At 71.7% G+C, this 111,436-nt stretch carries 108 protein-coding genes and 3 pseudogenes (1 of these 111 cut by a window edge); 51 read left to right on the plus strand and 60 right to left on the minus strand.

Features of this window, described 5'->3' with window-relative positions; genetic code table 11:
- Positions 1–1,302 (plus strand): 5-methyltetrahydropteroyltriglutamate--homocysteine S-methyltransferase (gene metE / locus ACFO60_RS29065; protein ID WP_380846261.1); only part of this gene is annotated, 1,302 nt, incomplete at its 5' end.
- Here the strand turns inward: metE and ACFO60_RS29070 are convergent.
- From ACFO60_RS29070 to ACFO60_RS29080, 3 genes and pseudogenes are all read right to left on the minus strand, one after another.
- A pseudogene (locus tag ACFO60_RS29070) lies at positions 1,273–1,698 on the minus strand (N-acetyltransferase family protein); the annotation flags it as partial. The gene metE and the pseudogene ACFO60_RS29070 overlap by 30 nt on opposite strands.
- Positions 1,699–1,913: 215 nt before the next feature.
- Positions 1,914–3,236: an RNA polymerase sigma factor gene (locus tag ACFO60_RS29075; protein WP_380846264.1), complete on the minus strand. Its 1,323-nt coding sequence runs from the start codon at positions 3,234–3,236 to the stop codon at positions 1,914–1,916.
- Positions 3,237–3,250: 14 nt separating this feature from the next.
- Positions 3,251–3,577: a YciI family protein gene (locus ACFO60_RS29080; RefSeq protein ID WP_380846649.1), complete on the minus strand. Its 327-nt coding sequence runs from the start codon at positions 3,575–3,577 to the stop codon at positions 3,251–3,253.
- Positions 3,578–3,929: 352 nt separating this feature from the next.
- On the opposite strand from ACFO60_RS29080, the gene ACFO60_RS29085 reads away from it, so the two are divergent.
- Positions 3,930–4,619 (plus strand): nitroreductase, encoded by a 690-nt coding sequence (locus tag ACFO60_RS29085; RefSeq protein WP_380846267.1) that lies wholly within the window; start codon positions 3,930–3,932, stop codon positions 4,617–4,619.
- A 118-nt stretch (positions 4,620–4,737) separates the two neighbouring features.
- Here the strand turns inward: ACFO60_RS29085 and ACFO60_RS29090 are convergent, their stop codons facing one another.
- The 4 genes from ACFO60_RS29090 to ACFO60_RS29105 form a co-directional block, all read right to left on the minus strand.
- Positions 4,738–7,239: an FtsX-like permease family protein gene (locus tag ACFO60_RS29090; RefSeq protein ID WP_380846270.1), complete on the minus strand. Its 2,502-nt coding sequence runs from the start codon at positions 7,237–7,239 to the stop codon at positions 4,738–4,740.
- The gene (locus ACFO60_RS29095; RefSeq protein ID WP_380846273.1) at positions 7,236–7,928 is read right to left on the minus strand and encodes an ABC transporter ATP-binding protein; all 693 of its coding nucleotides are present in this window, start codon (positions 7,926–7,928) and stop codon (positions 7,236–7,238) included. The genes ACFO60_RS29090 and ACFO60_RS29095 overlap by 4 nt, the downstream gene beginning before the upstream one ends.
- Complete coding sequence (locus tag ACFO60_RS29100) at positions 7,925–8,434, minus strand: PadR family transcriptional regulator (protein WP_380846276.1); 510 nt, start codon at positions 8,432–8,434, stop codon at positions 7,925–7,927. The genes ACFO60_RS29095 and ACFO60_RS29100 overlap by 4 nt, the downstream gene beginning before the upstream one ends.
- A gap of 225 nt (positions 8,435–8,659) precedes the next feature.
- Entirely contained in the window at positions 8,660–10,096 is a 1,437-nt protein-coding gene (locus ACFO60_RS29105) for an ankyrin repeat domain-containing protein (protein ID WP_380846279.1), read from the minus strand.
- A 353-nt stretch (positions 10,097–10,449) separates the two neighbouring features.
- On the opposite strand from ACFO60_RS29105, the gene ACFO60_RS29110 reads away from it, so the two are divergent.
- Positions 10,450–11,457 (plus strand): RNA polymerase subunit sigma-70, encoded by a 1,008-nt coding sequence (locus ACFO60_RS29110; protein WP_380846282.1) that lies wholly within the window; start codon positions 10,450–10,452, stop codon positions 11,455–11,457.
- Positions 11,458–11,657: 200 nt separating this feature from the next.
- Here ACFO60_RS29110 and ACFO60_RS29115 read toward each other — a convergent pair whose 3' ends face one another.
- The gene (locus ACFO60_RS29115; protein WP_380846285.1) at positions 11,658–12,221 is read right to left on the minus strand and encodes a dihydrofolate reductase family protein; all 564 of its coding nucleotides are present in this window, start codon (positions 12,219–12,221) and stop codon (positions 11,658–11,660) included.
- 304 nt (positions 12,222–12,525) lie between these two features.
- Here ACFO60_RS29115 and ACFO60_RS29120 point away from each other — a divergent pair, with 304 nt between their 5' ends.
- Both ACFO60_RS29120 and ACFO60_RS29125 read left to right on the plus strand, forming a co-directional pair.
- Complete coding sequence (locus tag ACFO60_RS29120; RefSeq protein WP_380846288.1) at positions 12,526–13,062, plus strand: Chromate resistance protein ChrB; 537 nt, start codon at positions 12,526–12,528, stop codon at positions 13,060–13,062.
- Entirely contained in the window at positions 13,059–13,487 is a 429-nt protein-coding gene (locus ACFO60_RS29125) for a YkvA family protein (protein ID WP_380846291.1), read from the plus strand. The genes ACFO60_RS29120 and ACFO60_RS29125 overlap by 4 nt, the downstream gene beginning before the upstream one ends.
- 140 nt (positions 13,488–13,627) lie before the next feature.
- Here ACFO60_RS29125 and ACFO60_RS29130 read toward each other — a convergent pair whose 3' ends face one another.
- The 3 genes from ACFO60_RS29130 to ACFO60_RS29140 all read right to left on the minus strand — a co-directional run bounded on the left by ACFO60_RS29130 (position 13,628) and on the right by ACFO60_RS29140 (position 15,859).
- Positions 13,628–13,885, minus strand: a complete 258-nt coding sequence (locus ACFO60_RS29130) for a hypothetical protein (protein ID WP_380846294.1) — start codon at positions 13,883–13,885, stop codon at positions 13,628–13,630.
- Positions 13,886–13,942: 57 nt separating this feature from the next.
- Positions 13,943–14,641 (minus strand): hypothetical protein, encoded by a 699-nt coding sequence (locus ACFO60_RS29135; RefSeq protein ID WP_380846297.1) that lies wholly within the window; start codon positions 14,639–14,641, stop codon positions 13,943–13,945.
- A gap of 498 nt (positions 14,642–15,139) precedes the next feature.
- The gene (locus ACFO60_RS29140) at positions 15,140–15,859 is read right to left on the minus strand and encodes a FadR/GntR family transcriptional regulator (RefSeq protein ID WP_380846300.1); all 720 of its coding nucleotides are present in this window, start codon (positions 15,857–15,859) and stop codon (positions 15,140–15,142) included.
- A gap of 136 nt (positions 15,860–15,995) precedes the next feature.
- On the opposite strand from ACFO60_RS29140, the gene ACFO60_RS29145 reads away from it, so the two are divergent.
- The 4 genes from ACFO60_RS29145 (at position 15,996) to ACFO60_RS29160 (ending at position 20,031) form a co-directional block, all read left to right on the plus strand.
- Entirely contained in the window at positions 15,996–16,610 is a 615-nt protein-coding gene (locus ACFO60_RS29145) for a gluconokinase (protein WP_380846303.1), read from the plus strand.
- A complete protein-coding gene (locus tag ACFO60_RS29150) occupies positions 16,607–17,983 on the plus strand; it encodes a GntP family permease (protein WP_380846306.1) in 1,377 nt (458 codons plus the stop codon). Before ACFO60_RS29145 ends, ACFO60_RS29150 begins: the two co-directional genes overlap by 4 nt.
- 398 nt (positions 17,984–18,381) lie before the next feature.
- Positions 18,382–18,864, plus strand: a complete 483-nt coding sequence (locus ACFO60_RS29155) for a cation:proton antiporter regulatory subunit (RefSeq protein WP_380846309.1) — start codon at positions 18,382–18,384, stop codon at positions 18,862–18,864.
- A gap of 6 nt (positions 18,865–18,870) precedes the next feature.
- Complete coding sequence (locus ACFO60_RS29160) at positions 18,871–20,031, plus strand: cation:proton antiporter (RefSeq protein ID WP_380846312.1); 1,161 nt, start codon at positions 18,871–18,873, stop codon at positions 20,029–20,031.
- Between the two features lie 93 nt (positions 20,032–20,124).
- Here the strand turns inward: ACFO60_RS29160 and ACFO60_RS29165 are convergent, their stop codons facing one another.
- A complete protein-coding gene (locus ACFO60_RS29165; RefSeq protein WP_380846315.1) occupies positions 20,125–20,562 on the minus strand; it encodes a DUF6069 family protein in 438 nt (145 codons plus the stop codon).
- A gap of 211 nt (positions 20,563–20,773) precedes the next feature.
- Between ACFO60_RS29165 and ACFO60_RS29170 the strand changes: the two genes are divergently transcribed.
- Together ACFO60_RS29170 and ACFO60_RS29175 are read left to right on the plus strand one after the other, a co-directional pair.
- The gene (locus ACFO60_RS29170; RefSeq protein ID WP_380846318.1) at positions 20,774–21,949 is read left to right on the plus strand and encodes a sensor histidine kinase; all 1,176 of its coding nucleotides are present in this window, start codon (positions 20,774–20,776) and stop codon (positions 21,947–21,949) included.
- Positions 21,937–22,599 carry a response regulator gene (locus ACFO60_RS29175; protein WP_380846321.1) on the plus strand — a complete coding sequence of 221 codons (663 nt, stop codon included), beginning with the start codon at positions 21,937–21,939 and terminating at the stop codon, positions 22,597–22,599. Before ACFO60_RS29170 ends, ACFO60_RS29175 begins: the two co-directional genes overlap by 13 nt.
- Positions 22,600–22,677: 78 nt before the next feature.
- Here ACFO60_RS29175 and ACFO60_RS29180 read toward each other — a convergent pair whose 3' ends face one another.
- Both ACFO60_RS29180 and ACFO60_RS29185 read right to left on the minus strand, forming a co-directional pair.
- Positions 22,678–23,079 (minus strand): VOC family protein, encoded by a 402-nt coding sequence (locus ACFO60_RS29180; RefSeq protein WP_380846324.1) that lies wholly within the window; start codon positions 23,077–23,079, stop codon positions 22,678–22,680.
- Positions 23,076–23,855, minus strand: coding sequence for an arsenate reductase/protein-tyrosine-phosphatase family protein (locus tag ACFO60_RS29185; RefSeq protein ID WP_380846327.1), 780 nt, complete (start codon positions 23,853–23,855; stop codon positions 23,076–23,078). Before ACFO60_RS29185 ends, ACFO60_RS29180 begins: the two co-directional genes overlap by 4 nt.
- Before the next feature lie 279 nt (positions 23,856–24,134).
- On the opposite strand from ACFO60_RS29185, the gene ACFO60_RS29190 reads away from it, so the two are divergent.
- Positions 24,135–24,743, plus strand: coding sequence for a TetR/AcrR family transcriptional regulator (locus tag ACFO60_RS29190; RefSeq protein ID WP_380846330.1), 609 nt, complete (start codon positions 24,135–24,137; stop codon positions 24,741–24,743).
- Between the two features lie 447 nt (positions 24,744–25,190).
- Entirely contained in the window at positions 25,191–27,344 is a 2,154-nt protein-coding gene (helR, locus tag ACFO60_RS29195) for an RNA polymerase recycling motor ATPase HelR (protein WP_380846333.1), read from the plus strand.
- 179 nt (positions 27,345–27,523) lie between these two features.
- Here the strand turns inward: helR and ACFO60_RS29200 are convergent, their stop codons facing one another.
- Complete coding sequence (locus ACFO60_RS29200; protein WP_380846336.1) at positions 27,524–28,180, minus strand: response regulator; 657 nt, start codon at positions 28,178–28,180, stop codon at positions 27,524–27,526.
- On the minus strand, positions 28,180–29,367 hold the full coding sequence (locus ACFO60_RS29205) for a sensor histidine kinase (RefSeq protein ID WP_380846339.1): 1,188 nt from the start codon (positions 29,365–29,367) through the stop codon (positions 28,180–28,182). Before ACFO60_RS29205 ends, ACFO60_RS29200 begins: the two co-directional genes overlap by 1 nt.
- 134 nt (positions 29,368–29,501) lie before the next feature.
- Here ACFO60_RS29205 and ACFO60_RS29210 point away from each other — a divergent pair, with 134 nt between their 5' ends.
- Positions 29,502–30,467, plus strand: a complete 966-nt coding sequence (locus ACFO60_RS29210) for an alpha/beta hydrolase (RefSeq protein ID WP_380846342.1) — start codon at positions 29,502–29,504, stop codon at positions 30,465–30,467.
- Positions 30,457–31,608 (plus strand): acyltransferase family protein, encoded by a 1,152-nt coding sequence (locus ACFO60_RS29215; protein ID WP_380846345.1) that lies wholly within the window; start codon positions 30,457–30,459, stop codon positions 31,606–31,608. The genes ACFO60_RS29210 and ACFO60_RS29215 overlap by 11 nt, the downstream gene beginning before the upstream one ends.
- Before the next feature lie 144 nt (positions 31,609–31,752).
- Here ACFO60_RS29215 and ACFO60_RS29220 read toward each other — a convergent pair whose 3' ends face one another.
- Both ACFO60_RS29220 and ACFO60_RS29225 read right to left on the minus strand, forming a co-directional pair.
- Positions 31,753–32,523, minus strand: a complete 771-nt coding sequence (locus ACFO60_RS29220) for a DUF4389 domain-containing protein (RefSeq protein WP_380846348.1) — start codon at positions 32,521–32,523, stop codon at positions 31,753–31,755.
- Positions 32,520–32,702 (minus strand): zinc-binding dehydrogenase, encoded by a 183-nt coding sequence (locus ACFO60_RS29225; protein WP_380846652.1) that lies wholly within the window; start codon positions 32,700–32,702, stop codon positions 32,520–32,522. The genes ACFO60_RS29220 and ACFO60_RS29225 overlap by 4 nt, the downstream gene beginning before the upstream one ends.
- 707 nt (positions 32,703–33,409) lie before the next feature.
- On the opposite strand from ACFO60_RS29225, the gene ACFO60_RS29230 reads away from it, so the two are divergent.
- A complete protein-coding gene (locus ACFO60_RS29230) occupies positions 33,410–33,751 on the plus strand; it encodes a histidine kinase dimerization/phosphoacceptor domain-containing protein (protein ID WP_380846351.1) in 342 nt (113 codons plus the stop codon).
- 95 nt (positions 33,752–33,846) lie between these two features.
- Here ACFO60_RS29230 and ACFO60_RS29235 read toward each other — a convergent pair whose 3' ends face one another.
- Entirely contained in the window at positions 33,847–34,179 is a 333-nt protein-coding gene (locus ACFO60_RS29235) for a hypothetical protein (protein WP_380846354.1), read from the minus strand.
- 338 nt (positions 34,180–34,517) lie between these two features.
- On the opposite strand from ACFO60_RS29235, the gene ACFO60_RS29240 reads away from it, so the two are divergent.
- Entirely contained in the window at positions 34,518–35,270 is a 753-nt protein-coding gene (locus ACFO60_RS29240; protein ID WP_380846357.1) for a GAF and ANTAR domain-containing protein, read from the plus strand.
- Positions 35,271–35,375: 105 nt separating this feature from the next.
- Here ACFO60_RS29240 and ACFO60_RS29245 read toward each other — a convergent pair whose 3' ends face one another.
- Positions 35,376–35,696 carry an STAS domain-containing protein gene (locus tag ACFO60_RS29245; protein WP_380846359.1) on the minus strand — a complete coding sequence of 107 codons (321 nt, stop codon included), beginning with the start codon at positions 35,694–35,696 and terminating at the stop codon, positions 35,376–35,378.
- A gap of 312 nt (positions 35,697–36,008) precedes the next feature.
- Between ACFO60_RS29245 and ACFO60_RS29250 the strand changes: the two genes are divergently transcribed.
- Positions 36,009–36,413 carry a cupin domain-containing protein gene (locus ACFO60_RS29250; protein ID WP_380846362.1) on the plus strand — a complete coding sequence of 135 codons (405 nt, stop codon included), beginning with the start codon at positions 36,009–36,011 and terminating at the stop codon, positions 36,411–36,413.
- A gap of 141 nt (positions 36,414–36,554) precedes the next feature.
- Here ACFO60_RS29250 and ACFO60_RS29255 read toward each other — a convergent pair whose 3' ends face one another.
- Positions 36,555–38,930, minus strand: a complete 2,376-nt coding sequence (locus tag ACFO60_RS29255) for a phosphoketolase family protein (protein ID WP_380846655.1) — start codon at positions 38,928–38,930, stop codon at positions 36,555–36,557.
- Positions 38,920–39,411 (minus strand): MarR family winged helix-turn-helix transcriptional regulator, encoded by a 492-nt coding sequence (locus tag ACFO60_RS29260; RefSeq protein ID WP_380846364.1) that lies wholly within the window; start codon positions 39,409–39,411, stop codon positions 38,920–38,922. Before ACFO60_RS29260 ends, ACFO60_RS29255 begins: the two co-directional genes overlap by 11 nt.
- 75 nt (positions 39,412–39,486) lie before the next feature.
- Between ACFO60_RS29260 and ACFO60_RS29265 the strand changes: the two genes are divergently transcribed.
- The 4 genes from ACFO60_RS29265 (at position 39,487) to ACFO60_RS29280 (ending at position 42,563) form a co-directional block, all read left to right on the plus strand.
- Positions 39,487–39,903 carry an organic hydroperoxide resistance protein gene (locus tag ACFO60_RS29265; RefSeq protein WP_380846367.1) on the plus strand — a complete coding sequence of 139 codons (417 nt, stop codon included), beginning with the start codon at positions 39,487–39,489 and terminating at the stop codon, positions 39,901–39,903.
- A gap of 180 nt (positions 39,904–40,083) precedes the next feature.
- Entirely contained in the window at positions 40,084–40,977 is an 894-nt protein-coding gene (locus tag ACFO60_RS29270) for an ABC transporter ATP-binding protein (RefSeq protein ID WP_380846370.1), read from the plus strand.
- Complete coding sequence (locus ACFO60_RS29275; RefSeq protein WP_380846373.1) at positions 40,977–41,759, plus strand: ABC transporter permease; 783 nt, start codon at positions 40,977–40,979, stop codon at positions 41,757–41,759. The genes ACFO60_RS29270 and ACFO60_RS29275 overlap by 1 nt, the downstream gene beginning before the upstream one ends.
- A gap of 3 nt (positions 41,760–41,762) precedes the next feature.
- On the plus strand, positions 41,763–42,563 hold the full coding sequence (locus ACFO60_RS29280) for an ABC transporter permease (RefSeq protein WP_380846376.1): 801 nt from the start codon (positions 41,763–41,765) through the stop codon (positions 42,561–42,563).
- A gap of 188 nt (positions 42,564–42,751) precedes the next feature.
- Here the strand turns inward: ACFO60_RS29280 and ACFO60_RS29285 are convergent, their stop codons facing one another.
- The 6 genes from ACFO60_RS29285 to trxA form a co-directional block, all read right to left on the minus strand.
- Entirely contained in the window at positions 42,752–43,861 is a 1,110-nt protein-coding gene (locus ACFO60_RS29285; protein ID WP_380846379.1) for a DUF2267 domain-containing protein, read from the minus strand.
- Between the two features lie 396 nt (positions 43,862–44,257).
- A complete protein-coding gene (locus ACFO60_RS29290) occupies positions 44,258–44,734 on the minus strand; it encodes an ester cyclase (RefSeq protein WP_380846382.1) in 477 nt (158 codons plus the stop codon).
- A gap of 118 nt (positions 44,735–44,852) precedes the next feature.
- A complete protein-coding gene (locus ACFO60_RS29295; protein WP_380846385.1) occupies positions 44,853–46,004 on the minus strand; it encodes a glutathione-independent formaldehyde dehydrogenase in 1,152 nt (383 codons plus the stop codon).
- A 201-nt stretch (positions 46,005–46,205) separates the two neighbouring features.
- The gene (locus ACFO60_RS29300) at positions 46,206–46,655 is read right to left on the minus strand and encodes a DUF1931 family protein (RefSeq protein WP_380846388.1); all 450 of its coding nucleotides are present in this window, start codon (positions 46,653–46,655) and stop codon (positions 46,206–46,208) included.
- Positions 46,656–46,682: 27 nt separating this feature from the next.
- On the minus strand, positions 46,683–48,353 hold the full coding sequence (locus tag ACFO60_RS29305) for an FAD-dependent oxidoreductase (protein ID WP_380846390.1): 1,671 nt from the start codon (positions 48,351–48,353) through the stop codon (positions 46,683–46,685).
- The gene (gene trxA, locus ACFO60_RS29310) at positions 48,337–48,780 is read right to left on the minus strand and encodes a thioredoxin (RefSeq protein WP_380846393.1); all 444 of its coding nucleotides are present in this window, start codon (positions 48,778–48,780) and stop codon (positions 48,337–48,339) included. Before trxA ends, ACFO60_RS29305 begins: the two co-directional genes overlap by 17 nt.
- A gap of 554 nt (positions 48,781–49,334) precedes the next feature.
- Here trxA and ACFO60_RS29315 point away from each other — a divergent pair.
- Both ACFO60_RS29315 and ACFO60_RS29320 read left to right on the plus strand, forming a co-directional pair.
- Positions 49,335–49,568: a winged helix-turn-helix domain-containing protein gene (locus ACFO60_RS29315; RefSeq protein WP_380846396.1), complete on the plus strand. Its 234-nt coding sequence runs from the start codon at positions 49,335–49,337 to the stop codon at positions 49,566–49,568.
- Positions 49,565–50,047: a hypothetical protein gene (locus ACFO60_RS29320; RefSeq protein ID WP_465269891.1), complete on the plus strand. Its 483-nt coding sequence runs from the start codon at positions 49,565–49,567 to the stop codon at positions 50,045–50,047. The genes ACFO60_RS29315 and ACFO60_RS29320 overlap by 4 nt, the downstream gene beginning before the upstream one ends.
- 371 nt (positions 50,048–50,418) lie before the next feature.
- On the opposite strand, the gene ACFO60_RS29325 is transcribed toward ACFO60_RS29320, so the two are convergent.
- The gene (locus ACFO60_RS29325; RefSeq protein ID WP_380846399.1) at positions 50,419–51,654 is read right to left on the minus strand and encodes an iron-containing alcohol dehydrogenase; all 1,236 of its coding nucleotides are present in this window, start codon (positions 51,652–51,654) and stop codon (positions 50,419–50,421) included.
- On the opposite strand from ACFO60_RS29325, the gene ACFO60_RS29330 reads away from it, so the two are divergent.
- Positions 51,653–51,814, plus strand: a complete 162-nt coding sequence (locus tag ACFO60_RS29330; RefSeq protein WP_380846402.1) for a hypothetical protein — start codon at positions 51,653–51,655, stop codon at positions 51,812–51,814. The genes ACFO60_RS29325 and ACFO60_RS29330 overlap by 2 nt on opposite strands.
- Here ACFO60_RS29330 and ACFO60_RS29335 read toward each other — a convergent pair.
- The 7 genes from ACFO60_RS29335 to ACFO60_RS29365 form a co-directional block, all read right to left on the minus strand.
- Positions 51,790–53,250 carry an NAD-dependent succinate-semialdehyde dehydrogenase gene (locus ACFO60_RS29335; protein WP_380846405.1) on the minus strand — a complete coding sequence of 487 codons (1,461 nt, stop codon included), beginning with the start codon at positions 53,248–53,250 and terminating at the stop codon, positions 51,790–51,792. The two genes, ACFO60_RS29330 and ACFO60_RS29335, sit on opposite strands and share 25 nt — an antisense overlap.
- A gap of 76 nt (positions 53,251–53,326) precedes the next feature.
- Positions 53,327–53,491, minus strand: a complete 165-nt coding sequence (locus ACFO60_RS29340) for a hypothetical protein (protein WP_380846408.1) — start codon at positions 53,489–53,491, stop codon at positions 53,327–53,329.
- 35 nt (positions 53,492–53,526) lie between these two features.
- Complete coding sequence (locus ACFO60_RS29345; protein ID WP_380846411.1) at positions 53,527–54,603, minus strand: ABC transporter ATP-binding protein; 1,077 nt, start codon at positions 54,601–54,603, stop codon at positions 53,527–53,529.
- Positions 54,603–55,670 (minus strand): ABC transporter ATP-binding protein, encoded by a 1,068-nt coding sequence (locus tag ACFO60_RS29350; protein ID WP_380846414.1) that lies wholly within the window; start codon positions 55,668–55,670, stop codon positions 54,603–54,605. The genes ACFO60_RS29345 and ACFO60_RS29350 overlap by 1 nt, the downstream gene beginning before the upstream one ends.
- Positions 55,670–56,581 (minus strand): carbohydrate ABC transporter permease, encoded by a 912-nt coding sequence (locus tag ACFO60_RS29355; RefSeq protein WP_380846417.1) that lies wholly within the window; start codon positions 56,579–56,581, stop codon positions 55,670–55,672. Before ACFO60_RS29355 ends, ACFO60_RS29350 begins: the two co-directional genes overlap by 1 nt.
- On the minus strand, positions 56,581–57,447 hold the full coding sequence (locus ACFO60_RS29360) for a carbohydrate ABC transporter permease (protein WP_380846420.1): 867 nt from the start codon (positions 57,445–57,447) through the stop codon (positions 56,581–56,583). The genes ACFO60_RS29355 and ACFO60_RS29360 overlap by 1 nt, the downstream gene beginning before the upstream one ends.
- A gap of 80 nt (positions 57,448–57,527) precedes the next feature.
- The gene (locus ACFO60_RS29365) at positions 57,528–58,913 is read right to left on the minus strand and encodes an extracellular solute-binding protein (RefSeq protein WP_380846424.1); all 1,386 of its coding nucleotides are present in this window, start codon (positions 58,911–58,913) and stop codon (positions 57,528–57,530) included.
- A gap of 441 nt (positions 58,914–59,354) precedes the next feature.
- On the opposite strand from ACFO60_RS29365, the gene ACFO60_RS29370 reads away from it, so the two are divergent.
- The 5 genes from ACFO60_RS29370 to ACFO60_RS29390 all read left to right on the plus strand — a co-directional run bounded on the left by ACFO60_RS29370 (position 59,355) and on the right by ACFO60_RS29390 (position 63,161).
- Complete coding sequence (locus ACFO60_RS29370) at positions 59,355–60,098, plus strand: GntR family transcriptional regulator (protein ID WP_380846427.1); 744 nt, start codon at positions 59,355–59,357, stop codon at positions 60,096–60,098.
- Between the two features lie 87 nt (positions 60,099–60,185).
- Positions 60,186–60,755: a DJ-1/PfpI family protein gene (locus ACFO60_RS29375; RefSeq protein ID WP_350738673.1), complete on the plus strand. Its 570-nt coding sequence runs from the start codon at positions 60,186–60,188 to the stop codon at positions 60,753–60,755.
- 22 nt (positions 60,756–60,777) lie between these two features.
- A complete protein-coding gene (locus tag ACFO60_RS29380) occupies positions 60,778–61,596 on the plus strand; it encodes an alpha/beta fold hydrolase (RefSeq protein ID WP_380846430.1) in 819 nt (272 codons plus the stop codon).
- Between the two features lie 282 nt (positions 61,597–61,878).
- Entirely contained in the window at positions 61,879–62,211 is a 333-nt protein-coding gene (locus ACFO60_RS29385) for a PadR family transcriptional regulator (protein ID WP_380846433.1), read from the plus strand.
- Positions 62,208–63,161, plus strand: a complete 954-nt coding sequence (locus ACFO60_RS29390; protein ID WP_380846436.1) for a hypothetical protein — start codon at positions 62,208–62,210, stop codon at positions 63,159–63,161. The genes ACFO60_RS29385 and ACFO60_RS29390 overlap by 4 nt, the downstream gene beginning before the upstream one ends.
- Before the next feature lie 61 nt (positions 63,162–63,222).
- Here the strand turns inward: ACFO60_RS29390 and ACFO60_RS29395 are convergent, their stop codons facing one another.
- On the minus strand, positions 63,223–64,437 hold the full coding sequence (locus ACFO60_RS29395; protein ID WP_380846439.1) for a cytochrome P450: 1,215 nt from the start codon (positions 64,435–64,437) through the stop codon (positions 63,223–63,225).
- Positions 64,438–64,575: 138 nt separating this feature from the next.
- On the opposite strand from ACFO60_RS29395, the gene ACFO60_RS29400 reads away from it, so the two are divergent.
- The 3 genes from ACFO60_RS29400 to ACFO60_RS29410 all read left to right on the plus strand — a co-directional run bounded on the left by ACFO60_RS29400 (position 64,576) and on the right by ACFO60_RS29410 (position 67,177).
- Positions 64,576–65,187, plus strand: coding sequence for a TetR/AcrR family transcriptional regulator (locus ACFO60_RS29400; protein ID WP_380846442.1), 612 nt, complete (start codon positions 64,576–64,578; stop codon positions 65,185–65,187).
- A 196-nt stretch (positions 65,188–65,383) separates the two neighbouring features.
- The gene (locus ACFO60_RS29405; protein WP_380846445.1) at positions 65,384–66,091 is read left to right on the plus strand and encodes an RraA family protein; all 708 of its coding nucleotides are present in this window, start codon (positions 65,384–65,386) and stop codon (positions 66,089–66,091) included.
- Positions 66,092–66,190: 99 nt separating this feature from the next.
- On the plus strand, positions 66,191–67,177 hold the full coding sequence (locus ACFO60_RS29410; RefSeq protein WP_380846448.1) for a radical SAM protein: 987 nt from the start codon (positions 66,191–66,193) through the stop codon (positions 67,175–67,177).
- 18 nt (positions 67,178–67,195) lie between these two features.
- On the opposite strand, the gene ACFO60_RS29415 is transcribed toward ACFO60_RS29410, so the two are convergent.
- From ACFO60_RS29415 to recD2, 5 genes are all read right to left on the minus strand, one after another.
- The gene (locus tag ACFO60_RS29415; RefSeq protein WP_380846451.1) at positions 67,196–67,609 is read right to left on the minus strand and encodes a nuclear transport factor 2 family protein; all 414 of its coding nucleotides are present in this window, start codon (positions 67,607–67,609) and stop codon (positions 67,196–67,198) included.
- Between the two features lie 133 nt (positions 67,610–67,742).
- Positions 67,743–68,081 carry an STAS domain-containing protein gene (locus tag ACFO60_RS29420; RefSeq protein WP_380846454.1) on the minus strand — a complete coding sequence of 113 codons (339 nt, stop codon included), beginning with the start codon at positions 68,079–68,081 and terminating at the stop codon, positions 67,743–67,745.
- A gap of 140 nt (positions 68,082–68,221) precedes the next feature.
- Positions 68,222–68,836, minus strand: a complete 615-nt coding sequence (locus ACFO60_RS29425; RefSeq protein WP_380846457.1) for a DUF5994 family protein — start codon at positions 68,834–68,836, stop codon at positions 68,222–68,224.
- A 305-nt stretch (positions 68,837–69,141) separates the two neighbouring features.
- The gene (locus ACFO60_RS29430) at positions 69,142–70,353 is read right to left on the minus strand and encodes a L,D-transpeptidase (RefSeq protein ID WP_380846460.1); all 1,212 of its coding nucleotides are present in this window, start codon (positions 70,351–70,353) and stop codon (positions 69,142–69,144) included.
- Between the two features lie 225 nt (positions 70,354–70,578).
- Positions 70,579–72,813 carry an SF1B family DNA helicase RecD2 gene (gene recD2, locus ACFO60_RS29435; RefSeq protein WP_380846463.1) on the minus strand — a complete coding sequence of 745 codons (2,235 nt, stop codon included), beginning with the start codon at positions 72,811–72,813 and terminating at the stop codon, positions 70,579–70,581.
- A 308-nt stretch (positions 72,814–73,121) separates the two neighbouring features.
- Here recD2 and ACFO60_RS29440 point away from each other — a divergent pair, with 308 nt between their 5' ends.
- Positions 73,122–74,477 carry a serine hydrolase domain-containing protein gene (locus tag ACFO60_RS29440; RefSeq protein ID WP_380846466.1) on the plus strand — a complete coding sequence of 452 codons (1,356 nt, stop codon included), beginning with the start codon at positions 73,122–73,124 and terminating at the stop codon, positions 74,475–74,477.
- 261 nt (positions 74,478–74,738) lie between these two features.
- Positions 74,739–75,386 carry a CGNR zinc finger domain-containing protein gene (locus tag ACFO60_RS29445; protein ID WP_380846469.1) on the plus strand — a complete coding sequence of 216 codons (648 nt, stop codon included), beginning with the start codon at positions 74,739–74,741 and terminating at the stop codon, positions 75,384–75,386.
- A 22-nt stretch (positions 75,387–75,408) separates the two neighbouring features.
- Here the strand turns inward: ACFO60_RS29445 and ACFO60_RS29450 are convergent, their stop codons facing one another.
- Positions 75,409–75,945 (minus strand): MarR family winged helix-turn-helix transcriptional regulator, encoded by a 537-nt coding sequence (locus tag ACFO60_RS29450; RefSeq protein WP_380846472.1) that lies wholly within the window; start codon positions 75,943–75,945, stop codon positions 75,409–75,411.
- Between the two features lie 88 nt (positions 75,946–76,033).
- On the opposite strand from ACFO60_RS29450, the gene ACFO60_RS29455 reads away from it, so the two are divergent.
- The 3 genes from ACFO60_RS29455 to ACFO60_RS29465 all read left to right on the plus strand — a co-directional run bounded on the left by ACFO60_RS29455 (position 76,034) and on the right by ACFO60_RS29465 (position 79,343).
- Positions 76,034–78,301: an LLM class flavin-dependent oxidoreductase gene (locus ACFO60_RS29455; RefSeq protein WP_380846475.1), complete on the plus strand. Its 2,268-nt coding sequence runs from the start codon at positions 76,034–76,036 to the stop codon at positions 78,299–78,301.
- Between the two features lie 176 nt (positions 78,302–78,477).
- Positions 78,478–78,657, plus strand: coding sequence for a hypothetical protein (locus ACFO60_RS29460; protein WP_380846478.1), 180 nt, complete (start codon positions 78,478–78,480; stop codon positions 78,655–78,657).
- Between the two features lie 5 nt (positions 78,658–78,662).
- Positions 78,663–79,343, plus strand: a complete 681-nt coding sequence (locus ACFO60_RS29465) for a DsbA family oxidoreductase (RefSeq protein WP_380846481.1) — start codon at positions 78,663–78,665, stop codon at positions 79,341–79,343.
- On the opposite strand, the gene ACFO60_RS29470 is transcribed toward ACFO60_RS29465, so the two are convergent.
- Both ACFO60_RS29470 and ACFO60_RS29475 read right to left on the minus strand, forming a co-directional pair.
- Positions 79,313–80,392: a zinc-dependent alcohol dehydrogenase family protein gene (locus ACFO60_RS29470; protein WP_380846484.1), complete on the minus strand. Its 1,080-nt coding sequence runs from the start codon at positions 80,390–80,392 to the stop codon at positions 79,313–79,315. The two genes, ACFO60_RS29465 and ACFO60_RS29470, sit on opposite strands and share 31 nt — an antisense overlap.
- Before the next feature lie 201 nt (positions 80,393–80,593).
- The gene (locus ACFO60_RS29475; protein ID WP_380846487.1) at positions 80,594–81,178 is read right to left on the minus strand and encodes a TetR/AcrR family transcriptional regulator; all 585 of its coding nucleotides are present in this window, start codon (positions 81,176–81,178) and stop codon (positions 80,594–80,596) included.
- A 363-nt stretch (positions 81,179–81,541) separates the two neighbouring features.
- Here ACFO60_RS29475 and trpB point away from each other — a divergent pair, with 363 nt between their 5' ends.
- From trpB to ACFO60_RS29490, 3 genes are read left to right on the plus strand one after another with little or no spacing between them, the layout of a single operon-like run.
- On the plus strand, positions 81,542–82,756 hold the full coding sequence (gene trpB, locus ACFO60_RS29480) for a tryptophan synthase subunit beta (RefSeq protein WP_380846490.1): 1,215 nt from the start codon (positions 81,542–81,544) through the stop codon (positions 82,754–82,756).
- Positions 82,753–83,538: a tryptophan synthase subunit alpha gene (gene trpA, locus ACFO60_RS29485; RefSeq protein ID WP_380846493.1), complete on the plus strand. Its 786-nt coding sequence runs from the start codon at positions 82,753–82,755 to the stop codon at positions 83,536–83,538. The genes trpB and trpA overlap by 4 nt, the downstream gene beginning before the upstream one ends.
- Positions 83,535–84,281 (plus strand): GntR family transcriptional regulator, encoded by a 747-nt coding sequence (locus ACFO60_RS29490; RefSeq protein WP_380846496.1) that lies wholly within the window; start codon positions 83,535–83,537, stop codon positions 84,279–84,281. The genes trpA and ACFO60_RS29490 overlap by 4 nt, the downstream gene beginning before the upstream one ends.
- Before the next feature lie 42 nt (positions 84,282–84,323).
- Here ACFO60_RS29490 and ACFO60_RS29495 read toward each other — a convergent pair whose 3' ends face one another.
- The 3 genes from ACFO60_RS29495 to ACFO60_RS29510 form a co-directional block, all read right to left on the minus strand.
- Positions 84,324–88,208 (minus strand): AfsR/SARP family transcriptional regulator, encoded by a 3,885-nt coding sequence (locus ACFO60_RS29495; protein ID WP_465269892.1) that lies wholly within the window; start codon positions 88,206–88,208, stop codon positions 84,324–84,326.
- A gap of 36 nt (positions 88,209–88,244) precedes the next feature.
- On the minus strand, positions 88,245–89,216 hold the full coding sequence (locus ACFO60_RS29505) for a hypothetical protein (RefSeq protein ID WP_380846505.1): 972 nt from the start codon (positions 89,214–89,216) through the stop codon (positions 88,245–88,247).
- Between the two features lie 189 nt (positions 89,217–89,405).
- On the minus strand, positions 89,406–90,518 hold the full coding sequence (locus tag ACFO60_RS29510; RefSeq protein ID WP_380846508.1) for an epoxide hydrolase family protein: 1,113 nt from the start codon (positions 90,516–90,518) through the stop codon (positions 89,406–89,408).
- Positions 90,519–90,740: 222 nt separating this feature from the next.
- On the opposite strand from ACFO60_RS29510, the gene ACFO60_RS29515 reads away from it, so the two are divergent.
- The 3 genes from ACFO60_RS29515 (at position 90,741) to ACFO60_RS29525 (ending at position 93,170) form a co-directional block, all read left to right on the plus strand.
- On the plus strand, positions 90,741–91,181 hold the full coding sequence (locus ACFO60_RS29515; protein ID WP_380846511.1) for a MarR family winged helix-turn-helix transcriptional regulator: 441 nt from the start codon (positions 90,741–90,743) through the stop codon (positions 91,179–91,181).
- A gap of 412 nt (positions 91,182–91,593) precedes the next feature.
- Positions 91,594–93,018 carry a rifampin monooxygenase gene (rox, locus tag ACFO60_RS29520; RefSeq protein WP_380846514.1) on the plus strand — a complete coding sequence of 475 codons (1,425 nt, stop codon included), beginning with the start codon at positions 91,594–91,596 and terminating at the stop codon, positions 93,016–93,018.
- A gap of 29 nt (positions 93,019–93,047) precedes the next feature.
- The gene (locus ACFO60_RS29525; RefSeq protein ID WP_380846517.1) at positions 93,048–93,170 is read left to right on the plus strand and encodes a hypothetical protein; all 123 of its coding nucleotides are present in this window, start codon (positions 93,048–93,050) and stop codon (positions 93,168–93,170) included.
- A gap of 151 nt (positions 93,171–93,321) precedes the next feature.
- On the opposite strand, the gene ACFO60_RS29530 is transcribed toward ACFO60_RS29525, so the two are convergent.
- From ACFO60_RS29530 to ACFO60_RS29540, 3 genes are all read right to left on the minus strand, one after another.
- Complete coding sequence (locus tag ACFO60_RS29530) at positions 93,322–94,347, minus strand: CU044_5270 family protein (protein ID WP_380846520.1); 1,026 nt, start codon at positions 94,345–94,347, stop codon at positions 93,322–93,324.
- A complete protein-coding gene (locus ACFO60_RS29535; protein WP_380846523.1) occupies positions 94,344–95,021 on the minus strand; it encodes an RNA polymerase sigma factor in 678 nt (225 codons plus the stop codon). Before ACFO60_RS29535 ends, ACFO60_RS29530 begins: the two co-directional genes overlap by 4 nt.
- Positions 95,022–95,295: 274 nt before the next feature.
- Complete coding sequence (locus ACFO60_RS29540; RefSeq protein ID WP_380846525.1) at positions 95,296–96,546, minus strand: coiled-coil domain-containing protein; 1,251 nt, start codon at positions 96,544–96,546, stop codon at positions 95,296–95,298.
- Positions 96,547–96,757: 211 nt separating this feature from the next.
- Between ACFO60_RS29540 and ACFO60_RS29545 the strand changes: the two are divergent.
- Positions 96,758–97,268, plus strand: a pseudogene (locus tag ACFO60_RS29545) (Tn3 family transposase); the annotation flags it as partial.
- A gap of 48 nt (positions 97,269–97,316) precedes the next feature.
- On the opposite strand, the gene ACFO60_RS29550 reads toward ACFO60_RS29545, so the two are convergent.
- Together ACFO60_RS29550 and ACFO60_RS29555 are read right to left on the minus strand one after the other, a co-directional pair.
- The gene (locus ACFO60_RS29550) at positions 97,317–98,429 is read right to left on the minus strand and encodes an SGNH/GDSL hydrolase family protein (protein ID WP_380846528.1); all 1,113 of its coding nucleotides are present in this window, start codon (positions 98,427–98,429) and stop codon (positions 97,317–97,319) included.
- A gap of 45 nt (positions 98,430–98,474) precedes the next feature.
- A complete protein-coding gene (locus ACFO60_RS29555) occupies positions 98,475–99,941 on the minus strand; it encodes an MFS transporter (protein WP_380846531.1) in 1,467 nt (488 codons plus the stop codon).
- A 157-nt stretch (positions 99,942–100,098) separates the two neighbouring features.
- On the opposite strand from ACFO60_RS29555, the gene ACFO60_RS29560 reads away from it, so the two are divergent.
- Complete coding sequence (locus tag ACFO60_RS29560) at positions 100,099–100,713, plus strand: TetR/AcrR family transcriptional regulator (protein WP_380846534.1); 615 nt, start codon at positions 100,099–100,101, stop codon at positions 100,711–100,713.
- 55 nt (positions 100,714–100,768) lie between these two features.
- Here the strand turns inward: ACFO60_RS29560 and ACFO60_RS29565 are convergent, their stop codons facing one another.
- Positions 100,769–100,900: a hypothetical protein gene (locus ACFO60_RS29565; protein ID WP_380846537.1), complete on the minus strand. Its 132-nt coding sequence runs from the start codon at positions 100,898–100,900 to the stop codon at positions 100,769–100,771.
- Between the two features lie 414 nt (positions 100,901–101,314).
- Between ACFO60_RS29565 and ACFO60_RS29570 the strand changes: the two genes are divergently transcribed.
- Together ACFO60_RS29570 and ACFO60_RS29575 are read left to right on the plus strand one after the other, a co-directional pair.
- Positions 101,315–101,884, plus strand: coding sequence for a TetR/AcrR family transcriptional regulator (locus ACFO60_RS29570; protein WP_380846661.1), 570 nt, complete (start codon positions 101,315–101,317; stop codon positions 101,882–101,884).
- A gap of 35 nt (positions 101,885–101,919) precedes the next feature.
- Positions 101,920–103,098 (plus strand): GDSL-type esterase/lipase family protein, encoded by a 1,179-nt coding sequence (locus ACFO60_RS29575; protein ID WP_380846540.1) that lies wholly within the window; start codon positions 101,920–101,922, stop codon positions 103,096–103,098.
- Positions 103,099–103,199: 101 nt separating this feature from the next.
- Here the strand turns inward: ACFO60_RS29575 and ACFO60_RS29580 are convergent.
- The 4 genes and pseudogenes from ACFO60_RS29580 to ACFO60_RS29595 all read right to left on the minus strand — a co-directional run bounded on the left by ACFO60_RS29580 (position 103,200) and on the right by ACFO60_RS29595 (position 104,651).
- Positions 103,200–103,596, minus strand: a pseudogene (locus ACFO60_RS29580) (DUF4158 domain-containing protein).
- A gap of 96 nt (positions 103,597–103,692) precedes the next feature.
- On the minus strand, positions 103,693–103,878 hold the full coding sequence (locus tag ACFO60_RS29585; RefSeq protein WP_380846543.1) for a hypothetical protein: 186 nt from the start codon (positions 103,876–103,878) through the stop codon (positions 103,693–103,695).
- A 94-nt stretch (positions 103,879–103,972) separates the two neighbouring features.
- Positions 103,973–104,266: a hypothetical protein gene (locus ACFO60_RS29590; RefSeq protein WP_380846545.1), complete on the minus strand. Its 294-nt coding sequence runs from the start codon at positions 104,264–104,266 to the stop codon at positions 103,973–103,975.
- A 226-nt stretch (positions 104,267–104,492) separates the two neighbouring features.
- Complete coding sequence (locus ACFO60_RS29595; RefSeq protein WP_380846548.1) at positions 104,493–104,651, minus strand: hypothetical protein; 159 nt, start codon at positions 104,649–104,651, stop codon at positions 104,493–104,495.
- Between ACFO60_RS29595 and ACFO60_RS29600 the strand changes: the two genes are divergently transcribed.
- The 3 genes from ACFO60_RS29600 (at position 104,641) to ACFO60_RS29610 (ending at position 107,972) form a co-directional block, all read left to right on the plus strand.
- Positions 104,641–104,961, plus strand: a complete 321-nt coding sequence (locus tag ACFO60_RS29600) for a TniB family NTP-binding protein (RefSeq protein WP_380846551.1) — start codon at positions 104,641–104,643, stop codon at positions 104,959–104,961. The genes ACFO60_RS29595 and ACFO60_RS29600 overlap by 11 nt on opposite strands.
- The gene (locus tag ACFO60_RS29605) at positions 104,958–105,578 is read left to right on the plus strand and encodes a hypothetical protein (RefSeq protein ID WP_380846554.1); all 621 of its coding nucleotides are present in this window, start codon (positions 104,958–104,960) and stop codon (positions 105,576–105,578) included. Before ACFO60_RS29600 ends, ACFO60_RS29605 begins: the two co-directional genes overlap by 4 nt.
- Positions 105,579–106,226: 648 nt before the next feature.
- Positions 106,227–107,972 (plus strand): PQQ-dependent sugar dehydrogenase, encoded by a 1,746-nt coding sequence (locus tag ACFO60_RS29610; RefSeq protein WP_380846557.1) that lies wholly within the window; start codon positions 106,227–106,229, stop codon positions 107,970–107,972.
- A 387-nt stretch (positions 107,973–108,359) separates the two neighbouring features.
- Here ACFO60_RS29610 and ACFO60_RS29615 read toward each other — a convergent pair whose 3' ends face one another.
- Positions 108,360–110,780: a PQQ-dependent sugar dehydrogenase gene (locus ACFO60_RS29615; RefSeq protein WP_380846560.1), complete on the minus strand. Its 2,421-nt coding sequence runs from the start codon at positions 110,778–110,780 to the stop codon at positions 108,360–108,362.
- 597 nt (positions 110,781–111,377) lie between these two features.
- Positions 111,378–111,436, minus strand: the end of a protein-coding gene (locus tag ACFO60_RS29620) for an aldo/keto reductase (protein WP_380846563.1). 961 nt of this gene lie beyond the right edge of the window; 59 of the gene's 1,020 nt are visible here — the last part of the coding sequence; the start codon falls outside the window, past its right edge; the stop codon is at positions 111,378–111,380.

The following is a 111,436-nucleotide window of genomic DNA, read 5'->3' on the forward strand; positions in this document are numbered from 1 at the left end:
GTGCCCGCCACGCGCGCCCCGGTCGTGGCGCCGGCGGCCGGAGAGCCGGCGCGGGAGCCGCGGTGGGGTGAGCCGGTCCGGGGGCCGCAGCGGGCACGCGCGGCGGCGCAGGCCGCCCACCTCGGGCTGCCGCCGCTGGCGACCACCACCATCGGTTCCTTTCCCCAGACCGCGGAGCTGCGCGCCGCCCGCGCCGAGCTGGCCGCCGGGCGGTTGAGCGTGCGCGACTACGAGGAGCGGGTCCGCCGGGAGATCCGCCAGGTGATCGCGTTGCAGGAGCGGCTCGGCCTGGACGTGCTGGTGCACGGCGAGCCTGAGCGCAACGACATGGTGCAGTACTTCGCCGAGCATCTGGAGGGCTTCGCGGTCACCCGGCACGGCTGGGTCCAGTCGTACGGATCTCGGTGCACGAGGCCGCCCATCTTGCACGGCGACGTGCGCCGTCCCGAGCCGATCACGGTGCGCTGGACCCGGTACGCCCAGTCGCTGACCGGCAAACCGGTCAAGGGCATGCTCACCGGGCCGGTGACCATCGTCGCGTGGTCGTTCGTCCGCGACGACCTGCCGCTGCCGCGGGTGGTCGCCCAGGTGGCCGACGCCATCCGCGGGGAGGTGGGCGACCTGGAGGCCGCCGGCGCGGCCATCATCCAGGTGGACGAGCCCGCGCTGCGCGAGCTGATGCCGTTGCGGGACTCGGGCCGGGCGGCCTATCTGGAGTGGGCCGTGGGCGCCTACCGGTGGGCCACCTCCGGCGTGGCCGACCGCACCCAGATCCACACCCACCTGTGCTACTCCGACGCCGGGCAGATCCTGGAGGCGATCGACGCCCTGGACGCCGACGTCACCAGCGTGGAGTCGGCCCGCTCCGGCGGGCGTGTCCTGGCCGAGCCGGCCGTGGCCGCGTTCGCCCGCGGCCTTGGTCCCGGGGTGTACGACATCCACTCCCCGCGCGTGCCGGAGGTCCGGGAGGTGGCCGCGGGAATCGAGGCGGCGCTGCGCGCGCTGCCGGCCGCGAGGGTGTGGGTGAACCCCGACTGCGGGCTGAAGACCCGCACCTACGAGCAGGTGGAGGCGGCGCTGGCCGGCATGGTCGCCGCCGCCCGCCAGGTCCGCGCGGCCGCAGGCGATGCGGGGCGCGGCGAGGGCGGGGCGATGACCGCGGGGGGCGGGGCCGCGTCAGCGCTCGCCGGGGGTGAGGGCGCGTTGCATGAGCACGGTGTCGATCCAGCGGCCGTGCTTGTAGCCGACGGCCGTGAGGACGCCCGCCCTGGCGAACCCGAAGGCCTCGTGCAGGGCCAGTGAGCCGGTGTCCCCGGTGTCGGCGATGACGGCCACCATCTGGCGGGCGCCGGCCTGGGCGGCCCCGGACAGCAGCGGGCCCAGCAGGGCCCGGCCCAGTCCTTTGCCGGTGTGCCCGGGGGCCAGGTAGATGCTGTCCTCGACGGTGTGGCGGTAGGCGGGTTTGGGGCGGAAGGGGCCGGCGTAGGCGTACCCGGCGACCGTTCCGCCGAGGTCTGCCACCAGGAACGGCAGCGCGCGCCCGGCCAGGTCGTCCAGGCGCCGCCGCCAGTCGTGCGGGCCCGGTGGGACCTCCTCGAAGGTGGCGACGCCGCCGAGGACGTAGTGGGTGTAGATGGCGGCGACGGCAGGCAGGTCCTGCGGTGTCGCCGCCCGGATGGTCGCGTGTTGTTCGGGCACGGCGCTCCCGCTCCTCGTTGATCGGCCACGAAACGGCTGTCACCGATATAGCAGATGGGCGGTGGGCGTCGTGCGGCAGGGGGAAGGCGCGTGACGGCAGGCCGGCGGGTTCCCCCGGTGCCGCCGTCGCGGTGACGGCCGCAGGGCATCAGGCGGGTGGTCGGCGGGCCGGGCGCGCCGGTGGGGCCGCGAGATCACCGTGCTCGGGGCGCCGTTCAGGTGCCGGGCGCGTCGTCCGGCGTCGAGGCGCGAACCTGGGCGAGCCGGCGCCGCAGGCGGGCTCGTTCGGGTTCGGTGCCGGCCAGTTCCAGCGCCTGCCGGTAGGCCGCGGCGGCCTCGGGCAGGCGGCCGAGCCGGCACAGCAGGTCGGCGCGCGCGGCCGCGAAGGGAGGGTAGCCGCGCAGCCGCGGCTCGCCGGCCAGTTCCTCCAGCAGCGCCAGGCCGGCCTCGGCGCCGTCGCGCATCGCCACCGCCGCGGCCCGGTTCAGCGCGACGACCGGGGAGGGCGCGATCGTGAGCAGCACGTCGTACAGTGCCACGATCTGCGGCCAGTCGGTGCTCGCGAGGTCTGGGGCCTCGTCGTGCAGGGCGGCGATGGCGGCCTGGACTCCGTACAGGCCGGGCGGGCCGCCGGTCAGCGCGACCACCACCAGGTGGCGGCCCTCCTCGATCATCGCGTGGTCCCAGCGGCGACGGTCCTGCTCGTCCAGCAGGACCGGTTCGCCGCCGGGGCCGGTGCGGGCCTGGCGCCGCGCGTGGATCAGCAGCATCAGCCCGAGCAGCCCGGCGACCTCCCGTTGCCCGGGCAGCAGCCGGCGCAGGATGCGTGCCAGCCGCAGGGCCTCCTCGGCCAGTTCCAGCCGCTGCAGGTCGGGGCCGGAGCTGGCGGCGTACCCCTCGGTGAAGATGGAGTAGATGACCTGGAGCACGCCGGGCAGCCGTTCGGGGAGTTCGTCGGCGGTGGGGACCCGGAAGGGGATGCGGGCCTGGCGGATCTTCTTCTTGGCCCGCACGATGCGCTGTGCCATGGTGGCGGAGGGCACCAGGTAGGCGCGCGCCACCTGCGGTGTGCTCAGGCCGGCCAGGCAGCGCAGGGTCAGCGCCCCGCGGTCCTCGGCCGCCAGGGCCGGGTGGGCGCAGGTGAAGAACAGTTGCAGCCGTTCGTCCGGCAGGTCCTCGCCCGCGTCGGCGGGCGGGGCGGAGCCGGCCCGGTCGGCCTCCACCTGCAAGATGGCGAGCCGGGCGGCGTAGGCCTGGTCGCGCCGCAGCCGGTCGACGGCCTTGCGCCGCGCCGTCGTCAGCAGCCAGGCTCCCGGTCTGGCCGGGACGCCGTGGGAGGGCCAGTGTGTCAGGGCCGCCTCGACGGCCTCGGAGGCGACCTCCTCGGCGAGGTCGAGGTCGCCGAAGCGGCCGGCGAGGGAGGCGAGCAGCCGGCCGCGTTCCTCGCGGAACACCGCCTCCACGAGGGGTCCGACGGACTCCGCGGGCCTTTGCGGGGAGTCCGCGGCGTCGTCGGCGTCGGCGGCCTGTTCTGGCACGGTTCGCGGCCCTTTTAGAAGTCGGCGATCGGGCGTACCACGACCGATCCGCCGTCCTGGGCGCCCGGGCAGCGGGCGGCCCAGTCGAGTGCGACGTCCAGGTCCGGCACGTCGATGACGTAGTAGCCGCCGAGGACCTCGCGGGTCTCGGCGAACGGGCCGTCGGTGACGGTCCGTTCGCCCCCCGGGCCGACGCGGACCGTCGTGGCGGTGGTCAGGTCGGCGAGCGAGTGGGCGGCGACCAGGATGCCCGCCTCGTTCACGGCCTTGTCGTAGGACTGCCAGTCCTCGAAGGTGCAGGTGCCGGCGGTCTCGTCCCCGGAGCTGTTGATGAGCAGCATGTACTTCACGGTCGGTCTCCCCTGTGTCGTGGTGTCGTGTGCCGTCGCCGGGTTTCGGGGTCGGCGTGTAACGGTGTCGCGGTGTCGTCTCGTGGTGAGGCGTCCTACGACATCACGACGAACGGGATCGGGTCATATCGACCCGGCGTCCGGATTTTCTTCGCGGCGGGTGCGGGTGCGGGGTCACCGTGCCCGGTGCGGGCGATCTGGGGGGGCGTGGCCGCCGAGGCGCGGCGGGCGTGCGGGGCCGCTCGCGGCAGAGTCGCGGGGCATTGACACCCGCTTGTCACATTTTCCGATGTTCTATTGTCACTTATGAGATGGGCAGGGTGGGCAGGAGGACGGGGGCGATGTGGACGTGTACGAGGCGGTCAGGAGCCGGCGGGCGGTGCGCGAATTCGCCGGCCGTGAGGTCCCGAGGGAGGTGCTGGAGCGCGTTCTGTCGGCCGCGGCGTGGTCGCCGTCCGGGTCGAACCTCCAGCCCTGGCGCGTGTGGGTGCTGACCGGCGGGCCGCTGGCCGAGCTCAAAAGGCGCGCCGGCGAGCGCGTGGCCGCGGGCGATCCCTGGGACGAGCGGGAGTATGAGATGTATCCGCCCGATCTGGAGTCCCCCTACCGTGAGCGCCGGGCCGCCTTCGGCAGGGAGCGCTACAGCGCACTCGGCGTCTCGCGCGAGGACTGGGAGGCGCGTCAAAGGGCCGCTTCGGAGAACTGGCAGTGTTTCGGCGCGCCCGCCGCCCTGTTCTGCTACATCGGTCGCGACATGGGCCGGCCGCAGTGGGCCGACGCCGGCATGTACCTGCAGACCGTCATGCTGCTGCTGCGCGCCGAAGGGCTGCACAGCTGCCCGCAGATGGCGTGGTCGGTGTACCGCAGGACGGTCGCGCAGGTCCTGTCGCCTCCCGAGGGGCTTGTTCTGTTCTGCGGCATGTCGATCGGGTTCGAGGACGTCACGGCGGGTCACGTCCGTACGGGCCGGGCGCCGCTCGACGAGACGGTCACGTTCGTCGAGGGTTCGGCGCTGCCCTCGCCCGCGGTGTGACTTGGGCGTCTTGTGCCTTTTTGCCGTCGCCGCCCGGTGCCGTGGACCATTGCCCGGCACCGGGCCGGCCGCGCGGGGAACGCCGTGCGGCCGCCGCGGACTCAGGGCTTGATCGGCGTCACAGGAGCCGGCGGGTCAGGGGCGGCCTGGTGCGGGTGATCAGCGCGGCCACCGTCGCCAGAATGGGCGGGCCCGCCACCGCGGCGATCACGAACGGCCACGGTATGGCGATCGTGGCGGGATCCGCGGCGCCGTGCGTCGTCATCGGCCGGCTCAAGGCCACGCCCGTCACCGTTCCCGCGGCCAGGCCCACCAGTGCGCCGAGCACGGAGATGTAGAGCGCCTGGCCGGCCACGACCATCCGCAACGTCCCGGGCGGGGCGCCGATGGCCGCCATCGCCGCCCGCTCAGGCCGCATGTCGGCGGCCGCCAGGCGGGTGGCGGCCAGCGTGCCGCCGACGACGAGGATCGACGCGCCGACGAGCCAGCCCCACAGGCCGGGGTCCGGCACGTTGCGGTAGCCCTCCTCGGAGGCGACCGTGACGCGGGAGGTCACGCGGGCGAGATCGCGCCACAGTGCCGAGCCGGCCGGCGGCCGGTGCATGGCGTACAGCTGGCGCTCCGCCGTCGAGAAGCCCGCCTGCTCGACCAGGGCGCGCGGCAGCAGGGCGCCGCCCTGGTGGGCGTCGGCGGGCGTGGCCGTCACGGCGGGCACCTCCAGCGTGCGCGGGGGGCCGGAGGTGGAGCTCGCCCGCAGCGTGAGCCTGCCGTCGCGTACCGCGGCCGCGTCGAACACCACGGCCCTGCCGCTCGCCAGCGCCGCGGCCGCCTGCGGGTCATGGCGCCCTTGCAGGAGCCTGAGCAGGGCCTGGTCTCCGATGGCCGCGGTGCGGCGCGTCCGCGTCCCGTTCCATCGCGTCGTGTACCGCAACGCGTAGCGGCGGCCCTGGGCGTCCCTCGCCTGATAGCCGGAGGCCAGCGGCACGCCCGGCAGCCGCAGGACCGTCTCGGCGCGCAGCCTGTTCCACGCCGGATCGCCGATGGGGCCGGCCCATATCGCCAGCATGCCGGTCGGGCGCGCCGAGGTGTAGGCGTCGCGCCGGTCGATGTACTCGCTGTGGGTGCCGATGCCCACCGCCACGACCGTGGCGGTGACCGCCATGACGGCCGCCACGGCGCTCGCCGTGCGGGTGCGGTTGCGGACGGCGTCGCGCACCGCCACCCGCAACGGGAGGCGCAGCCGCGCGGCCGGCCCGCCGGTGCGGCCGACCAGCCATGGCGTCATCATCACCAGCCCGAACAAGACCGGCACCGCGCAGCCGAGCACCCACACCGGGGCCGTCTGGCGCCGCGCCACCACGGTCGCCCCGAGTCCGGCCAGCACCAGCGTGGCCCCCGCCAGGGGCCATCCCGGCCGGTCGGCCGCGGCGGGCGCGCGGCCGGCCAGCACGGTCGCGGTGTTCTGCCGGGCGGCCTGCACGGCGGGCGCCACAGCGGCCGCGAGCCCGGCGAACAGGCCCAGCGCGGCGACGCACGCGATCGGCGGCCAGGGGATGTCCGGCGGGCCGAGCCACCCTCCCCAGCGCGCCAGGACCGGGGCGCTGAGCGTGCCGGCCGCGATGCCCAGCGCCGCCGCCACCACGGTGGCCGCGCCGCCGAGGATCAGCCCGTCGGCCAGCACGATCGTCCGCAGGTGAGCGGCCGAGCCGCCCTGCGCCGCGATCTCGGCCAGTTCCCGGCGCCGTCTGCGGAGCCCGACCGCGAAGGCGGGCCCGGCCAGCAGCACGACCTCCAGCCCCACCATGATCACCATGGCGCCGATGCCGACCGTGTACTGGACCTCGGCGGCCGAGCCGCGAGTGGGAGCGGTCGGCGGGCTTGTGAGCATGGTCCGGGAGGTGACGAACATCCCGGCCGCGTTCAGCGTGGGCACGTCGGCCCAGGACACGGGCCGTGCGGTGTCGGCGAGCCATCCGGCGCCGTACCCGAGCGGCGACCACATGTCGTCCAGCGGCGCGAGCGGGAGATCGGGACCCACGACCATGCGCAGCGACGGCCGGTGCGGGTGCTCGGCCACGCCCACCACCTTCAGCGGCGCCGCGCCGTCCGGCCGCAGGAGATCGCCGGGGCGCAGGCCGGAGGCGGGTGTGGCCGCGACCTCGCCGGCGGAGGGGAACCTGCCCTCGCTCAGCGTCAGCGTTCCCCTGGTGAGGGGGTCGCGCAGATCGGTCTCGGTGGCGTCGATCCGCTCGGCGCCGATCCGGAGCACGCCGGTGCTGAAGGGGATCACCCGGGCGCCCGGTCCGAGCAGCGCCGCCACCTCGGCGGCGCCGCGCCTGGGCGTGGTGGCCGCCGTGTCGCCGCCGGTGCTCCAGTTCGCCCCGCCGGGCTGCTGGTGGAGCACCGTGCCCTCGGGTACCTGGACGAGGCGGGCGTCGGCCGCGCCGAGCTCGGCCGCCAGTCCCTCCGTGGAGGTGACGGTCATGGTCTCGGTGAGGGTGAGAACCGCCGTGATCACCAGGACGGGTAATCCGATCATCACCATGATGAGCGCGCTTCGTCCCCGGGAGCGCCACGCGGTGCGGCGGGCGATGCGCAGCGCGGCGGCGGTGGCGCTCATCGGGCGCTCACCAGCGACGCGTCCGTGGCGTCGGCGATCATTCCGTCGCGGAGGAACACCACACGGTCGGCCCAGGCGGCGTAGCGTGGCTCGTGGGTGATGAGCAGGACCGCCGCGCCCGCGTCACAGCGAGCGCGTAAGGTCTCCAGGATCTCGTCGCCGGTGCGCGTGTCGAGCGCGCCGGTCGGTTCGTCGGCCAGCAGCAGGCGCCGCTCGCCGACCAGAGCGCGGGCGATCGCGACCCGCTGGCGCTGCCCGGCCGACAGCTCGTCGGGGAAGCGGTCGGCCAGGTGTTCCACACCGATCTCCGCCAGCACGGCCATGGCCTGCCGGCGGGCCGGGCGTGCGCGCACGCCGTCGAGCTCGCGCGGCAGCATCACGTTCTCCGCCGCCGTCAGCGAGGTGATCAGGTTGAGGTCCTGGAAGACGTAGCCGACGCTGCGGCGGCGCAGCGCCGCCAGGTCGCGCACGGTGGCAAGGTCTCGCCCGTCGATGTGCACCGTCCCCGAGGTGGGCCGGTCGAGCCCGCCCGCGAGGTTGAGCAGGGTCGACTTGCCGGCCCCCGACGGGCCCATGACCGCGACCAGTTCTCCCTCGGCGACCTGCAGGCTCACGCCCTTCAGGGCGTGTACGGCCGTCGCGCCTTCGCCGTGGACCCTGGTCACCTCTGCCAGCCGTACGAGCGTCATCTTTCCTCCTTCAGAAGGGCTTCGCAGTGGTCGAGCCACCGTTGCTCGGCCTCGGCGTGGAAGATCATCGAATCGAGCACGAGCCGCTGGGCCGCGGTCTGCGCGGTGGCTCGCTTGGCCCTGGTCAGCTGCTGGAGGGCGTGCATGGTCGCGGTGCGCTGCGCGCGGATGACCTCGGCGATGTCGACCTCCTTGGCGGCGACGGCCATGGCCAGTTTGATGACCAGCTCGTCTCGCGGCCGGTCGGACTGGACGACGGGGGTGGCGAACCATCGCGCCATCTCCGCCCGCCCGGCCGTGGTGATCGTGTGGACGACCCGGCCCTGCTCGTCCGGCTCGCCCGGCGTGACCAGGCCGTCGCGCTCCATGCGTGACAGCGTCGTGTAGACCTGGCCGATGTTGAGCGGCCAGGTCGCCCCCGTCGACGCCTCGAACTCGACCCGCAGTTGGTAGCCGTGCCGGGGCCCCCTGCTGAGCAGGGCGAGCAGCCCATGCCTGATAGACATGGATACCAAGTATGCATATTCAGTATGCATCGCTCAAGGGTTCCGCCGCATTCGCGCACGAGCGCGCCGGTGGTGGTCAACGGCGTCCGTCGCGGCCGGCGCGGCCGGACGGCAGGCGGCCGGGGCCGGGACCGCCCTGGTCACCGCCAACGGGCGGGACGCGGCCCCGGCTTGGCGCCGCCGCGGATGGTCTCGCGCTGCCGCCGCCCGCTCGTGAGCCGGCCGCTAGCTCAGGAACTCCGCCACCTCGGCCTGGCCGGCGAACCGTGCCCACTCCAGCGGCGTGGCGCCGTGATCGAACTCCCGTAGCGACCGGTCGGCTCCGAGCTCCAGGAGCGCTCGCACCATCGGCAGGTCTCCTGCCCGCGCCGCCTTGTGCAACGCCGTCGACGGCAGGCGCGCGTTCACGTCGAAGCCCAGCGCGCAGGCCAGCCGTACGGCCGGCACGCGGCCGTACTCCGCGGCCTTGATGAGCAGGTCCCGCCGTTCGTGCCGCAGGCGCCGGAGCAGTGCGCGGTCGCCGCTCACCAGGCGTTCGAGCTCCCCGCGATCCCCTCGCATGATCGCCGCTTCCACCGCGTCCGGCCCGCCTGGCGTGCCGCGGGCGCCGGCGTCGGCGAGCAGCCGCGCGACCTGCGAATGCCCGCCCAGCAGAGCCAGCTCCAGCGCCGTGTGCCCGCCGAAGAACAGATGCCCGCCGCCTTTGGCGCCGGCGGGCGCGCCGTGCGCCAGCAGGCACCGCATCCGGCGTGCCTGGCCGCGCAACGCGGCTGTCAGCACCGTGTTCGCCAGCATGCGGGCCGGCGGGTCCTGCACGCGTCCCAGCCGTGCCTTCCACGGCCCGCCGTCCCCGCGGCCGAGGCCGAACTCCAGCAGCAACTCCAGGTAGCCGGTGTCGTCACCTCCGACTCCGCGGTTGTACAAGGCCTGCCCGTCGTTGGCGTCCGCCCCTGCCTCCAGCAACACCCGGGCCAGTTCCAGGCCCAGCGGATGCGGCGGTTGTCTCAGCTCTCCCCCGCCCAGCGCCCCGGTCAATGCGGTGAACGGCGGTCCCAGTCCCTCAGGCAGGTAGCCGGCATTCGGATCGGCTCCCGCCGCCAGCAGCACCCGCGCCGCTCCCACCGCGTCGGCCTGCGCCACGCGCGAGAAGGCCAGATAAACCAGCGGTTCCCAGCCGAAGGGCCCACCGCATGCCCGGGCCGACGCGGGATCCGCCGCGACCAGGCGAGCCATCCCCGCGGCGTCGCCCACCGCCGCCATCGTCCACACCGACGCGCCGGCCGTCTCGGGATGGGCGGCCAGCAGCCGCGCCGCGGCCTCGGTGCTCGGGGGTCCCTGGTAGGTCAGGCAGGCCAGCCGCAGGAACTCGGTCGCGGGATCGGCCGAGGGGCCCACCGCCTGTGGCCGGCGCGCGAACGTGCCCACCATCTTCAGGTGGGCCCGAAGCCGGGGCCAGCTCGTGAAGCCGTACTTGCAGGCCACGATCAGTTGCGCATCGGCCAGCCGCAGGTCCGACGGCGGTTGCGGCAGTGGTACCGGACGCAGCCACCCTCCGGCCGTCGCGAGCGCGAGGACCTCGCCCGCGCGCACGTCGCGCAACAGTCGCTTGGCCTCGCTCTTCAGGTGGTCGAGGCTGGGGTTTTCGGGCAGGCGGTTCGCCACGAAGACCTCCCTTTCGGATACTGCCCGACGTCCGCACCTTCGGGCCGAAAAGGAGGAATGGCACTGTGACCAGCATGCTGAGGCTCGGGTGGGCTGAGCCCTTTCCGCGGACCGGTCGCGTCCCGAGACGCTGATCCGGATCGTACATCCTGTTCCGGAGTGTCCGCCATGCCGTTCGTGCGCCACCACATCGGCATCGACGGGCACGACGGCTTTCACCTGCCCGACGCCGGCGATCGACCCGACCCGTCCGGCCTGGCGAACGGCCCGGTGTCAGCGGCTTCACCGCTCAGAAATCCTCCGCCTCGCCGTCGGTTCTGTCAGCCCTCGCACCGCTGGAAGGATCGATGACCATGACCGACACCAGACCGCTGGGCGCCGACGAGGCCGCGTTCCTCGCGGCGGCCCGCTCAGGCGACCCGGCGCGGTTCGCGCTCATCACCGAGCGCCACCGGCGTGAGCTGCAGGTGCACTGCTACCGGATGCTCGCGAACTACGAGGACGCCCAGGACCTGACGCAGGAGACGTTCCTGCGGGCGTGGAACAAGCGGGAGTCGTTCAAAGGCCACGCCGCGCTGCGGACCTGGCTGTACCGGATCGCGACGAACGCCTGCCTGGACTTCCTGGAGAAGCGCAACGACCGCACACCCGTGCCTGCCGGGCTGCCGGGGGCGGGCTCCGAAGTGCTCTACCTGCAGCCCTACCCGGACCGGATGCTCCCGGAGGACCCGCAGGAATCGGTGGTGGCGCGGGAGACGATCGAGCTGGCGTTCATCGTCGCCGTCCAGCATCTGCCGCTGCGGCAGCGGGCGGTGCTCATCTTGCGCGACGTCCTCGGCTGGCCGGCGTCGAAGGCCGCCGACGCCCTGGAGCTGACCGTCGCATCGGTGACCAGCGCACTGCAGCGGGCGCGCGTGACGATGCGCGAGCAGCTGCCCGGCCGCCGCCTCGACTGGCGGAGCCCCGCCACCCACGAGCTGCCGGAGGACGAGCGGAGCGTGGTGAAGTCGTATATGGACGCCCATGAGCGCAACGACCTCGACGGGCTGGTGGCCCTGCTGCGCGACGACCTGCGCTTCGCGATGCTGCCCGAGCCGGGCACCTCGGTCGTCACGGCCAAGGACGCGGTGGACGGCTGGGTCTCCGGTGGGCTCTTCCAGCGCGGCCACGACGACTGGCGCTGCATCGCCACGACGGTCAACCGCATGCCCGCCGCCGTGCTGTACCTGCGCACCCCCGGCGACCCGGAACACCGGCTGTTCACCATCGCGGTCCTGCGCATCGTCGACGGCAAGATCGCCGAGCTCACCGGATTCGACGCCACCGGCAAACCATGGCTGAGCCTGCCCGCGACGCTGTGATCAGACAGGCCCCGCATCGTCGGCGAGTTCAGCGCACGGGCCGGCGTCACCGTCGTCCTCATCTTCGGCGAGCCGGTCGGCAGCTCACCCGGAAGCGCGAGGAAGGGCCGGGAAAGGTTCCCTCATCGCCGAGGGTCACGGTGAGCACGCCAGATAAGGATTTCCGGCCTGGCCTCACGAGCCGGGCATTCGGCCCGAACTCATCGCCTCGTCTCGTACCTGGTCAGCACCACGCCGCCGGGAAACGTCCGGGTCTCCACCAGGCTCAGGTTCACCCAGTTGTCCAGGGCTGCGAAGAACGGCGTGCCGCCGCCCACCAGGACCGGATGGGTGACGATCGCGTACTGGTCGATCAGCCCGGCCCGCATGGCCGCCGCGGCGAGCGTGGCACCGCCGATGTCCATGGGGCCGCCGTCGTCGGCCTTGAGCCTGGTGATCTCGGTGACCGCGTCGCCGGTGACCAGACGGGTGTTCCAGCCGACCGTGCCGGTCGTGGAGGAGAACACCGCCTTCGGCATGTCCCGCCAGCGGCCGGCGAACTCGATCGCCGCCGGGGTGGCATCCGGCTGCTTGTCGGCGGTCGGCCAGTGGGAGCTCATCGTCTCCCACAGCTTGCGCCCGTACAGCGCCAGGCCCGTCGCGTCCACCCGGTCGGACCACCACTGGAACAGCTCGTCGCTCGGCACGCTCCAGCCGATGTCGTCGCCGGGCGCGGCGATGTAGCCGTCCAGGCTCATGTTCATGCCGAAGGTCAGTTCGCGCATCGTGCCGGCCTCTCGTGAGTCGATCTCACACCTACAGACGGGCGCGGCGCGCAAACCTCATCGGTGCGCGATCCGCGTCCGCAGGTGATCCTCGCGTTCCGAACGACGCGGCTGAGCACCACCGGGTCACCATCACGATCACCAACAGCACCGTGTCCATGGACCGCATTGTTCTGCCCGATCTGCGGCCGTTCCAGCCGGGGTGACAAGGTGGCGGCGTCTCCAACACAGGATCCGTTGCTGGGAATTGTCACGGATGTAACATGGGCGGCGCGTGACGGGGAATACGGAGGCGTCGGGCCGGTTGCTGATCAGCGTGTCCACTGCCGGGGCCGCCCCCACCTTGCGCGTGCAGGTGTGGCGCAAGCCGCGTCCGCTGTATTCGCAGCAGCCGGTGTGTCTGCTGCACGAACGCGAGCAAACCCTGCGGCACAGGCGCCGCCCGCTGGACCGGATGCTGCGGCTGACCATCACAGATGCGGCTGAGGAGCGGCAGATCATCGGCGAGTCCGACGCCGCCCGCGATGCCGAACACGCCGAGGTGCTGGAGCGGCTGCCTGCTTTTCGGCAGGAGCCGGCCGCAGAGCGGGCCCGGGGCCGGGCCACGTATGCCGAGGTCGAGGAGTTCGAGGCCGATCTGGAGCGCTTCCGCTCCTGGATGGCCAAGATCGCCGCCCGGAACTATTTCGCCGCCCCTGCCGGTGCCGCGGCGTGGGCCGCTGTCGAGGACGCGGCCGCCGATCTGGCGGCTTTCGAGCAGGCCGCGCTCGCGGCCGAAGGCCCTGCTGATGGCCTTGCCGGGACGATCGGGGCCGCTGAGCAGGAAGGAGGCCGGCGATGAGCGGGATCTGGGGATGGGATCTGTTGATCGGGGTCGTCGTCGCGCTGCTGGTCGCGTGGCTGGCGTTGATCGCGACGTTGGCGATCGTCCGGCCGCGCGGCGGGTTGCCGCGCGAGGCGCTGCGGCTGCTGCCGGACGTGCTGCGCCTGGTGCGCCGTCTGGCCGCCGACCGTAACCTGCCGCGCGGTGTCCGCGTCCGGCTCGTCCTGCTGCTGGCCTATCTGGCCTGCCCGATCGATGTGGTGCCCGACTTCATCCCGGTCCTGGGCTATGCCGACGACGCCATCATCGTGGTCGCCGTGCTGCGCTCGGTGGTGCGCCGCGCCGGGCCGCAGGCCGTGCGCCGGCACTGGCCCGGCACCGAGGACGGCTTTGCCGCCCTGGTCCGGCTGGCCGGGCTCGGCAAGCCGCCGGCCGTTGGTTGATCGCTTCGTCTTGGACGATATGAACAGTCATGCTCCCAGGCCAGGAGCCCCAGGTTTTCGTGCGTTTCCCAGGCGCGTTGCCCGAGGTGATGAGGGGAAGAGCGGTCGGTGCGCAGCGCTCGTGGTCGGCGCTCACGAGATCAGTTCTCCTCGGCAGTGCGGTCGGCGGCCGAGACGTAACCGGCCGAGGCTGCCCAGGGGGTGCCGGGACCGAGCTTCGGCTCGCCGGCTCCAACGGCCGCACCGGCGTGTCGTCCGGCCACCCCTCGGTCGGCGGCGAGGTCGGCGGCGAAGCTGCTCGCGGCGCCGGGGATCGCCGAGCGGCATTCGACCTTCCGGCGGGCGCGGCGGGTCTTGGCCGCCGCGTTATCGGTGATCTGCCGCGTCTGCTCCACCATGGCCAACAGGGCGTTCTCATCGACCTGGGCGCGCTCGCCGACAGGCCCGCGGGCCGGTCAGGACGTCACGGTCACGTGAAGGATCCACTGCCGTTGCGGGATCGTGCAGGCGGGTACCGTGTGCAGGCACGGGTCGTCGGTCATGGTGACCACGTCCACCGTGCCCGGTTGAGCGGCGTCGTACGTGGCATGTAGCGGTCGCCCGGTCGGGAATCCGCCGCTGAGCTGTCGCAGGGTGAGCGCCGGACGGCTCACCCTGGTCGGCTGGTAATTGCGGGGAAGGTCGACGACGAGCGTGTCGCCGACGCGCATACTCACGGTTCGGCCGCTGTCGGCCTCGTTGACCGTTGTGGTCTGGTTCGCCGGTACGACGATGACGTGCACGAGCCATCGACGCTGGGGCACGGTGCAGCGGGGCACGGTGTGCAGGCAGGCGTAGTCGGTCTGAGTCCGTAGGTCCGCGGTGCCCGCTGTGCCGGCGAGGTACGTCGCGGCCAGTGGATGCCCGGTCGGGAACCCGCCGCTGCCCGACGTCTGCGTCAGCGCCGCGCCGCTGGTGGTGATCGGGTCGTAGCCGGCGGGCAGCGTCACCGCCACCGATTGGCCGACGGAGATGGTGACCGTGCTGCCGTCGGAGGCCTCGGTGAGCGTGGTGCCCGCGGCGACCGCGGCGCTTGCTCCCAGCTGTGTCACCACCAGCATTCCCGCGACCACAAGCGCACCCAGTCGTGCCGCCCAACCGCCGATCGCAGACATGATCGCACCATCCATCCGGTACCGACTGGTGTCAACGACACGGGCGCCCGCGACAACCGGATCCGCAGGTAGGCGAGGCGTCGATGGGGATCGGTCGGTGAACCGTTCATTGCCTGCCGCCCGCATGTCGGCCGCGATCCGGAATCGGCCCCGGTAGGACGGCTGCTAAGCCCGCATCACGGCCTGCCGGCAAGAATCGCGGCACTGGCCCCAAAACGAGCACCATCGCCGCAGGTCACTACGCGCAAACGCGACTCACCCCGGAACCGGATTTCGGCCCGGAATGCTCATGGGTAAGTTCGGCGCTCATCTGCTGATAACGAGTCGGCAGCGTGTTTCCGCAGGTCGCGCCGCGCGCTAAGTGATTTATGCCAGGCCGCGGAGGGCTCCCGGTTACCACTCTTGCGCCCGGCCGGCAGCCGGGGCGGCAGGGCGGATGTTCCTCGCGGGCCTCGTAGGCGCGCCGCCGGGGGGGCGAGGAGCATGCCCGGGGGCGGGTCAGCCGGCCGGCGGGGGGACGGTGAGCATGGCGCGGGTCGCCTCGTCGACGATCTCGCGCATGACCCGCTCGGCGGCCTCGGCGTCCCCCGCCTGCACGGCCTGGGCGACCTCGGCGTGCCGGCGGATCGCCTCCGGTTCGGGGCGGGCCGGCATCAGGTGGTGGCGGGTGCGGCCGGCGAGCACCTCGGCGACCACGTCGCCGAGCGCGGCGAGCATCTCGTTGCCGGACGCCTCGAGCAGCGTGCGGTGGAAGAGGGTGTCGGCCCGCAGGTAGGCCGCAAGGTCGCCGGCCCTGCCGTGCACGGCCATGCTCATGACCGCGCCGGTGAGCTCCCCGCACTGCCCGGGGGTGGCGTTGCGGGCGGCCAGGGCCGCGGCCACCGGCTCGACGCCGCGGCGCAGGTCACCCAGCGAGCGCAGTTGCCCCTCGCGGTCGCCGCCCTCCAGCCGCCAGCCGATGATGCGCGGGTCGAACAGGTTCCAGCGGGAGCGCGGGGCGACGGTGACGCCGACGCGGCGCCGGCTCGCGACCAGGCCCATCGCCTCAAGGACGCGGATGGCCTCGCGGATCACCGATCGGGACACCCCGAAGCGCTCTTCGAGCTGCTCGATGCGCAGCACGTGCCCGGCGGGGAGGGCGCCGGAGGTGATCTGGACGCCGAGGCCGGAAAGGACGCTGCCGTGCAGGCCCGTATTGGTCTGGTCTTTGGCTCCCACGGCTGCCAATCCTCGCATGCGAAGACCGGATATCCATCCTTAAGACACAAAGATCTGACTAATTGGGCAGCATCTCTTGATTAAAGCTGACCATTCGTGACAAGCTGTGCGGCAGCCCGTCCGAGAGGCTTCACGTATGAACCCCACAGATCCCCCGCCCCCGACTTCCCCCGGCCCCGCGGGCCAAACCCCGGCGTTGCTGGTCGTCATGGGGGTCACCGGCTCGGGCAAGACGACCGTCGGCGCCGCGCTGGCCCAGCGCCTGCGCGTGCCGTTCGCCGACGCCGACGACTTCCACAGCCCGGCCAACGTGGCCAAGATGTCGGCGGGCGTGCCGCTGGAGGACGCCGACCGCCTGCCGTGGCTGCGCTCCATCGGCGATTGGCTGGCCGGCCACGCCGCCGCCGGGGGCGTGGTCAGCTGCTCGGCGCTCAAGCGCTCCTACCGCGACGTCCTGCGCGACTCGGCGCCGCAGGCGTGCTTCGTCCACCTCGCCGGAGATCAGGAGGTCGTGCGCCGTCGGGTGGCCGGCCGGCCCGGGCACTTCATGCCCGCCTCGCTGGTCGCCTCCCAGTTCGCGGCCCTGCAGCCGCTTCAGCCCGACGAGCACGGCATCGTGCTCGACCTGACCCGCGGCGTCGAGGAGCTCGTCGAGGACTACCTCGCCGCCGCCTCCCCCCAGCGGGCCGGCGGCGCGCCCCCGCCCGGCGCCGATCCCGGTGATCCGGCGGCTCCCGGAGAACGGCGATGAGCGCCTTGATCGCGCTCGCCCCCTCCGGCGGCGCGGCGGTGTCCGCCGGGCGCCTGGTGCCGGCCGCGCTGATCGGCATCGCCGTGATCGTGCTGCTGATCACGCACGTCAAACTGCATCCGTTCCTCAGCCTGACCATCGGCTCGCTGGTCGTCGGCGCCATCGCCGGCCTGCCGATGGCCGATGTGATCACCAGCTTCACCGACGGGTTCGGCTCCACCGCGGCCGGCGTCGGCACCCTGATCGCGCTCGGCGCGATGTTCGGCAAGCTGCTGGCCGACTCCGGCGGCGCGGACGAGATCGTCGACACCATCGTCGGCCGCTCCAGCGCCCGATCGCTGCCCTGGGCGATGGCCGCTGTCGGCGCGATCATCGGCCTGCCGATGTTCTTCGAGATCGGCCTCGTGCTGCTGATGCCGGTGATCTTCCTGGTGTCGCGCCGCTCGGGCCATTCCCTGATCGGGGTCGGCATCCCGGCCCTGGCCGGCCTGTCGGTGATGCACGGGCTGGTGCCGCCGCATCCCGGCCCGCTGGTGGCCATCGACGCGCTCAAGGCCGATCTCGGCCTCACTCTGGGCCTGGGCGTGCTGGTCGCGTTGCCCACCGTGGCCATCGCCGGCCCGCTGTTCGCCCGCTACGCCGCCCGCTGGGTGCCGGTGCCGGCGCCGGAGCTGTACGACTCCAGGACCGCCGAGCCCGGCGTCCAGCGGCCCTCGTTCGGCGTCACCGTGGCCACCGTGCTGCTGCCGGTGGTGCTGATGATGGGCAAGGCCGTCGCCGACCTGCTCACCGCCGAGGGCACCCCGGTGCGGTCGGTGCTGGACTTTCTCGGCACGCCGCTGGTGGCGCTGCTCATCGCGGTCATCGTCGCGATCTTCACCCTGGGCCGCGGCGGGGCCATGGACCGCAAGGCGATCGCCGCCTCGCTGGAGGGCGCGCTGCCGCCGATCGCGGGCATCCTGCTGATCGTCGCGGCCGGCGGAGGGTTCAAGCAGACGCTGGTCGACACCGGCATCGGCAAGCTGGTCGCCGACTGGGTGCAGCACAGCGGCCTGTCGGTGCTGCTGATGGCCTGGCTGGTCGCCGTGCTGATCCGCCTCGCCACCGGGTCGGCGACGGTGGCCACCGTCACCGCCTCGGGCATCCTGGCTCCGCTGGTCACCACCTTGGGCGCCGGGGAGACCTCGCTGCTGGTGCTGGCCATCGGCGCGGGATCGCTGTTCTTCTCCCACGTCAACGACGCCGGATTCTGGCTGGTGAAGGAGTACTTCGGGCTGAGCGTGGGGCAGAACATCAAGACCTGGTCGGCGATGGAGACGGTGATCTCGGTGGTCGGCCTGGTGCTGGTGCTGGCCCTGAACCTCGTCATCTGACCGCTGGTCGGCTCCCGGTGAAGACCTCGATCAGGTCATGGGTGCGCCGTCGCCCAGCATCACGTGGCGGTGAGGACGGCGGCTGGGAATGGTGGCCGCGATCACTCGCGAGGACGTGACCACGCACCGGCTCTCGCCCCCTCGGCACCCGGAGCGGCGGCTCCCGGCGGGCCGCAGGGCCGCTTCCAGCGGATTCGCGCCGCGCTCCCGCGGCCCGGGTCGGGGGCGCCGGGCGGAGGGGGACCCATTGCCGTGCCGGCCTGGCGTTCACGTGCCGCCCAGGGGAACGCGGCACCTGCTAGCCTCACAGGCACTCGCCCTTATATGAACATTTGTCGCGTTCGCATATGGGCGCACCGAAACCAGAAGACATACGGCTGAATAGGGGCGAGGGGCCGGTGGAGATCGAGCAGACCGCACTACCGGGGATCGGACTCAAGCACGAGTTCACCACCCACCAGGGCCGCAGGATCGCGGTGGTGTCCCACCGCGGCGGCCGCCGGGACCTGGTCCTGTACGACCGGCACGACCCCGACCGGGCGTGCGAGGCGATCCAGCTCAACGACGAGGAGGCCGACGCCCTGGTCGAGCTGCTCGGCGCCCCGCGCATCGTCCAGCGGCTCAACGACCTGCACCGCGAGGTCGAAGGACTGGTCAGCGTCCAGCTTCCCGTCGCCGCCGGCTCCCCCTTCGTGGGGCGTCCGATGGGCGAGGCGCGGGTACGCACCCGCACCGGTGCCTCGGTCGTGGCCGTCGTGCGCGGCGCGCAGGTGCACACCAGCCCCACCCCCGACTTCCTGCTCGACGCCGGCGACGTGGTCGTCGTCGTCGGCGACCTGGAGAGCACCTCCGCCGTCGCCGACATCCTCGCCGACGGATAGGCCGACGTGCACACAGCAAGCCTTTTCATCGAACTCGGCGGCATCGTCCTGGTCCTCGGGGTGCTCGGCGCCCTGGCGTTGCGCGCCGGCATCTCCCCGATTCCGCTGTACCTGGTGGCGGGCCTGGCGTTCGGCCAGGGCGGCATTCTGCCGCTGGCCACCAGCGAGGACTTCATCGCGGTCGGCGCCGAGATCGGCGTGGTGCTGCTGCTGCTCACCCTGGGCCTTGAGTACAACGCCGACGAGCTGATGGCCAGCCTGCGCGGCAACGCGCGCGGCGGACTGGTGGACCTGGCGCTCAACGCCGCCCCCGGCGCGGCGGTCGCGCTGCTGCTCGGCTGGGGCCCGGTGGCGGCCGTGGCGATGGCCGGGGTCACCTACGCCACCTCCTCCGGGATCACCGCCAAGGTGCTGTCCGATCTCGGCTGGATCGGCAACCGCGAGACCCCCGTGGTGCTGTCGCTGCTGGTGTTCGAGGACCTGACGATGGCGCTGTACCTGCCGGTCCTCACCGCGATCCTCGCCGGGGTGAGCCTGGCCGCCGGCGCCGTCACCGTGGCCATCGCCCTGGCCACGGCCGGGGCGGTGCTGCTGGTGGCCCTGCGCTTCGGGCGCGTCATCGAGACCTTCGTGGCCAGCCCCAACTCCGAGGTGCTGCTGCTGAAGGTGATGGGGCTGGCACTGCTGGTCGCCGGAGTCGCCCAGCAGTTGCAGGTGTCGGCGGCGGTCGGGGCGTTCCTGGTCGGCATCGCGCTGTCGGGCGAGCTGGCGCACGAGGCCCGGGCGCTGCTCATCCCGCTGCGCGACCTGTTCGCCGCGGTGTTCTTCGTCTTCTTCGGGCTGCAGACCGACCCGGCGGCGATCTGGCCGATGGCCGGCCTGGCGGCGCTGCTGGCCCTGGTCAGCATGGTCACCAAGCTGCTCACCGGCGCCTACGCCGCGCGGCGCGCCGGTGTCGCGCGAGCGGGGCAGGCCCGCGCCGGCATCGCGCTGATCCCGCGCGGGGAGTTCAACATCGTCATCGCCGGGCTGGCGGTGGCGGCCGGCGCCCATCCCGACCTCGGGCCGCTGTCGGCGGGGTACGTGCTCATCCTGGCGGCGTTCGGCCCGCTGGCCGCCCGGCTGCTCCAGCCCCTGATCACCGCCTTCGCCCGCCGCACCGCCTGACCGCCTGACCCGCGGGCCCAGGGTCTCCATCGCCTGGCGGATCGACGCCCACCGCGCCTGACCCGCGGGCCCCCGCGGACCCCGGGGGCGGGCTCAGGCCCGCCCGCGCCGCCGCCAGACCAGGCCGAAGATGAGGACGGCGGCGACGGCCAGGTGCATGCCGATCAGCCTCAGCGCGCTCGCGGTCCCGGCGGCCTGGCCGAGCGGCCCCGCCAGCGACAGCGTCAGCACGGCCACCGCGACGATGGTGAAGATCCGGCGCGGCCGCGAGGTGAACCGTTCCAGCACCGCCAGCAGCGCCCAGGCCGCGAGCCCCGCCACCAGGCTCGCCGCCGCGGCCGCGACCGGCCCGACCTGCTGGAGGGCGCCGCCGGTGCGCACCGTCAGGTCCACGCCGGATGCCGGGCCGGCCAGCGCCCATGAGGTCAGGGCCGTGACGGTGGCGCCCGCGACGGTGATCAGCGCCCGCCGGGCGCCGGTGCGGCCTTCGCGCGCGGATCCGGTGCGGACGGAGGTGGTCTGGCTGGACACGTGCGTCCCCTCTCGACGGCCGGGCGGCCGTCCCGCACGCCACCGGCCGGTGGGCGCCGCGACCGGCCCGCCTGTTTCACGCCGTAAGACTCGCCGCCGCGGCGTGCCTCGCGCATCGGCCGCGCGGCCACCGCGACCGCGACCACCGGCGGCCCCGGCATCGACTTTGGTAGGGTGCCGCCGCCGGGGCGCCCGCGGTTAGCCTGGCCCGGTGGAAGAGGAGTTCTCCTGCCAGGCGGGGGCGCCGCCGAAGCGCCGGCGCCCTGCCGTGGCGGCGGTGGCCGGCGTGCTCGCCGGCATGGGAGCGCTGATCGCGCTGGCGATGTGGGGCCGGTCCGGCCCGGCCGGCGGCATGACCGTCCTGGACATCGCGGCCGGGGTGGCCGGGTGGGCGCTGTCTCCGGTCCTGCTGTGGCGGCCGGTCGGCGGCGCGCTGGCGCTGACGGCGCTGGCGGCGCTGTCGCCCGCGGCCACACCGCCGGCCACGCTGGGGGCCCTGCGGGTCGCCCAGCGGCGCCGCTTCCCTCTCGCCGCCGCGGTGGCCGCCGCCGGGATCGCCGCGCACGCCGCGCAGGGCCTGTGGCGTCCGAACGGCGGCATCTCCTTCGCCTGGTGGCTGGGCCTGGTCACCGTCGCCTACGGCGCGCTGGCCGGCTGGGGCGCCCTGGCCCGTGCGCGCGGCCTTCTGCTGGCCTCGCTGCGCGAGCGGGCCGTGCGCGCCGAGGCCGAGCAGGGCAGGCGGGTGGCCGAGGCCCGGATGATGGAGCGCACCCGCATCGCCCGTGAGATGCACGACGTGCTCGCCCACCGCCTGTCGCTGCTGGCCACCTACGCGGGCGCCCTTGAGTACCGGCCCGACTCCCCGCCCGAGCGGCTCGCCCACGCCGCCGGCGTGGTCCGCGCGGGCGTCCACCAGGCTCTGGAGGAGCTGCGCCAGGTGATCAACCTGCTGCGCGAGGAGGACGGCGAGGGCCACGGCGGGCGTCCGCAGCCCGCGCTGGCCGACCTGCCCCGCCTGGTGGAGGAGTCCCGCGACGCCGGCGAGGTGGTGCGGATGAGCGACGAGGTGGTGCACCCGGACGCGCTGCCCGCCGCGACCGGCCGCACCGTCTACCGGGTCGTCCAGGAAGCGCTGACCAACGCCCGCAAGCACGCCGCGGGACGCCCGGTCCAGGTGGTGCTGCGGGGCCGGCCCGGCGAGCGGCTGGTCATCGACATCCGCAACCGGCTGCCCCGGCAGGGCGCTCACCCGCCGCTCATGCCGGGCGCCGGCACCGGCCTGGTCGGGCTGACCGAACGGGTGCACCTGGCCGGCGGCCGGCTGGACCACCAGGTCACCGCCGGCGGCGAGTTCCGGCTGCAGGCCTGGCTGCCATGGCCGAGGTGACCCGCCCGCTGCGCGTCCTGATCGTCGACGACGACGCGCTGGTCCGCGCGGGGCTGTGGATGATGCTGGACGGCATCCACGGCATCGCCGTGGTCGGCGAGGCCGCCGACGGCGCCGAGGTGCCCGCCGCCGCCGACGCCCACTCCCCCGACGTGGTGCTCATGGACCTGCGGATGCCCCGCGTGGACGGCATCGCCGCCACCCGCGCGCTGCGGCGCCGCCCTCACCCGCCGGAGGTGATCGTGCTGACCACCTTCGACACCGACGAGAACATCTTGCACGCGCTGCGCGCCGGCGCCGGTGGCTTCCTGCTCAAGGACACCCCTCCCGCGCGGATCGTCCAGGCGGTCCGCCTGGTCGCCGCCGGAGAGCCGATCTTGTCTCCGCAGATCACCCGGCGGCTCATGGACCGCGTGGCCACCCATGCCGACGCCTACCAGCGGGCCCGCGCCGCGCTGGCCGTCCTCAGCCCGCGTGAGCAGCAGGTGGTGCTCGCGGTCGCCAAGGGCCGCGCCAACGCCGAGATCGCCGCCGAGCTGTTCATGAGCCTGGCGACGGTCAAGGCCCACGTGTCCGCCATCCTCGGCAAGCTGGGCCTGGACAACCGGACGCAGATCGCCCTGCTCGCCCACGACGCCGGCCTCGCCTGACGCCCGCCCGCCTCGGCGTCCAGGGCCGGACCGCCGCGGTGCCGGGGAGCGCTGGAGGGCCTGGAGGCGACGTGGGTGTCAGGCGCCGTGCCCGGCCGGCCGGGAGGCGGGCTCGAACAGCTCGACGAGGTTGCCGGCGGGGTCGGTGAGCAGCACCTGGCGTCCGCCCGGGCCCGCGACGACGTCGCCGCGGAAGGCCAGGCCCGCGGCCCGCAGCCGGGTGATCTCGGCGTCCAGGTCGCCGACGATGAGGTGGATGCGATTACGGCCGCCGGTGGCGGCGTCGCCGGGCGTGGCGCGGGCGCCGGAACTGGCCGGTCCGGACAACAGCAGCCGAAGCGGGCCGCGCAGGACGTCGGCGAAGGCGGGGGCGGCGCTGGTGCGAAGAGTGAATCCGAGGTGGGTGGTGTAGAAGTCGACGGCCGCCTGGACGTCGTCGACGATGTAGCGCACGGCGGCGTACTGATCAGGTGATGTCATGGCCGGACCTCCTGGTGCGGGGTGGGGGCGAGGACGGGCAGCAGGTAGCGCAGGCGGGTGTCGATCTCGGCGGCGGTGCGCTCGAACGCGCGGTCGCCTTCGGTGCCGTCGCCGGCGGCGGGGTCGGGCATGCTCCAGTGCAGGCGTCGCGGCCGGCCGTCGAACTCGGGGCAGACCTCGCGGACCTTGTCGCACAGGCTGATCACGTAGTCGAAGCGGCCGCCGGTCATCGTGTCCAGATGCCGCGGACGCCGGCCGGCGATGTCGATTCCGTACTGCCGGCGCAGCACGCGCACGGCGGCGGGGTGCAGGCGCGGCTTGGGGTGGCTGCCGGCGCTGGCCACCTCGGCGCGGCCGCCGGCGCGGTGGCGCGTCAGGGCCTCGGCGATGGGTGAGCGGGCGCTGTTGCCGGTGCACACGAACAGCACCGAGGGCGGCGCCGAGTCTCCGGTCGTGATCGCCGGCTCGGCGGGGACCAGGCGCAGCGCGGGATGCAGCGCGGAGCCTGCGGCGGCCAGCGCGTGCGCACAGCGCGCCAGGTCCAGGCGGTAGTAGCTGTCGCGGCCGTCGAAACTGCTCCGGCGGGAGGTGACCAGCCCGCTGGAGCGCAGCAGCCGCAGATGGTAGGAGACCAGGTTCTGCGGGTGGCCGACCAGGGCCACCAGTTCTCGCACGCGCAGATCGCCGCGCGCCAGTTCGCTCAGCAGCCGCCACCGCACCGCGTGGGCGGCCAGCCGGACGAACGGCGGCGGGCCGGCGTGACCGGACAGTGCCATGCCCCTCACGATACATCAAAGTGGTTTGATGTATCTGACGGAATCGGCGCACGTTCGCGAAGGCGCGTTCCATCGGCGGGCTCACGGCCGGCGTGCCCTGGGCGGCCTGCCCACGCGGCCTCCGGCTCTCGGCAGGCGGACCTCACGCCGGGCGGGCGTCCCCCGGTCCTCACGCATGGGTGCTCGGGCGACCGCCGCACGGACCGGGGTCCGGGGCGTTCGAGTTCGGATAGCGTATGCAGGGCCACCGCCGTTCGGCAGGCCGACCCTGGAGGCCCGATGCCCGCACGCCGAACCCCGCCGGCGGCGCGGCCGATGCGGGCCGACGCGCGCCGCAGCCGCGAGCGCATCCTGGCCGCGGCCGTCTCCGCCGTCGCGGCCCAAGGGGCCGGGGCGTCCCTGGAAGAGATCGCCCGGCGGGCCGGCGTCGGCTCGGCCACGCTGCACCGCCACTTCCCCACCCGCCAGGCGCTGCTGGAGGAGCTGTTCCGCGACAAGGTGGCGGCGCTGTGCGCCAGGGCGCGCGAACTGGGCGACGGGCGCGAGCCGGGGCCGGCGCTGGCCGCCTGGCTCGGCGCCGTCGCCGAACACGCCACCACCGACCGCGGCCTGGCCGCCGCGCTGATCGGCGGATCCGCCGGGGGCGCCCCCGCCTTGGGCCTCACCTGCCACGCCATGATCTCCGAGGCGGGTGAGGCGCTGATGGCCCGGGCCCGCCAGACCGGCGCCGTCCGGCCGGAGGTGTCCCTCACCGACCTGCTCACGCTGGTCACCGCCATCTGCCTGGTCGCCGAGGGTCACCCGAGCGGCGCCGAGCAGGCGGGGCGGCTTCTCGCCCTGGCCCTGAACGGCGTGCACCCCCCGCGTGGCCCCGCGGCGGCGCCCTGACAGGGGCCGCCGGCGGACGGAGGCATGCCGCCGGCCGCGCCGGTCACGGTCGTTTCGTCAAGGGAGGGTCCGTCCGCGGCGGACGGAGAGGGGGAAAGGGGAGAACCCGCTCCTTTCCACTCTCAACGTATAGCGCACCGGGGGGCTTGCGGCAAGACCCCGGTCATGCCGCAGAATCGTCGGCCGAAGCCAGAACCTGCGGAAATGGGGATGCGTAGTGCGTGTGTCGTTGTCGGCGTACGGGGAGTGCGGGAACGTCGGAGCGGTGGTGGCACCGCCGGTGCCGTTACGGGCACTCGGCGCGCGGGCGGCCTTCGAGGCGATCCGCGCGCTGCTCTTCCGCGGCCGGGCCGGGCGCGACCTCGCCCGTCATGGCGGCCGGTGCCTCATGCCGGTCCAGGCGCCCTGCCGCGCACAAGGGCCGCGACCGACCTCAGATCGGAGCTGATGGATGTGAATCCCCTGACCGATAGCGCGTTCGACCTTCCCGGCCACCTCTCCCCCAAGGCCGACCCGGCGCTGATCGCCGGCGATGAACAGCACTTCGCGGCCATCGCGGAGAGCCTCGAGCAGTCGATCGCCGAGCTGTCGGACCGCCTCGACGCCGCGCGCAGGGCGCCCGGCGGCCTGGGCCGGCAGGCGCTGGACCGGGACCTGGAGATCCATCGGCTGTCGGCCCGCCTGCGGGCGCTGCGCCGCTTCGGCCTGGATCTGTGCCTCGGGCGCATGGTCGGCGCGGACGACCCCGAGCCGGTGTACGTCGGGCGGCTCGGCCTCACCGACAGCACGGGCCGCCGGCTGCTGCTCGACTGGCGCTCCCCCGCGGCCGAGCCGTTCTTCGGGGCGACCCACGCCAACCCGATGGGCCTGGCCAGCCGCCGCAGGTATCGCTGGACCCGCGGCCGGATCAGCGACTACTGGGACGAGGTGTTCTCCTTGGACGGGCTGGCCGGGCACGCCGCGCTCGACGACCAGTCCGCCTTCATCGCCAGCCTGGGCGGCAACCGGTCGGCGCGGATGCGCGACGTGCTCGGCACCATCCAGGCCGACCAGGACGCCATCATCCGCGCCGGGTCCCGCGGCGCTCTGGTCGTCGACGGCGGTCCGGGTACGGGGAAGACCGTCGTCGCCCTGCACCGCTCCGCCTACCTGCTGTACTCCGATCCTCGCCTCGGTCACCGCCGGGGCGGGGTGCTGTTCGTCGGGCCGCACCAGCCCTACCTCGCCTACGTCGCCGACGTCCTGCCCAGCCTCGGAGAGGAGGGCGTGCAGACCTGCACCCTGCGCGACCTCGTCGCCGAGGGGGCCGCGGCGGCGGTCGAGACCGACCCGGAGGTGGCCCTGCTGAAGTCGTCGGCCGACCTGGTGAAGGCGATCGAGCCGGCCGTCAGGTTCTACGAGAACCCGCCCGCCACCGGGATGACGGTCACCACCCACTGGTCCGACATCTGGCTGAGCGCCGACGACTGGGCCGAGGCGTTCGAGGCGCCCGAACCCGGTACCCCGCACAACGACGCGCGCGACCAGATCTGGAAGGCGCTGCTCACGATCCTGGTGGACAAGCACGACGGCGACGCCCCGGCCGACCTGCTGCGCAAGTCGCTGCTGCAGAACAGGGAACTGCTCACGACCTTCAACCGCGCGTGGCCGCTGATCGAGGCGGCCGACCTGGTCGGAGACCTGTGGTCGGTGCCCGCCTACCTGCGGATGTGCGCTCCCTGGCTCAGCCTCGACGACGTCCGGCGTCTGCAGCGCGCGGACGCCCAGGCCTGGACGGTGTCGGACCTGCCGCTGCTGGACGCGGCGCGGCAGCGGCTCGGCGACCCGGAGGCGTCGCGGCGCAGGCGCCGGCACGCCGCCGCCGTCGCCGCCGAGCGCGAGCACATGGCCAAGGTCGTCGACGCCATGCTCGAGGCCGATGACGACGGTGAAGGCGCGGTGACGATGCTGCACGGACAGGACATGAAGGACGCCCTGGTCGAGCAGGCCGCGCCGCCCGGCATCGAACCGGACCTGCTCGCCGGCCCGTTCGCGCACATCGTCGTGGACGAGGCCCAGGAACTGACCGACGCGGAGTGGCAGATGCTGCTGCTGCGGTGCCCGTCGCGGAGCTTCACCATCGTCGGTGATCGCGCCCAGGCCAGGCACGGGTTCACCGAGTCATGGCAGGAACGGCTCGAGCGCGTCGGGATCGACCGGATCACCCTGGCCTCGCTGAGCGTCAACTACCGGACGCCGGCACAGATCATGGCCGAAGCCGAGCCGGTCATCCGGGCCGTGCTCCCCGACGCCAACGTGCCGACCTCCATCCGCGGCGGCGACGTGCCCGTCGTGCACGGGCCGGCGTCGGATCTGGGCTCGATCCTTGACACCTGGCTGGCCGCGAACGCCGAAGGGATCGCCTGCGTCATCGGCGATCCCTCGTTCCAGGCGACGTCCCGTGTCCGGTCGCTGACCCCGGAGCTGTCCAAGGGGCTCGAGTTCGACCTGGTCGTCCTCGTCGACCCGCGGGCGTTCGGCGAGGGCATCGAAGGAGCGGTCGACCGCTATGTCGCCATGACCCGGGCGACCGGGCGACTGGTCATCCTCACCAGCTCCTGACGCCGGCCGGGCGCGGACCCGCGTGCGGCCGAGCCGGCGGCGTTCCTGTGCGCCGGGACGCCACCGGTGTCCGCGGGCTTGGCCGGCATGCCGTCGCCGCCGTGGCCCGGGTTCATGCCGGCGGTGCGGCCCGGCGCGAAACGGGGGGCGGGGTGGGGCGCCGGCGGACGGTCGTTCGATCACTTCGACGGTGGCGCCAGGCCCGCCTCGTAGGCGAGGATGACGAGCTGGACCCGGTCACGCGCGTCAAGCTTGCTCAGCAGCCGGCCCACGTGCGCCTTGACGGTGGCGACGCTGATGACCAGTTCGGCGGCTATCTCCGGATTGGTCAGGCCGCGTGCGATCAGGGCGAGGACCTCGCGTTCGCGCTCGGTGACGCCCTCCAGCTCCCGCGGCGCGGGAGCTGGAGGGTGGCGGTCGGCGAACGCCTCGATCAGCCGCCTGGTGACGCCCGGTGCGACAAGGGCGTCACCGGCGGCCACGACCCGGATCGCGGTGAGGATGTCGTCCAGGGCCATGTCCTTGACGAGGAATCCGGATGCGCCCGCGCGGAGCGCGCCATAAACGTGGTCGTCCTCGTCGAAGGTGGTCAAAACGATGACGTGGGCCCGGCCAGGGCCTTCGGCGATCAGCCGGGTGGCTTGTATGCCATCCATCCCGGGCATGCGGATGTCCATCACCACGACGTCGGGATCCAGTTCTTCGGCCAGCTGGACGGCGTGGAGTCCGGTCGCGGCCTCTCCCACGAGTTCGAGGTCGGGCGCGTCCGCGATGACCATCTGCAGGGCGGCGCGGATCAGCGGCTGGTCGTCGGCCAGGACGACGCGGACGGTCATCAGGCTCCCGCCGGAAGGGGCAGGCGGGCCGCGACCCGGAAGCCGCCCTCGGGGCGCGGTCCGGCGGAGAAGCTTCCCCCCAGCATGGTGACTCGCTCGCGCATCCCGATCAGGCCATAGCCGCCGTCCGCCTTGAGGCGGGGTCCTCGTCCCCCGTCGAGGACCTCAAGGGCCAGTTCGTCGTCCCGGCACTCGATCGACACCCGGCACCGGCCGGTGCCGGCGTGGCGCGCCACGTTGGTGAGCGCCTCCTGGATGATGCGGTAGGCGGTGACGTCGATCTCTGGCGGCAGCAGACGTCGTCCGCCCAGCCAGCGCACCTCGACGTGGACACCGGCGTCCGTCGTCGTCGCCGCGAGCTTGTCGAGGTCGGCCAGGCCCGGTGCCGGATCGAGCGGCTGGCCCTGCTCGCTGTGACGGAGCGCGCCGAGCATGCGGCGCAGTCCCGACAGCGTCTCGCGCCCGACCGTCTCGATGTCCCCGAGCGCCTGGCTCGCCCGACGCGGCCGGGTGTCGATGACCCGCCGGGCGGCGCCGGCCTGCAGGGCGATGACGCCGATGCTGTGGGCGACCGTGTCATGCAGCTCACGCGAGATGCGCAGGCGTTCGTCGGCGACGGCCCGGGCGGTGGCCGTGGCGAGCAGCGCCTCGGCGTGCTCGCGTGTCTGGCGCACCGAGCGGCCGACCAGCCAGGCGATGACCGCCGTCATGGCCACCGCCAGCTCCTCTGAGGTGCCGACGATCCAGCCGAACAGCAGCCGCGTGGCCAGATAGCCGACGAGCACGGTGAGCGCGCCGGACAGGGCGATGATCCCGGTCCGGCGCGCGCACTCGGCCGCGACGAAGTACAGCGCGACATCGACCGCCAGGAACTGCGCCAAGGGGATCTCGGCCACGCTCAGCGGAACACACGCCAGGACCGCGGAAGCGAGCAACGATCCCAGCGCCGTCAGCGGCCGCCGGCGCAGCAGGACGCCGGCGAAGTGCGCCGGCACGGTGGCCGCCGCCAGGAATACCAATCCATCCCATCGAAAGAAGATCATCCCGGCCGGCTCGGCGGGCCCGGACTCGCCGGGGAGCCCGATCCGCACGAGGAACGTGAACACCAGGCCCACCCACCAGGCGATGACCGTCCATGCGCCGGGCGGAACCCGCTTCAGCGGCGGCAAGGGTGGTGTCACGCGCATGCCCTGGATCGTAACCGCACGTCCGGGACCCTGGCATCGGACCACGGGTGTACGACCGTGATCTACCGGCGCCGCCGCGAATGCGGACGGCGGTCCGATGTGACGCCGGCAGTGCCTGCGGCACCGTCGACCGGGTGATCCACCTCAACGTCTGCCGCCTGCGCCGCACCCTGCTGGCCGCCTTCATCGCCACCGCGGTGGCGGCGCCGGTGACGGAGGCGGCACGTCCCGCGGCCGTCCCCGCTCCCATCCCCGCCACCGCGGCCCCGCCACAGGCGGCGATCCCAGCGGCCCTGGTCGCACGCTACGCCACCGTCCGGGGCGACATCGTGGCCGCCGAGCGGATGGCCGCCCGCCACGGCCACCGGTGGCGGGCCGCGATGCTGCGCGCCATGGCCGCTCCCGAGCGCCGGTTCCTCTCCTTCGACGGCCGTGACGGCGGCCGTGCCGTAGAGGTCTTCGGCGACCTGGCGGCGGCCGAGCGCCTCGCCGTGCTGGTCCCCGGCGGCGACACCCACGTGGACAAGTACGGACTCTTGCGCGGCGGCGCGCTGAGACTGCACCAGGCGCTCGGCGATCGGTCCGCGGTCATCGCCTGGCTTGGCTACCACAGCCCCAACACGGTGAGCCTGGCGGCACTCACCGCTGACCGCGCCGATGAGGGAGCATCGGCACTGCGCGCCTTCGTGAGGGAGCTGACCGCGCTCAAGCCGGTCGCCCGCATCTCCCTGGTGTGCCACTCCTACGGCAGCGTGGTCTGCGGCCGGGCCGCGCCCGGCCTGGACGTCGCCGACATCGTGCTGATCGGCAGCCCGGGTGTCACCGCCGATGACGTTGGCGCGCTGCGGACTCCGGCGGCCGTCTGGGCCGGCAAGGGAAGCCGTGACTGGGTCGCCCACGTGCCGCACATCCGACTCCGCCTGCCGTTCGCCGCGTTCGGGTTCGGCGCCGACCCGGTCTCCGCCAACTTCGGCGCCCGCGTCTTCGCGGCCGGTGGCGGCGGGCACAGCGACTACTTCGCGGCCGGTTCCCCGTCGCTGGTGAACATCGCCCGCATCGTCTGCGGACGGCTCCCCGCCGAGGCGCGCCGTGGTCTTTGAGCTCATCCGGCGCGTCGAGTCGGCGACCCCCGCGGGCCGCGACCGCGCCGTGGACGCGCTGCGCGCGCTGGCCATCGGCGGAGTGGTGCTCGGCCACTGGCTGGTGACCGCGCTGGTCGCCGACAGCGGAACCGTACGCGTCGCCAGCCCCCTGCGGGACATGCCTTATCTCGCCCCCGTCTCCTGGATCTTCCAGACCATGGCGCTCTTCTTCCTGATGGGCGGGCGGTCGGCCGCCCAGAGCCACGCCTGCGCCCGGGCCGGGAATGTCGCCTACGGGCGATGGCTGGGCCGCCGGATGGCCCGCCTGTTCCGGCCGGTCGCCGCCGTACTGGCGGTCTGGACTTTGGTGGCGGCCGTGATGTTCGCCCTTGGAACCGACCCCGTGACCGTGAACGCCCTGGCCAAACTGGTGTGGTCGCCGCTGTGGTTCCTGCTGGTCTTCGCCGCTCAGACGGCACTCACCCCGCTTGTCGCCCGCCTGCACCCGGTGTGGCCGCTGGCCACGGTCGCGTTCGTGGACCTGGTCCGGTTCGGCTTGGGCGGGCCTGCCTGGATCGGCTGGGTCAACCTGGCGGCCGGCTGGCTGGTGCCGTACTGCCTGGGCGCCGCCTGGGCGCGCGACCGCCTGTGCGACCGTGCGACCGGGTGGGCGTTGCTGCTCGGCGGCGCCGCCGCCGCGGCCGCACTCGTGCTGTGGGCCGGCTACCCGGCCTCCATGGTGGGGGTCCCGGGTGCCCGGATCTCCAACCAGTCCCCGCCCACCGCCGCGGCGGTCGCCTTCGGTCTCGCCCAGTGCGGAGCGGCGCTGCTGCTGCTCGGCCCGCTGCGCCGGGTGCTGTCCCGGCCCGGCGCCTGGGCGTTCGTGGCGCTGACGAACCTCTCCGCGATGACGATCTTCCTGTGGCACCAGACGGCCATGATCACAGTCACCGCGCTCGGCCTGCTCACCGGCCGGGCCCTGCCTGGGCTGCACACCGTCCCGGACGGGCCGGCCTGGGTGTTCGCCCGGCTGGCCTGGCTGCCGGCGTTCACGCTGGCCCTGCTCATGTGCCGGGCCGCGTTCCACGTCCACGAACATCGACGGCACCAAGGACCCACGCACGGCACGACCGCGCCCGAGCAGGCGTGGCAATGCTGACAGCGGCTCGTCATCCTCACCAGGCGCCTGACGCCGGCCGAAGCCATCGGCCGAGCCGGTGGCGTTCCTGGACGCCGGCACGCCACCGGCCGCGCGCGCGGGCCTCGGCGCCAGGCCCTGCGCGGTGAGGGTCCCGTCAAGTGATCAGATTCCGGCGGGAGCAGGCGGGGTGAGGTGAGAAGCCGGTTCGGTGGTCGGCGCGTCGGGGCCGGGGGGACGGTCGGGGTCCTCCCCGCCGAGGTCGAGCCGGAAGGGCGGGTAGCGGTCGGTCATCAGGGCGACGTAGCCGATGACCCGCTGCTCCCAGCGGTTCAAGCCGACGATGAGGTCGAACAGCGGCCCGGAGTAGCGGCCGGTGAACGCGAGAATGATCGCGGAGATCAGGACCAGGAGCCCGGCCAGACCGCCGCCCCACGTCCAGGCCTGGTCTCCGGCCTGGCCGCTGAGCCAGCCCCCTCCGCCGAACATGACTCCGAGGATCAGCAGGTGCGGGATGGCCAGCAGCCATTTCACCAGGACCAGGCCGCGATGCAGCCGCTCCGGGTACTCGATGTCCAGCCCGGCCGGGTATCCGGGCACCGCCGCCAGCGTGAACGGCGGGTAGCGGTCGGTGCCTAACGCGCTGTAGGCGTAGAAGCCCACGCGCCAACTCCAGCGCAGCACGCCGAGGTTGAAGTCGAAGAGCGGGCGGGGGTAGCGGCCGGTGAACACGATCGCGACCAGCGCGACGAGGGTCAGCAGCGCGAAGCCGATCCACAACGGGATCAGGACCAGCACGTGCGGCACGATCAGCAGCCACTTCACCAGCCAGAGCCAGCGCGACAGGGGACCGTCGAGCCGGGCGCGCACGTGGACCGGGTAGGGCCGGCCCTCGGGGGTCGAGGCTCGCGGGGTGAACGGGGTCGATGAACTCATGATCGCTTCCTTCTGGTCGGAGCCGGCCGGGCGATCGTCGTCAGGGTGACGACGACCTTGCCCCGGGCCCGGCGCTGGTGCATGTACTGGACGGACGCGGGCGTCCGCTCGAGCGGGCAGGTCCGGTCGACGGCCCTCCTCACATGGCCGGACTCGATGAGCCCGGTCAGGACGAGCAGGTCTTGCCGCGGGCATCGAGACGCTCACCATGCGCGAGCTCGGCGAGAAGCTCGGGGGCGAGGCCATGTCGCTGTACAACCATGTGTCCAGCAAGGGCGAGCTCCTCGACGGCATGATCGACACCGTCTTCGGCGAGCGGCGAGTACCCGCACCTCACCGAGATGGCCGTCGAACACCTCCTGCGGCCCGGCCACGACCACGGCGGCGAGTTCATGTTCGGGCTGGACCTGATCCTCGACGGTCCGGGCCGGGCGGCCGCGGACGGCCGAGGTGCCCGGGCGGGACGCGCGCCTCAGCCGTCCGGATCTGCGGGCGTCAGACGGCGCGAGGCGGCGCCTCATGCCCTGTCGGCGGCAGGCCGCACCGCTCAGCGCGTTCTTTTGGACCGCGAGGGGCGTAGGGTCGAGGTCAGGAGAAGAACGACACACCAGCCGGGCCACCTTCCGCCGGTTCGGGCACCAAGAGTCGTCCCAGACCCCGGCGGCATCGACCAGTCCACGGCAGCGCAGGCGATCCCGTCGTCGTCACCGCCCCCTCCCTGACGACCAGGGGGTCTCCGCGTCCACGGCGGGCCGCGGGCACCGTCACGGCCATGGTCATCGCTCAACGATCGCCACCAGCGTCGGCGACCACTGGACCTGCCACTCGGAAACCTTCTTCCGGCAGGCGGGACGGCGAGCCGGTTGGCGCAGCCAGGAGCATCACCATGCCCAGCACCCACCTCGATCAGACCGGGCCGAGTGAGACCGGCCCCGCCCGCCACGGCGACGCCCTCGCCCAGGTGCCGCACGCCCCCGTCGAAGACGACGACCGCATCGCCTCCGACCTGCACGACATCCTGATCAATCAGATCTTCATCGTCAGCCTGGACCTGCACGCCGCCCGCACCCTCACCGACGACGCCCAGGCCAGGGCGCGCATCACGCGCGCCATCCGCGGACTGGACCACGCCATCACCGACCTCAGACAGACCGTCCTCGACCTCGCCCAGCACACCTCGCCCCCCGGCCACGAGGACATCGCCTCGGTCTCCGGCAGTGGCATGTGACGCCGGGCGGCCGCGCCCGGGCCCGCGGGCGAGTGCGTCCCGCCGGGATGCCGGGCGCGGCCACCTCCGCCGGGCCATGTCCTCGGCGCCGCCCCTCAGCCCGTCGCGCCCGCCCGCTCACGCACCGATCGGAGCGGCTCCTGCTCGGCTCGAAGCCTGATCCCTCGCAGCATCCTGCGCGTCATCACGAAAGAGACCGCGGCGACCGGCTCGATCAGCGGCGGCCAGACCCGCTCGATGGGCGCGCCGATGGTGATCGCGCGAGTGGCCGTCAGATCGGCATGGTCCAGGAGCTCGTCACCCGGCTGCGGGCCCCGGGCCTCCTGCTCGGTACCGTCCCACGCGAGCTGCCGGTCACGGAGCGCCCACCAGTAGCAGGCCACCACTCCCAAGGCCGGCGGACCGCTCTTCCGCCGTGAACTCCGCATGATCGACGTCCCTCCCGCAGCCCTGCTCCTGCTCGCCAGGCTGCCACGATGCACGCCGGATACTCAGGGCCGAAAGACCTCTGCATCCCGGGTCGGCCGGCATGGTGAGCTTCCCGCCAGATCTGAAGGCGGGCCTCGAGGTGGCCGGCGCGGTGGCCCGGCGGCGGGCCTTGCGCCTACGCTCGGGACAGCCGATCGGCGCGGGCGCCCGCCACGGTCGTGGCCCGCCGGGTGCCGACCGGCCCCGGCACCGGGGAGGCGGCAAGGACATCGGCGCGGCGCCGGCCCGAGATGATCGGCCGCCTAGGGCCGGCATGACAGGAAAGGAGGAAGCGGAAATGAACACCTCGCAGAACAAGCTCGCCCGGCAGACGTTCGTGGAGCTGGCCGACACACTGGTCACCGACTACGACGTCATCGACTTCCTCGACTTCCTCGCCCACCGGGTCGTCGACCTGCTCGCGGTGACCGCGTGCGGAGTCCTGGTCGCCGACCATCACGGCACCTTGAACCTGCTGGCCGCCTCCAGCGAGCAGACCCGGCTGCTGGAGCTGTTCCAGCTGCAGAGCGCCCAGGGGCCCTGCCTGGACGCCTACCGGTCCGGGGCCGGCGTGCACTGCGAGGACCTCGCCCGGACCGGCGGCGAGTGGCCGCTGTTCGCCTCGGCCGCGGTGTCCACCGGCTACAGGGCGGTGCACGCGCTGCCGATGCGGTTGCGCGAGGAGGTCATCGGCGCGGTGAATCTGTTCGGCACCGGACCAGGCCCGCTGGATCCCGAAGACGTCGAGCTCGGCCAGGCCCTGGCCGACGTGGCCACCATCGGCATCCTGCACGAACGCCTCGTGCGGCGAGGCGAGGCGGTCGCCGACCAGCTCCAGGGCGCGCTGAACAGCAGGGTACTGATCGAACAGGCCAAGGGCGCGCTGGCTCAGCAGCTGGGCATCTCCGTCGACCAGGCCTTCACGATCCTTCGCGCCCACGCCCGGCGCACCAACAGCAAGATCACCGAGATCGCGCGGGCGGTCATCGGGAACGGACTGCAGATCACCGTGCCGGCACCGGTACGAACCCGACCCGGCACCACAGGCTGACCCGGGCCCCGCACCCGCCGCGCGCCTTCCGCGCGAGCCGGCACCGATGCGACCACGCCCGGTGGGCGAGCAGGCCGGACGGCGGGCGGTCGCCGGTTGACGCGCTCAGGGCCCGGCATGCTGGAAGTGTTCCTCCAGCCGGGTCACCCTCAGGAGCCGATGCAGGCTGGGGGTGACTCCGGAGAGGTACAGCGCCGTGTGCTGCGTGCGGGCAAGGCGCTGGAGCGCGATCAGGACCCCCAGACCGGCGGCGCCGATGAACGACACGCCGCTGACGTCCAGGACGAGCCGTGACCAGCGGGCTTCGGCGAGAGCGTGCGCGACGTGCGCGCGCAGCCGATCGGTCGTGGCGATGTCGAGCTCCCCCGCCACGGTCACCGTCACCGTGCCGCCACAACGCACGGTCGACAGCCGTAGTGCGTCCATGATCCGGACCCCTGCCCCTCAGCGTGTCAAGACACTCTGCCGGGCACGGGCGCCTCAGAGCCTCACGCGAGGCTCTGACCGCTCGCAGCCGACCGAGACCGACGTGCCGCTGGGTCTGGGCGTCACGGAGAATCGCGAAATGCGACGAACACCGAATGCGAGTCGGGCACCCTCAGTGAAGACGCCAACTCGCTCCGTAGTCTAACGCCCGGACGGGCCCGCCGAAGCGGCGATGCGATAATCGCCGGCGTCCGCCCGATGCCGCGGCGCACGTCGCCGCGGGCGCGATTCCGGGCGTGCGACGATGGCCCGATGACCAACGAACCCATCGAGCTCGGCGCGGCGCTGGCCTCTTTCGACGCGCTGTGGAGCCCGCGCATCGTCACCCGGATCAACGACTACGACGTCCGTGTCGCCAAGGTGGCCGGGGAGCACGTCTGGCACACCCACGAGGGGACCGACGAGTTCTTCCTGGTGCTGGAGGGCGAGCTGGACATCGCCCTGCGCGAGCAGGAGGACGGCGCGCAGCGCGTCGTCACCCTGCCCAAGGGGGCGGTGTTCGTCGTGCCTCGCGGCGTGCCGCACAAGCCGTCCTCGGCCGCCGGCGCCTCGATCCTGATGTTCGAACCGAGCGGGACCTCCACGGTCGGCGACCGCCACGACCCGGTCCCCGGTCACGTCGACGCCACCACGGGCCACCCGCTCGGCTCGGTGTGATCACCGGCCGGTGATCGGGCGGCCGCCACCGCAGCCCCGCCCTGGAGCCGATGACGGGTGAGGAAGCGCCCTGTGCCCCGCCTCGCGTCCCGGCGCGAGGCGGGGCGGCCGGGACGCGGGGCGGGGGCCCGTCGGCGGGCGTCAGTGCTGCCAGCTCCAGTCGCGGACCTCGGCGATGTCCTCGCCGTACTCGCGGGTGTGGGCCCGGGCCCGCGCACGGGAGTCGACCATCTCCTGCCGCAGATGGCCGCAGCGCTCCGACAGGCCAGGGACGCGGTCGATGACGTCCATGACCAGGTGGTAGCGGTCGATGTCGTTCATCATCGCCATGTCGAAGGGCGTGGTGGTGGTGCCCTCCTCCTTGTATCCGCGCACGTGCAGGTTGTCGTGGCCGTGGCGCCGGTAGGTCAGGCGGTGGATCAGCCATGGATAGCCGTGGAAGTTGAAGATGACGGGCCTGTCGGCGGTGAACATGGCGTCGAAGGCGGTGTCGGTCAGGCCGTGAGGGTGCTCGGTGTCCGGCTGCAGCCGCATGAGGTCCACGACGTTGACCACCCGCACCTTCAGGTCGGGCAGGTGGCGGCGCAGCAGGTCGGCGGCGGCGAGCGTCTCCAGGGTGGGCACGTCGCCGGCGCAGGCCAGCACCACGTCCGGCTCCACGCCCTGGTCGTTGGAGGCCCACTGCAGGATGCCGAGCCCGCGGGTGCAGTGCAGGATCGCCTCGTCCATCGGCATCAGGTCGAGCACCGGCTGCTTGCCGGCGACCACGACGTTGACGTAGTCGCGCGAGCGAAGGCAGTGGTCGGCGACCGACAACAGGGTGTTGGCGTCCGGCGGCAGGTAGACGCGCACCACGGTGGCCTTCTTGTTGACCACCACGTCCAGGAACCCGGGGTCCTGGTGGCTGAAGCCGTTGTGGTCCTGGCGCCAGACGTGCGAGCTGAGCAGGTAGTTCAGCGAGGCGATCGGACGCCGCCAGGGAATCTTGCGCGAGGCCTCCAGCCATTTGGCGTGCTGGTTGAACATCGCGTCGATGATGTGGATGAACGCCTCGTAGGAGGTGAACAGCCCGTGGCGCCCGGTGAGCAGGTAGCCCTCCAGCCAGCCCTGACACAGGTGCTCGCTCAGCACCTCCATCACCCGGCCCTCGGCGGCGATGTGGTCGTCGGTGGGCAGCCGCTCGGCGTTCCACACCCGGTCGGTGACCTCGAACGCCGCGCCCAGCCGGTTGGAGGCCACCTCGTCGGGGCCGAGCAGCCGGAAGTTGGCGGGGTTGGCGCTGATGATGTCGCGCACGAACTCGCCCAGCGTGCGGGTCGGCTCGGTGGTGGAGGTGGCCGGCGCCTTGACCTCGACGGCGTAGTCGCGGAAGTCGGGCAGCACCAGCGGGTCGAGCAGTTCGCCGCCGTTGGCGTGCGGGTTGGCGCTCATGCGGCGCGGCCCTTCGGGCACCAGGGCGCGCACCTCGGCCACCGGGCGGCCGTGCTCGTCGAACAGCTCCTCGGGCCGGTAGGAGCGCATCCATTGCTCCAGCTCGCCGAGCTTGCTCGGGTCGTCGCGGACCACGGCCAGCGGCACCTGGTGGGAGCGCCAGGTGCCCTCGACCGGCAGCCCGTCGACCTCCTTGGGGCCGGTCCAGCCCTTGGGCGTGCGCAGGATGATCATCGGCCAGCGCCTGTCGGCGCCCGCCTTCACCTCGGCGATCTGCTCGAAGACCGTGTCCAGGGTGTCGGCCATGAGCCGATGCATGACCGCCGGGTCGTCGCCCGCGACGATGTGGGGGCGGTAGCCGTAGCCTTCCATGAGCTTGATCAGCTCGGACTCGGGGATGCGCGCCAGCACCGTCGGGTTGGCGATCTTGTATCCGTTGAGGTGGAGGATCGGCAGGACGACGCCGTCCTTGGCCGGGTTGACGAACTTGTTGGAGTGCCAGCTGGCGGCCAGCGGGCCGGTCTCGGCCTCGCCGTCCCCGACGACGCACGCCACCACCAGATCGGGGTTGTCGAACGCGGCGCCGTAGGCGTGGGCCAGGGAGTAGCCGAGCTCGCCGCCCTCGTGGATGGAACCGGGCGTCTCGGGGGCCACGTGGCTGGGGATGCCGCCGGGGAAGGAGAACTGGCGGAACAGCCGGCGCATCCCGTTCTCGTCCTGGGAGACCTCGGGGTAGACCTCCGAGTACCTGCCCTCCAGCCAGGCGTGGGCGACGGCGGCCGGGCCGCCGTGCCCGGGGCCGGCGATGTAGATCATGTCCTGGTCGCGCTGCTTGATCACCCTGTTCAGGTGGGCGAAGACGAAGTTCAGGCCGGGGGTGGTGCCCCAGTGGCCGAGCAGGCGGGGCTTGATGTGCTCCGGCAGCAAAGGCTCACCGAGCAACGGGTTGTCGAGCAGGTAGATCTGCCCGACCGACAGGTAGTTGGCGGCACGCCAGAAAGCATCGACTCGCTCAAGCTCGCTCATGGATAAGAGCGTTCCCCGTCGCGGCCGGCGATTCCAGAGACCTTGGTCCCTAGCCCGCAGGGCCCTCCGCCGTGGCGTCCGCGAAGGAGAGCACGGCGGCGTCGGCGGAGGTGGCGATGCGGTCGAGAAGCCGGCGCAGGCCGCGCACCTCGGTCTCGGTCAGCCCGGTGGCGGCGAAGATGCGCGCGGGCACCCGCCCGGCCCGCTCGCGCAGCGCCGAGCCCGCGGAGGTGAGGACCACCCGCACCGACCGTTCGTCGAGCCGGTCGCGTTCGCGGCGCACCAGGCCCGCGGCCTCCAGCCGTTTCAGCAGCGGCGACAGGGTGCCCGAGTCGAGCCGTAGCGCGGAGCCGAGCTGTTTGACGGTGGGGGCGTGGCCGTCGGCGTGCGGGCGTTCCCACAGCGCCAGCATCAGCAGGTACTGGGGGTAGGTGAGGCCGAGGCCGGCGAGCTCGCGCCGGTAGACGCCGTCCAGCGCGCGGCAGGCGGCGTGCATGGCGAAGCAGACCTGATCGTCCAGTCGCGGCGGCTCTTCCCACATGGCGTCCAGTGTACAACTTGACTGCACACAATTAAATTGTGCACAATTCAATTGTCTCCATCGAAGGGAAGCGCCATGAGCACCGTCCTGTACACCGCCGTCGCCACCGCCTCCGGCAGGGAGGGCCGCGCGGTCTCCTCCGACGGCCTGCTGGACGTCACCCTCGCGCCGCCCAAGACGCTCGGGGGCACCGGCGAGGGCACCAACCCCGAGCAGCTGTTCGCCGCCGGGTATGCCGCCTGCTTCTCCAGCGCCCTCGGCGAGGTCGCGCGGCGGACGAAGCTCGACGTCTCGCACGCGGCCGTCACCGCCGAGGTCGGGCTGGTCCAGGGCGAGGACCGCGCGTTCGGCCTCACCGTCACGCTGCGGGTGGAGCTGCCCGACGAGCTGCAGGGCGAGCAGGGCCGCGCCCTGGTGGAGGCCGCCCACCAGGTGTGCCCCTATTCGAACGCCACCCGGGGCAACATCCCGGTCGAGCTGGTCGTCGAGTAGGCCCGGCCGCCGGGCGCGCCGTCCTCCCGCCCCGCCCGGCGCGCCCTCCCCCGGCCTGCCCCCCGGCGAACGGGAAGCCTGGAGGCGGGAGGCGCGGAAAATGCGTTGCGGAACTGTCGGGGGACTTGGCTAGGGTTCTGCCTCGTGTCGCAACAACCTCTGATCTTTGCGCGTGGCCTGGTGAAACGCTTCGGCGACTTCACCGCGGTGGACGGCATCGACCTGTCGGTGGCGCCCGGCGAGGCGTTCGGCTTCCTCGGCCCCAACGGCGCCGGCAAGTCCTCCACGATGCGCATGATCAGCGGCGTGTCGCTGCCGACGGCGGGCGAGCTTCGCATCCTCGGCATGGACCCCTCCCGCGACGGCGCCCGCATCCGCGGGCGGCTCGGCGTCTGCCCCCAGCTGGACAACCTCGACCCCGACCTGAGCGTGCGCGAGAACCTCACCGTCTACGCCCGCTATTTCGGCATCGGCCGGCACGAGGCGCACCGCCGGGCGGACGAGCTGCTGGAGTTCGTGCGGCTGGCCGACCGCGCCGGCAGCAAGGTCGAACCACTGTCGGGCGGCATGAAGCGCCGGCTCACCATCGCCAGGGCCATGGTCAACGACCCCGACATCATCCTGCTCGACGAACCCACCACCGGCCTCGACCCGCAGGCCCGCCATCTGCTGTGGGAGCGGCTGTTCCAGCTCAAGCGGCGCGGCACCACCCTGGTGCTCACCACCCACTACATGGACGAGGCCGAACAGCTGTGCGACCGGCTGGTCGTGATGGACGGCGGCCGCATCGTCGCCGAGGGCTCGCCGCGCTCGCTCATCCAGACCTACTCCACCCCCGAGGTGGTCGAACTGCGCTTCGGCGACGAGCGCCCCGCCGACCTGGCGGCCAAGCTGACCGGCATCGGCGAGCGCGTCGACCCGCTGCCCGACCGCCTGCTGGTGTACACGGCCGACGGCGACGCCGCCACCGCCGAGGTGCACCGGCGCGGGCTCACCCCCTCCAGCGTGCTGGTGCGCCGCTCCACCCTGGAGGACGTCTTCCTGCACCTCACCGGCCGGACGCTGGTCGACTGATGGCTTCGCTCACCGGCCAGGTCTCGGCCCGCTCGACGCTCGCGGTGCTGGAGCGCGCCCTCGTTCTGTACCGCCGGCTGTGGACCGCCTCGGCGTTCTCCTCCTTCGGGCTGCCCGTGCTGTTCCTGCTCAGCATCGGCCTGGGCGTCGGCGGGTACGTCGGCCGCATCGACGGAGCCGACTACCTGTCATGGATCGTCCCGGGCGTGCTGGCCTCGACCGCCTTCCAGATGTCGATCGGCGAGTGCACCTACCACGTCCTCGGCGACTTCAAATGGGCACGCGCCTACCACGCCATGCGCGCCACCCCCGTCCAGATCGGCGACATGGTCTGCGGCTGGCTGCTGTACATCCTGATCCGCGCCGAGGTCGGGGTGCTGGTGTTCCTGGCCGTCACCTCGCTGTTCGGCGCGCTGCACTCGCCGTGGGCGCTGGTCACGCCGCTGGTGTGCGCGCTGGTCGCCCTGGCCGCCGCCGCCCCCACGATGGCCTTCGCGGCCGGCGTCGACAACGACGGCTACTTCGCCCTGGTGTTCCGCTTCGTGATGATCCCCGCCTCGCTGTTCAGCGGGGTGTTCTTTCCCGTGGAACAGATGCCCGCCCTCGCCCGGCCGCTGGCCTACCTGTCGCCGCTGTGGCACGGCGTCGAACTCAACCGCTCGGCCACGCTCGGCACCGCACCATCCTGGCCGGTCGCCGCGCACGTCGCCTACCTGCTGGCCTTCGCCGCGGCGGGCACACTGTGGGCCTTCCACGCCTTCCGCAAGCGACTCCAGGACTGACACATGGTGACCACGATGATCGCCGCCCGGGTGGCCCCCGCCCGGGTCGGCGCGGTGATCGGCCGCAACCTCGGGGCGCTGCGCTCGGGCCCCGCCTACTGGCTGGTGCTGCTGTCGGGCTTCTTCGAGCCGCTGCTGTACCTGCTGTCCATCGGCGTCGGCGTCGGCGCGCTGGTCGGCGACCTCCCGGTGGGCGGGCGGTCCCTGCCGTACGCCGCCTACGTCGCCCCGGCCATGCTGGCGGTCTCGGCGATGTCGGGCGCGCTGGCCGAGACCACGTTCAACTTCTTCCACAAGATGAAGTACCAGAAGACCTTCGACGCCATTCTCGCCACGCCGGTGCGGCCGCTCGAGCTCGCGCTCGGCGAGCTCGGCTGGGCCATGATCCGCGGGTCGCTGTACACCGGCGCGTTCGTCCTGATCATGGCGGCGCTCGGTCTGACCGAGCCGCTGTGGGCGCTGGCCGCCTTTGCCGCGACGATCCTGGTCGGGCTGGCGTTCGGCGCCGCCGGCATGGCGGTCAGCACGCTGATGCGCGGCTGGCAGGATTTCGACCTGCTGACGACCGGGCAGTTCGCCCTGTTCCTGTTCTCCGGCACCTTCTCCCCCGTCGGCGACTACCCGGCGGCCATGCAGGTGTTCGTCCAGCTCACCCCGCTGTACCACGCGGTCGAGCTGGTCCGGGGCCTGTCCATCGGCGACCCGCGCTGGGGTCTGCTCGCGCACGTCGCCTACCTGCTGGTCATGGTCGCAGGCGGCCTGTGGTTCGCCTCCCGCCGCCTCCAGCGCGTCCTTTGCGTCTGACCCGCCTCCCTCCCGGCGCGAGCAGGACGCGAGTCCCCACCGGTCCGCGAGGCGAGGTGCCGGCCGCGGAGCCCGGGCCATATGAGTGGAGCGGTAGCACGGTTGAGTGCCACCGCATGGTCTGTCCGGCGGCGCTGGTCCGCGGTGCCCGCCCGGCAGTGCGGATGAGTCCTGCTCCGGGGCGGGAACTACGCGTCCTTCTCGTCCCGCCGGCCGCCGGGTTCGGGATGGTAGCCGTAAGCGGCGGCCCGCACCGTCTCCTCGTCCTCCAGCCCGGAGCCGATCGTGCCGCCGACGGTGGCCAGCGAGCTGATGATCCAGGCCAGTATCAGGTAGTCGGTGAAATCGACCGGCCGCTGCAGGGTCTGTTCCAGCACGGATGTGTCGATCAGCAGCGCTGCTGCGAGTATCGTTCCGGCGAACAGCACCAGATAGGACACCGCGGTGGCCAGGCTCAGGGTGAGGACCGTGCCCAGGTTGAACAGCCGGGCCAGCTCAGCGGGTGTCTCCTGGTCCGGTCTCTTCCATAGGTCGTGCGCGACGATCAGCCAGGCCACCAGCGCGGTCAGCCCGAGGAACATGATCACGGTGAGGCGGAGCCCGCCGAGCGCATCGCCCATCTGCCAGATGGTGTCGGTGGTGAGCGCTAACGCGGCCGTGCCGAAGGCGCCGACCAGCAGTTTGGACAGGCCCAGCAGGGCGCGCCCCGGGCGGTTGGCCCGGACCATTCCGATCACCAGCCGCACCCGGCCGATCAGCCGCGAGGCGATGTAGATCACTTCCCCGGCGTCAGCCTCGCCGACCACGCGGTGAATGGCGGCAACCTGGCCGACCAGCTCGGCCGGTGCCCAGGCGGCCGGCGGCACCCGCTCCTCGGAAGCGTCGGTGAGCAGCCGGCCCACCAGACCCGGAACGGCTGCGCGGACCGCTCGCAGCTGGCGCAGCCCCAGCGCGGGCAAGGACACCATCGCGACTCGGCGCCGGGCGGACGTCTGCCCGACCAGCGGCATCCGCTGGGTGTGCAGCGGCAGGTCGGTCAGGCAGATCGCGACGTCCCACCGGGCGTCGGCGCGCCGGCGGGCGAGATCGTCGAGTAGCGCCTCAACGCCGCCGTCGCGGCGCGGAGCCACTTCACCCCAGCCTTCCCGGACGGTCCACCGCACGTCCGCTGCCACCCGCTCGGCGAGCCGGTCGGCCAGCTCGGCGGCGAGCCGCGCGACCACCTGGGCCGGGTAGTCCGGCGGGGTCGCCACGAGTCCGACGACGATCTCCGGCAGACGCTGATCACTGGTGGCCATTGGCGCTCCTCTGCCGGTCGCCGGGCGAAACCCCGGCACTGACTACCCGCAGTCGCGTTATATATGCGTAGTGTATCGAGTCGTGCTCTCATGGCCGTGAAACAGCCGGCCACGCGCCTCGCCGTTCGGCGCGGTCGCCGAGGTGGGCGGGGCGCGTGGCCATGGCGGGTAGCCTGCGGCTCGATCTCCAGGTTGATGTCGCGCGGGTCCGCGAGCGGCCGTTGGGGATCAGTTCCACCACCAGGACGCCCGGTTGATCGCCGATGTGAGACCGTCCCTCGGGCGCGGTGCCGGCGGGCGGCCCGGAGCCGTCGGCGGACCACCGTCGGCGGAGTGACCGACGGGTGTCCGTGGAGTCGCCCGGTACCACGCCGCACGGGTGGCGACATCGAATTCTCAGTCGCCGGGCGACGGCCGTCCCTCGGCTGCGGATGTCGAGCGATCGTCGAAGAGGAGTTCGCCACCAAGCTGGCTGTACAGCTCGAGTTGGTCGTAGTAGATCCGATGAGTGATGATCTTGTCGTTGCCGACGGAGCAGGTGCTGGTGCCGCGAACGGCGACAGGACGGCCGGTTCCGTCCAGCACACCCCCGCCGGGCAGTGCCAAAGGCCCGTCATGCGTGCCGGTGAGCATCCATTCGGTCACCGCGGGATCGGCGCAGGACACGGTGTGCCAGATCGTCATGCGCAGGTCCGGAAACCCTTTGAAGACCTCCTCGTAGAACGAGGCGATCTGGTCGTGTCCTTCCGCGACGCCCTCCGGGGTCACCAGGACCCCGTCCCGGCTGTGGCATTGAAGAACACGATCCAGATCGTGGGCGTTGAAGGCCTCGAGCAGCTTGTCCTTGAGCGCGTGAGCGTCGCCCATGGTCATCACCTCCTCGACAGGGCCCCTTCCGGCGTTGGACGCGCCATCACGGCGGCCGGCCTTCGCCCGGGGACGGCCGCCGTGAGGGCGTGCGCACCCGCGGTGGCGGCCTGGGCGTCGCGTGTCAGCTGAGCTCGCCTGGATGGATGACGACCTTGGTCCAGCCGAGATCCCGCCGGTCGAAGTGCTCGTAGCCGTCCGGTGCGTCGTCCAGGTTCAGTTCATGCGAGACGACCCAGGACGGCCGGGCCTTCCCTTCGTGGATGAGCGTGCAGAGCTGCCGGTTGTAGCGCTTCACGTTGCACTGGCCGTTGCCGATCATCTGGCCCTTGAACCAGAACATCCCGTAGTCGAAGGCGATCTCGCCCTGCTTGAAGAGATCGTCCGGGCTGCCGGGATCCGATGGGATGAAGACGCCGACGACGCCGATGGTCCCGGTGAACTTGACCGATTTGACGAGGTTGTTGAGCGTCATGTTGGGGTGCTCGTGCCCCTGTGGGTCGTGCGCCTGGTAGCCCACGCATTCGCAGCCCCGGTCGGCGCCCAGGCCCTTGGTGAGTTCCATGATCTGATCGACGGGGGGCGACTGGGAGTCGTCGATCGCGATCGCGCCGATCTCCTCGGCTTTGGCGAGCCGGTCGGGGTGGCGGTCGACGACCATCACCTTGCTCGCGCTCTTGAGCGTGGCGGAGTAGGCGGCCATCAGCCCGACGGGCCCCGCTCCGTAGATCACGACCGAGTCGCCCGCCTCTACCTGGGCGAGTTGAGTCGCGTGCCAGCCGGTGGGCCAGATGTCGGCGAGCATGACGTAGTCGTTCTGCTTCTCCTTCGCGTCGTCGGGAAGGAGGAGGCAGTTGAAGTCGCCGTAGGGCACGCGCAACAGCTCGGCCTGGCCGCCGCTGTAGGGCCCCATGTCCGCGAAGCCGTATGCCGCCCCGGCCATGCCCGGCTCGGGATTGGTGGTGAGGCAGTAGGCCGTCAGGCCCTTTTCGCAGTTGACGCAGAAGCCGCACGAGATGTTGAACGGGATGCAGACCACGTCGCCGACGCGGATGCGGTCGACGGCCGATCCGATCTCGACCACTTCGCCGAGGTTCTCGTGGCCGAGGACCCGGCCTGTCTCGAAGTCGGTCCGGCCTTCGTACATGTGCAGGTCCGACCCGCAGATGTTGGTCGTGGTGATGCGAACCAGGACATCGGTGGGCCGCTCGATGCGCGCGTCTGGGACGTTCTCGACATTGACCTGTCGAGGTCCGTTGTATACGACTGCTCTCATGATTTCCTCGCATGCGATTGTTTGCGAAGGATCGCCTTACCCGTCAGCGACGGGACGAAGGGTTCTGCGCCGTGCAGCAGGTCAACGGTCATGCCTCCTTCCTCGTTCGCTGTGACCGCGCCCTTGGCTGGACGCGGCGCCGAAGTCTCCGGGCGCCTGGGGCGGGCATCGGAGCTGATCGCCGAGGCCGTCCCGGCCGCCTCAGAGCAGCAGGTCGAACACGCCTATCGTGCGCTCCCACTGCTCCGTCGCGGGGTTCTTCAGCTCCGGATCCACGACCTTGAAAGTCCGAGCCAGTGCCACGGACAGGCCGCCGACGATCTCGGGCAGGCGGCCGGCGGTCTCCTCGCCGATCGACAGATCGAGCGGAGGCAGCATGGCGAGCTGCTCCAGGATGGGTTTCAGCTCGATGTCCTCATCCAGGAGGCGGAACCGGTGGATGCTCTCCTGGAGGCCCTTGGTGACGGGTAGATCCCAGGGTTCGATGATGTCGCGACGGTTCGCCTTGGCGTGGGCCTGGCCGATCACCAGAAGGTCGTGGACCTTGTCGTTCACGAAGTCGCTGTAGCGCCGCAGGTCGTCCTTGTCGACGTCGACACCCGCGGCACTGCGGAAAAGGCGTTCGAATCTCGGCACCGCCATGACAACCATGGAGGTCTCCTTCCTTCCGGCCCGCGATCACTCTCCAGCTTGGAGGTAGTCGTGGATCAGCCGTACGGCCATGGCGCCTTCACCGACCGCCGCGGCCACCCGCTTGACCGACCCGCTCCGCACGTCCCCGGCCGCGAAAATGCCCGCCCTGCTCGTCTCCAGTGGGAACGGCCGGCCGGCGGAGGCGGGCATGCCTTCCTTGCCCGACCGGGTGGCGTCCGCGCCCGTCAGTATGTAGCCCCGAGGGTCGAGCGCGATCTCGTCGGCCAGCCAGGCGGTGTAGGGCTCCGCGCCGATGAAGATGAACATCGCGCGGGCCTCGATCGTGGAACGCTCGCCGGCGCGGTTGTCCTCGGCGATGACCGCGGCGAGCCTCTCGTCCCCGATCAGCTCCCGGACCTCGGTGTTCAGCATGATCTGGATCCGGGGATGCCGTTCGATCTCAACGGCCAGGTAGCGGGACATGTTCCTGGACAGTGCGTCGTCCCGCACGAGCAGTCGGACGCAGGCGGCGTGCCGGGCCAGGAACAGGGCGGCCTGGCCGGCCGAGTTGCCTCCGCCCACGACGACGATCGGGTCCCGCTCGCACATCTGGGCTTCGAACATGGTCGCCGCGTAGTAGACGCTCGTGGGCTCGAATTTCTCCAGGTTCCCGATGTCGAGTCTGCGGTAGCGGACGCCGGTCGCGATGATCAGGGTGCGCGCGTGGATCGTGCCGCCCTCCCCTACGGTGACGATGTGGTCGCCCGCGTTCAGGTGCAGTCCGCATGCCTGCGCGGGGACGTAGAAACGCGCGCCGAACTTGCCGGCCTGGATCGCCGCCCGTTCTGCCAGCTCACCGCCGGAGATCCCGGACGGGAAGCCGAGGTAGTTCTCGATCCGTGAGGAGGTGCCCGCCTGGCCGCCCGTCGCGACATTGTCCAAAATCATCGTCGCGAGGCCCTCCGACGCCCCGTAGACCGCCGCGGCCAGCCCCGCCGGCCCGGCGCCGATGACGAGCAGGTCGCATTGGGTCTCCTGTACCCGTGGTGCGGACAGCCCGATCGCCCGGGCAAGCTCCGCGTTGCTCGGGTTGCGGAGCACCGTCTCGCCACGCGAGATCACGACCGGGGTCTCCTCGGGAGTGACGCCCATGCTCCGCAGGAACCGCTCTGCCTCCTGGTCCTGCTCCAGGTCGATCCACCGGTGCGGCAGCCGGTTGCGTGCCGCGAACTCGCGCAGCCGCCGGAAATCGGCCGAGAAGCGGGAGCCGATGATGCGGAAGCCGGCCCCCAGTCCGATGAGCATCGTGCGGCGGATGAGGTAGGCCCGCAGGATGAGGTCGCCGATCGCCGGATCATCGGCGACCAGGCGGCGGAGCGCGTCCGCCGGCACGGCGAGGACCTCGCCGTCCTCGGCCACCACGCCGGTGACGAAGCCCACCTGGCCGGTGAGCACGTTGAGCTCTCCCAGGAACCGGCCTGCCCCGTGGACGCCGATCACCTGGTCCTCGACTCCGAATCCCTCGACCGTCGCCACCTTTCCGGCCAGGACCGCGAAGAATTCGGTGCACGGAAGGCCCTCCGCGTAAAGGACCTCATCCTGGCGGACCCGGCGCCGCTCGCCGTGCGGGGCCAGCGCCTGGAGCTGCGCGTCGCTCAGCCGCGGGTAGGCCCCCTGCGGGTCCGGCGTCTCGCAGAGCTCAGGCGGCCAGCGCATCGTCCACCCATTCGCGTAGAGCGGGAGCCGGCGCCGCGCCCGATCGCCGGGTGACGACCCGGCCCTGATCGATCACGACAAGCGTCGGGATGGCCTGCACGGCGAAGCGTTCCGACAGCCGGGGCGCTTCGTCCACGTTCACCTTCACCAGCTTCATCCGGCCGGCAAGATCGGCCGCGACCTGCTCCAGCGCCGGGCTGACCATGCGGCAGGGGCCGCACCAGGGTGCCCAGAAGTCGACGACCACCGGGATCCGGGCCGCCTCGACGACCTCGCTGAAGTCCTCGTCCCACGCCTCGGTGACCCAGGCAAGGGGTTGATGGCAGTCACCGCACTGCGGGATCCCCGAAGCGGCCCTGGGCAGCCGGTTCTTCCGCCCGCATTTCGAGCATCGAACGATGCTCGCGTCCTTGGTCTGGGACCGCATGGTCAGACCCCCGAGTTCTCATATGTCACCGAGAGCGCCGCCGGCCTATCCCGGCATCGATGACCGCCCCGTCAAGGGCGTCGCCGGCGACGATCCACCGGCCTTGGCGGCCGCTCAGCGACGAACCGCTGCTCAGCCTCGTCCACTTACCAAGCTAGCCCCGCCGCCGAAGGCGCTTCGCAGCACCCCCGCGACACCGACCGGCGGCAGCGAAGCTCGCTTTCGGGTCGGGCCCGGATGTCCATGACCGCGCCGCCACCCAGGCGACGAACTCGGCTCGACCGAGCCCACGTTCTGCGGCGGAGGAGTCTGAACCGGCCCGGGGACGCGGCGGAATGACCAAGAGGGCATCTGATCTTGTTTCGCAATGATCTGTCCGTATCGGAGGAGCGGCCGAGTCGTTGATCATCCATGGATTCCGGCGCGCCTACCGCAGTGCCTGTCCGATGACCGGTGGGCGTTGATCGAGCCGACGTTGACGGCGGCGTCCGGCGCACGATCATCGGGAGGCAACCACGGTTGACCAGCACCAAATAGTCAACTACGGTTGCTCCATGTCGGCAGAAGACGTATCCACGCCCCACGACCCCGCCGACGCCCTGGCCGCCGTGGCGGCGCTGCGGCGCCTGGCCGATCATCTGGAGGACGCGGCCGTAGAGCAGGCCATGCGCGCGGGCTGGAGCTGGCCGGACGTCGCCGAGGCGCTCGGCGTCACCCGTCAGGCGGTCCACAAGAAGCACGTCAAACGGCTCATCGCCGCGGGCGTGAAGCTGAGGAGACGACAGTGAGCGCAATGGACCACTACATCAACGACGTCGTCACGCGCGGAGCGGCCGAGGCGCTGGAGGACGGCTCCGCGGCGACCGAGGCCCACCACCTCCTGCTGGCGATCGCCGCTCACCAAGGCACCGCCGCGCACCGCGTCCTGACCGCGGCGCGCCTCGGGAGGCAGGAGATCAGGCAGGCCCTGGACCGGGAGTTCGAGCACAGCCTGAGCGCCGTCGGCGTATCCCTCACCGCCTACGACCTCCCGAAGCCGAGCCGGGACACCGGGAACCCGCCGAAGCCCGGGGCGTCGGCCCGGCTCGCGGTCGAACGCGGCTTCGCCGCCGCCACCGGCAAGAAGGATCTGCGCCCCGCCCACCTGCTGCTCGGCATCCTGGAGACCGAGATCGGCACCGTCCCCCGCGCGCTCGCCCTGGCCGGCGTCGACCGGGCCGGCCTGATGGCGCGGGTCCGGGAAACCCTCGAACGCGAACAGTGGTGAGGGCCCCGAACTCCTGCAGCCACGGCGAGAGGCCGAGTTGCGGGTAGCGGTGAGCTGTCTTGCGGGTTCATCGCGTAGTGGTTGTAAACAGATCAAACCGGCGTAGAACGTCCTGGCTCCCCTTGATCCTGGGCGGGGGCCGGCGGACCGGCCTGGGTCGGCGGTCGCGTTGTGCGCGTCGCCGTGGCCGGGGTTCGTCCCGGACAAGGTGTCGTCGGCGCCGCCGGTTGCGGTGGCCGGGCCGGCCACACGGCTGGGCGTCGATCCAGGCGAGTCACGGTCCTACGGCCTGGCGGGCAAGTCGAGGCGTAGCCGACAGTTCCGATGCCCAGGGTGGGGCAGGGAACTCGTCGTCATGTGAAGGCCCGTCGCTACCTCTGCTCCGGAGTCAGGACGTGTCGGGTCCGGTCCCCGATCCAGGCCGCTTCGAGGATCGCGGTCAGGCTGGCGGTGTCGGTCGGGCCTGGATGGTTCTGGATCAGGCGGGTGACGCCGCCGGCCATCTCCGCGAAGCGCGGGAGGTCGGCGCGCGCCACGCCGATGTCCGCCAAGGTGGCAGGGATGCCGATCTCGGCAAGGAGCCCGTCGAGCCAGGTGAGGAACGTATCTGCGGCCTCGGCATCCGAGGCGTCGGTCACGTCGAGCCCGCACACCCCGGCGAGGATGGCCAACCGGTCGGCGATGGCATCCCTGGCCGCGTCCAGCGCGTAGGGCAGCAGCAGCCCGACGCCCAGGCCGTGCGGTGTGTGGGTGGCCGCGCCGATGGGGTACTGGAGGGCGTGCGGAGCCGCGTTGCCCGCGTGGGAGAATGCGAGCCCGGCCAGCATGGACCCATAGGACATGTCCGCGCGCGCGTCCTTGTCGCCTCCGTCCCTGACGACATGGGGCAAGCTGCGGGCGATCCGCTCCGCGGCCAGGAGCGCGTAGTGATCGGTGATCGGGTTGCGGCCGAGGAAGACCTGCTCCACCGGGTCGCGCGGTCCGTGGGCCCGGGGTCGCGCGGTGTAGCTCTCCACCGCGTGACAGAACGCGTCGATGCCGGAGTGGGCGGTGACGGTCGCAGGGCAGGTGTAGGTGAGCTCGGGGTCGACGATGGCGAAGTCGGGCACGATGTGGACGCTGGAGACCCCCACCTTCAGAGCGCGGTCCGGGTCGGTCAGCACCGAGACGGGCGTGAGCTCGGAGCCGGTGCCTGACGTCGTCGGGACCGCGACGAGAGGAATCGTCGGCCCCGGCACCTTCGACTCGCCGTAGAAGTCGCGCGGCGTCCCGCCGTGGCGCCGGATGACGCCGACGATTTTGGCGAGGTCGATCACCGTGCCACCCCCGATGGCGAGGATCACGTCGGCGTCCACCTCTGCGGCGACCGAGACGGCCAGGGTGACATCGGCGAGTGGCACGTCCGGAGTCGCGTCGGCGAACACCCCGACGACGTCGACCTTCTCCCGCACGGCGGCCACGATCTCGGCCACGCCCGGCTGCCCCAGAAGAACCCGGTCGGTCACGATGAGGACTCGCGAGCCACACTCGGCCACCACTCGTGGGATGTTCTGCGCGACCCCTTCGCCCACTATCAGCTGGCGTGGTCCGCGGACGGTCTCAAGCATGTCAGTGCCTCTCTGGAACGTCGGCGGTGATGTGCTGGGCGGACGTCCAGGTCACCTGCGAGACCGGGACGGCGTCGGCAAGGTCGTCCGCCCGGTGGCGCAGGCGCGCGCCGGGCGCCCGGAGCAGCAGGCCGGTCACGGCAGGTCGATCGCCGCGTAGGTGACGTCGAGGTACTCAAGGATGCCCTCGTGCGACCCCTCCTTGCCGATCCCGGACTGCTTCACGCCTCCGAACGGAGCCGACGGGTCGGAGATCAGACCACGGTTGATGCCGATCATCCCCGTCTCCAGCCCCTCGGCGAACCGGAGCGCCCGCTGGAGGTCACGGGTGAAGACGTATCCGACCAGGCCGTGCTCGGTGTCGTTGGCCTTCGCCATCACCTCCTTGTCGGACGTGAACGAGATGATGGGCGCCACCGGGCCGAAGATCTCCGCTTCCAGCATCCGCGCGTCTTCGGGCACGTCGACGAGGACCGTAGGCGGGTAGAAGTGGCCCGGCCCATCCGGACGCTCGCCGCCCACCAGGACACGGGCGCCGCGATCGACCGCGTCGGCGACGAGCTCGTCGATCTTGGTGACCGAGGCCTCGTCGATCAACGCCCCGACGTCCACGCCGTCGTCGAGACCATGGCCCACCGAGAGCGCGCCCATCCGCTCGGCGAAGCGCGCCGTGAACTCCTCGCGCACCGGCTCCTCGACGTAGATTCGGTTGGCCGCGATGCAGGACTCCCCGATGTTGCGCATCTTGGCCACCATGGCACCGTCGAGCGCGACGTCCAGGTCCGCGTCGGCGCACACGATCAGGGCCGCGTTGCCGCCCAGTTCCATGGAGGTGCGCAGCACGTTGTCCGCCGCCTGTCGTAGCAGCACGCGCCCGACCTCGGTCGACCCGGTGAACGAAAGCTTGCGGGTCCGACGGTCGGCAAGCAGTGCCGAGACCACCTCGCCGGCACGCTCGGTCGTCACGACGTTGACGACGCCCGGGGGAACGCCGGCCTCCTCCATGACGCGGGCCAGCAGCAGCATGGTGAGTGGCGTCTGGGATGCCGGCTTGGTGATCGTCGTGCAGCCCGCCGCCAGCGCGGGAGCGATCTTGCGGGCACCCATGGCCAACGGAAAGTTCCAGGGCGTCACGAAGACGCACGGTCCGACCGGCTTCGGCACGGTGAGGATGCGATACCCACCTGCGGGAGCGGTGTTGTAGCGCCCCTCGACGCGCACCGCCTCCTCGGCGAACCAGCGGAAGAACTCGGCGCCGTAGGCCACCTCTGCCCGAGCCTCGGCGAGCGGCTTGCCCATCTCGAGCGTTATCAGCCGGGCGACCTCCTCGGATCGCTCGGTCAGTGCCCGGTACGTCGCGGTCAACAGCTCTGATCGTTTCCGCGGCGGGGTCGCCGCCCACTCCGCCATTGCCTTGCTCGCCGCGTCCAGAGCGGCGAGCCCGTCAACGACGTCGGCGTTCGCCACCTCGGCGATGGTCTTGCCGGTGGCCGGGTCCTCGACGGCGAAGGTGGCTCCGCCGGCGGCGTCGCGCCAGGCGTCGCCGATCCGGAGCCGCCGGTGCTCGGGGGCCAGGACGTTCATCGGGTCACTCATCGCGTCGCCTCCTGTGATGTTCCTGGTGATGTCCGGCGTGACCTCGGCGATCGCGCCACGCGCGTTGACGAACGGGTCACGCGACCTCGTCGGGGCCGAGGCCGCCGAGCGGGCCGAACGCGGCCTTGGCCCTGGCTGCGGGGCGACGCCCCGCGCCACCGATCGCCTTCTCGGGCCATGGCCGCTTCAGCGTCGTCAGGCCGTGCTCACCGGTGACGGTCCGCCGGGGCTCGATCGCCACGTGCGGGAGCATGTCGACGTCGCCGCCCTGCGCGGTTACCTCCCGGCCTCGGACAGCGCCAGCCCGGTGCCCGCATCGAACAGGTGCGCACGGTCCAGGTCGACCGTGACATGCAGCCGCTCGCCCGGCGTGCCGGTGACGGTGGGTCGTGCCTTGACCTTGAGGATCTGCGTCCCCACTCGGACGTCGACCACCGTTCGGTCACCGAGCGGCTCAAGGCCGTAGAGCTCACCCGGCAACGACGCGTTCCCACGCTGCTCGACGGACAGGTCCTCTGAGCGCAGGCCCAGCAGCAGCGGACGACCGTCCTCAGCCGTGGCCCAGCGGGGCCGCGGCAGCGTCCAGCCTTCCGCCCCGACCAGACGATCTCCCTCGGCGTGGCAGGCGAGCAGGCTGATCTGCGGGCTCCCGACGAAGCCCGCGACCCACTGGTTGGCCGGCCGCTCGTACACCTCGGTCGGCGTTCCGACCTGTTGCACCTTCCCCTCCCTGAGGACCGCGACCTGGTCGGCCATGGACAGGGCCTCGACCTGGTCGTTGGTCACGTAGAGGAAGGTCGCTCCGAGGCTGCGGTGGATGCGGGTGAGCTCGGTGCGCATCTCGACGCGGAGCTTGAGGTCGAGGTTCGTCAGCGGCTCGTCCATGAGAAACGCGCGCGGGCGACGGACCAGCGCCCGAGCCAGGGCGACACGCTGCATCTCACCGCCCGACAACTGCGCCGGACGACGCTGCAGCAGACGTTCGATGTGCAGCAGGCTCGACATCTGCTCGACGGCAGCGGCGATCTCGCTCGAAGAACGGCGGCGTGCCCGCAGCGGCGAAGCGATGTTCTCGTACACCGTGTGTCGCGGGTAGAGGGCGTAGTTCTGGAAGACCATGGCCAGGTCGCGTGCGGCCGGGGCATCACCGGTCGCGTCCCTGCCGTCCAGATGCACCGACCCGGCGTCGAGCTTCTCAAGGCCGGCGATCGCTCGCAGGGTCGTCGTCTTGCCCGCCCCGGAGGGGCCGAGCACGACGAAGAACGATCCGTCCGGCACGTCCAGCGTCACCCCGTCCAGGGCCTGGACTTTACCGAAGGACTTGCACAGCCCGTGCGCTGCCACGGTTCCCATCAGGCCACCAGCTCTTCCGTGCTCACGTCGTAGACCGCCGGGGGGCCGCCGGTGTGCCGCAGCCCGACCGGTGCGTCGGCGTCGAAACGGACGGTCGGTGGCATCCGAACCCGTACGTCGCGCTCACCGCCGTGGTCGACCACGTAGATGATCTCGTCGCCCAGCCATTCCGCCGAGACCACGCGGGCCGGGACCGAACGTTCCGCCCCTGGCTCTGTGACTTCCAGCGCCTCCGGCCGGACGCCCGCGACCAGGCAACGGTCACGCGGCAGGCCTGGCGGTGGCGCGAGGACCAGTCCGCCCTTACCCCGCAGCTTCCCGTCGGCCACCTCCACCTCGATCAGGTTCATCGGCGGGGAGCCGATGAACGCGGCGCAGAAGAGACTCGCCGGACGGTCGTAGACCTCCAGCGGCGTGCCGATCTGCTCGACGCGGCCCTTGTTGAGGATGGCGATTCTGTGACCGAGCGACATCGCCTCGACTTGGTCGTGGGTGACGTAGACCATCGTCGTCCCCAGCTCCCCCTGCAGATGCTTGATCTCCGTACGCATGTCCGCCCGCAGCTCCGCGTCCAGATTGGTGAGAGGTTCGTCCATGAGGAATGCGCGCGGACGTCGCACCAGGGCGCGAGCGAGCGCGACGCGCTGCTGCTCCCCGCCGGACAGCCGGCGCGGTCGCCGGTCCATGAGCGGGCCGAGACGCATCAGCCGGGCGGCCTCGTCGACCCGCTCGCGCACCTCCGCCTTGGGCAGTCCCTCGGCCCGCAGTGGGAACGCCAGGTTGTCGCGGGTTCTCAGATGCGGGTAGAGAGCGTAGAACTGGAACACCATGGCGATGTCGCGCTCGGCGGGCGGCAGGTCGTTGACCAGCGTGTCGCCGATGCGGATGTCGCCCGTCGTCTGCCTCTCCAGGCCGGCTATGGCCCGCAGCGTGGTCGTCTTGCCGCAACCCGAAGGGCCGAGCATCACGAACAGCTCGCCGTCGCCGATGGACAGGTCCACGTGGTCGACCGCGACCGTCCCGTCCGGGTAGCGCTTGTGCAGGGAGGTCACCTCGATGCCCGCCATCAGCGTCGCACCGCCCCGAGCGTCACACCGGCGACGAGGTGCTTGCGCACCAGGTAGGCGAAGACGAGCACCGGCAGGGCGAACACCACGGATGCGGCGGCCACGAGACCCCAGTCCACGGTGGTGCCACCGATGAGGCCGGCGATGGCGGGCGGGGCCGTCCGCACGGTGTCGCTGGAGGTGAGGAAGATGGCGAACACGAACTCGTTCCACGAGAAGATGAGTGCGAAGACCGCGGTCGCGGCGATGCCGGGCAGGAGCAGGGGAAGGGTGAATCGCCGGAACGCCTGCAAGCGGGTGTAGCCGTCGAGCATGGCGGCATCCTCGTATTCCGGGGGCACCTCGTCGACGAACCCCTTCATCATCCAGATCGTGAACGGGACGTTGAACGCGGCGTAGATGAGAATCAGGCCGAGCTGGGTGTTGATGAGTCCGGCTTGGCGGTACATGAGGAAGATCGGGATCACGACCACCACGGGCGGCATGAAGCGGGTGGACAGGATGAAGAACAGTTGGTCCTTCTTGGCCTTCACGGCGAAGCGTGAGTAGGCCCAGGCCGCCGGGACCCCCAGCACGGTGGCCAGCGCCGTGGATACCCCGGCGACCACGACGGAGTTGAGGAACGAGACCGACAAGGTCGAACGACCGCCGCCGGAGCCGACGAACACGTCCTTGTAATGGTCCATGGTGACCTTGAAGTCGAAGAACTTGGCCGGGATGGCGTAGACGTCCCGGTTCTCCTTGATGGACGTCTCGATCATCCACAGCACCGGAAAGAGCATCACGACGGCCAGTACGGTCAGCAGCGCGACCTCCAGCACCGAGCGGCCTCGGCCGCCGAAGCGGCGCGCGGGGGGCGTGTGATCCCGGACAGGACCCGGGGACACGGCCTCGTCGACGGAGAGGGCCATCAGTCCTCCTTGAGCTTGTTCAAGTAGCGCAGGTAGAGCTGCGTGAGGACGATGACGACGAGGACCATGAGGATCCCGTACGCCGAGGCGGTTCCGGTGTTGAAGCCCAGGAACGCGACCTTGTAGACGTGGAACGACAACGTCTCGGTGGAGACCCCCGGACCTCCGCTGGTGAGGATGTAGACGAGGTCGAACAGCCGGAAGGCCTCGATGGCCCTGAACAACACGGCGATGAGAAGCAGCGGCCACACCAGCGGAAGAGTGATGGTGCGGAACCGGAACCACTCGGACGCCCGATCGATCGAGGCGGCCTCGTACAAGTACTTGGGAACCGCGGTGAGGCCCGCAAGTGCGATGAGCATGATGAACGGCGTCCATTGCCAGGTGTCGACCACGATCAGGGAGATCAGTGCCGTTCGCTGCCGGGTGAGCCACTCCACCTGCCCCAGGCCGAGCGAGCCGAGCATGCTGTTGATCACGCCGAATTGCGCGTCGAGCATGAACCGCCAGAACAGCCCGACCACGACCGGCGACAGCATCATCGGAACCAGGAACAGAGTGGTCAGCAGTCCTCGCCCGTGCACGCGCCGTGAGATCAGGTAGGCGATGGTGAAACCGAGCACGGTCTGCAGGGCGACCGCGCCGACCACGTAGATCACCGTCGTCCAGGCCCTCAGGTGGACCTGCGCCGAAGTCAGGACGGCGGTGTAGTTCTCGAACCAGATGAAATGGGCCTGCCCCCCGCGGGTGGCCGAGTAGTCGGTGAAAGACAGGTACAACGCCCACAGCAACGGGAACACCGACATCGCGAGCAACAGCAGCAACGCGGGGGAGATGAAGGCCACGGCGAGCCAGCGGTCGCTCAACCGGCGGGACCGGCCCGGTGCAGGCGGCGTCGCGGACGCCTCCTGCACCGGGTGGTCGGTCGTCAGAGGGGCGGGGTCACTCACAGTCCGCCGCCGCCCTTACCGCTGCCGGAGTCGAGTACGCCCTGCTGCTCCTTGGCGATGTCGTCGAGCGCGTCCTTCGGCTTCTTGGCGCCGTTGAGAGCCGCGTTCACGTTGGTGTTCTCAATGTCGACGAGGCGCGCGTACTCGGGTACGTTCCACATGTCCCGCATCCGCGGAACCGAGTCGGTGTACACCTGGTTGAACGGCCCGGCATTGAGGAACTCGGGCGACTCCAGGGCGTCCGTACGCGAGGGCACGCCACCGGCCGCGGCCCACTTCTTCTGGATGTCGGCCCGCTCGAACCACTTCATGAAGTTCAGTGCCTCCGCCTGGTTCGCCTGGGGCGAGTAGGCCGACACGTGCATCCCCATGCCGCCGAGAGGCACCAGGTTCGTCTTCTGGGTCGGCAGGGTGGCGAAGCCCAGCTTGTCGAGAATCTGCTCCCGCGAGGTGCCGAGCGTCGACTGCTTGGGGTCGAGCAGGCCGCCGCTCGCGGCGATCCAGTTGAACGCGATGCATGCCTTGCCCTGGGCGACCGCCGCGTTCACCTCGTCGATGAACCAGTTGCCGGAGCCCTTGGCGGTCAGCGGCTTCATCTTGTTGACCAGGACGTCCATCGCCTCCTGGCCCGCGGCGTCGTTGATCACGCCGTTGATCTTGCGCGTCTTGGGGTCCCAGAGGTTGCCGCCGTAGATGCCGTTGACCGTGTTGTAGGTCACGGCCGCGGCGTCGGAGCCGTTGGCCTGGTGGAAAGCCAGCCCGCTGACCCCCGGGTTGTTTTTCTGGCACTTCTCGGCGACTGCGATCATCTCGTCCCAGGTCTGCGGTGGCTTGTCGCCGATCAGGTCCTTGCGGTAGATCATCGTCCAGGTGTCGCCGAGCAGCGGCAGCCCGTACAGGCTGGCGTTCTCGTCGCGCTTGCCGGTCTCCGCCTGGGGGAACTGGCCGTAGGCCGCCAGGAGGTACGGGTTGTAAGCCTTGACGTCGATGTTCTTCTTGACGAAGTCGGTGATGTCGAGGATGTTGCCGTTCGTCACGGCCTCGCCGATGTGCTGCGAGTCCAGGATCGGGATGTCGAAGTCGGTCTTGTGCGCGGCGAACTGGGTGAACATCGCGTCGTGCCAGTTCGCGTTCGGCACGGTGTTGACCTTGATGGTCGCGTTCGGCCGCTCTTTCTTGTACTCCGCGTTCGCGAAGGCTTCCAGCGCGTGGGCGGGGGGCCAGTCGAACCAGATGAAGCTGAGGGTCAGCGGGTCCTTGGTGAGCTCCGGGATGGTCGCCGGCGCCTTGGGGGCGCTCGCCTTCGCGCCGTCGTCCTGGCCGCCGCCGCCGCAAGCCGCCACGGTCGTGGCCACCAACATGGCCGCCGTCGCCAGCCGCACCTTTCGACCGGGAACGGACAGTCGTCCTATTCGCTGCGGATACCGCATCTTCTTGCCTGCTCTCTGGATGGGGACTTCTGGAGCCTTGCTGGGTGCTTCGCCGAGCGGTTGCTGGGTTGTTCAGGCGTGTCGCCGGCTGTCGCAGGGGCTGACCCCGCGGACCGGCGTCACGGGTACGCCGCGACGTGACGGGGCTTCAGGCGGTCGAGAGGTCCTTCGGTCCTTGTGCGGCCCGGTGGCGACCCGAGGAGGACGTCGAGCATGCTCATGGGAGCTCCAGCTGATCGAAGCGGAGCGATGGCGTGCGGTTCCGCGATGGGTGAGGGATGACCGACATCCGTCACCTTTCCTATACGATCCGAGTGGGGGCGTCAGCATCCCGCAGCGTTGCGGCCGATGTCAACAGGTTCCCGAAGACGCAAGAAAGGACCTCACGACACGATGGACGACGAAGCGATGATCGCGCGGCGCCGTGGGGCCATGACGGGCGCAACGCCGCCGGGAAGATCTCGCGGCCGGCTTGCCGACGAGGTGTACGACACGCTGCTCGGACAGCTGATGTCGCTACGGATCGAGCCTGGCTCCCGCGTCACGATCGACGTCCTGGCGCGAGAGCTGGGGGTCTCGCAGACGCCGATCCGAGACGCTCTGAACCGCATGGAGGCCGAGGGCCTGGTCGTGCGTGTGCCCCATGCCGGCTATCGCATTCCCCCCCAGATCACCCGTCACCGGTTCGAGGACATGCTTGAGGTCCGCCTGCTCCTCGAGCCGGCAGCGGCGCGCCGATCCGCCGAACGCGCATCCTCGAAGCAGGTGGCCGGTCTGCGGCGAATGCTGGAGGAGATGGCGGAGCTGGAGGGGGGCAAGGGGCCCATGGCCTATGGCGCCTTCGGGCTACGCGACGCCGCCTTCCACGATCTCGTCGCCCTGAGCGCGGAGAACCAGGTCATCCGCGAAGCGCTCGCTCGCCTGCACGCGCACGTGCACCTGTTCCGGCTTCTCCACGACACCCAGGTCACTCACTTGGCCATGGCCGAGCACGAAGAGGTCCTGGCCGCGGTCGCCGCGCGTGACCCCGACGCCGCCGCCTACGCCATGCGCCGGCACATCCTGCTGTCCGGCGAGCGGTTCCGGCGATTGTTCGACGAGGTCAAGGTCGCGGACGCAACGGCGGTAAAGGCTTGACGGGCGGGCTGGGCCGAGGAATGCTAACCCAACCGGATCGGATTGGATCGGATTAATCCAACCCGCCCCAGATGCGAGGAGAAGCAGGTGCCCAGAGCGCTGCTCCTGACCGGCGACGCCGCCGAGGAGCTCGACACCATGTATCCCTACTATCGCGTGCAGGAGGGCGGCTGGGACGTTGACGTCTCGTCACGGACGATGCGTGACGTTCAGCTGGTCATCCACGAGTTCGACCCCAACTCCGACGCCTACGTGGAGAAGAACGGCCGAAAGCTGCCGGTCGACGTGCCCTGGGCCGAGGTCGACGTCGAGCGCTATGACGCCCTCATCATCCCTGGTGGACGCGCCCCCGAGTGGATCCGGGTCGACGCCGACGTCAGGCGCATCACCGAGCACTTCTTCGCGCGCGACCTGCCGATCGCGCTGGTGTGCCACGGCGCGCAGGTGCCGGCCGTGTACGGGCTGCTGAAGGGGCGGAAGACGGCGTGCTTCCCCCCCATCACCGGTGACATGGAGAACGCGGGCGCGACGGTCATCGACGCTCCCGACGTCGTGGACGGCAACCTCGTCTCCTGCCGGGGGTGGCCTGACATGCCGCAGTTCGGCAGGGCGATGATGGAGCTCTTCTCGAAGTCCATCAACTCCGCATCGGCATGAGCACACCTGACCTGTCTCGGTGATGGCACTTCGGACCGTCACGGTCGACGGCTCCCCCGTCCACGTCCTGGAGAGCGGCACCGGGCCCGCGGTGCTGATGCTGCACGGCTCCGGACCCGGTACGACCGGATCCGGCGCCTGGGCGACGACGGCACAGGCGCTGGGCGCGTCCTGGCGCCTGGTGGCTCCTGACCAGGCGGGGTTCGGCCGTACACCGATCCCGGCGGGCGCAAGGGGTGGGCTCCGGCTGTGGACGGAGCAGGCCGCGGGCCTGATGGACGCTCTCGGTGTCGAGCACTACGCCGTGGTGGGCCACTCCATGGGCGGTGCCGTGGCGCTGGCGTTGGCGGCCGCGCGTCCCCAGCAGGTCACCCGTGTCGTGGCGGTCTCGACGATGGGCGCCCCCGGGGCGCCGCTGTCCCCCGAGCTCGACGCGATCTGGGCCGCCCCCGCCGGCCCGCTCGGGGCACGAGACATGTTGAGCCGCCTCGTCCTCGACCAAGCGCTCGTGACCGAGTCGGCCGTCGCCGCCCGTGCGGACGCGATGCGAGCGGGGGCGGCCGCGTTCGCGTCGTTGTTCCCTCCGCCCAGGGCACGTTGGGCCGACGAGCTCACCCTCTCGGCGCAGACGCTGGCAGGGATCCGCGCGCCCGTGCTGCTCGTCCACGGCGCCGAGGACCGAGTCACCCCGCTCGGGACGGCGGCCCTGCCCCTGCTCGGGCACCTTGCCGATGTCCGTCTGCACGTGCTCGGCCGATGCGGGCACGTGCCGGCGCTCGAGCACCCGCACGACTTCAGGCGACTCCTGTCGTGCTTCCTCGGCCGGGAACAAGGTCGCTGATCGCTGCGACATCTCGATCTCGGGTCAGCGTGCGGCGATCGCCGGGGAGCCGCGTCGAAGGGTGGTGATGTTGTTGACCTTCCCCTTGGGTGAAGCCCCAGCATCGTTGACACCGGTCGTCGCGGCCGGGACGAGGAGGAGTGGTGCGGGAGCTGCTGACGATCGGAGCGCATCCGCGAAGGCATGCTCCGGGCCGTGAGCCGGCACCGCCGGAAGGCTCACCCGGCGAGCACGTCCGCGCCGATCGCCTTGATAGATAGATCATCGATATATACTGATCGAATGAGATCGATGCAGGAGCCCACTTTCCTGATCCTCACCGCGCTCACCGCCGGTCCTCAACATGGGTATGGCGTCATCACCGAGGTCGAACAGATCTCCGAGGGCCGGGTGCGGTTGCGCGCCGGAACCCTGTACGCCGCCTTCGACCGGCTGCAGGAGGAGGGCCTCATCGTCGCGGATCGCGAGGAGATCGTGGACGGCAGGGTCCGGCGGTACTACAAGCTGACCGGTGACGGGGCGACCCGGCTGGCGGCGGAGGCCGAGCGGATGCGCCGTCAGGCGCGAGCGGCTTCCACGCGGCTGCGCGCCGCCGGCCTCGGAGGAATGGCGTGAGCTCCCTCGAAGCCGGATACCGGCGGCTCCTGGCCTGGTATCCCCATGATCACCGCACGCGGCACGAGGAGGACATGATCGGCGTACTGCTGGCCGGATCACGGCCCGGCCAGACCCGCCCGCACATCGCCGACGTGGCCGATCTGCTGGCAGGCGCGGTCCGCTTGCACCACCGGCGGGCCTTCGGCACGGTGTCGGCGCCCGCGTGGCGGGACGCCATGGCCGTGGGCATGGCGCTGTGGCCTGTTCTCATCCTGACCGACACGCTGGCCCGCCAGGTCCTGTCGCTGGCACACAGCGGCCCCGGCCTGCTGCACTACTGGACGCAAGAACCGTGGTCGCTCCTGCGCTGGGCCGGACCGATCATCGTCTTCGCGCTGCCCGTGCTCGCGGTCGCGTGCCGCCACCGGGGGATCGCCGCCCTGGGCGCGCTCGCGTTCATGCTGTATCTATCGGACAACCTGTCCTTCACCCTGGCGCTCGGCGAACCGGACCGGCTGGTGACGCCGAATGCCGGCCTGCCTCTCCTGTCGCAAGTGGTGGCGGTCGCCGTCGCCTTCACCCGTCCGGCCCGCGACGGGATGTCGCTCATCTCCCGGCGCGCACTCATGCTCTGGACGCCGTTCGGCTTGATCGGGCTGGCCGCCGGCAAGGTCGGCAGGCACGTGCTCGACGCGGCCACCAACCATGAGATCGCACTCTGGAAACCTGTGCCCTGGCTCATCATCATGGCGGCGGCAGCGGGATGCGCGGCGGGGTCGGTGGTGGGACGGCGCGCGGCACTGCTGCTGTCCCTGCCCGTAACGGCGCTGGGCGACCTCGGGAAACTCCCTTCCCTGCCCACCTCCGTCGCCCTTGCGCAGATCGGCTGCGTGCTCGGCGCTTTCGCCATTGGGACGATGCTCGCGCGCCGGCCGGCCGGCCGTGATCCTGCCGCTCGCAGGCGCTGACCCGGCATGCCGGCCGGCGTGAACTGCGCCGGCGCCCGCGGTCGCTTCCGGGACCCCTGTGTCAGAAGGTCACCGGGACGGCGGTCACGCGCCAGGTGCCGGGGTCGGGAGCGCGCAGTTCGCCCGGCGACGCCGCGAGAGCGAGATCGGGGAAGCGGCGCAGCAGCGCGGTGAGCGCCACCTGGGTCTGCACGCGCGCCAACGACGCCCCGACGCAGAAGTGCGGCCCGTGGGAGAAGCTCAGGTGCCCCGCCGGGCCCTTGGCACGCCTGACGTCGAACCGTTCGGGGTCGGCGAACGCGCGCGGGTCGCGGTTGGCGGCGGCGACGGCGACCGTCACGGCGTCCCCCTTGCGCACCGGCATGCCGCACAGCTCGGTGTCCTGCCGCGCGTAGCGAGGAATGGACAGCAGCGTCGGAGCACACCAGCGCAGCAGCTCCTCCACGGCGCCGGGCATGAGCGCCGGGTCCTCGCGCAGGGCGGCGAGCTCGCCGGGGTGGCCGAGCAGCGCCACCACGCCGTTGGCGATGAGGTTGGCCGGGGTCTGGCCCGCCAGGACCAGGAGCCAGACCAGTGCGACCAGCTCGACGTCGCTGAGCCGGTCGCCGTCGTCGGCCTGCACGCCGATGAGGTCGGACAGCAGGTCGTCGCCGGGGTCGGCGCGACGGCGGGCCACCGCCGCCTTGGCCCCTTCGATGATCTCCGGAACGGCCGCGGTGAACTCCTGGCCCGCGCCGGCCGCGATGAAGGCGCCGTAGGCGCGCCACCGCGTGCGGTCGGGTTCGGGGATGCCGACCAGCTCGCAGATGACCTCCATCGGCAGCGGGCGCGCGAAATGCGCCAGCAGGTCCACCGGGCCGTCGCCGGCCGGGACCTGCCGCCGGGCCTCGTCGAGCAGCCTGCCGGCGATCGCCTCCATGCGCGGGCGGAAGTCGGCGGCCCGGCGCGGGGTGAAGGCGGGGGCGACCAGTTTGCGCAGCCGCGCGTGCTCCGACCCGCTCATCTCCGCCATGGTGCGCATGTAGGGCAGGCAGTCCTTCGGCACGCCGGGCCGCATGAAGCTGTCGGCGTTGATCTCGAAGCGCGGGTCGCCAAGCAGCGCTCTGGCGTCCTCGTGCCGGGTGAGCAGCCACCACGGCTCCATGCCGGGAACCAGCAGGCGCGCCAGCGGGGAGCTCTCGCGGACCTGCCCGTAGGCGGTGAACGGGTCGCCGATCACCTCGGGCCGGGTGAGGTCGACCTCGGGGACGGTCGGCTCGGGGCCGGAAGCAGGCATGGATCCTCCCATGATCGAGTGGTGAGATCATATGATCTGAACATCTGACTGGCCACCGTATCTACGTCCTCGGACTACGGCAACCGCCGGACATCCGGCCACAACCCCTGGACTCCCCGGTCCACTAGACTGGTGATCGTGCTGACCAGGAAGGGCGCCGCGACGCGGGCGCGCATCATCGAGGCCACCGCCGAGCTGGTCGCGGCCAAGGGCGCCGCCGACACCTGCCTGGACGACATCCGGGCGGCCACCAGCACCAGCAAGAGCCAGCTGTTCCACTACTTCCCCGACGGCAAGGCCGAACTGCTGCTCGCCGTCGCCCACGACCAGGCCCGCAAGGTGCTGGACGATCAGCGTCCTCTGCTGGACAACCTGGACACCTGGGAGGCCTGGGAGCAGTGGGGGGCGCTCATCCTCGCCATCTACACCCCCAAGCTCGAATACTGCCCGCTCACCGCGCTGACCAGCCAGTTCTCTCGCAAGGACCCGCGCATCCGCACGTTGATCACCGATCTGTTCGACCAGTGGCGCGACCATCTGGCCCGAGGGCTGCGCACCATGCGGGCGGCCGGGCTGCTCGCGGCCGACGCCGACCCCGACACCCTCGCGCTGGCCGTTCTGGCCTCGCTGCAGGGCGGGGTCATCATGGGCCAGACCACCGGCTCGGTGATCCCGCTGGAGGTCGCCATCGAGGCGGCGCTCCACCACCTGCGCACCTACGCCGCCACGGCGTCCTCCCCGGCCGCCTGACCTCCGGCCGGCGCCGCGTCGAGCGCGCACCCGCCAGCGCCGCCCGGGCCCGCCCGAGGTCCGGCGGGCGGCTCGCGGAGACCTGGGCGCGGAGACGACCGGCGACGCGTGGGGCCGTGGGTGGACGCCGGCCCTGGCGCATGACAGCGTCTGGTGAGGCAGGAACACGACGGGCGGCGCCGGGAGGAAACACGGCATGGATCACGAAAAGCTTCAGGCGCGGTTCTCGGCCCTGACCACCGCTCATCTCGCCGACGCCTGCGTCCGCGCCCAGGTCCCCGTGCGCTGTGCGCCGGCGCCGGTACGCGCCGTGATCCCCGGCACCCGGCTCTGCGGGCGCGTACTCCCCGCCCGGCACGCGGGCAGCGTCGACGTCTTCCTCGAGGCGTTCGACAACGCCGAGCCGGGCGACGTGCTGGTGGTCGACAACGGCGGCCGGCTGGACGAGGCGTGCGTCGGCGACCTGGTCGTGCTGGAGGCCAAGACGGCCGGGCTGAGCGGCGTCGTGATCTGGGGACTGCACCGCGACACCGCCGACGTCCGGGCCATCGGGCTGCCCGTCTTCAGCCTGGGGGCGATCTCCACCGGCCCGCTGCGCCAGGACGCCCTGCCCGAGGACGCCCTGCTGTCGGCCACGGTGGGAGCGCTGACGGTGACCGGCGCCGACCTGGCCCTGGGGGACGACGACGGGGTGGTCTTCGTGCCGGACGACCGCGCCGACGAGCTCTTCACCCTCGCCGAGGGCATCCGCGACACCGAACGGCGCCAGGCCGAGCGCATGCGCGCGGGCCTTTCGCTGCGCGGCCAGGTGCGCTTCGGCGACTACCTCGCCCGGCGCGGGCGGACGCCCTCGCTCACCTTCCGCGAGCACCTGCGCACCATCGGCGGCGCCGTCGAGGAATGACCGCCCGCAAGGGTGACCGGCCGGCACCGCTCGCGTGTTCGGCCTCCGCATGGCGCGATCGCTTGCCACGGGTATCGAATACGTGTTCCACTGTAGGTCATGCGTTTCGACGCCCTTCCCCTTGTCGAAGACACCCTCGCGGCACGGCCGCGCATCGAGCGGCGCGCCGTCCGCCGAGCCGAGGGCGACACGACGTACTACGAGGTGCCGGCGCGCACGATCATCGAGCGGGTGCCAGAGGCCGCGGGTGTCGGCCTGCCCTGGGCGGTCAGCCCCTACCGCGGGTGCGCCCACGCCTGCCTGTACTGCGGGGCCCGGCGCTCCCACCGCTACCTCGGCCTGGACGGCGAGCGCGACTTCGGCTCGGCCATCGTGGTCAAGACCGACGCCCCCAGGCGGTTGCGGGCCGAGCTGGCCTCCCCCCGGTGGGCCGGGGAGGCCGTGGGCATCGGGCTGAGCGGCGACTGCTACCAGGACGCCGAGCGCGTCTACCGGCTGATGCCGGGCATCCTGGCGGCGTTGCGCGACGCCGGCAACCCGTTCCGGGTGATGACCAAGAGCGCGCTCATCCTGCGTGACGCCGAGCTGATCGCCGAGGCCGCCGAGGTGGCCGAGGTGGAGGCGCGGGTGTCGATCGGATTCGTCGACGACCGGCTGCGCCGCGTGGTCGAGCCCGGGGCGCCCAGCGCGCAGAAACGCCTCGAACTGTGCGCCGAGCTCGCCGAGCGGGGGGTGCCCTGCGGGGTGCTGATGGCCCCGATCCTGCCCTGCCTGACCGATTCCGAGGACCAGTTGCGGGCGGTGGTGCGCCGGGTCGCGGAGGCCGGCGCGGTCAGCCTCACCCCGATGGTGCTGCGCCTGCCGCCCGGCTCACGCGAGTGGTACCTGCGCTGGCTGGCCGAGGAGCACCCCCGGCTGCTGCCGCGCTATGAGGAGCTGTACGGCTCGGGGCCGGTCGCCGCCGAAGACTACCGGCGCCGCGTTGAGGGCCGGGTGGCCGAGCTCGCCCGCCTTTACGGCATCGGCGCCCACCGCACGCCCTGGCAGCCCCGCCGCACCGCCGACAGCCAGCTCACCCTGCTGTAGGGCGACCGGGGCGGTCGTTCAGTCTCGGGCCGCCCGCCACGACGTGTGACCGGTGTCCTCCTCGTAGGCCTGCCGCACGTCCACGGTGTCGTAGACGATGTGCAGCACCGCCACCCGGCCCTGCTCGTCCAGTTCGAGCACGTCGACCACGTCGAACGGCGCCGCGAGGCCGCTCGCCAGACGCCAGTCGTAGTGGAACCACACGTTCACCAGCGTGACGCCCGCGGCCGTCTGACCCGTCGTCACCCCGCGCAACGTCAGATGCGAGGCCGAGGTGTCCGCCAGGACCGCCGGATAGAACTCCGCCGCCGCCATCGGGCCGTACATGGGCGAGCGCACCATGCCATTGGGGGCGAACAGGTCAAGGATGCGGCCGAGGTCTCCGTCGCTCAACGCCGCCAGGTACGCGCCGGCCAGCTCGTGGGGCGTCACAACGTCGGATGCTATCGCGCGCCCGCATCGACGCGCCGTCCGCGGCCGTCGGTCCACCGGCGCGTGAGGACCGCGGCGGATCCACCCGCGATCGCCCGTCGGGGGACGGGCGGGTACCGGGTGTCCGGTCCGGTCAGACCACCATCGGCAGGCGGCGGTCCAGGCCGGTGCTGCGCAGAAGCCGCGTCATGTGCGGGCGGGGCGCGGTCAGGGAGAGGGTGATGCCCCGCGCCCGGGCGCGGCGCTGGATGCCGATCAGGACGCCCAGGCCGCCGGTGTCGCAGAACGTCACCTCGGAGAGATCGAGAATGAGCCGGCTCGTGCTGGTGTGCAGCACGCTCAGCAGGTGCAGGCGAAGCGCCGGGCTGGTGAAGATGTCGATGTGGCCGGACAGGCGCACGGTGGTGGGCAGAGCCGGGTCGGCCACCTTGGGCGGGACTGCGCTGAGCGGAACTGCGTCGATCACGGTCATGAGGTTCCCCGATCGCGGAGAGCGGAAGAAGTGCGGGGTGAGGCGCTGCCGGCCGGAGATCGGCCGGCCGCCGGAAGGGCGGCGTCGGCGCCGCTCGGTCCGGCCGGCAGGCCGCGCACGGGCACGGCGGCACGGGCGGGCTAGCCGGTGGGGCGGGCGACCGCACGATCGGTCGATCCGCCCTCGTTCTCCCATCCGGCCGGGTTGTCGGCCTCTGCCGTGCGGGGAGCCGGGGACGTCGGAAGGGGTGCGAGGGAGGAAACGCCGGCCGATCGCGGGCCGGTGGTGTCCTGGATGGTGGTGTTCTCGGTGGTGGTGTTCTCGGTGGTGGTGTCCTGAGTGGTGAGCCTGGGCGCGGCCTCGGTGGGACCGGGCGTGGTGCCCTGTTCGGCGACCGACAGGACGACCGGTTCGCCGGCCGCGAAGATCAAGGTGATCACGCGGGGGTCGGAGCTGCGGAACCAGCCGACCCTGATCTGGCGACCTCGGTTCGTGATACGGCGCGGGATGTCGTCCCACGCGTCCCTGTACACGCCGACCCGAAGCGTGGTGCGGCCGAGCCGCTGGTCGACGGCGGCGACGAGGCCGGGCAGTTCGGCGGCGGCGTCCCGGGAGCGGGGCCACCACACCCCGTCCACGGGGGCTCGCCGGTTCAGTGGAGGATCGAGGCTCAGCCGGACCGAGGAGTCGACGGCGGGAACCGCGGAGGCCGCGGTGCTCAGCGGCTTGAGATGAGAGACGAGTGCCGACGTCATGAGCTGCCTGGCCTGACCGGGCCGATGAGGGCCGCTAGTGGTCTATCGCCGTGGGCGACGCCGACTTGAATGCCAACGCTCGAAAAGTCCTCGGTAGTTCTTATTCTACCTCTTCGGGAGGTGAATCCCGGAGAGGCGAGGCCGCGGCGTCCACCGCCCTCCCAGCAGCGGGCGCCTGCCCGGCGCCTCGGGTCCTTGGAGAGCCCTCCGGGAGAGACCGCCAGGGTGGGACGGCGGCGACCGTTCGCGGGGAACGGCCCGCGCACGTGGCCATGGCCGCCGGGCGAGCGGGTGCGGGCCGGGGATCAGCCGGCCAGCGCGCTGCCCTTCTTCCACTGCTTGTACGGCATCTGCCAGTATCCCCACCCGTTGTTCCACTCGAGCGCGCGGTTGGTTCCGGCGATCTTGACGACGTCGCCGCGGTGGAAGTTCTCGTAGAACCACCTGGCCTGGTCGGGACGGGCGTTGACGCAGCCGTGGCTGACGTTGGCGCGGCCCTGCGATCCCACCGACCAGGGGGCGCTGTGCACGTACTCGCCGCTGTTGGAGATGCGCACGGCGTGGTTGACGATCTCCTTGTAGTAGCCGGGGTCGCCCTTCTTCTTACCCGGGGAGATCATGGTGACCGGGTTGCCGCGCTCCATCGTCAGGTGGACGCCGTTGGTGGTGGTGTACTCGCGCGTGGTGGCCTTGCCGGCGCTGATGGCCATCCGCTGGACGATCTTGCCGTCCTTGCGGACGATCATCGTGTGGCTGCGGGTGTTCACGCTGCTGACCCACGCGGCGCCGATCTTCATGGTGGTGGCGTAGTTCCGGACGCCGTACACGTCCTTGCCGGCGCGCACGCCCTCCAGGTAGGCGGCGAACCGCACCTTCTGGTGGGCGGGCCAGTACTTCGCGGTGCGGTAGATGGCCAGGCTGTCGTCGATCCACCGCCAGGCTCCGGCGACGGGCTTCTCCGCGGTGACCTTCAGCGCCTGCTCGACGGCCTCCTTGTCGCCGACGGGCCGGCTGAAGCGCACCATGATCGGCATGCCGACGCCGACGGTCTCGCCCTTGAGGTTGGGGGTGATGTCGGCGATGCGCAGTTCCTGGGCGGGCTTCAACGTGGTGAAGGTGCTGCTGGCCGTCGCCGGTCCGCCACCGCCGCCGGCCTTGACCGAAACGGTGTAGGTGGCCGACGGCTTCAGCGGGCCCTTGGACACCCACTTGGTGCGGGCGGCGTCGAACTCGCCCTTGAGGGGCTTGCCGCCGGCCTCGACGGTGACCTCTTCCAACTCGCCGTTGGTGGCGGTGACCACGACGCTCTTCTCCGGCCGGACCTTGCTCGCGCCCTCCGCGGGGCTGATCTTGATCTGCGGCGCCGGAGTGGCGGGCGCGCTGGTGCCGCCGCCCTGCGCGCCGGGGTTCGCGGGACCCGAACCCGCGCCGCCCGAGCATGACGCGGTCAGCAGACAGGCCGTCGCGACGGCCAGCCCGGCGATCGGAGTCCTCAGACGTTGACGGAAGTCCCGCACGGCCTCTCCCCCAGAAACGGCAAAGTGCTCACAAAAAACTTTAATGGGGATCGGCACCAGAATGTACCGGTTTGGGACGCGAGGGATCACGTTTCGGCCAACTCGCAGGCGAGATTCAGGTCACGGAAGCGGGCACGAGCCGGTGAGTTGGGTCGAACAAGATTGTCAGCATAAGAGCAGGGCAAAACCGTCGAATGTGATGCAGGTCGCCGTGCTCGTACCGCGTCAGGCTTGGCGGAGCCGGTGGGTGAGGCTGGTGTGGCGGCGTCCGGCCCCGCGCGTGCGCACCGCCTGGGCCAGGGCGCGCCGGGAGCCGACCAGGACGACGAGCTTCTTGGCGCGGGTGACGGCGGTGTAGAGAAGATTGCGCTGCAACATCATCCAGGCGCTGGTCGCCAGCGGGATCACCACCGCGGGATATTCGCTGCCCTGCGAACGGTGGATCGAGACGGCATAGGCGTGTGCCAGCTCGTCCAGCTCGTCGAAGGCGTATTCGACGCTCTCGTCCTCGTCGGTGAGGACGGTGAGTTTGCCGTCCTCAGGGCGCAGGTCGGTGACCACGCCCACGGTGCCGTTGAAAACCCCGGCCACGCCCTTGTCGTAGTTATTGCGCAGCTGGGTCACCTTGTCGCCGATGCGGAAGACCCGGCCGCCGTAACGCCGCTCGGGCATGCCCTCGCGGGAAGGGGTCAGCGCCTCCTGCAGCGCGCCGTTGAGGTTGCCCGCCCCCGCCGCGCCACGGTGCATCGGGGCCAGCACCTGCACGTCGCGCCTGGGGTTCAGGCCGAACCTGCGGGGAATGCGCCGGGCCACCACGTCCACGGTGAGCTCGGCGATCTCTTCGGGCTCCTCGCACGGGAACAGGAAGAAGTCCTTCATGCCCTCGAGCGCGGGGTGCAGGCCCGTGTTGATGCGGTGGGCGTTGACCACGACACCGGACTGCTGCGCCTGGCGGAAGATCTGCGTCAGGCGCACCCGCGGGACGGCGTCGGCGGCCAGCAGGTCGCGCAGCACCTCGCCGGCCCCCACCGAGGGCAGTTGGTCGACGTCGCCCACGAACAGCAGGTGCGCGCCGGTGGCCACCGCCTTGACCAGTTTGTTGGCCAGCAGCAGGTCCAGCATGGACGCCTCGTCCACCACCAGCAGGTCGGCGTCCAGCGGGTTGTCGCGGTCGAAGGTGGCATCCCCGCCGGGGCGCAGCTGCAGCAGGCGGTGCACGGTGGTGGCCTCGTGGCCGGTCAGCTCGGCCAGCCGCTTGGCGGCCCTGCCGGTGGGGGCGGCCAGCACGACCTTGGCCCTCTTGGCGCGCGCCAGGGCTACGATCGAGCGGACGGTGAAGCTCTTGCCGCAGCCGGGGCCGCCGGTCAGCACGGCCACCTTGGAGGTGAGCGCCAGCCGCACCGCCTCGGACTGCTCGGGGGCCAGCTCGGATCCGGTCTCCTTGCGCAGCCAGGCCAGCGCGGCGTCCCAGTCGACCCCGGCGAAGGCCCCGAGCCGGTCGTGCCCTGCGTCCAGCAGGCGGCGCACCCCGCCGGCCAGCGACAGCTCGGCCCGGTGGAAGGGCACCAGGTAGACGGCCGGCACCACGGCGTCGCCGGCGGGGACCTCCTCGCGGATCACTCCCTCGGCGGCGGCCAGCTCGTCCAGGCAGCTCGCCACCAGCTCGGCCGGAACCTCCAGGATCTTCACCGCGTCGCCGACCAGGTTGGGCGCGGGCAGGTAGCAGTGGCCCGCGTCGGCCGCCTGGGACAAGGTGTAGCGCAGGCCGGCCTTGACCCGCTCGGGGCTGTCGTGCGGGATGCCGACGGCCTGGGCGATGGTGTCGGCCGTCTTGAAGCCGATGCCCCACACGTCGTCGGCCAGGCGGTAGGGCTCGGTCTTGACCACGGTGATCGAGGTGTCGCCGTACTGCTTGAAGATGCGCACGGCGATCGAGGTGGACACGCCGACGCCCTGCAGGAAGATCATCACCTCTTTGATGATCTTCTGCTCCTCCCAGGCGGCGGCGATCATCTTGGTGCGCTTGGGACCGAGCCCGGGCACCTCCACCAGCCGCTCGGGCGACTGCTCGATCACCTCGAGCGTCGCCACCCCGAAGTGGCCGACGATGCGCTCGGCCATCTTGGGGCCGATGCCCTTGATCAGCCCCGACCCCAGGTAACGCTGGATGCCCTGCACGGTGGCCGGCAGCACGGTGGTGTACGACCAGACCTCGAACTGCCTGCCGTACTTCGGGTGGGAGCCCCACCGGCCGGTCAGCCGCAGGCTCTCGCCGACCTGCGCCCCGAGCAGCGGCCCCACCGCCGTCACCAGGTCGGCCCCGCCCCGCTCGACGGCCACCCTGGCGATGGTGTACCCGGTCTCCTCGCTGGCGAAGGTGATGCGCTCCAGGACCGCGTTGAGACTCACACCAGGAGGACCGCCTGATCCAGTCGTCACGGAACCCCTCTCCCCCAGCATTTTCAGCAAGGGTAGAGCAGCAGGACGACACTCGAGCGACCGTCGCGGAGGCGGACGCGGCCGACGTCGAACGGGAGTCCCGCCGAAGGCATGGTTCCTCGCGGAACGTTCTCAGGTGACGCGCCGCAGAACGGCGTTGAGCGCGTGGCCGGAGGGGCGTCCTTCCGCCGGGGTGGTCATGGCCGGCTGTACTCCCGCAGCCCGCGCCCGCGCGCGTTTCCCGTGGGAACGCATGGCTGCCGGCACGCGAGAGATCCCCGCTAATGTGGCACTGTTACCGGCGGGTTCATCGATCGGGAGGGCGGCCGATGGCGGCGATTCTGGAAGGCACGGCTCGCGCGCTGCTGCGCCGCGTGGCGATCGAGCAGGCCGAGGCGCGGCTGCCCTCGCTGGTCGCGACGGTGCTGCGCGACGGCGAGCCGGTCTGGTTCGGCGCCAGGGGCACGACCGAGGACGGCGCGGCCCCCACCGCCGACACCCAATATCGCATCGGCTCCATCACCAAGAGCCTGGTCGCCGTGCTGGTGATGCGGCTGCGCGACGAGGGCCTGCTGGAGCTGAACGACCCGCTCTCCCGGCACATGCCGGCCACTCCCGTGGGCGAGGTGACCATCGCCCAGCTGCTGTCGCACACCGGCGGCCTCACCGCCGAGCCGCCCGGCCAGTGGTGGGAGCGTGTGCCCGGCGTGGAGATCGACGCGCTCACCCAGGCCCTGGACGAAAGGACGTCCCGCCACCGGCCGGGCCGCCGCTTCCACTACTCCAACCTCGGCTTCGCCCTGCTCGGCGAGCTGGTCGCCCGCCATCGCAAGGCCGACTGGGCCGACGTCGTCCGCGCGGAGATCCTCGAGCCGCTGGGCATGCGCGACACCACGACCCGGCCGCGCGTGCCGCACGCCCGCGGGTACGCCGTGCACCCGTGGGCCGACGTGCTGCTGCCCGAGCCCGAGCACGACGCGGTGTCCATGGCTCCGGCCGGACAGCTCTGGTCGACCTGCGCCGACCTGGCCACGTGGGCGCGCTTCCTGGCCCGCGGCGACCAGCGCGTCCTGTCCCCCGCCACGCTCGCCGAGATGCGCGAGCCGGCCGGCGTGGACGACGCCGACATGTGGAGCGTGGGCTTCGGCCTGGGCATCCAGCTGCTCCGTCACCGCGGGCGCCGCCTGGCCGGGCACGGCGGGTCCATGCCCGGTTTCCTGGCCGTGGTCTGGGGCGATCCGGCCGATGGCGGCGGCGTGCTGTGCATGGCCAACGCCACCTCAGGGCTGCGCCCCTCGGTCGCCACCGACCTGCTGGACATCCTGGAGGCCCACGAGCCGGCCATCCCCCGCGCCTGGGCGCCCACCCCCGCCGACCCCGACCTGCTGCAGCTGACCGGCCCCTGGTACTGGGGTCCGACCGCCTTCCTGCTGCGCCTGCTGCCCGGGCGCGATCTGATGCTGTCCCCGGTGAGCGGGCAGGGCCGCACCTCCCGGTTCGCCGCGCAGCCCGACGGCTCCTGGCTCGGCCTGGAGGGCTACTACGCGGGCGAGAGCCTGCGGGTGGTCCGGCGGGCCGACGGCTCCGTCGGCCACCTGGACCTCAACACCTTCATCTTCACCCGCGTCCCCTACGACCCCTCCGCGCCGATCCCGGGCGGTGTGGAGGAGTCCGGCTGGCACTGAGCCCCGGACGCGCCGGTGGAGGCGGCGAGCGGTGAAGGCCCGGCGTCGAGGCGCGGCCGCTGACGGCGGAACACCGACGCCGATGTGAGCGCCGACGCCCCGGTCGAAGGGCTGCCGCGCGAGCCGGCGCCGCAACCGGGCCGGTGGGCCGGGCACGTCCGTCATCTAACGGAAAACACCGGTTTCCCGTTAGGGGATTTACTCTGAGGTGAGTGGGAGGCGTCCAGGACGACGACGACCGGACGCCGAAGGGGAGGACCTGTGGAGCGCTTTGCGGCGGTGGATCTGGCCAACACCATCCGCCACGACGGCGATGGAGGCGTCATGGACCTTCTGGCCACCGTCGCGGGAACGGCCACGTGGATCGGCGAGCGGGACGATCTGCCCGCCGGCGTCGTCCGCGCCGGAGACGACGCGGACGGGGCGGCCGGGGCGGGCCTGGCGGGTGGCGTCGCCGATGAGGACCTCAGGGGCGAGCTCGTGGAACTGCGGGGGGCGGTCCGGGCGCTGTTCGCGCGCGCGGTCAGCCCCGGCCCGCCGAGCGCGGCCGACGCCCGGCGCCTGATCCCCGCCGGCCAGGCTCTGGCCCACCTCAACGCCGTTGCCGCCCGCGAGCCGACCGTCCCGCAGCTGCACTGGCCGGCGGGAGGGCCCGCCGAGGTGCGGCCGCTGTCGGCCGAGACCGATCCGCGCGTCCGGCTCCTCGCGGCCCTCGCCCGCGCCGCCGTCGATTTCCTGTCAGGCCCCGAGCGTGAGCGGCTGCGGGCCTGCACGGCGCCGCGCTGCGTGCGCTACTTCGTCAAGAGCCACGGACGCCAGGAGTGGTGCGGTCCTTCGTGCGGCAACCGGGCACGGGCCGCCCGCCACTACCAGCGCAGGCACACCGGCGCCGAACCGCCCCGCCCCTGACAACGGCGGGCGCGGCCGGGTCTCAGGTGGGTGGGCCGGCGTCCGCGCAGGCGGCGGCGCGGGCGGCCCGGCAGTCGGGATCCTCCTGCGCCACCCGCTCGAGCCGGGCGGCCAGAAGGGCCGCGGCCTCGGCGAAGTGAGCGAGGCGCTCGGCGCCGAGGGTCTCCACGACGAAGCGCCGCACGGACCGCTCACGCACCTCCCGCGCGCGCTGCGCCGACTCCCGTCCCGTGATGGTGAGGCTGATGTCCCACCCGCGGGCGTCCTTGGTGCAGACGTCCCGTTCGAGCAGGCCGCGCGAGCGCATGCGGGCGACCTGGTGGGACAGGCGGCTCTTCTCCCACTGCAACGCCCAGCGCAGTTCCAGGGCCCGCATGCGCCCGCCGGGGGCGTCCAGCAGCGCGTCCAGAACCTGGTGGTCGGCGTCGGAGAGCCCGGTGGCGCGGGTCAGCTCGCGCGCGAGGTGGGCGGCGAGCTGCGCGTGGACGACGGCATAGCCGTGCCAGGCGTCCAGTTCCGAAGGCCGGGCCGTCCTCGCCGGTTGCTGCTGCGCGGTCATACCGACAGCCTACTTCGGTGAGGTTGATACGTCATCCATTTCTCGGGTATGGTTGACATATCTACCAGTTTCCCGGCGGAGGACCTCCATGCCCGACTATGGCCACGATCTACGGTTCGGGTCGTTCATCACGCCGCAGAGCCGCCGCCCCGATGCCGCCGTCACCCTCACCCGGCTGAGCGAGCAGGCCGGCCTGGACCTGGTCACCTTCCAGGACCACCCCTACCAGCCCGCCCACCTGGACACCTGGACGCTGCTGAGCTGGGCGGCCGCCCGCACCGAGCGCATCCACCTGTCGGGCAACGTGCTGAACCTGCCGCTGCGCCCGCCGGCCGTCCTGGCCAAGTCGGTGGCCAGCCTGGACCTGCTCTCGGGCGGGCGCATCGAGCTTGGCCTCGGCGCCGGCGGCTTCTGGGACGCCATCGAGGCCATGGGAGGCCGCCGCCTCACCCCCGGGCAGGGCGTGGACGCGCTGAGCGAGGCGATCGACGTGATCCGCGGCGTGTGGGACGCCGGCGAGCGCGCCCAACTGCGCATCGAGGGGACCTACTACTCGGTCCGCGGGGCCAAGCGGGGTCCCGCCCCCGCCCACGAGGTGCCGATCTGGCTCGGAGCGTACAAGCCGCGCATGCTGCGCCTGGTCGGCGCCAAGGCCGACGGCTGGCTGCCCACCCTCGGCTACGTCACCCCGGAGGACGTCTCCGGCGGCAACAAGATCATTGACGAGGCCGCCGTCGAGGCGGGACGCGACCCGCGCGAGGTGCGCCGCCTGCTCAACCTCATGGGCGGCGACTTCGGCGCCGCCGGAGGGGGCCTGCTGAAAGGCCCGCCCGCGACCTGGGTGGAGCAACTGCTGCCGCTGGCGCTGCAGGACGGCGTCAGCACCTTCCTCATCGCCTCCGACGACCCGCGGGCCATCCAGACCTTCGCCCAGGAGGTCGCCCCCGGCCTGCGCGAGGCGCTCGCCGCCGAACGGGCGTCCACAGCGACCGTCACCGGCCCGGCGCGCCCGGCCCGGGCGCTCGCGCTGCGCAGCCCCGGCATCGACTACGACGCGCTGCCCGCCTCGCTGTCGGCGATCGCCGTCGAACCCGGCGACCGCGACTACTCGCGCGTGCGCTCCACCTACGTCTGGCGCGGCGCCCCCGGCCTGGTCGTGCGCGCCGCCACACCCGGGCAGGTGGCCGACGCCCTTGACTTCGCCCGGCGGCAGGACGTCCCGCTGGCGGTGCGCAGCGGCGGCCACGGCATCAGCGGGCGGGCCACCAACGACGGCGGCATCGTCATCGACGTGGGAGCCATGAACGGCGTGGAGGTGATCGACCGCGCGCGCCGGCTGGTGCGCGTTGGCGCCGGCGCCCGCTGGGGGGAGGTGGCGCAGGCGCTCGAGCCGCACGGGCTGGCGATCAGCTCCGGCGACTACGGCGACGTGGGCGTCGGCGGCCTCGCGACCGCGGGCGGCCAGGGCTTCCTCGGACGCTCCTACGGGCTGACCATCGACCACGTGGTGGGCGCCGAGGTGGTGCTCGCCGACGGGCGCGTCGTACGGGCCGACGCCGAGCACCACCCCGATCTGTTCTGGGCGCTGCGCGGCGCGGGCGGCAACATGGGCGTCGTCACCTCCTTCGACATCGAGGCCGCCGAGGTGGGCGAGGTCGTCTTCGCCGTGCTGGTGTACGACGCCTCCGACACCGCGGCGTTGCTGGAGGGCTTCGGGCGGCTGGTCGAGGACAGCCCACGCGCCCTCACGGCCTTCATGTCGCTCTTCCCCTCCGGCCCGGGCGAGCCGATCCTCGCCCAGAACCTCATCGTCTGGGCCGGCGACGACACCGACGCCGCCGTCGCGGCCATCGAGCCCTTCCTGGGCCTCGGCCCGGTGCTCCAGCAGCAGGCTCAGCTCGCCCCCTACGCCGCGATCGTCGCGCCGCACCACAACCAGCACCACGGCCAGTCGGGCACGCGCACCCGCTCGGCCTTGGTCGGCCATCTCGACGGCGCCACCTCCGCGCTGGTGGCCGGGCTGTTCGACCGCGGCGCCGGCATGGTGCAGGTGCGCTCGGTCGGCGGCGCGGTCAACGACACCCCTGCGGAGGCCACCGCCTACGCCCACCGCACGCAGAACTTCTCCCTCACCGGGGTGTTCCACAGCTCCCGGGACGATCAGGCCGCGCGGGCATGGGAACGGCTCGGCGCCGAGGCGATCTACCTCAGCTTCGAGTCGCACGGCGACGAGAGCCTGCTGGCCAAGGCGTTCCCGCCGCCCACGCTGCGGCGGCTGCGGCGGGTGAAGGCCGCCTACGACCCCTGCAACGTCTTCCGGCACAACTTCCCCATCACCCCGGACCCGGCGGGCTGACCGCTCGGCCCCACCCCGGTTGGTTGATACGTCATCCTCCCGAGTACGGTCGCAGTGTCGACCGTCGGCGCCCGGCCGAGAGCGTTCGCCCGCCGAAACGCCGGCGACCGCCGCCCGCCGATCCTCCGTCGCGGCGCCCGCCCCCGGCCGGGCGCCGCGACGGAGGACCACCACCCATGGACCACAAGCGAGCCGATGTGAAAGGGGCCACCATGCCCGACGACCAGCGAACGACCGCTCCCCCGGAGCCGGCGAGCCGGCCCGCCGCCGGTGCCGGCGGCCCGGCCGCCGCGCCAGGACTGATCGTCCTCGGCGGCGACCCGGACGCCATGTGCGCGGACGGGACGTGCCGGTGAACGCCATGAACGACACGACGAAAGCGGTGAAGACGGTGCGCGTCGAGGTCTGGTCGGACGTCGTGTGCCCCTGGTGCTACATCGGCAAGAGGCGTCTGGAGCGCGCCCTGGAGAGATTCGAGCACGCCGGGGACGTCGAGGTCGTCTGGCGCAGCTTCCAGCTCGACCCGGCCTTCCCTCGCGGCGCGCGAAAGCCGGTTCCCGAGATGCTGGCCGAGAAGATGGGCGCCACGCCCGCCCAGGTGCGGACGATGCAGGCGCAGGTCACGGCGCTGGCCGCCGAAGAAGGCCTGGTCTACGACCTCGAGCACTCGATCATGGTCAACACCATCGACGCGCACCGGCTGACGCACCTGGCCAAAAAGCACGGCCTGGACGGCCAGGCCCACGAGAGACTGCTGCGCGCCAACCTCATCGAGGGGCAGACCCTCGACGACGCCGAGACGCTCGTCCGCCTGGGCGTCGAGGCCGGGCTGCCCGAGGACGAGACGCGCCGGGTCGTCGGCGGCACCGCCCACCTCGACGACGTCGAGGCCGACATCCGCGAGGCCCGCGAGCTGGGCGTCACCGGTGTGCCGTTCTTCGTGCTGAACCGCGCCTTCGCCGTGTCCGGCGCGCAGCCGGCCGAACTGTTCCTGTCGGCGCTCCGCCAGGCCTACGAGGCCGCCGCTCCGCCGGCCCGCTGACCGCCGGCGCCCCGGCCACCGTCCACGTCCACGTCCACGTCCACGTCCACGTCCACGTCCACGTCCACGTCCACGTCCACGACGATCTTGCCGGTGGCGGCGCCCGCCTCCACCAGGCCGTGCGCCTCGGCGACGGTCGCGAGGGTGAAGCGGCGCGGGTCGAGCAAGGGTGCGAGGGCTCCGGCGTCGGCGAGCGCGGCCGCCTCGCGCATGATCTCCCCGTGGTGGTCGCGCCCGCGGCCGGTCAGCATCGGCAGCAGGGTGAAGACGCCGGAGTAGGTGGCGCCCCGGAACGACAGCGGGGCGAGGCTGTGCGCCCCCCACCCCAAGGCGCTGACCACGTGACCGGTGTAGGTGCGGACCGCGGCGAAGGAGGCGTCGAGGGTCTCGCCGCCGACGGTGTCGAAGACGACGTCGAAGCCCTCCCCACCGGTGTGCTCGCCGACGTAGTCCTCAACCGGAGTGGTGCTGTGGTCGATCGGGGTGGCGCCGAGGCGCCGGATGGTCGCAAGGCTGCGGGTGGACCCGGTGGCGAAGACCTCGCCGCCGCGTGCCCGGGCCAGCTGGACGGCCACATGCCCGATGCCTCCGGCCCCGCCGTGCACCAGCACCTTGTGCCCCTCCCGCACGGCGGCCCGGTCGACCAGGGCCTCCCAGGCGGTGACGAACACCAGCGGCAGCGCCGCGGCCTCACGCGTGCCCAGCGACGCGGGCTTTCTGGCCAGCAGCCGCGCGTCCACGGCGGCGAACTCGGCGAGCGAGCCCTGAAGGTCGCCGACCCCGCCGGTGAGCCCGAAGACCTCGTCGCCGGGGGCGAACCCGGTGACGCCCTCCCCGACCCGTTCGACCACGCCCGCCAGGTCCAGGCCCAGGACGGCGGGCAGCCGGGTGCGGGCGTGGGCGGCCCTGCCGGCGCGGATCTTGGTGTCCAGCGGGTTGACCCCGCTTGCTCCTACGCGTACCAGGACCTGGCCGGGGCCGGCCGTGGGGGTCTCGATCTCGCTCAGGGTCAGGGGACCGCCGAACTCTCGCAGCACTATCGCGCGCATGGGAAATCACCTTTCTCGTGTTCGTACCGCTATTGGGCCGGCGCGACTCCGGGGCAAGTGGGCATGCCCGGACGGCGCTTGTTCTCGGGCGTTCGGGCGGAGATCGGGCCGTCGCTCCACCAGCCCGATAAAACAGACAGGTCTGTCTTTTTCGGCCGTGGGACCTGACACGCCGCAGCTGAGGCGCATCAGGCGGCCGGGTCAGGCCGGGGCGGGACAGGAACGCTCGATCAGCGCCCGCGCCGCGGCCTTGGCGGCGGCGGGCATGGCAGGGTCCTGTTCGAGCTTGCCCGCGGCCAGGGTGCCGTCGATGAGCAGGGTCAGCTGGAGCGCCAGGCCATCGGCGTCCGCGGCTCCGGCCGCCTCGGCGAGCTCGCGCACCCAGCCGCGCACGGCCCGCTTGTGCTCGACCGTCACGGCATAGGGCAGGCTTCCCGGCTCGCTCTCGGCCGCCGCGTTGATGAACGGGCACCCGTGGAAGCCGTGCCGGGCGTACGCCCCGGCCACCGCGTCGAACAGGCCCACCATCCGCTCGCGGGGGTCGTCCCCCGCCGCCAGCGCGGCCCGGCGCAGTTTGCCGCGCCATGAGTGGTCCGTGCGGCGCAGATAGGCCGCGGCCAGTTCGTCCTTGGACGGGAAGTGGACGTACAGCGTCGACTTGGCCACGCCGGACTCGGCGATGATGCGGTCGACGCCCACGCCGCGCAACCCGTGCGCGGCGAACAGGTCGCCGGCCGTGGTCAGGATGCGCTCGCGCGCGGGAAGACGCTTCGCGGTCGTGGTCATGCCGTTCACCCGATCTGTCACCTGGGCCGGCACGCCTGCCGGACCCCTCACAAAATACGGACAGGTCTGTCTGATCGCAACCCGGCCCCCACCACGGGCCGGCGACATGGAGGCGGTCAGGGGGCAGGTGGGTGGCACTTCGAGCGGTCGGATCGGGATCGTCCTCAGCCCTGGCGGGGTATCCGCTCGTTCCTCGGCTCCGGGACAGCGTGCTCCGCTTCGACGCTACGGCCGAGCCGTCCGCCCGGCGTCGCCGGGCCGCCGCTGGGCGTGATTGCTGCCGGGACTCCCCCTGATCCGGGGGTTTTCCGACCGGAGGCTCTGGGCTACTGTTCTAGAACAGTCGAGAGAGAGAAGACGATCATGGACGAGATGTCCTGGTCCGGCCGGCAGGGCGTCACGGTGCCCGCCGCCCGCGCGATGAGCGACCCCGGCGTCACCGGCCGGTTCGGAACCTATGGCGGGCGGTACGTGCCGGAGTCGCTGATCCCGGCCTGCCACGAGATCGAGACGGCGTTCCGCGAGGCCTGGAGCGACCCGGAGTTCCGGGGCAGGCTCGACACCCTGCTCACGGTCTACGCCGGCCGCCCCACTCCGTTGACCCCCGCCTGGCGGCTCTCCCGTGAGCTCGGCATCACCCTGTTGCTCAAACGCGAGGATCTCACGCACACCGGCTCACACAAGATCAACAACGTGCTCGGCCAGGCGCTGCTCGCTCACCGGATGGGCAAGCAACGGCTGCTGGCCGAGACCGGCGCGGGCCAGCACGGCGTCGCCACGGCCACCGCCGCGGCGCTCCTCGGCCTCAAGGCGACCGTGTTCATGGGCGAGCGCGACATCGAACGGCAGGAGCTCAACGTCCTGCGGATGAACGTGCTGGGCGCGGAGGTCGTGCCGGTCACGACCGGCAGCCGCACCCTCAAGGACGCCTGCAACGAGGCGATGCGGCACTGGGTGTCGTCGGTGGACGACTCCTACTACTGCCTCGGGTCGGTGATGGGCCCGCATCCCTATCCGTGGATGGTGCGCGAGTTCCAGCGGGTGATCGGCGAGGAGGCCCGCGCCCAGTGCGCCGCCGAACTCCCCGTCGGCGTGCCCGACTACGTGGTCGCCTGCGTCGGCGGCGGCTCCAACGCCGCGGGCACGTTCGCCGGCTTCGCCGGCACCACCGCCCGGCTCGTCGGGGTCGAGGCCGAGGGCGGCGCGGCGGCGACCTTCGGCAGGGCCGGGGTGCTGCACGGCTTCCGCTCGCTGGTCCTGCAGGACGAGGACGGCCAGGTGAGAGAGGCCCATTCGGTCGCGGCCGGCCTCGACTATCCCGGGATCGGCCCCGAGCACGCCCATCTGCGCGACTCAGGACGCGCCCGCTACGAGACCGTGAACGACGAAGAGGTCGTCCAGGCGCTGCTGTGCCTGGCCCGCACCGAGGGGATCCTGGCCGCGCTGGAGTCCTCGCACGCCGTGGCCTGGGTGATCCGGGCCGCCAAGTCCGGCGAGATCGCGCCGGGGTCGACCGTGATGCTGACCCTCTCCGGCAGGGGAGACAAGGACATCGCCTCCATCAAGGATCTGATGTGACCCGATCCCTGGAAGAGTTCCTGATCGCGCGCCGTGGCACGGGGCGTCCCCTGCTGGTGCCCTACGTCACCGCCGGGGTCACCCCCGGGTGGACGGACGTCGTCCACGCCTACGCCGACGCCGGAGCCGACGCCGTCGAGCTGGGCTTTCCCTTCTCCGATCCCATGCTGGACGGCGTCACGATCCAGGAGGCCTCCGACCGGGCCATCGCGGCCGGGACCACGGTCAAGGGAATCCTCGAGAAGGTCGCGACGCTCGACGTCGACGTGCCGCTCATCGCGATGACCTACAGCAATCTGGTGGTGCAGCGGAGCGCCGCGGACTTCTGCGCGGCGCTCACCGCGAGCGGGCTGCGCGGGCTGATCGTGCCCGACGCGCCCCTGGAGGAGGCCGGGGAACTGGCGGACGCCGCGGCGGCCGAGGGCCTGGATCTCGTGCTGCTCGCCGCTCCGACCTCCTCCCGGGCCAGGCTGCGCGAGATCACCGAGCGCAGCCGGGGCTTCGTCTACGCCCTGACCCGCATGGGCACCACCGGCGAGCGCGGCGAGATCTCCGAGCGGGCCGCCCGGCTCGGCCGCGAGCTCAAGGGACTCACCGACCGGCCGGTCCTGTTCGGTTTCGGGGTCTCCAGCCCGGCGCAGGCCGCCGAGCTGGCCGATCACGCCGACGGCGTCGTGGTGGCTTCGGCGCTGATGCGCAAGCTTCTCGACGGCGCCCGGCCACGCGAGCTGGGAGAATACGTGGCGAGCATTCGACGCGCACTCGACCAGGGAGCCAGATGAGCAGTACGCCCCGCTACCGCGCCATCGCCGACGACCTGACCCACAAGATCAAGTCGGGGCACTACCGCGCGGGCGAGGCGTTGCCCGCGCAGCGTGAGCTCAGCGCCTCCTACGGCGTGACGATGATGACGCTGCGGCAGGCGTTGCAGGTCCTCAGCGGCGAGGGTCTGATCGTCCAGCGGGCCGGCCGCGGCACTTATGTGACACCGGTCAGCGCGGAGTACCCCCTCGACACGCTGCGAAGCCTCGGCGACGACCTCCGCCGGCAGGGGCACCCCCTGCGGACCGAGGTGCTGTCGGCCGCGATCCGGCCGGCCCCGCGCTCGCTCACCCCGCTGCTGGGCGACGCGCCGGCCGAGCGCCGGGCGCTCAGGCTGGCACGCGTACGGCATCTGCTGGGCCGGCCCGCCGTCCACCAGATCTCCTGGATCGCCGAGCCGCACGCCTCGGCGATCAAGGGGACCGACTTCACCGAGACCCCGCTGTACACCGCGCTCACCGATGCCGGCGCGCGAGTGCACCGGGCGACCGAACGGGTCAGGCCGGCCCTGCTCACCGCCCCGATCGCGGCGCGGCTGCGGCACCCGGCGGGCAGCCCGGTCTTCGTCAGCGAACGGGCGACCTATGACGACCAGGGCGCCCTGATCGTCATGGACCATGCCACGATCCTCGGCGAGTGGATGGAGATCAGGGCCGAGCGCAAGGCCACGGACCTGTCGCTGCACTGGGTCTCCCAGCACTGACCGTCCCGGTACGGGCGGATCTTCAAGACCCTTACAGGACCCTCATGGGATGAGGCGCCCGAGCGCCTCATCCCTGGGCAGCTCGGCGCCGAGGCGGTAGCACTGCTCGTAGGCCTCCTCGCCGAGCCGCCCGCGCAGGGCCTCCGCCAACCTGCGCAGCTCAGGGTCTCCCTGATCGAAGGCGCCGCGGATGGCCCGGCTCATCCCAAGGGCGGTGGCCGCGCCAGAGGAATCGCCCTCCAGCCAGAGCAGCCAGGCGAGCAGCTGCGCGCCGGCGGCAGGGTCACGCGCGGCGTTGGCGCCGTGGATGGCGAACACCGCCCGCACCACCTCGGGCAGCAGCGCCCGTGCCTTTCCGGCCTCTCCTGCGGCCAGCAGGTTCGCCATCCTGGCCGGGGCCGCACGCCCGGCGGGCAGCGACAGCTCGCGCGCGAGCTCCTCCAGCCGGTCGAGCGCCTGTTCGGCCCGCTCCACATCGCCGGAACGCCGATGCGTCTCCGCCAGACACAGCAGCAGCTCGATCTCCGAGTGCAGCGGCCCGCGGTCGCGGACCTGCGCGCGCGCCTCTTCCAGCCCCGCGAGGGCGCCCCCCAGGTCGCCCTGGCGTCCGCGCTCGGCGGCGAGGGCGGTGCGGAAGTACAACTCCTCCTCCCACAGGTGGAACGGCGTCACCAGGCCGAGGCTGCGGTTGAGTGCTGCGATGGCCGCGTCGTGGTCACCTTCCACCGAATGCGCACGCGCGACACCCGAGAGCGTGACGGCCAGGCCGTACCTCTCCCCGGTCCCCTCGAACACCCGCAACGCCTCGGCGCGCGCGGCGGCGGCGCCCGCCCAGTCGCCGCGGTCGGCACGGATGAAGGCCTCCACCCAGAACGCGCAGCCGCGTGCCCAGACATCGGGACGCTCCTTGACCCGGCTCAGCTCGCGATCGGCGAGCTCGTCCAGACCGAGGAAGTACGCCATGGGCAGGACCATCAGGACCAGCAGCGGGTAGCGCTCCATCGCGCCCGTGCGCACGCACTCCTCGATCGCCGCGGGGCTCACCGTGATCACTGCGGTGAAGGCGGCCCGGACGTCCTCGGGCAGCTCGTCGCCGAAGCGCAGCACCTCGTTCACCAGGGTGACGAACCGGGGATCGAAGCGCACGTTCCAGTGCGAGTAGAGCGGGCCGAGCAGCCGCCAGGCGGTCTGCGCGTCGCCGCCGTCAATGGCGGCGCGCAGGGCGAAGACCATGTTGTCGTGCTCGTCGTCGAACAGGGCCAGTGAGTCCATCTGCGCGTGCGCACGCAGCATGGGCTCGTGCTCCTCGGCCAGGTCGGCGAAGTAGCGGGAGAAGCGCGAGCGGACCTCCTCGCGCTCGTCGGCCGCGAGCAGGCGGCTGCCCGCGTAGGCGCGGATGGTCTCCAGCATTCGGTAGCGGTCGCCGGCCTCGACCACGATCGACTTGTCGATCAGCGAGCCGAGCACGTAGACGACGTCGGCCTCCGTCAGCACCCCGCCGGAGCAGATCGCCTCGACCGCCTCCTCGCGTGCGCCCGCCGGGAAGATCGACATCCGACGGGCGAGCACCCGCTCCTCCTCGGTCAGCAGGTCCCAGCTCCACTCGATCACCGCGAGCAGGGTGCGCTGGCGCGGCATGGCCGCCCTGTTACCCGAGCTCAGCAGCCGGAAGCGGTCGTCGAGCCGCCTGGCGATCTGGTCGGCCCCCATCGAGCGCAGCCGCGCCGCCGCCAGCTCCAGGGCCAGGGGCAGTCCGTCGAGCCTGCGGCAGATGTCGACGACCGGTCCCGCCGTCTGCCCGTCCAGCGCGAAGCCAGGCCGTACGGCTGCCGCCCGGTCCACGAACAGCCGGACGGCGTCGGCGTCGGCGAGCGGGCCTAGCGGGCACAGCGCCTCACCGGGGATGCCGAGCGACTCTCTGCTGGTGGTCAGGATGCGCAGCCGCGGCAGCCGGTCGAGCAGCGAACCGGCCAGACCGGCCGCGGCGTCGACCAGGTGCTCGCAGTTGTCCAGCACCAGGACGGCATCCTCGCTGCCGAGCAGTTCGGCCACCTGGTCGGCCGCCGAGCCGTGACCGAGCTCGGCAGGACGGTACTCACGGGGGCTCAGCACACCGAGCAGTTCCTCGGCCAGCCGGTCGGGCACGCTCACCCCGGCGAGCGACACGAAGTACGCGCGCCCGCGCCGATGCGCGGGGTGCCGCTCCACCGCCTCCACCGCCAGCCGGGTCTTGCCCGCCCCGCCCGGCCCCACGATCGTGACCAACCGGGACGTGTTCATCAGCCCGGCCAGCAGCTCCAGCTCCGAGTCGCGGCCGACGAAGCTGCTCACCTGCGATGGCAGGCGGCCGGGCGACGCCTCCGGGCGAGGGGCAGGCAGGTCCAGCTCCCCGCGCAGCAGCGCCAGATGGATCCGCTGCAGCTCCTGCGACGGGTCGACGCCGAGCTCGTCGGCCAGCCGCTCGCGGATCTCCTCGTAGGCGGCGAGCGCGTCGGACCGCCGACCGGCCGAGTACAGAGCTCGCATCCGCAGCCCGGCCAGGCGCTCGCGCAGCGGGTGGCGCGAGACCGTCGTCTCCAGCTCGGGCAGGATGGTCGCCTGCCATCCGAGAAGCAGCTCCGCCTCGAACCTGTCCTCCTGGGCCGCCAGCCGCAGATCCTGCAGGCGTGCGGCGGGCGGCCCGGCGAAGGCGGCCAGCGACGGCAGATCCCCCAGGGCCTCGCCCTGCCACAGGGCCAGCGCCTCGAACAGGACCGCTGCCGCCTCCACGGCCCGGCCCGCGGCCAGCTCGCGCCTGCCGCGCTCGCTCAGCTCCTCGAACCCGGTCGCGTCGATGTCCTCAGCGGAAAGCACCAGGCGGTATCCGCCTGGTGCGGATTCCACGGCAACCTCACCGCGCAGTGCCTTGCGTAGCCGGGAGACCGCCGCCTGCAGGGCGTTGGCCGCGTCCGCCGGCGGCTCCTCGCCCCACAGGTCGTCGATCAGCGAGTCCGTGGTGACCAGGCGACCCGGGTCCAGGGCGAGCCGGGCCAGCAGCATGCGCTGCCGGGGCCCTCCCATGTCGATGGGCCGGCCGTCACGCCCGATCGCGGCGACCGGTCCAAGGAGCCGGATCCGCATCTCGCCACCCCTCGCTACGCCCGGTCGTAGGGCTTCTTGGCCCACAGGTACCCGCCCAGCGCGACGGCTGCGCTCCAGCCGAGCGCCGGCCACACGGTACCGCCAACGGGTGTCCCCATGATCAGGCCCCTCACCGCCTCGATGATGCTCGCGGATGATCTGCCACAGGTCGCGGCGGCTGCGCGGGTCGAGGCCGGTGGTCGGCTCGTCCAGGAAGATGACCTGCGGCCTGCCGACGAGGATCATGGCCAGATCGAGCCTGCGCCGCATACCGCCCGAGTAGGTGGCGGCCGGCTTGCCCGCCGCGTCCTCGAGATCGAACGAGGACTGGCCGGTGACGCCGATGGCCGCACGGACCTCCTCCGGCTCCCGCGTCACGTCGTGCCCGGCCACCCGCGCCTGGCCGCCGTCGGCGGCGATGAGGGTGGACAGACCTCGCTGAGGACGATTCTTCCGGAGTCGGCCTTGATGTAGATCGTGTCGGCTCGGTCGAGCCTGACCTCGCCGTGCGCGCTGTGGACGCGCACCTCGTCGAGGCGGCCCTCGACCCGCAGGTCGCCCGTGACGATCCTGGCCTCCAGGTGGGAGCGTTCGGGGAGGTCCACGGTCACCTCGACCGACCCGGCTCGTGCGAGCCAGGCGCGCGAGCCGTAGCCGGGGCCGGTGATCCGCAGCCGGCCGTCGGAGTAGTCGACCTGGGTCCGCTCGGCTGCCTTCACGTCCTTGTGCGAGGTCGGGTCGGTGGGCAGGACCTGGACGGTGGTGGAGGTGCTCTGGCCGGTCGCGGTGACTCGCAGGGCGCCGAATGCGAGGTCCACGATGGCCCGGATCGGGGTGGGAGCGTCAAACGCAGGCATGACTGGTCTCGCTTTCGATGGTCTTGGCCTGCCGTACGCGGAAGAGCACGGACGCGGTGGTGAGGAGGGCGAGCGCCGCGAAGGCGGTCAGGGTGAGCGCGTCCGGGTGGATCAGGGACTGGCCGCGGTGTGCCTGCCAGAGGACGAGGGAGAAGAGCCCGAAGTAGCCGAGTGAGGCGACGCCGACGAGCTGGGCGCGCACCTTCACGTCCCGCAGCCAGACCACGCGGGCCGACAGCACCACGAGCAGGGCGGCGATCAGCAGGAGCACCTGGATGCCGTGGAGGCCGACGAAGTGCGCCACGCGCCAGTCACCGCCGGTCACGCTCCAGTTGGTGATCGGCATGCCGTGGCCGTCGGGGTCGCCGACACCGTGCCCCTGGTACATCTGGATCTGGGTGCCGTTCGCGTCGGTGACGGTGCGCGGGTAGATGCCCGTGACGAGGTAGAAGATCGGCACGACGGTCCCGAGGACCGCCAGCCAGACGCCCCACCGCATCGCCCGGGCCAGCGCCGGGTCGGCGTCGCGCCGGCGGAGCACCAGCACCGCGATCACCACGTTGCAGATGAAGAGCGCGCCCACGCCGACGGAGAAGATCGGCGCGAGGGCCAGGGTGATCGGGTCGGTGCCGGCGTTGAAGTGGCTGAAGGTCCCGCGTCCCGCCTGGAGGGCGATCGCGGCGAGTTCCACCACCGCGCCGGCGGCGAAGACCGTGCCGAGCCACCAGCCGAGGCGCCTGCCCTTGGTCAGCTGGGTGAGCAGCCAGGCGAGCGTGCCGCAGTACATGGCGAAGGCGAAACCGAACTTCATCGGCTTGAGCCAGACCGACTCGTCCTGCAGGAGGCGGTCGTCGAGGATCATGCCGGTCGCGCTGATCAGCATGAGGGCGACGAAGAGGAGGACGCTCACCATCAGCGGCCGGTGCCAGCGTCGCAGGGAGGGCAGCAGGAGGTCCATGCAGGTTTCCTTCGTCAGGGGCTTTTCGTGATGGGCTCACGATGCGCTTGCGCCCTGACGAGGCGCTGACGACCTCTTTGTGATCTTGTCAGCTCGTCATTCCCCGTCTCAGACGAGGCGATCACCCGCTCGAACAGGTCGCCCCGGCGGCTTGCCGGCCGCGACCGCGAAGTGATCGGCGGCCGGCGGTCACTCCTGGCGGGTGGTGACCCGGTCGTCGTACTCGAGGCGGGCAAGGAAGAAGTCCCGGACGTCCCCGGCGAGCAGCTCCGGCACCTCCATCGCGGCGAAGTGGCCTCCGCGCTCGAACTCCGACCAGTGCCTGATGTCGTACAGCCGCTCGGCCAGCGGTCGCACCGACTGTGTGATGTCGTGCGCGAACACCGCCACGCCCACCGGGACCGGGCACGGCTCGACCCGCCGCGGAGCCTCGCGGGACAGCCGCGCCGAGGAAGCCGCCGTGGCGGTCAGCCAGTACAGCGAGATGTCGGTGAGCATCCGCTCGTCACTGATCGGCGAGCGCGGGTCCGTCCACTGCGCGAAGCGCTCGGCGATCCAGGCCAGCTGGCCGACCGGCGAGTCGGTCAGCGCGTAGCCGATGGTCTGCGGGGTGGTGGCCTGCAAAGCCTGGTACGGCGGACGATTCGCCATCAACTGCCTGACCTTGTCCAGCCGGGCCTCGTCCGTTTCCGACAGTTCGATGCCGGCGTCCGGTACCGGCCGGGTCGGCAGGTAGTTGATGTGCACCCCGACGACCTGCTCGGGTGCCGCCGCGCCGAGCGCCATCGAGATGCCCGAGCCGAAGTCGCCGCCCTGCGCGCCATAGCGCTCGTACCCGAGGCGGCGCATCAGCTCGGCCCAGGCCCGCGCGACCCGGACGATGTCCCAGCCGCGCTCGTGGGTCGGCCCGGAGAAGCCGAACCCCGGGATGGAGGGGATCACCAGGTGGAAGTCGCGGGACAGCGGCTCGATCACGTCGAGGAACTCCAGGAACGACCCGGGCCAGCCGTGGGTGAGGACCAGCGCGAGCGCGTCCGGTGCCGCTGACCGGACGTGGACGAAGTGGATGTTCTGGCCGTCGATCTCGGTGGTGAAGTGCGGAAGCTCGTTGAGCTCGGCCTCGTGCTCGCGCCAGTCGTAGCCGGTACGCCAGTGTTCGGCCAGTTCCTTGAGCCGCGCCAGCGGGAAGCCGTAGTCCCATCCGGCGTCGGCGATCTCGTTGGGCCAGCGGGTGCGGGAGAGCCGGTCGGTCAGGTCGTCGAGGTCGGCCTGAGGGATGTCGATGCGGAATGGCTTGATCATGGTCTTGACTCCAGGTGGATTCATTCGGCGCCCGGATGTTCGAGTCGGCGCCGGGGGCGATGCCCTCGCACCGCCCGTCGTCGAGCAGGCGCGCGAACCGGGTGGACCGGCCGGCGACCAGCGCGCCGGGACACGGCGTTCTCGTTCGTTGGTACGTCCAACATTGGCGTCGCCAACTATACACAGATTCGTTGGCCACACCAACGGTGTAGGGTGGCGGCCGTGGAAGAGACACCCGCACGCCTGTCCGCGAAGCCGAGCTGGCTGCTCGGCCAGGTGGCGATGCACGCCCACAGGCTGGCGTCCGACGGCTTCGGCCAGGTGGGCGCGCGCGGATACCACTACCGCATCCTGGCCGCGCTGGAGGAGTTCGGGGTGGCCAGTCAGGCCGAGCTCGGTCGCCGATGCAGCATCGACCGCAGCGACGTGGTGGCAGCGATCAACGAACTGGCCGAGCAGGGCTTCGTCGAGCGGACCCCGGACCCCGGCGACCGCAGGCGCAACCTGGTGACCCTCACGGCGGCGGGTGAGCGGCAACTCCGGCGCTTGGACCGAGCGCTTGACAAGGTGCAGGACGATCTCCTCGGACCGCTGCCGGCCGAGGACAGGCAGACCTTGACCCGCCTGCTCACTCAACTGCTCACGCACCACCGACGGGGGTGAGCATCGGCCGGCGGTGGCCGCCCCCGACGAAAATCCGGCGCACCTCCGGCCGCTCGTGGATCGGCCCGCCCGCACGGGCCCGTCTGTCGTGATCACGTGGCCGGAAAAGGAGTGGACGCGATGATGCTCGGGCTTGTACCTTGCAGTCGACCGTGACACCGCCCGAGGAGGTGAGACCCATGAAAGCTGTATCGATGTGGGTGCTCCCCCTTTCCGTCATGGCCGGGCGATTGACGTAGGTGTCGCCGGGAGCGCCTCGCCAGTAAGGCACTCCCGAAAGGCAACACCTATGAACTCCCAGCAGGTCCCCGCCGAGCCGTCGTCGAACGACAGAGCCGAGTGCGACTCCACGGTGGGCGACGTCCCCGGAATCCTGCGATCGCCGGCCTCCGGCGCCGGTCGCGCGCCCCACATGTTCGATGTGATCATCGCCGGATGCGGGCCTACCGGTGCGATGCTGGCCGCCGAACTGCGGCTGCACGATGTGCGGGTACTCGTTCTGGAGAAGGAAACCGAGCCCAAGTCGTTCGTCCGCATAGTCGGACTGCACATTCGCAGTCTCGAACTGATGGCGATGCGCGGACTGCTCGAGCGCGTTCTCCAGCATGGACGACGGCGACCGGCCGGCGCTTACTTCGCCGCCATCGACAAACCCGCGCCCAAGGGCCTGGATTCCGCGCACGCCTATCTGCTGGGCATCCCGCAGCCGGTCATCGAGAATCTGCTCGAAGAACATGCGATCGAACGGGGCGCGCAGGTCCGGCGCGGTCGCGCGGTCGCAGGTCTCGAGCAGGACGACGACGGGGTGACCGTCGAGCTGTCCGACGGGGAGCGGCTGCGTGCCCGCTACCTCATCGGCTGTGACGGCGCGCGCAGTACGGTGCGCAAACTGCTCGGCGTCGCCTTCCCCGGCGAGCCCTCACGGACCGACACGCTCATGGGCGAGATGAAAGTGGGCGTGCCGCAGGAGGAGATCGCCGCCAAAGTGAGCGAAATCGGCCAGACCCACCGGCCGTTCTGGCTCAGGCCCTTCGGCGAAGGGGTCTATAGCGTCGTAGTCCCCGCCGCGGGAGTCGGCGACCGCGCCGAGCCGCCCACCCTCGAGGATTTCAAGCAACAGTTGCGCACCATCGCCGGAACCGACTTCGGCGTGCACTCCCCGCGCTGGTTGTCCCGCTTCGGGAACGCCACCCGGCTGGCCGAACGCTATCGGGTCGGGCGGGTGCTGCTGGCCGGCGATGCGGCGCACATCCATCCACCCATCGGCGGTCAGGGCCTCAACCTGGGCGTTCAGGACGCGTTCAACCTCGGCTGGAAACTGGCCGCGCAGATCCGCGGCTGGGCGCCGGAAACACTGCTGGACACCTACCAGGCCGAACGTCATCCGGTCGCCGAGGACGTGCTGGACAACACCCGCGCCCAGATGGAACTGCTGTCCGCCGAACCTGGCCCGCAGGCCGTGCGCAGGCTGCTCACCGAACTGATGGACTTCGACGAGGTGAACCGCCATCTGATCGAGAAGATCACCGCGATCGGCATCCGCTACGACTTCGGCGAAGGCCCCGACCTGCTCGGCCGCCGCCTGCGCGACATCGACGTGCAGAAGGGCCGCCTCTACGGTCTGCTGCATCGCGGCCGCGGCCTGCTGCTGGACCGCACCGAACGCCTGACCGCCGGCGGCTGGTCGGACCGGGTCGATCACCTCGCGGATCCCACCGCGGACCTGGATGTTCCGTGCGTCCTGCTACGCCCCGACGGCCACGTCGCCTGGATCGGCGACGATCAGCGGGACCTGGACGACCACCTCACCCTCTGGTTCGGCGAGCCCGCCACCTGATCTCGCCTGAGCAACCGACCGAGAGGCCCGTGAGGATGAGAGCCTCGGCGACCGTCCCGCGCTCGAACGGCATCCCCTCCGTGACCGAGTGCCGGCTCAACGGCACCGGCAAGGCACTCGAACCGCGGTTCGCGTCGTTCGTCGAGGGATAGCCCTTTGACGTCGCGACAGGGACTTCGGCGAGCCGCCGATGCCGGCGGATGCGGCCCGGTTCCTCATTGACCGGGGCCCGCATCCGCGGGCGATCGCCTACTCGCCGATCGGTTGCCCACTTCGCTGGGCGGTCGCCCCTCAGGCGGCTGCCTACTCCGCCGGGCTCCCCTCCGCGACCGGACCGGAGGCGAGGTTCCCCGCGTGGTCGACGATGCCGTCGGCCAGCCGGGCGAACGCGACGACCACCTCCCCTTCCTTGAACCTGATGCCGTCCGAGGACCGCTTCCCCTCCGGGTAGTAATCGCGCAGCCCGAGGAACGCGTAGGTATCAGGGTCGATGATGATCTCGCGTCGGATCCCCTGAGCATCTCTGTAGATCCCCACCCCGACCCGGCCCTCCAGGTCGCGCACCTTGTCCTCCATCCCGACACCGTCCAGTTCCGAGATGACGGTGTAGAGGGCGGCGCGCAACCTGGGTGGCGGGGCGACCTGCTGGAGGAGGAACTGCACGTACGAGAACATCGCATTCGCGTCCGAGCCGCCACCGCTCGCCGTGTTGTCCTTCTTCAATCGGTCGAGAAGGGCGGACGACTCCAAGGGAAGCGAGCGCAGGTAAGCGGGGTCGTTCGGCTGGGGGGCACGGTCAGCCCCGTGGAGGCTGCCCTTGGTCAACATGCCGCCGCCGGTGCGATGGGCCACCTTCTTGCCGTCCCCCCGAAACCACCATTCCGTGGTGTAGCGCGAGCCCAGCGGCTCCCGCAGACCGACGGGCGGAGGGGCCGACTTGCGCACGGCTTTCGGCGAGACGTACACGACGTTCTTCTGGTAGGTCCACTGGTCGGCCCGAGGGTAGACATCCTCGGCCTTCGCCGCCTCGGTCGCACGCTTCGCGAGGGTCTCCGCGTTCGCGGCGGGCAACCAGGCCGGGGCACCGGCGCTGCCCTTCCCAGCGCTCTCTGGACCAAGGTTCTGGACCACGGTGACACCCGCCGTGATCGTCAGGCCGAAGGCGCCGACCGCCGCCACCCGCAGCACCGTGCGGGAGGCCAAGCGGTGGGACGGGGCCGGGGAGGCCATCGCGACCATCAGACGCCGACGCGCGGCATGAAGATCCTTCTCTTCGCTGAGCCGTACCTGTGAACGGAGGTCGCGGACCGGGTCCAGGTCGTCGTTCATCGAGTCTCCTCTGTCACATCGGCCGGGTTGCCGCCACCCAGGGCGCGGGCGACCTTACGGCGGGCGCGGGAGAGCCGGGAGCGTACGGTGCCGACGGGCACCCCCAAGGCCTGCGCCGTCTCCTGATAGGTGAGATCGCCCCAGGCGATCAGCAGCAGGACGTCACGCTCGCCGCGCCCCAGGCCGGCGAGAGCGGCGGCGAGCGGCTCGCGGGTCGCCGAGGCGGAGACCCGGGCATCCGCCCCCTCGTCGAATGCAACCGCGACAGGGTCCTCCCCGGTGCGGGCCAGCGCCCGGTAACCGCGCACCTCCGCCCGCCGGTGGCTCCCGATGATGTTGGTCGCGATGCCGTACAGCCAGGGCAGTGCGTCGGCGCGGTCGAAGTCGTACTTGCGCCGTTTCTCGAAAGCCCTGATGAACGCCTCGGCGACCACGTCCTCCGCGTGATCGGGGCCGAGACGCCGGACGACGTAGCGGTGCAGAACGGCGGCGTGCCGGTTGAACAACTCGGCGAAACGCTCAGAGTCGCGCAGCGACGCCTGGATGACCGCCGAATCCGTGATGGCCGCCGAATCCGCGTCAGGGGTACGGTCACGTATTCGCGGCCGCGCGGGTGGGGACATGAGCGTCGCCAGGTCCGCGAAGGACTGCTCTTGATGAGGAATGGAAGTCACGACCGTACTTATCCGAATGCCCGCAAAGGGTTCCAAACCCGAAACCGCTGAGCATCAAGGTACCGACCGGGAAACGGCCAGGAGCCGTCGTAACCCCCTACGCAGCCGTTGTGCCCGGGACGGCCGTTCCTGGTCAGCGCGCCAAGCGTCCCTGCCGCACGCACGCCACTGCTCAGCCCGGCCGGTACTCCTCCCCCGCGATGATCACGTCTTGTGGCCGAGACCTCCACCGCGCTGCTTTGCGGCGTGCCGTAGCGTCGCGCGTCGGGGCCGGCTACGGGGTGGAGGGCGGTGCGGCGCGCAGTTCGGCTGTGACGGCGCGTTCGCGGAGCTGGGCCGACTCTGCGCGCAAGGTCTCCACCTGTGCCCGTAGATCGGCCACTCTGGCCCGTTCGATCTCCAGCAGGGCGGCCAGCCGGTCGCGCTCGGCCACGGCGGTGCGCTCGCCGTCGGCGGCCGCCGCCACAGCGGAGGCCGCACGCTCCTCGGCGGCGCGCACGCGGTCGGCGGCCCGCCGCTCGGCCTCCTCGGCCCGGCTGCCGGCCTGGGCGGCGTCGGCCGCGGAACGGGCCGCCTGACCCACCGCCTCGGATCTGGCCTGCTCGGCGCCGGTCGCCCGCTCGTGCGCGCGGTCGCGTTCGGCTTCGGCCGCCTGGGCGCGGGCGATCGCCGCGGCCGCGGCCTGCTCGGCCTCGACGCGAGCCCGGCGTGCCAGCTCTGCCTCGGTGCGGGCGGCGTCCCGCTCGCCGGTCGCGCGCTCGGCGTTCCTGCCGGCCTGCTCGGCGAGCCGCTGTGCCCGCTCGGCGTGCTCGCGCGCCTCCCTCGTCTCGGCCAGCGCCGTCTCGACCCGTTCCCCCATCTGCTCGATCGCCTGGTCGCGCTCGTCCTGGGCGCGGGCGGCCCGCCGGTTGGCCTCCTCGGCGGCCTGTCTGGCGTGCCGCTCGGTGGTGGCCGCCTCGTGCAGCGCGGCCAGGGCCTGCTCGCGCGCGGTCTCGGCGTCCGACAGTGCGGTGTCGCGCTCGGCCAGGGCCTCCTCGACGCGCTCGCGCATCTGCTCGCGTTCGCGCCGGGCGTGCTCGGTCGCCTCGCGTGCCAGTCGTACCTGCTCGAAGGCCTGCTCTCGCTCGGTGCGGGCGATGGCGACGCGGGTGTGCGCGTCGGCCTGGACGGCGCTGAGCTTGGCCTCCACCCCCGCCGGGCTCAACTCATCGGCCAGCACCTGGGCCAGCGGGGCGATGGCCGCCGCCAGCCCTTTCTCCATCCGATCGTACAGATCCTCGGCGCGGGCCAGCGTCCCCTCCAGGCCGGGGGTGGCGCGGCGCAGTTCCCGCTCCCTTTTGGCCGCCGCCTGGCAGTCGCTCTGCGGGCAGTACTCCTTGGGCCGGCCGCGGCCGGCGCGCCGTTCGATCGCCGCCCCGCAGTGCTTGCACGCCGTCACCGCCCCCGTGCCGCCGGCCTCGCCGGTCTCCTGTCGCACCGGCCTGTCGGCCACGCTCCCCCGGCCCTCAGACTCCTTGATCGTCACGCCCGCAGCCTAGCATTTTTTAATTTCTAGAAATCAAAAATCAGAAACAACGATCCGTTGCGCGACGAAGACTCTCAATCACTCACGAGAAGGAGACTTCCCGCAAGTTGTCGCCCTACAGGCCGAGCACCACCATCGTGCGTGTCCTGTCCGCTCACGATGTGGCGAGTTCCGTGTGATCGGTCACTGTGTTGACCTGGGATTCGGTCAGGCGATGCCGCCCCGCATCGACCTGCCGGAGCTGCTGCCGGAGGTGCACTCCTGGACCGGTTTCCTGGACGCCTACGTGCACCCGGCCGAGGTCTCCACGCGCATGACGACCTGCCGCGGTCGCTGGCGGCACTGCTGATCAGCGAGGCTTTCAACGTCGGGCTCACCCCGATGATCAAGGACGGGGACGAGGCGCTGACCCGCGGCCGGTTGTCGCACGTCGACCAGAACTACGTGCGGGCCGAGACCCACGCTGCGGCGAACGCGACCTGATCGCGGCCCAGCGCGGCCTGACGCTCCTCGACGCAGTAAATGGTCAGGTGATGGGGATCGGGCAGGTGGTCGTGCCGGGCACGCCGCGCGATTCGCTGTACATCCTCGACACGCTGATCGACATCGCCGCAGGGCCGAAACCCGAGCTGGTCACGACGGACCAGGCCGGCGATGGCGACACGGTATTCGGGATCCTCTCCATGCTCGGCTACCGGTTCGCACCCCGCTTCGCCGACCTGGGCGCGGGATCTGGATTCACCGACCACGCAGAGCGGGTCGGGTGTCGGTCACAGATGAGGGCCCAGGAGCAGCCGGGCGGCTCGTTCGCCCATCCGCAGGTGCGCCGCCGGGTCGGGGTGCAGGCCATCGGGCAGCGACCTGGCCTCGTCCGGTCCGAGGAGCTCGCGTCCGTCGAGGTAGTGCAGCGCCGGGTCGGCGCGGACGTCGACGACCTTGGCGAGCAGCGCGCGGACACCGGTCAGGGTCAGCGCTCCGGCGCCCGGGGACCCCAGAGCGCGTTGGTGTCCGGTTTCCGGGTCGGGTGCGGTGGGTCCGGCCGTGGTCTCCAGTTCGGCGAAGGGGGTCGGTGAGATGAGCACGACCGGAGTGTCCGGGTGGCCTTCGCGGATCGTGTCCAGGAACCCGTGCACGGCGGGGACGAAGGTGCGCTCTCGCATCGACGCCGGCCCGACGATGTTGATCCCGACCTTGAGGGTGATCAGGTCGGCCGGGGTATCCCGGATGGCGCGGGCGACCTCCGGGTCGAGTACGGCGTTGCCGCCGAATCCGAGGTTGGTCAGCGCGGCACCGGTCGTCAGGGCGGCGATGGCCGGCCAGGTCAGGGTGGGGGCGGGCGCCTCCAGGCCGTGGCTGATCGACGAGCCGTAGTGCACCCATGCCACGCCGGTCGGCGGGGTCGGTGCGAGCAGCGGCGCGTCGGCGCCGAGCGTGCGCAGCTCGACCGTCGCGCTGTGCGGCAACCAGATCTCGACTTCCTTGTCTCCCGCGGGCAGATCGTCGAAGCGCACGGTTTCGGGGGGTCCCGGGTTGAGCCGGGCGTCGGCGAGGTCGACGGCGAGGCTCAGCACGTCTCCGGCCGTGGCGGGCACACGGGCGAGCACGGTGCCGTCGACGGCGAGGTCGAACGATGCCGGCAGCGGGCTCGCACCCATGTCCGGCACGGTGACGTGCACGCCGAGGGCCAGCGACCGCGCTGCCGTGCGCAGGCGCAGGCGAACCCCGGCCGCGTGCGAGACGACCAGGTCCATCCAGCCGTCGTGCAGGCGCGGCCGGGTCCAGGCCGGGAGCCGTCGGGGGCGGACCCCGTCCGGGGTGCGTTCCAGATCGAGCGCGCCGAGGATCGCGACCCGGTCGTCGGGCAGGCAGATGTGGTGGGTCATGCGGTGTACTCCATATCGTGGTCGGGGGTGATCGCCGATGGGGTGTCAGGCGTCTTGGGGGACGGTGTCGTCGATGGGGGTGGCCGCCCGGTCGCCGGCGGCGCGCCGGGTGCGGACGAACCCCCAGCCGACCAGGGCCGCCGCGACGAGGGTGAGGGTGAGGCCCGCCGTGGTGACGGCCTGGTGGAACTCGCCGGTCTGCCGCGGGCTCCAGGGGGACGCGGCGATGTCGCCGGTGAACACGATGGCGAGGATGGTGCCGGTGACGGCGATGCCGATGCCGGAGGTGATCTGGGAGGCGGTGTCGACGAGCGCGGTGCCGATGGTGGTCCGGTCGCCGGGCAGGCCGCGGACCACGTTGAGCCCGGCCACGACGCCGACCACGCGCATCCCGGCCGCCACGAGGACGAGCGCCGTCGCGATCCACAGGTAGCCGAACCGGCCGAGCAGGCCGTAGACGGCCAGGCCGGACACGACCGCCGCGGCGCTGGTCCAGGCGGCCCGGTCCAGGCCGACGCGCTGCACGAACGGGTCCACGAACGGGCTGCTCGCGAGGAGGGCGACGACCTGCGGCAGCATCCCGACAGCGGCCAGCGCGGGCGACCAGCCCCAGTCGAGCTGTAGTTGCAGCGTCACCATGTAACCGAGTCCCGCGGTCGCCAGCCCGGCGGCGGCCTTGTAGGCCAGGCCGCTGGAGACCAGGGGGAGCGCGAGGAGCTTCAGGTCGAGCAGCGGATGGCGGGTCAAGCGCTCGCGCAGAACGAAGCAGATCGCCGCCGCCGTGGTCGCGGCGGTGGCCGCCCAAGGCACCCAGGAGCCGGCGCCCTGCTCCACGAACAGCGTCGGCGCGAGGAGCGCGAGCACGATCGTCGCCGTGCCCAGCAGCATCCCGGGGACGTCGAGGGGGTCGCGGTGGAGGCCGCCCGGATCGTCGTCGGTGATGCCGTACCGAACGCAGAAGAGCGCCAGTACGGCGATCGGCACATTCACCAGCAGCAGGACCTGCCACGGTGCGATCGCCAGCACCAGGCCGCCCGCCGTCGGGCCGATCGCGAGCCCGACCAGGCCGACGGTCGAGATGAGGGTCAGCGCGCGCACGCGCAGGCCGTCCTCGTCGAACAGCCGGAACGCCAGCGCCATCGAGCCCGGGGTCGTCATCGCCGCGGCGACCCCCATCGCCGCCCGCACGGCGATCAGTTGCTCGGCGGTGGTGACCATGGCGGTCGCCAGGCTCGCCACGCCGAGCAGTACCAGGCCGACCAGCATGATCCGCCGCCGGCCGAACCGATCGGCGATCGCGCCGAACGCCAGCATCAACCCGCCGAACACGACCGCATAGGCGCCCGTCACCCACTGCAACGCGGTCGTCGAGGCGTTCAGGTCGCGTCCGATCACCGGCAGCGCGACGTTCAGGATCGAGTTGTCCAGCATCTCGAAGAGGAACACCGCCGACAGTCCCGCCAACGCGATCCACGCCTCCCGCAGCGACCGGGGCGCGGTCGTCTCATGCATGGAGGACTCCGTTCACGTGGTGATCGGTACGGGCGCGGGCCGGCCGCTCGCGCGGCAAGCTGAGACCCGCACCGGCGACAATGAGGGGTGTTCGTGCGAAGAGCATGTCACTAGGTTATTCGACTAAGTTAAGTGACACAAGTAAGTGGGGGTCGGGATGCCCAGGACGGGAGCACGAGGCGGACCGCAGACGCGTGCGAAGATCTCGGCGGTCGCTACCCGGCTGTTCCTGGAACGCGGATTCGACACGGTCACGGTCACCGAGGTCGCGCGGGAGGCCGGGGTCTCGGCGGTGACGGTCTTCAAGCACTTCCCGCAGAAGGAGGACCTCCTGCTGGACCGCGAGGTCGACGCCGTCGAGCTCCTGCGCTCGGCGGTACGCGACCGCGCCCCGGACACCGGGGTACTCCGATCCCTGCGCGACATGGCGTTCGGGTTTCTCGACGAACGGCACTCCCTGTCCGGCCTCAAGCACGGGTCCGCTCCCTTCTTCCGGACCGTCGCGGCTTCGCCCGCGCTCATCTCCCGCGCCAGGGAGATATCCTCCGGCCTCCAGCAGACCCTCGCCGATGAGCTCGAACGCGACCCGGCCTTCGACGGCGACGCCGCGCTGCTCGCCGCCTTCTTCATCGCGGGCTACAGCGTCGTGCTGGTGGAGACCGCTCGGCGCCTGATCGCCGGAGAAGCGGCCGACACCGTCGCAGACGAGCACCGCGCCCGCCTGGAGCGCCTGTTCGAAGCCCTCGCCAGCGGAGTCGTGCCCCAGCCTTGAGGCTCGCCGCCGCGCGCGGCGGGGGGCTTGTGCAGAAACCGAACGGCCGACGGCGTCAGCGGGCCGGGGCGAGCGGATTCGCGGAGACGGTCACAACGCCGTCCTCCTCGCCCAAGCACAACTGGCCGCTGTCGTCGACGGGCTGCACGGCCGCGGCCTCGTGGACGCCGCCGGCGGGTTCACCCACGCCGACCGGGAGATCGAGCAGCGGATCGACGGCGAGCCAGGTTCGGCCCGGCAGCGTGGGCAGGGTGGCGCTCGACGTCGTCCGCGTCGCTCAGGGAGGCTTCCTGAGGGGCCGTCATGCCCCGGACGCTGTCACAAACCATTCTCAGAAGGGCCCCGAACCCGTCTTTGAGTGAGAACGAGTTCTGCGAACCGGAACGGCGCTTCGCGGTCGCCGGGCCGTCACGTTTGATCTTGCTCTGGTGAAGGGCTCGTTTGTGCGAATCAAGGCGGGGGTGCCCGTGCGGCTTCGCAGACCTGCCGTCTCGCTCGCCGCCTTCGATAGAGTCGCCAAACCTCAATGAGTACAGCGTTTGCCTATAGCTTGTAGGTAGATGCATACTGGACATAGACATACTGGGAGTAGGTGAAGGTTGTGGTTCGGGCAGGACTGAGCCCGGAGCGGCTGACGCTCGCTGGTGCGGAACTCGCCGATGAGGCCGGTTTCGACCAGGTGACCCTGTCCGCGCTCGCCCGGCGTTTCGACGTGAAGCCGACGAGCCTGTACGCGCATGTGAAGAACTCCCACGAGCTCAGGACCCGGATCGCGCTGTTCGCACTGGAGGAACTCGCCGACCGGGTCGCCGACGCCGTGGCCGGGCGCGCGGGCAAGGACGCCCTGACAGCCTTCGCGAACGCCTACCGGGACTACGCCCGGGCGCACCCCGGCCGGTACGAAGCAGCACGGTACCGGCTCGACCCGCGGACTGCCGCGGCCAGCGCCGGCGTCCGGCATGCACAGATGACACGGGCGATCCTGCGCGGCTACGACCTGGCTGAGCCGGACCAGACGCACGCGGTCCGCATGCTGGGCAGCGTCTTCCACGGCTATGCCTCCCTGGAGGCGGCCGGCGCTTTCGACCACACGGACGTCGCCGCTCAGCAGTCCTGGGCCTGGACCCTGGACTGCCTCGACACCGCATTGCGGAGCCGGTCCACCCCCTGACCGGCCGCCCCACCCAGAATCAAAAGTTTGAGGCAATGAGCACCGAACAGAACCTGATCACCACCCCCATCACCGCCGACTTCCTGCGCGGGCACCTCGACGTGGAAGAGACTGCCCACGGCCTGCTGCCGCACCGGCTGCCTGCCTGGGCGCGCCGCCAGATCCCCGACGACCTGCTGGCCGTGGCCGAGGCCCAGCCCTCCGGTGTCCGGCTGGCCTTCCGTACCAGCGCCACCACCATCCGCCTGGAGACCCTGCCCACCAAACGCGTCTACCGGGGCTTCCCGCCCCCGCCGGACGGCATCTACGACCTCCTGGTCGACGGCCGCCTCACCGCCCAGGCCACCGTGGACGGCGGGAACCTGCGCACCATCACTGACATGCAGACCCAGACTACGGAATTCACCCCGGGCCCCGCCGGCACCGCCGACTTCACCGACCTCCCCACCGGCGAGAAGGACATCGAGATCTGGCTCCCGCACGCGGAGATCACCGAGGTCATCGCCCTGCGCACCGACGCCCCCGTCGAGCCCGCCCCGGACAAGGGGCACCGGGTGTGGCTGCACCACGGCAGCTCCATCAGCCACGGATCCAACGCCGTCTTCCCCAGCACCATCTGGCCCGCCCTGGCCGCCTCCGCAGGCGATGTGGAGCTGATCAACCTCGGATTCGGCGGCAGCGCACTGGTCGACCCGTTCACCGCCCGCGCCATGCGCGACACCCCCGCAGACCTGATCAGCCTCAAGCTCGGCATCAACGTCGTCAACAGCGACGCCATGCGCCTGCGCGCCTTCACCCCCGCCATCCACGGCTTCCTCGACACCATCCGCGAGGGCCACCCCACAACCCCCTTGCTCCTGGTCTCCCCCATCCTGTGTCCGACCCACGAGAACACCCCCGGACCTCTGATGCCGGACCTCTCCAGTGGAACCCTGAAGTTCAAGGCCACCGGTGATCCGGCCGAGACCGCCGCCGGACGGCTGACGCTCACGATCGTCCGCGACGTCCTGGCCGACACCGTCAAACAGCGGTCCGCCGAAGACCCCAACCTCCACTACCTCGACGGACTCGACCTCTACGGCGAGAGCGACCACGACGAGTTCCCCCTGCCGGACGCGATCCACCCCAGCCCCGAAGGACACCGCCGCATCGGCGAGAACTTCGCCAAGCTCGTCTTCGCAAACAACGGGCCCTTCGCCGTCACGACCGGCTGACAACCCGTGCCCGGCGGGGGAGAGCGTGATGGCTGGCTCCCCCGTACCGCACCACCCCGTAGGCGAACAGGACTCGGCCACACATTCCGGGGCTATGCCTCCTAGTCACCGTCCTCGGGCGCGTCCGGATCGCGGAAGGGTCGCAGTCCCTGCGACACCCCCGGCAGCAGCACCCGGTTCTTCCGCAGCCACGTCACCGCGTGGTCGAACAGCGCCACTGGCCCCTCGGCGTGCGTCCACGCCCGCCCGTACAGGAACCCGCGGAACTCCCGCCGCCACCGCCGGTCGGTGAAGTCGCGGTACCGGAACCGCTCCTGGATCTCCTCCGCGTGTCTGCCCCGCCATGCCCAGCCGGTGCGCGTCCGTACGCCGCAGCGCGATCAGGTCACGGTCGTCGTCATCGAGGAAGAAGAACCGCTCCAGCTCCGGGCGCGTGGGCACCTGGGTGAACGTCCCGTACGCCTCGGCCTGCTCGTCAGTCAGAAACTCCACCGGCACGAAGCGGACCGTAGCCGGCGCCAACAGCCGCCCGGCGACCTTTCCGTGAACCCCAGCGGCAGCCGCATCCCGTGTGCCGGCCAACCATGATCAATCTCAGCGGCACCATCTGTACCGCAACCACTCACACCCGGCGTCGGGCTGGGACTGGAGTTCCCGGGTGAGGTGGGAGCAGCGGGCGTGGCCGACGCGGATGTCGGTGGCCGGGGTGCCGGCGGCGATCGGCGCCGGGGCGCGCGGCCGCCACAGCCGCCCCGGCCCGCGGTCGGCCGGAGTCGGCACGCGCAGCAGTTTCGCCGGCCGCGGCACAAGCCCAAGCCCGACGCGCCCACTACTGAAGACGCGGCCATCCCATCACCTGAGCGCCGTTGCGGTACTAGGCGACCTGGTAGACCCACAGGCCCCAGTAATACTTCTGATCGACGGTATCCCACACCGTCTGACTGCAGTAGTACGACGAGAACTGAGGGCCCTGGGTCAGGCTGTTGCCGAAGTACTGGCAGGCGTCCAAGGTGTAATACACGCCGAACCGCCACCAGCCGGCGGCTGCGACTTTGGTGACGGCGGAGCGATCCGCGGGCGCGGCCGCCTGGGCCGGGATCCCCAGGCCCATCAGCAGTCCGGTGGCGATGCCGGCAAGTGCAACAGCCGTGCGAAGTCGACGCATCATGTCCCCTCGGTTAAGGCCTACCACCTGCCGAGCATGCCCCTGGGAGGAACGCCGGCGCGACGGCGATGATCGCCGCTCGGGACAGCGGCGCTTCCTCACGGAGCTCGGCCACATCCGCAGTCCTTATTTCACGCGCTCCCCCGTGCGTCAACTTCACCGGACAGTCCAGGAGGGAACCCCCACGACAGCCGTGAAAACTTCAGCACAGCCCCTACAGCGCGCGGAGCTACTCCACCCGTGAGTACAGCTTGTCGAACGCCTTGCCCGTGAGTTGGAACGCCGCGCAGGCGGCGGCCAGCCGGGCGAACAGCGCCGCTCGGCAACCCCGCCCCGCGAACAACTGCGCCAGCGCGCCCCCGCCGGCCGAGGAGTGCGTGGGCGACACGCCGGCCACGCTGCTGAACTGGCCGTCCAAGCAGCGGATGCCGAAGCTGCCGGTGATCGGGCCGACCAACAACGGCAAGTCGATGATCGTGGAGAAAGGCGTGATCCCGCCCGTTGACAGCCGCCCTGACGGCGATCACAGTAAGCCTGTTCCGGATGACGAAGCAGCACTCCTGAGCGTCTCGGCAGCGCAGCCGGGTGGTCGAACCGGCCGGATTCTCGGACCGGGTAACACCGAAGTCGAGTGGAGGCGTAAGTGTCCAGTTCGCGAGATGAGACGCACGATCGGCGCCGGCCGGGAACCGCCGTGAGGCTCACAAGAGCGCGCAGGCGGCTGTCCGCATTCACGATGTCCGCCGTCCTGGCCTCCGGGCTGGTCCTGGTAAGCACGACGGGCCCCGCGCACGCCGCCGACTTCGGCCCGGTGATCCCCTGCCCCAGCGACCCCATCGCATGGCGGCAGACGACCATCGGCCGCGTGGCCGTCTACGAGGGATTCCGGTACACCGCGGTCTCGGCGACCCCGGCGTTCAACATCAGCGACGGCCGAGTGGTCGACAACACCCTTGACACGCCGATCGACGTGACCTTCACCTCGTCGCAGTCGCGCACCTGGCGGGTGGTCATCACGACCACGGTGGGCTCGGGCACGGAACTGACGAAGTACCTCCAGACCAGTGTCAGCGCGCAGATCGTGCAGGAACGCACCACCTCCCTCGGCGTGAACGCCAACTTCACCGTCGCCCCGCACACCCGGGTGACCGGCCAGTACGGAGTTCAGGCGTACGACGTGGTCTACGACGTCCAGACCGTGCGAGCCTGGCCGGCGATCCCGAACGGGTACACCAAATGCTGGGACCAGGGCTCGCAACGGGGCACCACCAACGCCCCGACCGTCATAGAGGGCTGGCGCTTCGTCGCGGGCTAGCCGAACTCGGCGCGCGCGGCCTGGCGCCTTCACCGCTCATCAGGTGGGCTGCCAGCCGCGCCCCGTTACCTTCAAGTGGAACGGACAGCGCGAACTGCCATGAAGCTGTCCTGGGAGTGATGCCAGGTGTGATCGGCCATTTTGTTGACCTGGGATTTTGTGTCCAGCCGCCAGTGCATCAGTCACTAGTTGTCCCGCCTCCAGCGCCTGGTCGTAGCGCAGGTAGTCGAGGTTGTCGGTGAGGTAGCGGATGCACGCGTCGATGCCGTCGCGGCGATGGAGCGGCCGTGGTGGCGGCCTGGCCGGACAGCGCGGTGATTCGGTGCACGGCAGCGGCGTCTGTGCAGCGTAGAAAGGCGTCGCCTTTCCCGGATGGTCACGCCGCCGTCGGCTCTCACCCCCGCGACGGCGGGTTCGAACGGGACCCGGGCCCGCACCTGCCTTGCCAGAGACCCGCCGACCCCGCCGTCGGCGGCCCGCCGCCCCATGGCGCCTCGCGCCGGGTCGTGAAAGTTTCCCGTCCCGGGGCGCGGCCGGCGGCGTACGCGCAGATCGGCGAGCGGGTGCCCGCCCGATTATTGCCCCAGGCGCGGCCGGCGCTTTCGATGGAGACGAGCCGGTAGCCCCCATCCCGCCCCGGAGCGTGTGATGCCCAAGCACCTGTACTCGGCACTCTCCATCGTCCTTTGCGCCGCGATCGCCGCCACGGCGCTCGTCGTGACCCGGCCTGCCGCCGCGGGCGCGGAGACGGGCGGGTTCGACTTCACCCGGGCACAGGTCGCTACTGTGGGGCTGCGGGTGCCCTGGGGCATGGCTTTCCTCCCCGACGGCAGCGCCCTCGTCTCCGAACGCGACACCGCGACCATCGCGCGGGTGTATCCCGGCTCTTCGCCCGTACAGGTGGCCGCGGTCCCGAACGTGTACCCCGCAGGTGAGGGGGGCCTGCTCGGCATCGCGCTCTCCCCCGCGTTCGCGCAGGACCAGTTGGTCTACGCGTACATCAGCTCCGTCTCCGACAACCGGGTGGTCCGGTTCCGGCTCAGCGCTCCGCAGACCCAGCAGGTGATCCTCGCCGGCATCCCCCGGGGCCAGTTCCGCAACGGCGGGCGCATCGCGTTCGGCCCCGACGGCATGCTGTACGTGGCCACGGGGGACGCAGGCTACCCCGCGTACGCCCAGAGCTCGAGCCTCGGCGGCAAGATCCTGCGCATCACCCGCGACGGCGCGGTCCCCACGGACAACCCGTTCTCCGGCTCACCGGTCTACAGCTACGGCCACAGCAATGTTCAGGGGCTCGCCTGGGACGAGGCCGGCCTGCTGTACGCCACGGAACTCGGTCAGAACTCCACAGACGAGATCAACTACATCCGGCCGGGTCTCAACTACGGCTGGCCCGCCTGCGAGGGCATGTGCGGCAACCCGAGCTACGTGAACCCCCTGGTGACCTGGAGCGATAGCGAGGCGTCCCCCAGCGGCCTGGCGTACGCCAACAGCACGCTCTTCGCCGCGGCACTCGCCGGCAAGCGTCTGTGGACGGTGCCGGTCAGCGGCGGCAACAGGGTGGGCACTCCGGTGGCCGAGCTGCGGGAAAAGCCGGGCCGGCTGCGCACCGTGGCGGTCGGTCCGGACGGCTGGCTCTGGGTGGCGACGAGCAACCGCGACGGCAGGGGGACGGCGGGCCCCGGCGACGACTTGATCATCCGGATCCCGCCCGTCGGCCCATCCGGCCCGTGGCCCTCACCATCCGGCCCGGGGGGCTCCCCGTCGGCCAGCCCGTCACCCTCGGCGCCGGGCGGCCCCTCGCCGTGCCCCTCCCCTTCACCCAGCCCGTCACCTTCGCCCAGCCCGTCGCCGTCGCCCAGCCCTTCACCGTCACCGACACCCAGCCCTTCGCCGTCGCCCAGCCCTTCACCGTCACCTAGCCCTTCACCGTCGCCCAGCCCTTCACCGTGCCCCTCGCCAACGCCCAGCCCGTCGCCGTCGCCCAGCCCGTCGCCGTCGCCGTCGCCCAGCCCGTCGCCGTCGCCGTCGCCCAGCCCGTCGCCGTCGCCCAGCCCCTCGCCGTCGCCGTCGCCCAGCCCTTCGCCGTCCACGGGTACTCGCTCCTGCGAAGCGACGATCCGGTTCTTTCTCCAGTGGACGACGGCCTCCTGGGGCGAACTGACGGTGCGCAACACGGGAACGTTGCCCATCACCTCGTGGACCGTCACCTTCAAGGTTCCCAACGGGCTGAGCTACCTGCAGTGGAACGGCTACAACCCGCCAGGAGCCACGGTGACCATCACCCAGAGCGGCGTACTGCTGCCAGGCAGTGCGGTGACGGTGTCATTCGCGGTCGGCTGGTCCGGCGGCGCTGTCACGGCTCCGTCACCCATCACCTGCACGGCCAGATGACGCCTCGGCCACGGGATCAAGGCGGACCGGACGGGCGGCCCTGGACCCGGCCGCGACCGCCCCCGCGTTCGACGACATCAACCCGGTCAAGGTCGAATCGTCGGACCGCGAAGACGACGGCACCACCGGCGACGACGTCGCCATCTGGTGGCCCGGCCGGTTCTCAGCGTTCTACGGCGGGTGGGGCGCCGACAAGGTCGCTGCGGCGTGGCAAGCCGACCGTGACGGGCTCGCCGCCGCCGGCGGGTTCCTGCCGCTCCCACTCGGCCGCACGACAAGCCCGACGACGAGCCGACCGATCGGTTCTCCATCCTGAGGGGGGCTGCCGGGGGCTCCGGCTCCCGGCGAACGTGGCGCGCGCCGCCGGGAGCCGTGTGGGCATGGTCGTCAGGTGATGGTGAAGGCGTCGAACTCGAACGTGGAGCCCCAGCCGGTCGTGCCGCGGAAGACCAGGTACAGCGTCGTCGTTCCGGCCGGTGCGCCGGAGATGGTGGCGGTGGCGTTGGTGAAGGTGTTCCAGTTCCCGGTCACCGGCACGGTCGCCGTGCCCAGCAGCGTGCCGGTCGCCGAGCCGGCCCGCACCTCGATCCGGCCTCCGGTCCCGGCGGAGGACACTCGTGCGGTGAACCTGGTGGCACCCGACAGCGAGTACGGCCGGAAGGAGATCCAGTCGCCGCTGTTGATGGAGCTCACGGTCCTGGCGCCCTCGGCGCTGGTGCGGCTGGCCGTCTGCACGCCCTGCTGGGCGCCGAAGTGCTCGGCCTGACGGTGCCGCGGCTGCAGGGTGCGGGTGCTGGTGGTGGTCAGGCCGCCACTGTCGGTGTAGGACGCCACGAAGAGGCCGTAGAGGTTGGCCGCGGCGTCGTGCTCACCGTCGGACGGCACGGTGAGGGTCCCGCTGCAGCCGGTCTTCTCGGTGATCTGGTGGCTGTGGCTGTCGTGGCCGAGGAAGTAGGTGACCGTGACCTTCGAGCAGTCGAGGGCGCCGTCCTCGGCGTCGCTTCCGGTCACCTGGAAGGGAACAGTGTCGCCGAAGGCGAACAACGCGCCGTCGACCGGCTGCGCGAGGGTGACCGACGGCGCGGTGTTGCCCACGTTCACGATCACGCTCGCGCTCCCGGTCAGCCCTTGAGGGTCCTTCACGGTGAGCGTGGCGGTGTAGGTGCCGTTCGTGGTGTAGGTCTTGCTCGGGTTGGCGGATGTCGAGGTGGTGCCGTCGCCGAAGCTCCACGAGTAGGTCAGCGCACCGCCCTCGGGGTCGGAGCTGCCGGACGAGGAGAAGTTCACGGTCAGCGGGGCGGCGCCGGAGGTCTTGTCGGCGGCGGCCTTGGCGATCGGGTTGCGGTTGGCCCCGCCGATGTACTCGATGCGATAGAGCGCCTGGTTGTTGCTTCCGGTGCCGTAGTCCAGCACGTACAACGCGCCGTCGGGGCCGAAGGCCATGTCCATCACCTGCGTGCCCGACCAGGGGAACGCCGAGATCTCACCGTAGCCGCCGTCGCTCTTGACCTCGATCGCCTTGATCCAGCGACGGCCGTACTCACCGGCGAAGTATCGCCCGTTCAGCGACTGCGGGAACTTGACGCTGGAGTTGAGGTTCGGGTCGTAGCGGTAGACCGGGCCGCCCATCGGCGATTCGGAGCCGCTGCCGAACTCCGACGGCGTGCCCGAGCCGTCGCCGTACTTGATCCAGCTCGGCTTCGCCGGAGGCAGCGTCGCCACGCCCGTGTTACGGAAGGAGTTGTTGGTCGGCCCGTTCGCGCAGTCGTACTTCCCCAGGGAGGGACCGCTGGGGAAGGTCCACTCGTTGTAGCTCTCGGCGGTCGTGTTGGTCCCCGTGCAGTACGGCCAGCCGTAGTTGCCCGCGGCGGTGATCCGGTTGAACTCCACCTGCCCGACCGGGCCGCGGTTGGGATCGGTGGTCGCCGCGTCGGGGCCGTAGTCGCCCAGGTAGACGATGCCGGTGGGCTTGTCCACGGTGATCCGGAACGGGTTGCGGAACCCCATCGCGTAGATCTCGGGCCGGGTCCCGGCCGTGCCGGGCGCGAACAGGTTGCCGCTCGGGACCGTGTACGTCCCGTCCGCCTGCGGCTTGATGCGCAGCACCTTGCCGCGCAGGTCGTTGGCGTTGCCAGCCGACCGCTGCGCGTCGTAGCTCGGGTTGCGGTTGGTGCGCTCGTCCAGCGGAGAGTAGCTGTCGGACGCGAACGGGTTGCTGTCGTCGCCGGTGGACAGGTACAGGTTGCCCTGGGCGTCGAAGTCGATGTCACCGCCCACATGGCAGCAGAACCCGCGGTCGGTCTCCACCTCCAGCACGACCTTCTCGCTGGTCAGGTCCAGGGTGTCGTCCGACTTCAAGGTGAACCGGGACAGGTTCAGATGCCCCTTCCACGCGTCGAACTGGGCCTGGGTGCCGGTGGCGGGGGCGTCGCCGCTCGCGGTGGACAGCCGCGGCGAGTAGTACAGCCAGATGTACCGGTTCGTCGCGAAACCTGGATCCACCGCGACGCCCTGCAGACCCTCCTCGTCGTGGGTGTAGACGCTGAGCTTGCCCGCCACCTTGGTGTTTCCGCTTGCGTCGGTGACCCGCAGTGTGCCGTCGCGGGCCGTGTGCAGGACCGACCGGTTGGGCATGACCGCCAGCGACATCGCCTCGCCGAGTTCCGCACTGCCGGTCGCCAGGGCGATCTGCTGGTAGTCGGCGGCCGGGATGGCCGCCGCGTCGGCCGCGGGGGCGGCGACCGCCAGGGTCGCGGGGGCGACAAGCGCCAGCGCGGCCAGCGTCGTCAGCCACGGACGTCGGAACATGGGCATTTTCCTCTCTGAGAGGCAGCGTTCAGCCAGGCATGACGCGCGCCGTCGCGCAACTGCCGTATGTGTGTTCGCTCGCAGAGGGCTGTCGCCTCTATTGCCTCGACGGATATCGCGATCAGACACCGGAGGTTAAGTGGACATTTCTGAGTGTCAAGCGGGCTGTGAGCGGTTCTGGGCGATGACGGATCGGACCTCTGGCACAGCAAAGTAAGGCGCGGGCTCCGCACCAGGGGTTCCGAGGCGGACGACGGATCGCGAAGGCTTCCACAAAGGCGGGGAAGAGGGTGAACGCGGGGCGCGTGGTCTGTAAGTTTCACTCACAAATGGGACGTGGACGCCGACTCGCGAGGGGTTCATTTCGAAGATCGAGCGCATGCGCATAACGCCGCCGACGGGTGATGGCCGCCGGGCCGGCGGGGGACCGGGGAACGCGACGACGGGCACGGGGCGTCCCTTCCCTCTCCCGATCCGGTGTGACAGGTAATGCCATCGCGTCGGCCCTGCGCGCGGCGGGCCTCGCCTCGTGCACCCGCCTGCGGTGTGCCAGGGCCGGACCACCTCCCCGGGCAGACCGCCGCCTGGCCTCCGGGCTCAGGCCGCCGACCGGAGCCCGGCGGGACGACGCCGGAGAGCGGGGTCGAGCAATGCCG

The sequence above is a fragment of the Sphaerisporangium dianthi genome (assembly GCF_042654065.1).
GTDB classification, from domain to species: Bacteria; Actinomycetota; Actinomycetes; order Streptosporangiales; family Streptosporangiaceae; genus Sphaerisporangium; species Sphaerisporangium dianthi.

Bases quoted from the DNA above. Each gene is read 5' to 3' on its own strand.
- ACFO60_RS29080 (WP_380846649.1), bottom strand. From the start codon at position 3,577: ATGCTGCTCATCAACAGCTCCGGGGACGAGACCGCCGGCACCTGCACC.
- ACFO60_RS29090 (WP_380846270.1), bottom strand. From the start codon at position 7,239: ATGAGCGCCACCGCCGCCGCGCTGCGCATCGCCCGCCGCACCGCGTGG.
- ACFO60_RS29095 (WP_380846273.1), bottom strand. From the start codon at position 7,928: ATGACGCTCGTACGGCTGGCAGAGGTGACCAGGGTCCACGGCGAAGGC.
- ACFO60_RS29100 (WP_380846276.1), bottom strand. From the start codon at position 8,434: ATGTCTATCAGGCATGGGCTGCTCGCCCTGCTCAGCAGGGGGCCCCGG.
- ACFO60_RS29110 (WP_380846282.1), top strand. From the start codon at position 10,450: ATGACCGACACCAGACCGCTGGGCGCCGACGAGGCCGCGTTCCTCGCG.
- ACFO60_RS29115 (WP_380846285.1), bottom strand. From the start codon at position 12,221: ATGCGCGAACTGACCTTCGGCATGAACATGAGCCTGGACGGCTACATC.
- ACFO60_RS29125 (WP_380846291.1), top strand. From the start codon at position 13,059: ATGAGCGGGATCTGGGGATGGGATCTGTTGATCGGGGTCGTCGTCGCG.
- ACFO60_RS29130 (WP_380846294.1), bottom strand. From the start codon at position 13,885: ATGGTGGAGCAGACGCGGCAGATCACCGATAACGCGGCGGCCAAGACC.
- ACFO60_RS29135 (WP_380846297.1), bottom strand. From the start codon at position 14,641: ATGTCTGCGATCGGCGGTTGGGCGGCACGACTGGGTGCGCTTGTGGTC.
- ACFO60_RS29145 (WP_380846303.1), top strand. From the start codon at position 15,996: ATGAACCCCACAGATCCCCCGCCCCCGACTTCCCCCGGCCCCGCGGGC.
- ACFO60_RS29150 (WP_380846306.1), top strand. From the start codon at position 16,607: ATGAGCGCCTTGATCGCGCTCGCCCCCTCCGGCGGCGCGGCGGTGTCC.
- ACFO60_RS29175 (WP_380846321.1), top strand. From the start codon at position 21,937: ATGGCCGAGGTGACCCGCCCGCTGCGCGTCCTGATCGTCGACGACGAC.
- ACFO60_RS29180 (WP_380846324.1), bottom strand. From the start codon at position 23,079: ATGACATCACCTGATCAGTACGCCGCCGTGCGCTACATCGTCGACGAC.
- ACFO60_RS29185 (WP_380846327.1), bottom strand. From the start codon at position 23,855: ATGGCACTGTCCGGTCACGCCGGCCCGCCGCCGTTCGTCCGGCTGGCC.
- ACFO60_RS29190 (WP_380846330.1), top strand. From the start codon at position 24,135: ATGCCCGCACGCCGAACCCCGCCGGCGGCGCGGCCGATGCGGGCCGAC.
- helR (WP_380846333.1), top strand. From the start codon at position 25,191: ATGGATGTGAATCCCCTGACCGATAGCGCGTTCGACCTTCCCGGCCAC.
- ACFO60_RS29200 (WP_380846336.1), bottom strand. From the start codon at position 28,180: ATGACCGTCCGCGTCGTCCTGGCCGACGACCAGCCGCTGATCCGCGCC.
- ACFO60_RS29205 (WP_380846339.1), bottom strand. From the start codon at position 29,367: ATGCGCGTGACACCACCCTTGCCGCCGCTGAAGCGGGTTCCGCCCGGC.
- ACFO60_RS29220 (WP_380846348.1), bottom strand. From the start codon at position 32,523: ATGAGTTCATCGACCCCGTTCACCCCGCGAGCCTCGACCCCCGAGGGC.
- ACFO60_RS29230 (WP_380846351.1), top strand. From the start codon at position 33,410: ATGCCCAGCACCCACCTCGATCAGACCGGGCCGAGTGAGACCGGCCCC.
- ACFO60_RS29235 (WP_380846354.1), bottom strand. From the start codon at position 34,179: ATGCGGAGTTCACGGCGGAAGAGCGGTCCGCCGGCCTTGGGAGTGGTG.
- ACFO60_RS29240 (WP_380846357.1), top strand. From the start codon at position 34,518: ATGAACACCTCGCAGAACAAGCTCGCCCGGCAGACGTTCGTGGAGCTG.
- ACFO60_RS29245 (WP_380846359.1), bottom strand. From the start codon at position 35,696: ATGGACGCACTACGGCTGTCGACCGTGCGTTGTGGCGGCACGGTGACG.
- ACFO60_RS29250 (WP_380846362.1), top strand. From the start codon at position 36,009: ATGACCAACGAACCCATCGAGCTCGGCGCGGCGCTGGCCTCTTTCGAC.
- ACFO60_RS29260 (WP_380846364.1), bottom strand. From the start codon at position 39,411: ATGTGGGAAGAGCCGCCGCGACTGGACGATCAGGTCTGCTTCGCCATG.
- ACFO60_RS29265 (WP_380846367.1), top strand. From the start codon at position 39,487: ATGAGCACCGTCCTGTACACCGCCGTCGCCACCGCCTCCGGCAGGGAG.
- ACFO60_RS29275 (WP_380846373.1), top strand. From the start codon at position 40,977: ATGGCTTCGCTCACCGGCCAGGTCTCGGCCCGCTCGACGCTCGCGGTG.
- ACFO60_RS29280 (WP_380846376.1), top strand. From the start codon at position 41,763: ATGGTGACCACGATGATCGCCGCCCGGGTGGCCCCCGCCCGGGTCGGC.
- ACFO60_RS29285 (WP_380846379.1), bottom strand. From the start codon at position 43,861: ATGGCCACCAGTGATCAGCGTCTGCCGGAGATCGTCGTCGGACTCGTG.
- ACFO60_RS29290 (WP_380846382.1), bottom strand. From the start codon at position 44,734: ATGACCATGGGCGACGCTCACGCGCTCAAGGACAAGCTGCTCGAGGCC.
- ACFO60_RS29295 (WP_380846385.1), bottom strand. From the start codon at position 46,004: ATGAGAGCAGTCGTATACAACGGACCTCGACAGGTCAATGTCGAGAAC.
- ACFO60_RS29300 (WP_380846388.1), bottom strand. From the start codon at position 46,655: ATGGTTGTCATGGCGGTGCCGAGATTCGAACGCCTTTTCCGCAGTGCC.
- ACFO60_RS29305 (WP_380846390.1), bottom strand. From the start codon at position 48,353: ATGCGCTGGCCGCCTGAGCTCTGCGAGACGCCGGACCCGCAGGGGGCC.
- trxA (WP_380846393.1), bottom strand. From the start codon at position 48,780: ATGCGGTCCCAGACCAAGGACGCGAGCATCGTTCGATGCTCGAAATGC.
- ACFO60_RS29315 (WP_380846396.1), top strand. From the start codon at position 49,335: ATGTCGGCAGAAGACGTATCCACGCCCCACGACCCCGCCGACGCCCTG.
- ACFO60_RS29330 (WP_380846402.1), top strand. From the start codon at position 51,653: ATGTCAGTGCCTCTCTGGAACGTCGGCGGTGATGTGCTGGGCGGACGT.
- ACFO60_RS29325 (WP_380846399.1), bottom strand. From the start codon at position 51,654: ATGCTTGAGACCGTCCGCGGACCACGCCAGCTGATAGTGGGCGAAGGG.
- ACFO60_RS29335 (WP_380846405.1), bottom strand. From the start codon at position 53,250: ATGAGTGACCCGATGAACGTCCTGGCCCCCGAGCACCGGCGGCTCCGG.
- ACFO60_RS29345 (WP_380846411.1), bottom strand. From the start codon at position 54,603: ATGGGAACCGTGGCAGCGCACGGGCTGTGCAAGTCCTTCGGTAAAGTC.
- ACFO60_RS29350 (WP_380846414.1), bottom strand. From the start codon at position 55,670: ATGGCGGGCATCGAGGTGACCTCCCTGCACAAGCGCTACCCGGACGGG.
- ACFO60_RS29355 (WP_380846417.1), bottom strand. From the start codon at position 56,581: ATGGCCCTCTCCGTCGACGAGGCCGTGTCCCCGGGTCCTGTCCGGGAT.
- ACFO60_RS29370 (WP_380846427.1), top strand. From the start codon at position 59,355: ATGGACGACGAAGCGATGATCGCGCGGCGCCGTGGGGCCATGACGGGC.
- ACFO60_RS29380 (WP_380846430.1), top strand. From the start codon at position 60,778: ATGGCACTTCGGACCGTCACGGTCGACGGCTCCCCCGTCCACGTCCTG.
- ACFO60_RS29385 (WP_380846433.1), top strand. From the start codon at position 61,879: ATGAGATCGATGCAGGAGCCCACTTTCCTGATCCTCACCGCGCTCACC.
- ACFO60_RS29395 (WP_380846439.1), bottom strand. From the start codon at position 64,437: ATGCCTGCTTCCGGCCCCGAGCCGACCGTCCCCGAGGTCGACCTCACC.
- ACFO60_RS29405 (WP_380846445.1), top strand. From the start codon at position 65,384: ATGGATCACGAAAAGCTTCAGGCGCGGTTCTCGGCCCTGACCACCGCT.
- ACFO60_RS29410 (WP_380846448.1), top strand. From the start codon at position 66,191: ATGCGTTTCGACGCCCTTCCCCTTGTCGAAGACACCCTCGCGGCACGG.
- ACFO60_RS29420 (WP_380846454.1), bottom strand. From the start codon at position 68,081: ATGACCGTGATCGACGCAGTTCCGCTCAGCGCAGTCCCGCCCAAGGTG.
- ACFO60_RS29425 (WP_380846457.1), bottom strand. From the start codon at position 68,836: ATGACGTCGGCACTCGTCTCTCATCTCAAGCCGCTGAGCACCGCGGCC.
- recD2 (WP_380846463.1), bottom strand. From the start codon at position 72,813: ATGCTGGGGGAGAGGGGTTCCGTGACGACTGGATCAGGCGGTCCTCCT.
- ACFO60_RS29440 (WP_380846466.1), top strand. From the start codon at position 73,122: ATGGCGGCGATTCTGGAAGGCACGGCTCGCGCGCTGCTGCGCCGCGTG.
- ACFO60_RS29450 (WP_380846472.1), bottom strand. From the start codon at position 75,945: ATGACCGCGCAGCAGCAACCGGCGAGGACGGCCCGGCCTTCGGAACTG.
- ACFO60_RS29455 (WP_380846475.1), top strand. From the start codon at position 76,034: ATGCCCGACTATGGCCACGATCTACGGTTCGGGTCGTTCATCACGCCG.
- ACFO60_RS29460 (WP_380846478.1), top strand. From the start codon at position 78,478: ATGGACCACAAGCGAGCCGATGTGAAAGGGGCCACCATGCCCGACGAC.
- ACFO60_RS29465 (WP_380846481.1), top strand. From the start codon at position 78,663: ATGAACGACACGACGAAAGCGGTGAAGACGGTGCGCGTCGAGGTCTGG.
- ACFO60_RS29470 (WP_380846484.1), bottom strand. From the start codon at position 80,392: ATGCGCGCGATAGTGCTGCGAGAGTTCGGCGGTCCCCTGACCCTGAGC.
- ACFO60_RS29475 (WP_380846487.1), bottom strand. From the start codon at position 81,178: ATGACCACGACCGCGAAGCGTCTTCCCGCGCGCGAGCGCATCCTGACC.
- trpB (WP_380846490.1), top strand. From the start codon at position 81,542: ATGGACGAGATGTCCTGGTCCGGCCGGCAGGGCGTCACGGTGCCCGCC.
- ACFO60_RS29490 (WP_380846496.1), top strand. From the start codon at position 83,535: ATGAGCAGTACGCCCCGCTACCGCGCCATCGCCGACGACCTGACCCAC.
- ACFO60_RS29505 (WP_380846505.1), bottom strand. From the start codon at position 89,216: ATGGACCTCCTGCTGCCCTCCCTGCGACGCTGGCACCGGCCGCTGATG.
- ACFO60_RS29510 (WP_380846508.1), bottom strand. From the start codon at position 90,518: ATGATCAAGCCATTCCGCATCGACATCCCTCAGGCCGACCTCGACGAC.
- rox (WP_380846514.1), top strand. From the start codon at position 91,594: ATGTTCGATGTGATCATCGCCGGATGCGGGCCTACCGGTGCGATGCTG.
- ACFO60_RS29530 (WP_380846520.1), bottom strand. From the start codon at position 94,347: ATGAACGACGACCTGGACCCGGTCCGCGACCTCCGTTCACAGGTACGG.
- ACFO60_RS29550 (WP_380846528.1), bottom strand. From the start codon at position 98,429: ATGACCCACCACATCTGCCTGCCCGACGACCGGGTCGCGATCCTCGGC.
- ACFO60_RS29555 (WP_380846531.1), bottom strand. From the start codon at position 99,941: ATGCATGAGACGACCGCGCCCCGGTCGCTGCGGGAGGCGTGGATCGCG.
- ACFO60_RS29560 (WP_380846534.1), top strand. From the start codon at position 100,099: ATGCCCAGGACGGGAGCACGAGGCGGACCGCAGACGCGTGCGAAGATC.
- ACFO60_RS29575 (WP_380846540.1), top strand. From the start codon at position 101,920: ATGAGCACCGAACAGAACCTGATCACCACCCCCATCACCGCCGACTTC.
- ACFO60_RS29590 (WP_380846545.1), bottom strand. From the start codon at position 104,266: ATGATGCGTCGACTTCGCACGGCTGTTGCACTTGCCGGCATCGCCACC.
- ACFO60_RS29610 (WP_380846557.1), top strand. From the start codon at position 106,227: ATGCCCAAGCACCTGTACTCGGCACTCTCCATCGTCCTTTGCGCCGCG.
- ACFO60_RS29615 (WP_380846560.1), bottom strand. From the start codon at position 110,780: ATGTTCCGACGTCCGTGGCTGACGACGCTGGCCGCGCTGGCGCTTGTC.